A 112231-nucleotide genomic window follows, 5' to 3' on the forward strand; every position below is an offset into this window, starting at 1 on the left:
GAGGCTTCGATGAACTGAAGCAAGCCGCTGCCGAAAACTGCGTAACTCGTTGAATCTCAAGGAGTTTTCCGTTTCGACTGCGCCGGAAGTGGGGCGAATTATAGACCTCCTGGATCTGCCGTCAACCGTTAATTTCAGTTTTCTTTCAATAACTTGCAGGCAGGCTAAAAAGAAGCCAATCCCTTCTATATAGAAGAAGGAATCAGCGCGCTTCTATATAGAAGGGAAGCTCACAGCACGCCATCGCCCTTCAGCGCAGCCACCGCTCCAGCACCCAGACCCAGCACCCGCTGCAAAACCTCCAGCGTATGCTCGCCCAGCAATGGCGGAGCACGCCGATACTCGACCGGTGTCTCCGAGAGACGTATCGGACTGGCCACTTGCGGCACCATACCCGCCAGCGCATGAGGTAATTCAATCGCCAAACCACGCGCCTTTACCTGCGGATCCTCAAAAACCTGTGACAGATCATTGATCGGCCCACACGGCACGCCTGCCTGCTCCAACTGAGCGACCCATTCGGCTGTGGTCTTGAACACCGTCGCCTGGCGAATCAGCGGAATCAGCGCCGCCCGGTTCGCCACCCGCAGCTTGTTCGTGGCAAAACGCGGATCATCCGCCCACTGCGGCTGCCCGGCCACCTCGGCAAACTTGCGGAACTGCCCGTCATTCCCCACGGTAAGAATGAAATCACCGTCGGCCGTAGGAAAGTCCTGATAAGGCACGATATTCGGATGAGCATTACCCAGACGCTTGGGCGCATTGCCCGTAGTCAGATAGTTCATCGCCTGATTGGCCAGACACGCAACCTGGACATCCAGCAACGCCATATCGATATGTTGTCCACCGCCGTCGTGATCCCGATGCGCCAAAGCCGCAAGGATCGCAACCGTCGAATACAGACCCGTCAGGATATCGGTCAGCGCCACCCCAACCTTCACCGGCCCTGCGCCCTCATCCCCCTCGGGGCGTCCGGTCAGGCTCATCAGCCCGCCCAGCCCCTGGATCATGAAGTCGTAACCCGCACGCTTGGCGTACGGCCCGGTCTGACCGAATCCGGTAATCGAGCAGTAGATCAGGTCCGGATTGATCGCTTTCAGCGACGCATAGTCCAGTCCATACGCCGCCAGGCCACCGACCTTGAAATTCTCGATGAGAATGTCCGACTTTGCAGCCAGATCCCGCACAAGCTGCTGCCCCTCGGGACGCGTGAAGTCGATGGTCACCGATTGCTTGTTGCGGTTGGCCGACAAATAGTAGGCCGCCTCGCTGGTGCTCTCCCCATAAGCGTCTTTAAGGAAGGGCGGCCCCCAGGCGCGCGTATCGTCGCCATTACCCGGGCGCTCGACCTTGATCACCTCGGCGCCAAGGTCGGCGAGGATCTGCCCGGCCCACGGCCCGGCCAGTACCCGTGATAAATCCAGAACCCGCAGATGCGACAGCGCGCCCATCGTCGCTCTCCTGTTAATAGAACGCCTGCAGACCGGTTTGCGCGCGACCGAGGATCAACGCGTGGACGTCGTGCGTCCCTTCATAGGTATTCACCACTTCCAGGTTGACCAGGTGACGGGCCACACCGAACTCGTCGGAGATACCGTTGCCGCCCAACATGTCCCGGGCCATCCGAGCGATATCCAGCGACTTGCCGCAGGAATTGCGCTTCATGATCGAAGTGATCTCGACCGCCGCCGTGCCTTCATCCTTCATGCGCCCCAGGCGCAGACAACCTTGCAGGGCCAACGTGATCTCGGTCTGCATGTCAGCCAGTTTCTTCTGGACCAACTGAGTGGCAGCCAACGGACGACCGAACTGTTGACGATCCAGGGTGTACTGGCGAGCGGTGTGCCAGCAGAATTCGGCAGCGCCCAATGCGCCCCAGGAAATGCCGTAACGTGCAGAGTTCAGGCAGGTGAACGGACCTTTCAGGCCACGCACATCGGGAAAGATGTTCTCTTCAGGCACAAAAACGTTGTCCATGACAATTTCGCCGGTGATCGATGCGCGCAGACCGACCTTGCCGTGAATCGCCGGAGCGCTCAGGCCCTTCCAGCCCTTCTCCAGCACGAAGCCACGGATGTCGCCGGCATCGTCCTTGGCCCAGACCACGAATACATCGGCGATCGGGCTGTTGGTGATCCACATCTTGGCCCCAGTCAGGCTGTAGCCGCCGTCGACCTTGCGCGCCCGAGTGATCATCGCGCCCGGATCGGAGCCATGGTTCGGCTCAGTCAGACCGAAGCAGCCGATCCATTCGCCGGACGCCAGTTTCGGCAGGTATTTCTGTTTCTGCGCTTCAGTGCCGAATTCATTGATCGGCACCATCACCAACGAGGACTGCACACTCATCATCGAACGGTAGCCGGAGTCGACACGCTCCACTTCGCGAGCAATCAGACCGTAGCTGACGTAGTTCAGACCGCTGCCACCGTACTGCTCAGGGATGGTCGCGCCGAGCAAGCCGACTTCGCCCATTTCGCGGAAAATCGCCGGATCGGTTTTCTCATGACGGAAAGCTTCGAGGACACGTGGCGCCAGACTCTGCTGAGCGAACTGGGCGGCGGTGTCGCGGATCATGCGCTCCTCTTCGGTGAGCTGTTGATCCAGCAACAGGGGATCGATCCAGTTGAAGCTAGCTTTAGCGCCCATGAGTGTGTCCTCGCAAATCGGTGAATTGACGTGGGATTGATCCTAGGCCCGGTTCGCCATCGCGGCAAACGAGGATTTTGCATCCTGTTGTGCTAATTTCTCACTCCGAAACGTCGCTGAATGCCTTTTATGCGGCGTATTAGTGAGGTTGATGTACATGCGCAGGAAGATCCCCAGCACCGCCGCCCTGATCAGCTTCGAAGCCGCCGCGCGCCACGAAAGCTTTACCAGGGCCGCCGAAGAACTTTCCCTCACCCAAGGCGCGATTTGCCGACAGATCGCCAGCCTTGAGGAGTTCCTCAGTGTGGAACTGTTCCGACGCTCGCGACGCGGGGTGAAGCTGACTGAAGCCGGCCTTTCCTACAGCCGTCGGGTCGCCACGCAACTGGATGCCGTCGAGCGCGACACGCTCTCGGTCATGGGCCAGCAGGGCACCAACGTGATCGAACTGGCAGTGGTGCCGACCTTCGGCACGCAATGGCTGCTGCCAAGGCTCAAGGATTTCCAGCTCAAGCATCCTGAAGTCACAGTCAACCTGACTAACCGCACCCGGCCATTCCTGTTTGCCGACACCGATTTCGACGCGGCCATCTACTTCGGCGACGCCGATTGGTCGGGTACCGAATCCCACCGATTGATGGGCGAAAATCCGATGCCGGTGTGCAGCCCCGCCCTACTCGGCAGCCAGACACATCTGACACCCGGCGAGATTGCCGAGCTGCCACTGCTGCAACAGACCACCCGCCCCTACGCCTGGCGTCAATGGTTCAACTCGCAACACCTGAACATCCCGCGTGACATGACAGGCCCACGCTACGAGCTATTCTCCATGCTCGCCCAAGCGGCCATGCATGACATGGGCATTGCGCTGATCCCACCGTTCCTGATCCAGCGCGAACTGGCCGAGAATCGCCTGGTGATCGCCAACCCGAATGCGCTCTCCAGTCTCAAGGCGTATTACCTGATGATTCCCGAGCGAAAAGTGGAATCGGCATCGCTCAAGGCATTTCGCGACTGGCTGGTGAAACAGGCAAACAGCTACAACCTCGAAGAATAAAGGGTTGCAGCAATTGTTAACCCGGTAGTCAGAAAATCCAAAGCCCTACAGATATAAGTATTTGTCGCAAAATCGCAGACTGTATCCGAAAGTCGTACAGACGTCCCACAAGCGCCTGCGGACGTGGCTTTGAGCCTCCATTCGCGACTCATTACTGCCTATTCACGCCGCCGATGCGAATTTTTTTAAAATTCGGCCAGAATCCTTGCAAGGCACGGCCCGCAAGGGATTCAACTGGCCATCTGCGACATTCGGTCACGGCATGACTTGTAGTTAATTTTCCGTCACCCGTCATAATCCCTTGAAGGGCATATAGTTCGCCTGCAAAATGCCGCGCCCCGCTCTGATTTGGCGGGATTGTGCTGATCGGCCGCCCCAGTCGCACCATCCGCAGTGCCTGGGTTTACTCAATAAGATCACGCAGGAGATTTGACGTGCACATTGGTGTTCCTCTCGAAACCCAGACCGGTGAAACACGGGTTGCTGCAACCCCGGAAACCATTAAGAAGCTGATCAGCCAAGGTCATAAGGTCACTGTGCAAACCGGCGCCGGCGTTAAAGCCAGTGTGGTCGACAGTGCCTATGAAGCAGCCGGCGCAACCATTGGCAGTGCCAATGATGCGTTCGGTGCCGAGCTGATTCTCAAAGTGGTCGCCCCCAGCGACGCCGAACTCGCGCTGATCAAGCGCGGCACGGTGCTGGTGGGGATGCTCAATCCGTTCAATAACGAAACCATCGCGAAAATGGCCGAATCCGGGATTACCGCATTCGCCCTTGAAGCGGCGCCGCGCACCTCCCGCGCACAGAGCCTCGACGTGCTGTCGTCGCAGGCAAACATTGCCGGCTATAAGGCTGTGTTGCTGGCCGCGCACTACTACCCACGCTTCATGCCGATGCTGATGACTGCCGCGGGCACCGTGAAAGCGGCGCGCGTGCTGATTCTCGGCGCAGGTGTGGCCGGGTTGCAGGCGATTGCCACGGCGAAACGTCTGGGTGCGGTTATCGAAGCGTCTGACGTGCGTCCGGCAGTGAAGGAGCAGATCGAGTCCCTCGGCGCCAAATTCGTCGACGTGCCGTACGAGACCGATGAAGAGCGCGAATGCGCGGTCGGTGTCGGCGGCTACGCGCGCCCGATGCCGGCGAGCTGGATGCAGCGTCAGGCCCTGGCCGTGCACGAACGCGCCAAACAGGCAGACATCGTCATCACCACCGCACTGATTCCGGGCCGCAAGGCACCGACGCTGTTGAGCGCGGACACCGTGGCACAGATGAAACCGGGCTCGGTGGTCATCGACCTCGCTGCGGCCCAGGGCGGCAACTGCCCGCTGACCGTGGCCGATCAGGTAGTGGTCGAGAACGGCGTGACTATCGCCGGCCCGACCAATCTGGCCGGTGAAGTCGCGGCAGACGCCTCGGCGCTGTATGCGCGCAACCTGCTGGACTTCCTCAAGCTGGTGTTCACCAAAGAAGGCCAGTTCGACGTCAACCTCGAAGACGACATCGTCGCCGCGTGCCTGATGTGCCGCGACGGCCAAGTCATCCGCAAAAACGCCTAAGCAGGGATTCAGACGATGGAAGAGCTTATCTCCCCCGGTATCTACAACCTGATCATCTTCGTGCTGGCGATTTATGTCGGTTACCACGTGGTTTGGAACGTTACACCTGCGCTGCACACGCCGTTGATGGCGGTGACCAACGCCATCTCGGCAATCGTGATCGTCGGCGCCATGCTGGCTGCCGCCCTCACCGTCACGCCGCTGGGCAAGACCATGGGCACCCTCGCCGTCGCACTGGCAGCGGTCAACGTGTTCGGTGGCTTCCTGGTCACCCGCCGCATGCTTGAGATGTTCAAGAAGAAAGCCCCGAAAGCAAAAGAAGAGGCGCCGAAGTAATGAGCATGAATCTCGTCACGACGCTCTACCTGATCGCGTCGATCTGCTTCATCCAGGCCCTCAAAGGTCTGTCGCACCCGACCACTTCGCGACGCGGCAATCTGTTCGGCATGCTCGGCATGGCGTTGGCAATCCTGACCACTGTCGGCCTCATCTATAAGTTGGGCGCCGAGCTCGCTACTGCCGGCATTGGTTACGTGATCGTCGGCCTGCTGATCGGCGGTAGCGCCGGTTCGATCATGGCCAAGCGCGTTGAAATGACCAAGATGCCGGAACTGGTCGCCTTCATGCACAGCATGATCGGTCTGGCGGCGGTGTTCATCGCAATTGCTGCGGTGGTCGAGCCGCAATCGCTGGGTATCGTCAAGCAACTGGGCGACTCGATTCCGGCGGGCAACCGTCTGGAGCTGTTCCTTGGCGCGGCAATCGGCGCAATCACCTTCTCCGGCTCGGTGATCGCGTTCGGCAAGCTGTCGGGCAAGTACAAGTTTCGCCTGTTCCAGGGTGCGCCGGTACAGTTCGCCGGTCAGCACAAGCTGAATGCCGTACTGGGCCTGGCGACACTGGTACTGGGCGTGACCTTCATGCTCACCGGTAACCTCACCGCGTTCGCGCTGATGCTGGCTCTGGCGTTCGTGATGGGCGTGCTGATCATCATCCCGATCGGTGGCGCCGACATGCCGGTGGTGGTGTCGATGCTCAACAGCTATTCGGGCTGGGCCGCAGCGGGTATCGGCTTCTCGCTGAACAACTCGATGTTGATTATTGCAGGCTCGCTGGTGGGTTCGAGCGGCGCGATCCTCTCGTACATCATGTGCAAGGCGATGAACCGTTCCTTCTTTAATGTACTGCTCGGCGGTTTCGGCAACACCGCCGACGCTGGCCCGGCAGGCGCCAAAGAAGCCCGTCCGGTGAAATCCGGTTCGGCCGACGACGCGACCTTCCTGCTGACCAACGCCGATACCGTGATCATTGTCCCGGGTTACGGTCTGGCAGTGGCGCGTGCGCAGCATGCACTTAAAGAGCTGACCGAGAAGCTGACCCACCGTGGCGTGACCGTGAAGTACGCGATCCACCCGGTGGCCGGGCGCATGCCCGGGCACATGAACGTGCTGCTGGCCGAGGCCGAAGTGCCTTACGACCAGGTGTTCGAGATGGAAGACATCAACTCCGAGTTCGGCCAGGCCGACGTGGTGCTGGTGCTCGGCGCCAACGATGTGGTCAACCCGGCCGCGAAGAACGATCCGAAATCGCCGATTGCCGGCATGCCGATTCTCGAAGCATTCAAGGCCAAGACCATCATCGTCAACAAGCGCTCGATGGCCAGCGGTTATGCCGGTCTGGACAACGAACTGTTCTACCTGGACAAGACCATGATGGTCTTCGGCGACGCGAAAAAAGTTATCGAAGACATGGTCAAAGCGGTCGAGTAATCCAGCGCTGCAGTACCGGACGCCCCGACTTGTCGGGGCGTTTTCGTTTGCGCAAAGCGTCGGACAATTTGCCGCGTTGTTGCACATCCGGTAACGGTGTTTTACTTCAAACCCGCCAAATAGACGCCTCGTTTGCGACCTTGGTAGCGGGACAGGCGCCCGCGAAATTCACTAGACTGCGCATCCTGCTACTCGCTTCCCGAGAAAATAATCCATGTACCGTGACCGTATTCGCCTGCCTTCGTTGTTGGATAAAGTGATGAGCGCCGCCGACGCCGCCGCTCTGATTGAAGACGGCATGACCGTCGGCATGAGCGGCTTCACCCGCGCCGGCGAAGCCAAAGCCGTCCCTCACGCACTGGCCGAGCGAGCCAAGGTCACGCCGCTGAAGATCAGCCTGATGACCGGCGCCAGCCTGGGCAACGACCTAGACAAGCAACTGACTGAAGCCGGCGTACTGTCGCGGCGCATGCCGTTCCAGGTCGACAGCACCCTGCGCAAGGCAATCAACGCCGGCGAAGTGATGTTCATCGATCAGCACCTGTCGGAAACCGTCGAACAGTTGCGCAACCAGCAACTGAAGCTGCCGGACATCGCTGTGATCGAGGCCGTCGCCATAACTGAACAGGGCCACATCGTACCGACCACTTCGGTGGGCAACTCGGCAAGCTTTGCGATTTTCGCCAAGCAGGTGATCGTCGAGATCAACCTGGCACACAACGCCAACCTCGAAGGCCTGCATGACATCTATATCCCGACCTATCGCCCGACGCGCACGCCGATCCCGCTGGTAAAGGTCGACGATCGCATCGGCAGCACCGCGATTCCGATTCCGCCGGAGAAGATTGTCGCGATCGTCATCACCCAGCAGGCGGACTCGCCGTCCACGGTGTCGACCCCGGACGTCGACACCAACGCCATCGCCGAGCACCTGATCGCGTTCTTCAAGCAGGAAGTGGGCGCCGGGCGCATGACCAACAAGCTCGGTCCGTTGCAGGCCGGGATCGGCAACATCGCCAACGCGGTGATGTGCGGCCTGATCGATTCGCCGTTCGAAGACCTGACCATGTACTCCGAGGTACTGCAGGACTCGACCTTCGACCTGATCGATGCCGGCAAGCTGAGCTTCGCCTCGGGCAGCTCGATCACCCTGTCGGAGCGGCGCAACAGCGATGTGTTCGGCAACTTGGAGAAGTACAAGGACAAACTGGTTCTGCGTCCGCAGGAAATCTCCAACCATCCAGAAGTGGTGCGCCGCTTGGGCATCATCGGCATCAACACCGCGCTGGAGTTCGACATCTACGGCAACGTCAACTCCACCCATGTCTGTGGCACGCGGATGATGAACGGCATCGGTGGCTCCGGCGACTTCGCGCGCAATGCACACTTGGCGGTGTTCGTGACCAAGTCGATCGCCAAGGGCGGGGCGATCTCCAGCGTGGTGCCGATGGTCAGCCACGTTGACCACACCGAGCATGACGTCGACATTCTGGTCACCGAAGTCGGTCTGGCCGACCTGCGCGGCCTGGCCCCACGCGAGCGCGCACGGGTGATCATCGATAACTGTGTGCACCCTGATTACCGTCAGGCACTGAATGACTACTTCACTGCCGCTTGCGCCATCGGTGGTCATACCCCGCACATCTTGCGCCAAGCCCTGAGCTGGCACATTAATCTGGAAGAAACCGGGCGCATGCTCGGGGTTTAACTTTCACAGTCAACCGCTGACGCAAACACAGTTTGTGTCAGCGGCTTGTTCACCCCGCCCAATCTGGAAAAAACTGTACTGCTGTACCGGTGTTTTCCTACAGCGTTTGCCTACCTCACCCTTCGATTTGAACAAAAACGCACCACTTAAGTGCGGACAGGTACAGTTTGCTCAATTTTGACCCATACACTGCCTATAAACAGTTAACTGCACACTCACAATACAGTTGAACTGTATCTAGAGAGACTAGGCAAGGGAGAGGATCATGGGCACCAGTCAAACCACTACCTGATCCCGCCACAAGCGGAAGGATGTCAACCATGGAACGTACACTCAGTTCCGAACTGTTCTTCGAAGACAAAGCTGCAAAAAACCAGGCTTCCCTGCCTCTGCGCGTTATCGCCAACCTGATGTTGTGGCAGCGCCGCATCTCCAGCCGCCACCAACTGGCTCGTCTGGATTCGCGTCTGCTGGCTGACGCCGGTATCAGCGAAGCACAACGCTACGAAGAGCTGAGCAAGCCGTTCTGGCGCTAAGTAGCGTCGCTGGCTCTGGTCGTTAGACCCACCGCCAGCAACCCGAATTGAACACACAAGACCCGTCGCGGGAAACCGCGACGGGTCTTGTCGTTTCGGGGTTTGAAAAGCGCCCATACAGCGACTTGTAGCAACGACAGGTACAGTTCTAATAATTATAAATCTGAACCAGTACAATTTTGCTTCGGTGTATCTGCTGCTCACAATTCATCCGGCGCAGCATGTCCCTTACTCCTCCTCGGTTTAGGGAATGCGCCATGAAAGACTTACAGGATGTTTCAACCATTTCACTTCACCCGCATGTCCGTTCGCACCCACTGCGCCGCCTGCTCCGTGACTTATGGCAAGGTCTGGAGCGCGCCAGAACGCGGCGTCTGCTGGCTCAGCTCGATCAGCGCGACCTCGCGGACCTGGGCCTCAGCCACGCTGACAGGCGCAACGAACTGGAGAAACCTTTCTGGCGCTAGCATTCTGCCCACTGTCCGAACCCGGCGCGCAAGCCTAATATCCACGGCAGAACGTGGCGAATCTTCTGTAACTCGCGTCTGACTGATCAGACACAAGCCACCTCTCAATACGGTTTACTTTCAGGAGATACACCATGACCCGTCTTCGCCTGCTCAGCGCTGCCGCCTTGCTGGCCGTGGCTGCCAACGCCAGCGCCACCAGCTTCATCGTGACCACCGACGCCGTGGTCGGCGCGCTGAAGTCCTCCTCGGACGCCACGTCCGATGTCAGCTCTTCACTGCGCGACAACAAAGTCGTGATCGCCGCCCGTGACGACGCAGCCAGCTTCGTTGCCAGCCAGGGCCAGATTCGCGGCGTGAAGCTGGAAAGTGCGCTGGACCTGATCCGCCACCAGGCTCCGCAACTGAAAGCCACCGACACCCAGCTGGCGCAAGCCATTCTGGCGATCTGACCTGGCTTAGCCGGACGGGACACGCCAGTCGTGTCCCGATGTTTCGCCGCTGGCTCTGGCCCGGGCATTACGCTAGCCTTGAGATTCGCTAACCATTATCGAGTCCCATGCGTTTTCTGACCCATCTGCTTATCCCTTCTGCCTTGATCAGCGCCTGCTGGGCGACCTCGGTCGACGCCTTTGATGTCTCCACGCAGAACACCGTGGTGACGGTCTGGGCCACCGGCATGGTGTCTTCGGCGCCGTTCGACCGTAAACTGTTGCTCGCTGCTCACGACGATGCGGCGGCGTTTGTTGCCAGTGACGGTGAATGGCGTGGCGCACAGCTTGAATCCGCACTGCATTACCTGCGCAAATCCCGTCCAAAACTTCATGTCAGCGACCTTGAACTGGCACAGGCAATTCTCGTCCAATAGTTATCCCAGTCCTTCGTTAACATTGTCCTTCCGGAGTCGTTCCATGCGTAGCCCGCTGATTGCTGCCGCCCTTGGCCTGTTTTTGCTGGCCGATGTGGCCCAGGCGCACACCCTGGTAGCCACCAGTAACATCATTGTCCGCGCCTCCCAGCGCACCATCGATTTCACCTCCGACACCACCACGTCGATTCGCGACTCGAAAATCATCCGCGAAGCCCACGACGACGCAGCCAGCTTCGTGGCCACCAACGGCGACATCCGTGGTGCGCATCTGGAAGCTGCGCTCAATACCTTGCGCACGCGCGTGCCGGAAGCCCGCGATGCCAGTGATCAGGTGCTTGCCGAAGCCATCCTCGCACTGTGAGGTCACTCGGCGCCTGGCTGCTGGCCGGGGCACTGTTGCTGCTTGGCAACAGCGCCCACGCCAGCCTGCAACTGCGGCTCAAGACCGACGGCCTGAGCCCCGCCCAGCAACAGGCCAGCCAGGCGCTGCTTGATGAAGCGATGCAGAAACTGCCGCCCAGCTTCGTCGAGCAGCTGGACCGACGTATCGACGTCGGCTGGACCGACGATATGCCCGGCAACGCCTACGGCCAGGCGACCCTGGTGGCCGAACTCGACCTGAACCGCAAACTGCTGGCCGGCCTCACCGACGGCAGCGCGGCCAAAGAGCAAACCAATCGCCCGCACGGCACCGTACGCCAGGAATTGCTGGCGACAGTGCTCCACGAACTGACCCACATTTATGACCGCGCGCGCCTGTGGCCTGCCGCCGAGCGCACGCTGATCCAGCGCTGCACCCGCCGCAGCAACAGCGCCGGCCTGGTCGGCATTCCCGATGAATGTCGCGGTCAGACCGAGCGGCGCTTCACCTTGAGCGATGACCCGCGTCTGCTCGACCTCGCCGGTTGGCAGCAGTATGTCGGGCGCCGCGGTGAACGTGAGCAGCACAACCGTCAGGTGGCCCGCAGCCCGGACCTGTACGAGATCTCCAGCCCGAAAGAGTTTGTCGCGGTCAACATGGAGTACTTCCTCCTCGACCCGAGCTACGCCTGCCGCCGTCCGGCGCTCTATCGCTACTACAAGGAGCGCTTCGGCTGGGCGCCGCCGGCCAAGGACACCTGCAGCAACACCTTCGCCTTCCTCAATGCCGGCAACGACTTCGCCAAACAGCCACTGGGGCAGGTCGATCCGGAGCGGGTGTACGCCGTCGACTACCTGCTGGCCGAGGCCAACCAGAACTGGGTCAGCCGCTGGGGCCACAGCATGTTGCGTCTGGTGATCTGCGCCCCGGGGCGACCACGGGGGCCGGATTGCCGACTCGATCTGGACCAGCATCTGGTGCTGTCCTACCGCGCCTTTGTCGGTGACGTGCAGCTGTCGAGCTGGGACGGGCTGGTCGGCAAGTACCCGTCGCGGCTGTTCGTGCTGCCATTGGCTCAGGTGATCGACGAGTACACCAAGACCGAACTGCGCAGCCTGGCGTCAGTACCGCTAAATCTCTCACGCAACGAGATTGAAGAAGTGGTCGAACACGCTGCCGAGATGCACTGGAGCTATGACGGCAACTACTTCTTCCTCTCCAACAACTGTGCGGTGGAAAGCCTCAAACTGCTGCGCAGTGGCAGCAACAACAAACAACTGGTCGGCCTCGACAGCATCATGCCCAACGGTCTGCTCGAGGTATTGAAGGGCCGCGGCCTGGCCGACACCAGCGTGCTCGACGATTCCAAGGAAGCGCTGCGCCTGGGCTATCGCTTCGACTCGTTCCGCGATCGCTACCAGGCGATGTTCGATGTGTTGAAGAAGCAGTTGCCGATCAAACAGACCACCGTCGAGGACTGGCTATCGCTGTCTGCCGAGGAGCGCCGGCAATGGTTCGAACGCGCCGACCTGCGCACCAGTGCCGCGCTCTTGCTGCTGGAACAGGCGAGCTATCGCCGCCAGTTGTTGCTGGCTCAGGATGAGGTCAAGCAGCGCTACCTCGGCGCCCGCGAGCTGGAGAACGGCGGCATGGACAAGGCCAACGCGACCCTGCAGGAAATTCTCGCCAACAGTGGTTTCCTAAGTCGCCCGGCAGAACTGCTCGACAGTCGCGGCTATGGCCTGCCGCAACCGAGTGAGTTCAAGCGCCTGCAAGATGAAAGCAGCCAACGCCAGAAACAACTGCTGGCGTTGAGCGGCGACCTGGACAAGGAAGTGCGCAAGCTGCTGGAACCCAAGCGCGCGGCGGAGATTGCCGCCAGCGAAGCCAACGTGAAGCAGATTGGCGAGCATTTGCGCAAACTGCACAAGGCCGCTGGCGGCCTCGAATTGCCTTAAAGCAAAAGATCGCAGCCTGCGGCAGCTCCTACAGGGATAAATGTAGGAGCTGCCGCAGGCTGCGATCTTTTTGTTACCTGTCGATCAGTAGAGAACACCGTCCAGAATTTCGTAAACAATCCCGGTACCCACGGCGATCAGCACGATATCGCCCCCGGCCCGACGCCACTCATAGCCTGGGTACACCGGCAGCCGACTCAGCGCCCGACCATCCAGCCGCTCACCATAATAGCCGTGGGGCAGCGGCCGGCCGCGCTCCAGATGAATGCCCGGCGGTGGCGGTGCACCACGGACGAAATAGCCGTGGTTGTCGCGAATGGTCTGCCGCACCGGCCCGAAATCCCGCGGCGGGCCGCCACGGTGGTCGTTCTGCGGGCCACGGTGATCGTCGCCGTGGTTGTCGAAATGGCCCGGTGGCGGGCCGCCGTGGTCGCGATCGTCGCGTGGATCGGCGCTGGCCAGCAGCGGCGTCGCGCTGATCATCAGCACACCCAGTCCGGCAATCAGACGTTTCGGCATTTTCATCGGGTCTTTCCTCACTGCACTGACAGCAAAAGGGCTTCAGAACGTAGTCCTGAAGCCCTCGATCTTGCTGATTTAGTCTGTGCAGCGAGACGCTAATTCCTCTGTATCAGGAACTTTACCCTCAGCTGACGCGAGCCTTACGCACGCCTTCGGACAAGGCCGAGCACAGGCTCAGGACACCGTCGATGGCTTGGTCCGGCGTGCTCGCATTGGCGATGTGGTCGATCAGTGCCGAACCCACCACCACACCATCCGCCAGGCGGGCGATGGACGCCGCCTGTTCCGGGGTACGAATGCCGAAACCGATGCTGATCGGCAGGTCGGTATGCCGACGCAGACGGGCCACCGCCTCTTCGACGTGTTCCAGCGTCGCCGCGCCAGCACCGGTCACACCGGCCACCGACACGTAGTAAACGAAGCCGGAGCTGCCGTTGAGCACTTTCGGCAGACGCGCATCGTCAGTGGTCGGCGTAGTCAGACGGATGAAGTCCAGACCGGCAGCCTGCGCCGGATCGCACAGCTCGGCGTTGTGCTCTGGCGGCATGTCGACCACGATCAGGCCATCGACGCCCGCTGTCTTGGCATCAGCGATGAACCGCTCAACGCCATACATGTGGATCGGGTTGAAGTAGCCCATCAGCACCAGCGGCGTGTCGCTGTTGCCTTCACGGAATTCGCGAACCATCTGCAGGGTTTTCGCCAGATTCTGTTTGGCGCCCAACGCACGGATGTTCGCCAGTTGAATCGCCGGGCCGTCGGCCATCGGGTCGGTGAACGGCATGCCCAGCTCGATCACATCGGCGCCAGCCCCCGGCAGACCTTTGAGAATCGCCAGCGAGGTGGCGTAGTCCGGGTCACCGGCGGTGACGAAGGTCACCAGCGCGGCGCGGTTCTGCTGTTTGAGTTCGGCAAAGCGGGTTTGCAGGCGGCTCATCAGTGTTTCTCCTGCTTTGGCTGTTCCATATGGTGCATGACGGTTTGCATGTCTTTGTCGCCACGGCCCGAGAGGTTGACCACCATCAAGTGATCCTTCGGCAGTGTCGGTGCGCGTTTGAATACTTCTGCCAGCGCATGCGCGCTTTCCAGTGCCGGGATGATCCCTTCCAGGCGGCAGCATTTGTGAAACGCCTCGAGGGCTTCGTCGTCGGTCACCGAGGTGTACTGGACGCGGCCGATGTCATGCAACCAGGCGTGCTCGGGGCCGATGCCGGGATAGTCGAGGCCGGCGGAAATCGAGTGGGCGTCGATGATCTGGCCGTCGTCGTCCTGCAGCAGGAAGGTGCGGTTGCCGTGCAGCACACCCGGTACACCGCCGTTGAGGCTGGCCGCATGCTTGCCGGTTTCGATGCCGTAACCGGCCGCTTCGACGCCGATGATCTCGACGCTCTTGTCATCGAGGAACGGATGGAACAGACCCATGGCGTTGGAACCGCCGCCAATGCAAGCCACCAGGCTGTCCGGCAGACGCCCTTCCTGAGCCTGCAACTGATCGCGGGTTTCCTTGCCGATCACGGCCTGGAAGTCGCGCACCATTGCTGGGTACGGGTGCGGGCCGGCCACGGTGCCGATCAGGTAGAACGTGCTGTCGACGTTGGTCACCCAGTCACGCAGCGCTTCGTTCATCGCGTCTTTCAGGGTGCCGGTGCCAGCCACCACCGGGATCACTTCGGCGCCCAGCAGCTTCATGCGGAACACGTTGGCCTGCTGCCGCTCAATGTCGGTGGTGCCCATGTAGATCACGCAGTCCAGACCGAAGCGTGCAGCGACCGTGGCAGTCGCCACGCCGTGCATGCCGGCGCCGGTCTCGGCGATGATGCGTTTCTTGCCCATGCGCCGCGCCAGCAGAATCTGGCCGATGCAGTTGTTGATCTTGTGCGCCCCGGTGTGGTTCAGCTCTTCGCGCTTGAGGTAAATCTTCGCGCCGCCGCAGAACTCGGTCAGACGCTCGGCGAAATACAGCGGGCTCGGACGCCCGACGTAGTCACGCTGGAAGTAAGCCAGCTCTTCCTTGAACGCCGGATCCTCCTTGGCCGCTTCGTATTCGCGGGCCAGATCGAGGATCAACGGCATCAGGGTTTCGGCGACGTAGCGCCCACCAAACGCGCCGAACAGGCCATTATCATCAGGGCCGCTGCGCAGATTGGAAGTGTTCGAAGTCTGGCTCATGGGGTGCTCCAGGTGAATTCGGGTCAGAAGACAATGACGCCACTCTACCGCTCACCTTCCAAGCTGAAAACCGATAAGATCGCCACAACCTGTCAGGAAATCTCACAGATACCATGAGCCATGACCTTCCCCCGCTGAATGCCTTGCGTGCCTTTGAAGCCACCGCCCGGCTGAACAGTGTCAGTCAGGCAGCCGAACAGCTGCACGTTACCCACGGCGCGGTGAGCCGCCAGCTTAAAGTACTCGAAGAACACCTAGGCGTGAGTCTGTTCGTCAAGGATGGACGCGGCTTGAAACTCACAGATGCCGGCATTCGTCTGCGAGACGCCAGCGGCGAGGCCTTTGATCGATTGCGCAGCGTGTGTGCCGAGCTGACGCAAAACACCGCCGACGCACCGTTCGTGCTCGGTTGTTCGGGAAGCCTGTTGGCGCGCTGGTTTATTCCCCGTCTGGGACGATTGAATGCCGATCTGCCGGACCTGCGTCTGCACCTGTCGGCCGGCGAAGGCGATCTCGATCCACGGCGCCCCGGACTCGACGCCTTGCTGCTGTTTGCCGAACCGCCGTGGCCGGCCGACATGCAAGTGTACGAGCTGGCGGCAGAGCGTATCGGGCCGGTAATGAGTCCGCGGTTCAGCGGTTACCAGCGCCTGCAGTCCGCGCCGGCGCTAGCCTTGCTCAGCGAACCGCTGCTGCACACCACCTCGCGCCCGCAAGCCTGGCCGAGCTGGGCACAGCAAAACCACCTCGACGCCAAGGCGTTGAAGCTCGGGCAAGGGTTTGAGCATTTATATTATTTGCTGGAAGCCGCCGTGGCCGGACTCGGTGTGGCGATCGCGCCAGAGCCATTGGTCGCGGAGGATCTGAAGGCCGGTCGCCTGGTTGCGCCGTGGGGCTTCTGTGAAACCCCGGCGCAACTGGCGTTGTGGCTACCCAAGCGCGCCGCGGACGGGCGCGCCCGGCAACTGGCGCAGTGGCTCAAGAACGAGCTGCGCCAGACGGATCACTCGCCGCGTTTGAACAGCAAGTAGGCGGCCAGCAGACCGATTGCGCCGACGGCCACACCGGCGGTGGTCCAAGGGTGTTCCTGAGCGTAATCGCGGGTGGCGATGCTGGTCTCACGGGTTTTCACTTTGACCTCTTCGTAAGCATCGCTGAGCAGATTGCGTGAATGCTTCAGCGCGCTTTCAGCATTGCTTTTCAGCGCCTTGAGGGTCTTGCGCGACTCGTCGGACGCGTCGTCTTTCAGACTTTCCAGCGACTTGAGCAGACTCTCGATCTCGGCTTCCATGCTTTGCAATGAGGCTTTACGTAACGAGTTGTTGGCCATGGTGACTCTCCTGCATTGGTGATGAGTGGCGTGTGTTGGTTGGGACTTCAGCGGTTCGAGAAAGTGCAGAAAATCTGAACTTCACTTGCGCCTTGGCACCGAATTCAGCAGAGCAGATTCACTGCTAGTCTCAATTCCACACGCCAAGGAGATCGCCATGAGTGACCACCACACGTACAAGAAAGTCGAGCTGGTCGGCTCGTCCACCAGCAGCATCGAAGACGCCATCAATAACGCGCTGGCCGAAGCGAACAAGAGCATCAAGCACCTGGAGTGGTTTGAAGTGGTCGAGACCCGTGGCCACATCAAGGACGGCAAGGCTGCACATTTCCAGGTGACCCTGAAAGTCGGCTTCCGGATTGCCAGCAGCTGAGTTTGGGCTACGCTTCTGAACTTGCGCGCTGGCCGAGTGCCATAGGAATGGCAATGCGCTACAAGGTGAGCGCATCGGGATACCCGATGCCCGCCTCTTTTAATCCGACCAGGGAGTGCGACCGATGAAGAAGTTCATATTGGCAGTAGGTTTGTTGAGCCTTGCGGGTGGCGCGTTTGCTGCTGGCAAGCCTTGTGAGGAGCTGAAAAGCGAGATCGCGGCGAAGATTGATGCCAAGGGTGCCTCCAGCTATTCGCTGGAGATTGTCGACAAGGGCGCTGCTGCTGACGGCAAGGTCGTCGGCACCTGTGAAGGCGGCACCAAGGAAATCGTCTACAAACGCGGTTGATCTACGCCTGAAATGCAAAAGCCGACGCGAAAGCGTCGGCTTTTTTCTGGGCGCTGATTTTCTGTAGGAGCTGCGGCACGCTGCGATCTTTTGATTTTGCTTTGAAAAACAAAGATCAAAGATCGCAGCCTTCGGCAGCTCCTACGGGGGCCGGCGTTATCCCTTCATCACTTGCGCCAGCAGTTCGTAGGAATGCAGGCGATCGGCGTGTTCATACAGGTCGCAGGTGAAAATCAGCTCATCTGCCTGGGTCTGCTCGACCAGCACTTCCAGTTTCGCGCGGATCTTCTGCGGGCTGCCGACCATCGCCAAACCGAGGAAATCCCCCACCGCCTCGCGCTCATGCGGCAACCACAGGCCGTCCATACTTGCTACTGGCGGGCGCTGCACCAGGCTTTGCCCGCGCATCAGCGCGAGGATGCGCTGGTACACCGAAGTCGCCAGGTAGTCGGCATGCTCATCGGTATCCGCCGCCACCAGTGGCACACCGAGCATCACGTACGGCTTGTCGAGCACCGCCGATGGCTTGAAGTGGTTGCGATAGACGCGAATCGCCTCGTGCATGTAGCGCGGGGCGAAGTGCGAGGCGAAGGCGTAGGGCAAGCCGCGCTCACCGGCCAGTTGCGCACTGAACAGGCTGGAGCCGAGCAACCAGATAGGTACATTGGTGCCCGTGCCAGGCATGGCGATCACCCGTTGATCCGGGGTACGCGGGCCGAGGAAGCGCACCAGTTCGGCGACGTCTTCCGGGAAATCATCGGCACTGCCGGAGCGCTCACGGCGCAGGGCGCGGGCGGTCATCTGGTCGGAACCGGGCGCACGGCCGAGGCCGAGGTCGATGCGCCCCGGGTACAGACTCTCCAGGGTGCCGAACTGCTCGGCGATCACCAGCGGCGCATGGTTGGGCAGCATCACCCCGCCGGAGCCAACGCGAATCGTCGAGGTGCCACCGGCCAGATACCCCAGCAGCACCGACGTGGCGGAACTGGCGATGCCGTCCATGTTGTGGTGCTCGGCGACCCAGAACCGGGTGTAGCCGAATTTCTCGACGTGTTGCGCCAGGTCCAGCGAGTTGCGCAGCGATTGCGCCGGGCTGCCGTTCTCGCGCACGGGCACCAGATCGAGGGTAGAAAACTTTACGTCGGACAGTTGCTTCATAAACCTGCGTCTCCGAATAAGGAGGCAGGTTTTTCTTGCGAACGAAAACCTGCCAAATGCATAAGCGTCTTCTGTGCAATGAGGGCATATACCCGAGTTTCAATAGCTGAGGGGAAAATCCTACTAAAAAAGTCAACGATTCACCTGAGCTGAACTTTGTCGCGACGTCTATCCTCAGAAGCCTTGCAAGCAAAAACCACCACGGTGCGGCGTCCCGCGCCAGATCTTGAGGAGGCAGACATGGCTATCGTGAAGAAAGCATCCGCGCATTGGGCAGGCGATCTGAAAACCGGCATCGGCTCGATCTCGACCGAGACCGGCGTCCTCAGAGAAGCGCCTTACGGCTTCAAGGCCCGCTTTGAAGGTGGCAAGGGTACCAACCCGGAAGAACTGATCGGCGCCGCCCATGCCGGCTGTTTTTCCATGGCGTTTTCGATGATCCTCGGCGACGCCGGCCTCAAGGCCGACAGCATCGACACGCAGGCAGAAGTCACCCTGGACCAGGTGGACGGCGGCTTTGCCATCACGGCGATCAAACTGATTCTCAAGGCGAAGATCCCGGGCGCCACCCAGGCGCAGTTCGAGGAACTGAGCAACAAGGCCAAGGAAGGCTGCCCGGTGTCCAAGGTGTTGAATGCGAAGATTACCCTTGAGGCTTCATTAGTCAGTTGAGGCATCGCTGACGGGCCTATTCGCGAGTAAGCTCGCTCCCACACGAGGTTTGTGTTGCTAACACGCCCAATGTGGGAGCGGGCTTGCTCGCGAAAGCGATTCAGGATTCACCGCAGCGCTGAAGATGTGAGCAAAGTCAGAACCGGCGTCAGCAAAATATGGTCGAATAAGTGACAGCAGGTTCAGCGCACGCCCGTGCGCGCTGCTCCAAGGAGCTTCAACTATGCAACGTATTGGCTTGGCGATTCTCTGCAGTGCACTGGCCACAACGGTTCTTGCCGCACCGAAAGACTGTGAAGAATTGAAAAAAGAGATCGAGGTCAAGATCCAGGCGAAAGCCATTCCCTCCTACACGCTGGAAATCGTCAGCAAGGAAGAGGCCGAAAAACACGATGTAGCCATGGTCGTCGGTACCTGCGAGTACGGCACCAAAGCGATCATTTACCAGAAAAACGAAAACTGAGTCGCCTCAGATCAGACAGTCCATGTCCCGATCCTCGGCAACGATCTCGCGCTTGGCGTTGTACAACCGCGCACTCGGGATGAATCCCAGAGAGCGCCCTTCCAGCAGGTAACGCTGACCGGCCTCGAAATGGTCGTAGCGGATGTACAGATAGCACAGGCGCTCGATGGGGCCGGTCATCAGACTGCCGCCCCCGCCAAACACTTCGAAGTCGAAACGCACCCGTAGCTCATGACTGCCGGGCGTGACCTGGAAAAACCTGCCGTCATTCAGACGTACGTTATCCAGGCGCTCAGCCATGAGCAGTTTGCCGCCGGGGGTCGGAGTCGAGAAATCGACCCAGGCCATGTTCGGATCGACCGGCGGCAGCGGGGTTTGGCAGCCGGCGAGAACGCCGACCGCGAGCAACAACAGCGACTTGCGCATGATGGATGTCCAAGGGTTCAGACCTCCAGCATAGCGCCGATCAAGTGCGCTGACAGCCTGCCGGGGTACCTTGACCGACCACTTTGCGCTGCTCGTCATAAAGCTTTGCCCAAGGCCGGAATCCGATGCTGCCGGCCTGCAGTTGATAGCGCTGACCGGCGTTGAACTCGTTGAATTTCACGTTCAACTGGCAGTCACGCCACAACGGTTCGGCGTCGGGGCCGATGTTGCTGGCGGCGACCGGGAACTGATAACGCACCTTCAACTCATGACTGCCGGGCTGCACTTCGAAATAACGTTTGTCGACCGTGCTCCGGCTATCGACCTGCAGCGCTTGCAGCGCCGTATCCTGTTGCCGGGCATCGAGATCGATCCAGGCTTGCGAGGGGTCAGGGTCGGGCATTCCGAATCCGGCACAACCGGCCAGCGTCAGCAGGCCTCCAGTCAGCAACAACATGCGCATAGCGAAGCTCCGAATGGCGGGATAGTCTTGCGGGCAGACTTTCCACAGGATTTTTATTGTGAGCAGGCCGCTTTCAAGCCATGGGTTACTTGATCGCGTTTTCCGGATTTTGTTTCCGGGTGCGATGTTTTTGTTGCTCAACGGTTGTTCCAGCGTCAGCTATTACAGCCAGTTGGCCAGTGGCCAGTTGCAGTTGCTGCGCGCGCGCGAGCCGGTGGCCAAGGTGATTGCCGACCCCAGCCGCGACGCGTCGCTGCGTACGCACCTGATCCAGTCGCAGAAGGCCCGCAGCTTCGCCAGCGAACAGCTGCACCTGCCGGATAACCAGAGCTATCGCCTGTACGCCGACATCGGCCGGCCCTACGTGGTGTGGAATGTGTTCGCCACCCCGGAGTTTTCCCTGACCCCGCAGAACCACTGCTTCCCGATCGCCGGCTGCGTGGCCTACCGCGGCTACTACAGCCAGAGCGCCGCCCGTGGCGAAGCGGCGATCCAGCGCCTGCAGGGCATGGACGTGTCGATTGGCGGCGTCGAGGCCTATTCGACCCTCGGCTGGTTCAATGACCCGATTCTCAATTCGATGATGGGCTGGGGCGACGAGCGCCTGGCCACATTGATCTTTCATGAGCTGGCGCATCAGCGTTTCTACGTGAAGGACGACACCGAGTTCAACGAGTCGTTTGCCACGTTTGTCGAGCAGGAAGGCACCCGCCAATGGCGCGCGTTCCGTGGCCTGCCGCCGGATACCGATTCGCGGCTCCAGCAGCGCGACCAGTTCATCGAACTGGTGCTGCAAACCCGCTCACGGCTGGAAAAGCTCTACGCCCAGCCACTACCCGCCGAACAGATGCGCGAGCGCAAAGCGGCAACATTCGAGCTGTTTCGTCGCGAATATCGTGTGATGCGCGACACTCAGTGGGCCGGGGACAAGCGTTATGACGCATGGGTGAACATGCCGCTGAACAATGCGCGGCTGTTGCCGTTCGGCCTGTATGACCAGTGGGTTCCGGCGTTTGCGGCGCTGTTCAGGCAGGTTGGCGGGGATTGGCTGAGGTTTTATGCCGAGGTGGAGAAGCTGGGTGAGCTGCCGCTGACTGAGCGTAAAGCTTCACTTAGAGCGTTGGCAGAATCCTGATTTCGCATGGGCTGAGCCGACCCCTTCGCGAGCAAGCCCGCTCCCACAGTTGAAATGCATTCTCCCTGTGGGAGCGGGCTTGCTCGCGAAGACTGACTCATCAGCGCCGCAAAAATGCCTGATGCAACTCTGCCAACGTTTCAAAGTGATAAGCCGGCGCCTCGGCACTCAACTCTTCAAAACTGCCAAACCCATACCCCACCGCCGCCGCATCCAGCCCGTTGCTGCGCGCGCCAATCAGGTCATGCTTGCGGTCGCCGATCATCAGCGTGTTGGCCGGGTCCAGCCCTTCCTCGGCCAGCAGATGCGCAATCAGCTCGACCTTGTTGGTCCGGGTGCCATCCAGCTCGCTGCCGTAGATCACCTTGAAGTGTCTGGCAAAGTCGAAGTGCCGGGCAATCTCGCGGGCGAACACCCACGGCTTGGAAGTCGCGATATACAACTGCCGCCCTTGGCCGCTCAGGGTTTCCAGCATTGGCGTGACGCCGTCGAACACGCGGTTTTCGTAGAGGCCGGTGACCTTGAAGCGCTCGCGGTAGAAATTCACCGCTTCCCAGGCCTTGGCCTCGTCGAAATCGTAGAACTGCATGAACGCCTGCAGCAGCGGCGGGCCGATGAAATGCTCGAGTCTGGTCAGGTCCGGCTCGTCGATGCCGAGCTTGCCAAGGGCGAACTGGATGGAACGGGTGATGCCCTCACGCGGGTCGGTCAAGGTGCCATCGAGGTCGAACAGTACGGTCTGGTAATGCATGAGAAATCCTGGGCAGGTGTAAGGCAATTCAGAGCTGGTCGTAGCCTTCGGCCAGATGCAGATCCTTGAGCTTCACGTAGTTCGCCGCGCTGTAGGTGAAGAACGCGCGCTCCTTGTCGGTCAGCGCACGCACCTGTTTCACCGGGCTGCCCACATACAGGAAACCGCTTTCCAGGCGCTTGCCCGGTGGCACCAGGCTGCCGGCGCCGATGATCACATCGTCTTCGACCACTGCGCCGTCCATGACGATACTGCCCATGCCGATCAACACGCGGCTGCCGACGGTGCAGCCATGCAGCATGACCTTGTGGGCGATGGTCACGTCATCGCCGACCAGCAGCGGAAAACCGTCCGGGTTGAACGGCCCGGCATGGGTGATGTGCAGCACGCAGCCGTCCTGCACGCTGGTGCGTGCGCCGATGCGGATGCGGTGCATGTCGCCACGGATCACCGTCAGCGGCCAAACGGAGCTGTCTTCGCCGATTTCGACGTCGCCGATCACCACCGCCGAGGCGTCGACAAACGCGCCTTTGCGCAGCTGCGGGGTGTGATTCTGGTACTTGCGAACGGACACGATTATTTCTCTCTCTGTTGCCGATAGCTGCGGTCGCTGCCGATTGTAATTAAGATGGGGCCATGTTCCTAAATGCATGTTTCTTTCAGCCAAGGTGCCAACCGTGAGCGTGAACAACCCTCTTCTGCAGTCCTACGACCTGCCGCCGTTCTCCACGATCCGTGCCGAACACGTGCTGCCAGCCATCGAAACCATTCTGGCCGACAACCGCGCCGCCATTGCCGAAATCCTCAAGACCCAAGGCCAGAACCCGACCTGGGCCGGCCTGGTCCTGGCAATGGACGAACTCAATGATCGCCTCGGCGCCGCCTGGAGCCCGGTCAGCCACCTCAACGCCGTGTGCAATAGCGCCGAACTGCGCGAAGCCTACGAGTCGTGCCTGCCGGCCCTGAGCGCCTACTCCACCGAGATGGGTCAGAACCGCGAACTGTTCCAGGCCTATGAGGCGCTGGCCAACAGCCCGGAAGCCGCCGGTTTCGACGTGGCGCAAAAAACCATTCTGGAACACGCCCTGCGCGATTTCCGTCTGTCGGGTATCGACCTGCCGGAAGCCGAACAGAAGCGCTACGCCGAAGTGCAGAGCAAGCTGTCCGAGCTGGGCAGCCGCTTCTCCAACCAACTGCTCGACGCCACGCAGGCGTGGACCAAGCACATCACCGAGGAAGCCGCCCTCGCCGGCCTCACCGATTCGGCCAAGGCGCAAATGGCCGCCGCTGCTCAGGCCAAAGGCCTTGATGGCTGGCTGATCACCCTGGAATTCCCCAGCTACTACGCGGTGATGACCTACGCCCAGGACCGCGCCCTGCGCGAAGAAGTCTACGCCGCTTACTGCACCCGTGCGTCGGACCAAGGCCCGAATGCCGGTCAGAACGACAACGGCCCGGTGATGGAAGAGATCCTCGATCTGCGTCAGGAACTGGCGAAACTGCTCGGTTTCGCCAGCTTCTCCGAGCTGAGCCTGGCCACCAAGATGGCCGAGTCCAGCGATCAGGTGCTGAGTTTTCTGCGCGACCTGGCCAAGCGCAGCAAACCGTTCGCCGCCCAGGATCTGCAACAACTGCGCGCCTTCGCTGCCGAACAGGGCTGCGCCGACCTGCAAAGCTGGGACAGCGGTTTCTACGGCGAGAAGCTCCGCGAACAACGCTACAGCGTCGCTCAGGAAACCCTGCGCGCCTACTTCCCGATCGACAAGGTCCTCGGCGGTCTGTTCGCGATCGTCCAGCGTCTGTACGGCATCGAAATCACCGAACTGAAAGGTTTCGACAGCTGGCACCCGGACGTGCGCCTGTTCGAGATCAAGGAAAACGGCCAGCACGTCGGGCGCTTCTTCTTCGACCTCTACGCCCGCGCCAACAAGCGTGGCGGCGCATGGATGGACGGTGCCCGCGACCGTCGCCGCACCATCAATGGCGTGCTGCAAAGCCCGGTGGCCAACCTGGTGTGCAACTTCACCCCGGCCGACAGCGGCAAACCGGCGCTGCTGACCCACGATGAAGTGACCACCCTGTTCCACGAGTTCGGTCACGGCCTGCACCACTTGTTGACCCGCGTCGAGCATGCCGGCGTTTCCGGGATCAACGGCGTGGCGTGGGATGCGGTCGAGCTGCCGAGCCAGTTCATGGAAAACTGGTGCTGGGAGCCGGAAGGCCTGGCACTGATTTCCGGTCACTACGAAACCGGCGAGCCACTGCCACAGGACCTGCTGGAAAAAATGCTCGCGGCGAAGAACTTCCAGTCCGGACTGATGATGGTCCGCCAGCTGGAGTTCTCGCTGTTCGACTTCGAACTGCACGCCACTCACGGTGACGGGCGCAGCGTTGCCCAGGTGCTGGAAGGCGTACGCGACGAGGTGTCGGTGATGCGTCCACCGGCGTACAACCGCTTCCCCAACAGCTTCGCGCACATCTTCGCTGGCGGTTACGCCGCGGGGTACTACAGCTACAAGTGGGCGGAAGTGCTGTCGGCGGATGCCTTCTCCAAGTTTGAAGAAGACGGCGTGCTCAACGCTGAAACCGGTCGCGCGTTCCGCGAGGCGATCCTGGCCCGTGGCGGATCGCAGGCGCCGATGGTGCTGTTCGTCGACTTTCGTGGCCGCGAGCCATCGATTGACGCACTCTTGCGCCACAGCGGCCTGAGTGAGGACGCAGCAGCATGAGTGAGGCACCTGTGATTACCAAGAAACGCTTTATCGCCGGGGCCGTCTGCCCGGCGTGCAGCGAGCCGGACAAGTTGATGATGTGGAGCGAGGATGACGTGCCGCACCGCGAATGCGTGGCTTGCGGCTACGCGGATACGCTGAACGAGCAGGGGTTGTCGGTTCCCAAGGAGCTGGGCACGCGGGTCAATACCAGCGCGCTCAAGCCGGCGCCGGACAAGAAGGTCCAGGCCGTGCAGTTCTTCCCGAATCCGAAACTGAAGAAAAAGTCCGAAGACTGAGCCAGCGAATTACCCTCCACGGTGCAACGCCGTGGAGGGTTTGGCTTATTTGAGGTTGACCGACTGGAACCAGCTCTTCATCGAGCAGGTGGCAAACGCACTGGTGCTGCAATCGCCATTGGCCAGGGCGGTGCGCAGTTTGTCGACATCGGCCTGCATCACATAGCGCACGCCATCCTTGAAATGGCCGCTTTCGCCAAAACCGCCCTGGGTCATTTCATTCAGTGCGTCTTCCTTGCTCCAGCCCTGCACCACGATGCGGTACATCGCCGCCATCAGACCGGTGCGGTCGGAACCGTGCTTGCAATGCATCAACACCGGGCCATTGGCTTCGGCAGCCTGAATCGCACGCAGGGTCTTGAGCACATCGGCGTCATCGACATGATTGGTGCGATAAGGCAGTTGCACCTGGGTGATGCCCGGCTCGGACAGCCAGCGGCTGTCGGCTTCCGGCAAGAAGTTGATCACCGTCGCCACTTTCAGATTCTTCAGCAACGGCACCGCGCCGCCGTCCGGCAAGGCACTGCGGTACAGCGTCGGCGACATCTGGAACAGGTTGTATTGCACTTCCACCGGTGTGGCCCACTCAGGCGGGCGCGATGTTACAGCGGCGTCAGCCTGGGCCGGCATCAAGTGCAGCAAGGCCACCAGCGATAAACACAAAGCAGAGAAAACACGCACTCGGGACATGCTGATCGACCGTATCGGGATTCATCAATGAAAGAATCCGCAGCTTCTAGGTCCGGCAGTCAAAGCCCTGTGAGGCAGTTGTCAAAGAATCGTGAATCGGTGCGATTTCATCGAGCATCGTCTAAAAAAACCGGCCTTTTCCCGCAGAATCGATTCATCCCGATGATTAGCCTGCTACCATTTGTCACACGATGTTGCAGGCGTCCCCCTTTTCCCGGTCAAACGGGCCCCTCGCCGCGACGAAAAAATGCTCAAGCCGTTCGCAGAAACGGACCACCATCAATGCCTGATGAGGTGCACTCCCATGTCTGATGCAGATCGAGACAACCCGCGGCGCGAGTTCTTGCGCAAATCCCTGACCCTGATCCCGGTGGTCACCCTTGCCGGTACTGGCCTGGGCAGCAGCGTCTTGCAAGCCGCACCTGAAGCCACCCCGGCGGCACCCGCTGCCGCCCCGGCGAAAACCGAAGCTGGCGCTTATCAGCCGAGCTACTTCACCGCCGAGGAATGGGCCTTCATCAACGCCGCGGTGGCGCAGTTGATCCCCAACGACGATCAAGGCCCGGGTGCCCTCGAAGCCGGCGTGCCGGAATACATCGACCGCCAGATGAATACTTCGTACGCCGCCGGCGCGCTGTGGTACATGCAAGGTCCATTCAACGCCGACGCTGCGCCGGAAATGGGCTGGCAGAGCAAACTGGTGCCCAAAGACATCTATCGCCTCGGCATCGCCGCCACGGAACAGTGGACAAAATCGCTCAACGGTAAAACATTTGCCGAGCAAGACAGCGCTACCCGAGACGATCTGCTCAAGCAACTCGAAGCCGGCAAACCGCAGTTCGATGCGGTTCCGCCGAAGATTTTCTTCAATCTGCTGCTGCAAAACACCAAGGAAGGGTTCTTCTGCGACCCGATCCACGGTGGCAATAAAGGCATGGTCGGCTGGACCATGATCGGTTTCCCCGGCGCCCGCGCCGATTTCATGGATTGGGTGGAACGCAACGAACAATACCCCTTCCCGGCAGTTTCGATTCGCGGCGAGAGGGCGTGAGCATGGCAACCGTAATGAAGAAGGTCGACGCGGTGATCGTCGGTTTTGGCTGGACTGGCGCGATCATGGCCAAGGAGCTGACCGAAGCCGGGCTCAACGTGCTGGCGCTGGAGCGCGGGCCGATGCAGGACACTTACCCCGACGGCAACTATCCGCAGGTGATCGACGAACTCACCTACAGCGTGCGGAAAAAACTCTTTCAGGACATCTCGAAAGAAACCGTCACCATCCGCCACAGTGTCAATGACATCGCCTTGCCGAACCGCCAGTTGGGCGCGTTCCTGCCGGGTAATGGCGTGGGCGGCGCCGGTCTGCATTGGTCGGGCGTGCATTTCCGCGTCGACCCGATCGAACTGCGCATGCGCAGCCACTACGAAGAACGCTATGGGAAAAACTTCATCCCCAAGGACATGACCATCCAGGACTTCGGCGTCAGCTATGAAGAGCTGGAGCCGTTCTTCGATTTCGCCGAGAAAGTCTTCGGCACCTCCGGCCAGGCCTGGACCGTGAAAGGCCAACTGGTCGGTCAGGGCAAGGGCGGTAACCCTTACGCGCCGGATCGCTCCAATCCGTTCCCGCTGGAAGCGCAGAAGAATACGGTTTCCGCACAGCTGTTTGGCAAAGCGGCGACGGAAGTCGGTTACAAACCCTACAACCTGCCTTCGGCAAATACTTCGGGGCCTTACACCAATCCCTACGGTGCACAGATGGGTCCGTGCAACTTCTGCGGTTTCTGCAGCGGCTACGTCTGCTACATGTACTCCAAGGCCTCGCCGAACGTGAACATCCTGCCGGCACTCAAGCCGCTGCCGAATTTCGAGCTGCGGCCCAATTCCCACGTGCTGCGGGTCAACCTCGACAGCAGCAAAACCAAAGCCACCGGCGTGACTTACATCGACGGCCAGGGCCGCGAGATCGAGCAGCCGGCGGATCTGGTGATCCTCGGCGCCTTCCAGTTGCACAACGTGCGCCTGATGCTGCTGTCGGGCATCGGCAAGCCGTACGATCCGGTCAGCGGCGAAGGCGTGGTCGGGCGCAACTTTGCCTACCAGAACATGGCGACCATCAAGGCGTTCTTCGACAAGGACACGCACACCAACAATTTCATCGGTGCCGGCGGCAACGGCGTGGCGCTGGACGACTTCAACGCCGACAACTTCGACCACGGCCCGCACGGCTTCGTCGGCGGCTCGCCGATGTGGGTCAACCAGGCCGGCAGCCGGCCGATTGCCGGAACCTCGAACCCGCCGGGCACTCCGGCCTGGGGCAGCGCGTGGAAACGTGCGACCGCCGATTACTACACCCACCAGGTGTCGATGGACGCCCACGGCGCGCATCAGTCCTACCGCGGCAACTATCTTGATCTTGATCCGGTGTACCGCGATGCCTACGGCTTGCCGCTGCTGCGCATGACTTTCGACTGGCAGGAAAACGACATCAAGATGAACCGCTTCATGGTCGAGAAAATGGGCAAGGTCGCCCAAGCCATGGGTCCGAAAGCCATCGCGGTGATCGGCAAACAGGTCGGTGATCACTTCAACACCGCCTCCTACCAGACCACCCACCTCAACGGTGGCGCGATCATGGGCACCGATCCGAAGAAGAGCGCACTCAATCGCTACCTGCAGAGCTGGGACGTGCACAACGTGTTCGTACCGGGTGCTTCGGCATTCCCGCAAGGGCTGGGTTACAACCCGACCGGTCTGGTGGCAGCGCTGACCTACTGGTCGGCCAAGGCGATCCGCGAGCAGTACCTGAAAAACCCCGGCCCGCTGGTTCAGGCATAAGGAGCGATGATCATGAAGAATATTGTTATCGCTACCCTGGCCCTGCTCGGCAGCGTCGCTGTACAGGCTGCCGACGTCGATCCAGCGTTGATCAAACAAGGCGAATACCTCGCCCGTGCCGGCGACTGCGTGGCCTGCCACACCGCCAAGGGCGGCAAGCCGTTCGCCGGCGGCCTGCCGATGGAAACCCCGATCGGCACGATCTACTCAACCAACATCACCCCGGACAAAACCGGACTCGGCGATTACAGCTTCGAGGATTTCGACAAGGCCGTGCGCCATGGCGTCGCCAAAAACGGCAGTACCTTGTACCCGGCGATGCCATATCCGTCCTACGCCCGTGTCAGCGAAAGCGACATGCAGGCGCTGTATGCCTATTTCATGCACGGCGTCGAACCGGTCGCGCAAGAGGACAAGGCCAGCGACATTCCCTGGCCGCTGAGCATGCGCTGGCCGCTGATGGGCTGGCGTTGGCTGTTCGCGCCAAAAGTCGAAGACTACAAGGCGACCTCGGACGATCCGGTGATCGATCGCGGCGCCTATCTGGTTGAAGGCCTCGGCCATTGCGGCGCGTGCCATACGCCGCGGGCGCTGACCATGCAGGAAAAATCCCTGAGCGCGACTGACGGGAAAAACTTCCTCGCCGGCAGTGCGCCGCTGGAAGGCTGGATCGCCAAGAGCTTGCGCGGTGATCACAAGGACGGCTTGGGCAGCTGGAGCGAAGCGCAACTGGTGCAGTTCCTCAAAACCGGACGCAGCGACCGCAGCGCGGTATTTGGCGGCATGAGTGACGTGGTCACCCACAGCATGCAATACATGACCGACGCCGACCTGACCGCAATCGCTCGCTACCTCAAGTCACTGCCCGCAACGGATCCGAACGATCAGCCGCACCAGTACGACGAGAAAGTCGCCAAAGCCTTGTGGAATGGCGACGACAGCCAACGCGGCGCAGCGGTGTACATCGACAACTGCGCGGCCTGCCACCGCACCGACGGCCATGGCTACACCCGAGTGTTCCCGGCACTGGCGGGCAATCCGGTGCTGCAAACCCAAGACCCGACCTCGCTGATTCACATTGTGCTCAAGGGCGGTACCTTGCCGGCTACCCACACCGCGCCATCGACCTTCACCATGCCGGGTTTCGCCTGGCGCCTGTCGGATCAGGAAGTGGCGGATGTGGTGACGTTTATTCGTGGCAGTTGGGGTAATAAAGGCGCGCCGGTCAGCGCTGACGATGTCAGTCATTTACGCACCAGCGACATGACGAGCACCTCGGCGGATGACCTGGGTCAGGTCACCCACCATAACTAAATAAAAAGCCCTGTGCGCATTCATTCACACAGGGCTTTTTTGTTATTCGCCACAACTTATGCAGCACTTAATCCGGATTAAGGATTCATGATATTTACATAAGCCTTGGCCAGCGCCAGCAACTTGGCCTTGTCATCTGCATCAATATCACCGTCGCCATCGATATCCTTTTGATTGCGCACATCGAAAGTTTGGCCACCGTCGTAAGAAGCCGCAATGATGATCTGCGAATCCAGCAGGGAGTCGGTCGACTCTGCCTTTTCTGCGTCCCAGCCAGATTCTTTCAACGCAAACTGCATGGACACCAGCACTTCATCCGGATCCACCGGAGTTGGGCCAAGTTTTTGTAAAAAGATGCCACGCCGATTGAAGTTAGACACATTTAATTCCTTTTAAATACTAAATAGCAAACGTACAACGCGACGAATATTAACGACCTAACAAGTTGCACCGCCAGTTGAAAGATGTGTCTCCGAATTGCAATAAACCAATGCGATCAATAACCCTGCAAGTGACTTCCATAAGCGAATCGCCGAACGGCACTGGTCGTCTGCTTGCTCGCCCGATACTGTATACCCATACAGCCATCAGGATCACTGTGATGCACACGCCATTGCCACCACGCGGACGCGGCACCGCGACCAACCCGCACAACCGTTTCGCGCCGAATCGCTCGGTGGCCGAGGATGACGGCTGGTACCAGGAAGTGCCCGAGACGCAGAACACCGAGGTGATGATCGAAACCGCGAAAACCATCATCACCCGCAACACTTCGCCGGACCTGCCCTTCGACCGCTCGATCAATCCCTATCGCGGCTGCGAGCACGGTTGCATCTACTGTTACGCGCGGCCCAGCCACGCCTATTGGGACATGTCGCCGGGGCTGGATTTCGAAACCCGGCTGATCGCCAAGAGCAATGCCGCCCAGGTGCTGGAAGAACAGTTGAGCAAACGCGATTACCAATGCGCGCCGATCAATCTCGGCTCCAACACGGATCCGTATCAGCCTATCGAACGCGAACACCGGATCACCCGCCAGACCCTCGAAGTGCTGCTGCGCTATAAGCATCCGGTGACCATCGTCACCAAGGGTTCGCTGATCTTGCGCGACCTCGACCTGCTCAGCGAACTGGCGCAACAACGGCTGGTGAAGGTGATGATCAGCCTGACCACCCTTGACGACGAACTCAAACGCATTCTGGAGCCGCGAGCCGCTGCGCCGAAAGCCCGGTTGCGGGCGATCCGCGTCATGCGCGAAGCGGGAGTTCCGGTCGGGGTGCTGTGCTCGCCGATGATTCCGATGATTCCGATGATCAACGACAGCGAAATCGAAAGCCTGCTCACCGAGGCGCAGGCCGCCGGCGCGCAAAGTGCCGCGTACATGATGCTGCGCCTGCCGCTGGAAGTGGCGCCGCTGTTCGAGGAGTGGCTGCAGGCGCACTACCCGCAACGTGCCGCCCACGTGTTGAGTCTGGTGCGTCAGAGCCGTGGCGGCGAACTCTACGACAGCCGTTTCGGCGTGAGGATGCGCGGCGAAGGGCCGTTCGCCGACCTGCTCGCGCAGCGTTTCGCCAAAGCCATCAAGCGCCTCGGCCTGAATCACCGCGAGGGCTACAACCTCGATTGCACGGCTTTCTGTCCACCGGGTCGGCAGATGTCGCTGATCTAGCGATGGTCAATTCTGGTTGCAGGGCCGGCTCCTTTCATCGACGTGCACAGTCACGTTTTTGTGACCTGGAACACACGTTCTAGAGCGCTTGATTCAGTTTCAGTTAAGTTTCGGCGGCTACCTTGTTCAGCGAGTGACTGATGGGTCTGGATGACCCGGATGTTTTGAACAGCCACTGGCTTTACACCGGAACACACGGGAATGACTCCCCGAATCCGCCAAAGAGGATGAATCATGAGTGACAAGGATAAACAGCCGTTGGCTGCGTCGGCGCAAGCCGTCCCTGGGGCGGCATCCGCCGATGCAGCGCTGAAAACCATCGTTGACGGCTTCTTGCATTTTCATCATGAGGTCTTCCCGCAGCAGGAAGAACTCTTCAAGAAACTCGCCACGGCGCAATCGCCCCGGGCGATGTTCATCACCTGCGCCGATTCGCGCATCGTCCCCGAACTGATCACCCAGAGTTCGCCCGGCGATCTGTTCGTGACCCGTAACGTCGGCAACGTCGTACCGCCTTACGGCCAGATGAACGGCGGCGTTTCCACCGCCATCGAATACGCGGTGCTGGCGCTGGGTGTGCAGCACATCATCATCTGCGGCCACTCCGATTGCGGCGCCATGCGTGCCGTGCTCAATCCAGACAGCCTGGAAAAAATGCCGACGGTCAAAGCCTGGTTGCGTCATGCGGAAGTGGCAAAGAGCATGGTGCATGACAACTGCAACTGCATCGACGAAAAAGACAGCATGCCGATCCTCACCGAGGAGAACGTCATTGCCCAACTGCAGCACTTGCGCACCCATCCTTCGGTAGCCTCGCGCATGGCGAACGGTCAGCTGTTCATCCATGGCTGGGTCTACAACATCGAAACCAGTGAAATCAAAGCCTACGACGCGGATCAGGGACGCTTCCTGCCGCTCGACGGCAGCCAGCCGATTCCGGTGGCGACGCCCAAAGCGCGCTTCTAAATCCTCCTAAACATCTGTGTGGTTGGTCGCCGTCCGCTGCTTCCGCGGTTCGGCGCAGCCACGCCTGAAGAAAATTTCGGGAGAATCGCCATGCGTGCGGCTCAATTGAAAGCGGTGTTGCCACGGGAGCTGCTGGCTTCGGTGGTTGTGTTCCTGGTCGCCCTGCCACTGTGCATGGGTATTGCGATTGCGTCAGGGCTGCCGCCGGCCAAAGGCCTGATCACCGGGATCATCGGTGGTCTGGTGGTCGGTTGGCTGGCGGGTTCGCCATTGCAGGTCAGCGGGCCGGCGGCGGGTTTGGCGGTGCTGGTGTTCGAGTTGGTGCGCCAGCACGGTATCGAGATGCTCGGGCCGATTCTGCTGCTCGCCGGTTTCCTGCAACTGGTGGCCGGGCGGCTGAAGCTCGGTTGCTGGTTTCGGGTCACAGCGCCAGCGGTGGTGTACGGCATGCTGGCGGGGATTGGCGTGTTGATCGTGCTCTCACAGGTGCACGTGATGCTCGATGCCAAGCCGCAGGCCTCCGGTCTGGATAACCTCACGGCGTTCCCAAGCGCGGTGGCGCAAGCCCTGCCGTCGTTCGGCTGGCAGGCCGGATTGCTTGGGCTGGCGACCATTGCGGTGATGTGGCTGTGGGAAAAACTCCGTCCACACTCGCTGCGGTTTATTCCCGGTGCATTGCTTGGTGTCGGTCTGGCCACCGGCGCCAGTCTGCTGCTGGCGTTGCAGGTGAAACGGGTCGAGGTGCCGGAAAATCTGGCCGAAGCCATCGACTGGCTGAAGCCGGCGGACTTGATGAACCTGGCTGACCCGACCCTGCTGATTGCGGCTTTCGCCGTGGCGTTTATCGCCAGCGCCGAAACCCTGCTCTCCGCCGCGGCGGTGGACCGCATGCACAGCGGTGTGCGCTCGGATTTCGACCGTGAGCTGTCGGCACAAGGTGTCGGCAACATGCTCTGCGGTCTGGTCGGTGCGCTGCCGATGACCGGGGTGATCGTGCGCAGCTCGGCCAACGTGCAGGCCGGTGCGACCACCCGCTATTCGACGATCTTCCATGGTCTGTGGCTGCTGGGGTTCGTGCTGTTGCTGTCGAGCGTGCTGCAAAGCATTCCGGTAGCGAGTCTGGCCGGCGTATTGGTCTACACCGGTTTCAAACTGGTCGACCTCAAGGCGTTTCGCGGTCTGGGCCGCTACGGGCGGATGCCGATGTTCACCTACGCCGCCACGGCGCTGGCGATCATTTTCACCGACCTGTTGACCGGTGTGCTGATCGGTTTCGGCCTGACCATGTTGAAGCTGGCGTTCAAGGCCTCACGCCTGAAAATCAGCCTGATCGACCTGCCACAAGAGGGCGAAATGGAGTTGCGCCTGGTCGGCGCGGCAACCTTCCTCAAGGTCCCGGCGCTGACCCAGGTACTGGGCAGTATTCCCGCAGGCACCACGGTGCATGTGCCGCTCAATAACCTGAGCTACATCGACCATTCGTGTCTGGAGTTGCTGGAAGAATGGGGCCGGGCGAATGCGGCGAAGGGCTCGAAACTGTTGATCGAGTCGCGTGGGTTGAAGCGCAGGCTTGAGGGACGGGTTCGGACCAATACCGGGATCGGTGCGGCCGGGTAAATTTCCCGGTTGAACTCAACCCCTGTAGGAGCTGCCGCAGGCTGCGATCTTTTGACGTGGTTTTTAAAATCAAGATCAAAAGATCGCAGCCTGCGGCAGCTCCTACATTGGATCGGGTGTTACTCAGGCAGCCGGCTGATCCAGCTCCAGACCCACACCCAGGCGGCGGCCCATGCACGGCCAGCGTTTCCAGGCAGCGCCAGTGTCCGGGCTGCTGAGTTTGTCGCGGTAGGCTTCTACCGATTCCAGCGCGAAACTCTCGTCGTCGAGCATTTCATCAATGGCGTGATGCACGACTTCGTCCAGTTGATTGGCAAATTCCTCACCGAGCAATTGGTGAGCAATCAGATTGGCGACCGTCATGTCCAAAGGGATCAGTGGCTGGCCGAGGTGCTTGATGTACAGGTCGTTGACCTCTTCGACAAAACGGTGCGCCAGATAGGCTTCGTCGAGCAGGCTGTCCAGGCCGACCGGCGGCTGGAGAAAGTACTGCTCGGCGATTTTCAGCACCGGTTTGATCTGCGATTCGATGCCCGCTTCCCTGGCGACTTCATTGGCTGCATCCAGCATGTCCGGTACTTCGTCGATGTAGGCGGTGACGAAGCTGGTCAACGCTTCTTCACGGTTGGCGTCCGGCAATTGGATAGCCGAATGCAGGTGAGGCAACTTGGCTTGCAGCTGACGCTGGAGCCGTCCGGTTTCACGTTCGGTTTGTCGGGCTTTTTGGATCTGCTCGCGCAATGCGGCGGTGTTCATGAAAACTCCAGGGTACAAGGCAATGAAATAGGGAAGACATAAGTTAGCTGGCTTACGAAAAATGCTAAGACGCATTTGTCATAATTATTTCATCCTTGATGCACCGGCGTTATATCTGTGTGCCACCACTCGTCTGCATCCTTCTCCATTCCTGCCCTTGAGCGCAAGCCCGGGCTGTTTCAGATCATTTACGCGTCGACATTGCAATTCCCGGTGGCTGTCTATACTCGCCATTGAATGGAGTTAGCTGATGACGCCCGACTGCACCCGCAGCAAGGCCCGGCAATTCAAGTTCGTAGTCTGATGCAGCCGCTCCCTTGCCGCAGGCGAAAGCCTCCGGGATAACAAGAACGATAAGGGGAACCCGCAATGATGCGACATCCACACGTCTGGATGGGCCTCCTGTTGTGGTCGATTTTCAGCCAGGCCAACGCGGCCTGGACTGTGAATATGGCGCCTGGAGCGACTGAAATCAGTCACGCAGTCTTCGACCTGCACATGACCATTTTCTGGATCTGTGTGGTGATCGGGATCATCGTCTTCGGCGCCATGTTCTGGTCGATGATCGTGCACCGCCGCTCGACCGGCCAGGTCGCCGCCAAATTCCACGAAAGCACCACCGTCGAAATACTCTGGACCGTCGTACCGCTGCTGATCCTGGTGGCAATGGCCGTTCCGGCAACCGCGACCCTGATCAAGATGTACGACAGCAGTGAGCCGGATATCGATATCCAGATCACCGGGTATCAGTGGAAGTGGCACTACAAATACCTCGGTCAGGACGTCGAATTCTTCAGCAACCTGGCCACCCCCGCCGAGCAGATTCACAACAAGGAAGCCAAGGGCGAGCACTACCTGCTCGAAGTCGACAAGCCGCTGGTGCTGCCGGTCGGTGCCAAGGTGCGCTTCCTCGTGACTTCCGCTGACGTGATCCACTCGTGGTGGGTGCCGGCGTTTGCAGTCAAGCGCGATGCCATCCCGGGATTCGTCAACGAGGCCTGGACGCGGATCGACAAGCCCGGCCTCTATCGTGGCCAGTGCGCCGAGCTGTGCGGCAAGGATCACGGCTTCATGCCGATCGTGGTCGACGTCAAGGAGAAGCCTGACTACGACAAATGGCTGGCGGATCGCAAGGCCGAAGCCGCTCAGCTCAAGGAGCTGACCAGCAAGGAATGGACCCTGGACGAGCTCAAAGAGCGCGGCGACAAGATCTATCACACCACCTGTGTGGCCTGTCACCAGGCCGAAGGCCAGGGCCTGCCGCCGATGTTCCCGGCGCTCAAGGGCTCGCCGATCGCCACCGGACCAAAAGCCGACCACCTGCACCGCGTGTATTTCGGCAAGCCGGGGACCGCGATGGCGGCGTTCGGCAAGCAGTTGTCGGAAGTCGATATCGCAGCGGTCGTGACCTACGAACGTAACGCCTGGGGCAACAACAAGGGCGACATGGTCACGCCAAAAGAAGTGCTGGAGCTGAAACAGGCGGAAAGCAAATGAGCCGGTCTATCGCGTACTTCGTGAACCGGCCGGGGCAGCGCGCCCCGGCCAGCCCCGTCCACTCACGTAAAGGAGACCGGCCATGAGCGCTGTCATCGATGACCACGGTCATGCCGACCACGCCCACGGCCCCGCCAAAGGCCTGATGCGCTGGGTGCTGACCACCAACCACAAGGACATCGGCACCTTGTACCTGTGGTTTGCCTTCTGCATGTTCCTGCTCGGCGGCTCGTTCGCCATGGTGATCCGCGCCGAGCTGTTCCAGCCCGGGCTGCAGATCGTCGAACCGGCGTTCTTCAATCAGATGACTACCATGCACGGCCTGGTGATGGTCTTCGGGGCGGTGATGCCGGCGTTCGTCGGCCTCGCCAACTGGATGATCCCGCTGATGATCGGCGCGCCGGACATGGCCCTGCCGCGGATGAACAACTTCAGCTTCTGGCTGCTGCCGGCGGCGTTCCTGCTGCTGGTCTCGACCCTGTTCACCGCCGGTGGCGGGCCGAACTTCGGCTGGACGTTCTACGCCCCGCTGTCGACGACGTACGCGCCGGAAAGCGTCACCTATTTCATCTTCGCCATCCACCTGATGGGGATCAGTTCGATCATGGGCGCGATCAATGTGATCGCCACCATCCTCAACCTGCGCGCCCCCGGCATGACCCTGATGAAAATGCCGCTGTTCGTCTGGACCTGGCTGATCACCGCGTTCCTGCTGATCGCGGTGATGCCGGTGCTGGCCGGGTGCGTGACGATGATGCTGATGGACATCCATTTCGGCACCAGTTTCTTCAGTGCCGCCGGTGGCGGTGACCCGGTGCTGTTCCAGCATGTGTTCTGGTTCTTCGGCCATCCCGAGGTGTACATCATGATCCTGCCGGCGTTCGGCGCGGTCAGCCAGATCATCCCGACCTTCTCGCGCAAGCCGCTGTTCGGCTACACCTCGATGGTTTATGCGACGGCGAGCATCGCCTTTCTGTCGTTCATCGTCTGGGCGCACCACATGTTCGTGGTCGGTATTCCGCTGGTGGGCGAGCTGTTCTTCATGTACGCGACCATGCTCATCGCCGTGCCGACCGGGGTCAAAGTGTTCAACTGGGCCAGCACCATGTGGCAAGGCTCGCTGACCTTCGAGACGCCGATGCTGTTTGCCGTGGCGTTCGTCATCCTGTTTTCCATCGGCGGGTTTTCCGGGCTGATGCTGGCCATCGCCCCGGCGGACTTCCAGTACCAGGACACTTACTTCGTGGTCGCGCACTTCCATTACGTGCTGGTGCCGGGGGCAATCTTCGGGATCTTCGCCTCGGCCTATTACTGGCTGCCAAAGTGGACCGGGCACATGTACGACGAAACCCTCGGCAAGCTGCATTTCTGGCTGTCGTTCGTCGGCATGAACCTGACCTTCTTCCCGATGCACTTCGTCGGGCTGGCGGGGATGCCCCGGCGAATCCCGGACTACAACCTGCAGTTCGCCGACTTCAACATGGTCTCGTCGATCGGCGCGTTCATGTTCGGCGCGACGCAGATCTTCTTCCTGTTCATCGTGATCAAGACCATTCGCGGCGGCGCCCCGGCCCCGGCCAAACCGTGGGATGGCGCCGAAGGCCTGGAGTGGAGCGTGCCGTCGCCGGCGCCGTATCACACCTTTACGACGCCGCCGGAAGTGAAATGAAACACTCTTCTGCTAACGCACCCCCTGTGGCGAGGGGATTTATCCCCGATGGGCTGCGAAGCAGCCCCAAAACCTGCCTACGAGGTGTATCAGGCACACCACATACGCAGGCTCTACGACTGCTGCGCAGCCGGTCGGGGATAAATCCCCTCACCACAGTCATCGCCAGGCACAGTTGATCACGAGGGAGGCATGAACCATGGCTGACGCGATCTCGCTGAAACAACTCGTCACCCGCCTGCTCGGGGTGGTGCTGGCGATGTTTGTCTTCGGCTTTGCCCTGGTGCCGATCTACGACGTGATGTGCAAGGCCTTCGGCATCAACGGCAAGACCGCCGGGCAGTACGAAGGCGAGCAGGTGGTGGATGAGTCGCGGCAGGTGCGCGTGCAGTTTCTGTCGACCAACAACATCGACATGCCGTGGGATTTCTATCCCAAACATGACGAACTGACGGCCAACCCCGGCGCGGTCAACGAGATGATCTTTGTCGCGCGCAACCCCACCGACAAACCGATGAGCGCCCAGGCCGTGCCAAGCATCGCGCCCAGCGAAGCGGCGGCGTATTTCCACAAGACCGAATGCTTTTGCTTTACCCAGCAGGTGCTGCAGCCGGGTCAGCAGATCGAAATGCCGGTGCGTTTCATCGTTGACCGCGACATGCCCAAGGACGTGAAGCACCTGACGCTGTCCTACACGCTGTTCGATATCACCGCCCGACATCCTCCGGTGGCTGCAAACACTGGCGGTTAAGCGTGCCCGATAAGGAGAACAATACATGGCAACTCATGAGCACTATTACGTCCCGGCCCAGAGCAAATGGCCGATCGTCGCCACGCTCGGCATGTTCGTCACCGTGTACGGCCTGGCGACCTGGTTCAACGATCTGAAGGCAGCGCGCCCGGAATCCCACGGCCCGCTGATCTTTTTCGTCGGCGGACTGTTGCTGGCGTACATGCTGTTCGGCTGGTTCGGCGCGGTGATCAAGGAAAGCCGCGCGGGGCTCTACAGCCCGCAGCTGGATCGCTCGTTCCGCTGGGGCATGAGTTGGTTCATCTTCTCCGAGGTGATGTTCTTCGTCGCCTTTTTCGGCGCGCTATTCTACGTGCGCCATGTATCCGGGCCGGCGCTGGGTGGCGAAGGGCCGAAAGGCATCGCCCACATGCTCTGGCCGAACTTCCAGTTCACCTGGCCGCTGCTGCACACGCCGGACCCGAAACTGTTCCCGCCGCCCAAGGAAGTCATCAGCCCGTGGGGCCTGCCGCTGATCAACACGATCCTGCTGGTCAGCTCCAGCGTGACCATCACCATCGCCCACCATGCCTTGAAGAAGGGCCATCGCGGCGCGCTGAAAGTCTGGCTGGCGATTACCGTGCTGCTCGGTTGCGGCTTCCTTGCGTTGCAGGCTGAAGAATACATGCACGCCTACCACGAACTGGGCCTGACCCTGGGTTCGGGCATCTACGGCGCGACGTTCTTCATGCTCACCGGCTTCCATGGCGCCCACGTGACCATCGGCACGATCATTCTGTTCGTGATGCTGATGCGCATCATGAGGGGCCATTTCGATGCCGAGCATCAGTTCGGTTTCGAGGCAGCGAGCTGGTATTGGCACTTCGTCGATGTGGTGTGGATCGGCTTGTTCATCTTCGTTTATGTGCTTTGAGGGCAGCTGCAAGTTGCTAGCTGCAAGCTTCAAGTTCAAGGCTGTAAGGCTTCTACTTGCAGCTTGCAGCTGACCACTTGCAGCTACCAAGGCACTTGGGACACCAGTTGGCCGCTGTAAAAGCCCCAGGCGATCAAGCCGACGGTGGCGGCGGCCAATGCCACCCGAACACTCAAGGCGATCACCAGGCGATTGGAACTGCTGTCGTCCTTGACCAGGAAAAACAGGCCGCTGAACAGGCTGATCACCGTGGCAATCAGCAGCACGACAATCGCTGCTTTGAGCATGGGAAGACTCCGGGGGACAGGCGATGCAGTTGAGTATAGCGAGCGCGACGACTGCCTTCGTGGCGCGGCCATGAAGCGCTTTCGCCCGGGCGTGGTGCCGAGCGTGGTGGTGGCGCTGTTGTTGCCGCTGCTGGTGGCGCTGGGCTTCTGGCAACTGGGCCGGGGGGCGGAGAAAACCGCGCTGCTCGCCAGTTACGCCGAACGCCGCGCCGCCGAACCGATGGCCAGCAGCGAATTGCTCCATAGCAGCGACCCGGCCTATCACCGCGTGCATCTTTTCGGCCAGTTCGATAGTGCCCACAGCCTGCTGCTCGACAACCGTCAGCGCAACGGCAAGGTCGGCGTCGAACTGCTGCAACCGTTTCAGGATCGCGCCAGCGGCCTGTGGCTGCTGGTCAATCGCGGCTGGCTGCCGTGGCCGGATCGCCGAGTTCCACCACAATTCACTACCCCAAGCGACACGCTGAGTCTCGACGCCTGGGTCTACGTCGCCCCCGGTGCGACCTTCCAGTTGCATGCCGACCCCGTCAGCAGCACCTGGCCGCAAACCATCACCGCCGTCGAGCCGGCCAGATTGTGGAAAACCCTCGAGCGCGACGGTTTCGCCTACGAACTGCGCGCCGAACCCGGCCCGGCCAGCTATGAAGCGGACTGGCCGGTGGTCGCCATGGGCCCGGAAAAACACCTCGGTTACGCCGTGCAGTGGTTCGCCATGGCCACCGCCCTGCTCGGCCTCTATCTCTACCTTGGATGGCACAACGCAAAGGAGAAACACCATGGGAACGGCCATGAATCCACCCAGCATGTCTGAGGCAAAAACCCCGGCCAGCCGGCGCCGTGGGCGGATCCAGCTGCTGCTGATTGTGCTTGGCGTGGTCGGGCCGATGATCCTCGCCACCGGCATGTACAAATTGCAGTTCTGGGTACCGGAAGGACGCAGCTACCACGGCGAACTGATCGGCAACGGCCAGTCCCGCGCCGATCTCGGCGTGCAGGCCGATGAGCAGCGCTGGCAGATGCTGGTGACCGCGCCCAAGGAGTGCGCGGTCGATTGCCAGCAACTGGTGTACCTCGCCCGGCAGATCCAGATCGGCCTCGGCCGCGATGCCGGGCGCGCCAGCCACGCCCTCGCCGCTGCGCAACCGCTGGGCGCGGACTACGAAGCCAAGTTGAGCCGCGAATACCCACAACTGCAACGCTACCCGCTGGACGCCACGACCTTCAGCAAGACCACCGGCGACAAGGCCACGCCGCAGCTGTGGATCATCGACCCGCACGGCAACCTGGTGCTGCGCTACGACCCGAGTGTGAAGGGCAAGGACCTGCTCAACGACCTGCGCCACCTGCTGAAACTGTCGAACATCGGATGAGGACATCGTCATGGCCAAACCTGGATTTCGCCTCGCGCTGTTTGCCACCCTGCTGGCACTGATCGTCGTGCTGCTCGGCGCCTACACCCGCCTGACCCACGCCGGCCTGGGCTGCCCGGACTGGCCGGGCTGCTACGGTTTTATCAGCGTGCCGAACAGCGAAGCCCAACTGGCCCATGCCGAACGGCATTACCCCGACTCGCCGGTGGTGGCGCACAAGGGCTGGAACGAGATGATCCACCGCTACTTCGCCGGCACCCTTGGCCTGCTGATTTCGATCCTGGCCGGGCGCGCCTGGGTCAATCGCCGGCATCCCGGTCTGCCATTGAAGCTGCCGCTGTTTCTGTTGGCGGTGGTCTTCGCCCAAGCGGCCTTCGGCATGTGGACGGTGACGCTCAAGCTATGGCCGCAAGTGGTCACCGGGCATTTGCTCGGCGGCTTTGCGACCTTGAGCCTGCTGTTCCTGCTGACCTTGAGGTTGTCCGGCGTGCTGCCGGCGCTGAGCGTGCCCAGGCGCCTGCAGTATTGGGCGACGGCGGGACTGTTGCTGGTGATCGGCCAGATCGCGCTAGGTGGCTGGGTCAGTTCCAACTACGCGGCCGTGGCCTGCATCGACTTCCCGACCTGCCACGGCCAATGGCTGCCGCCGGCTGATTTCGCCAATGGTTTTCACCTGACCCAACACATCGGCCCGAACTACCTCGGCGGCCAACTCGACAGCGATGCGCGCACCGCGATTCATCTGACTCACCGCATTGGCGCACTGCTGGTCACGCTGGTGCTGCTCGGTCTGGCCTGGCAACTTCGGGCGGTGGGCATGACCCGGCTTGCCGGGCTGGTACTGGTCGCCCTCGGTGCCCAAATCAGCCTCGGCATCAGCAACGTGCTGTTCCATCTGCCGCTGCCGGTGGCTGTGGCGCATAACGCCGGCGGCGCCGCGCTGCTGCTGAGCATGGTGCTGGTCAATTACCACGCGCGGACCAGTCTGGTTCGGGTCAAACAGCCGGTACTGGCACGCTGGCGTCTGAGCCCGCGCAAACACCTGGCCGCGCCCGTCACGATAAAAGGAGAAACACCATGGCGCTTCTGATCGGCGAACGTCCGGCGCAGGCGCTGTGGCGTGACTATCTGGAGCTGACCAAGCCGAAAGTGCTGGTGCTGATGCTCATCACCTCGCTGGTCGGGATGTTCCTCGCGACCCGTGCCGGAGTGCCGTGGACCGTGCTGGTGTTCGGCAATCTGGGGATTGCGCTGTGTGCCGGCGGTGCGGCGGTGGTCAATCATGTGGTCGACCGACGTATCGACGCGCTGATGGCGCGCACGCATAAACGACCGTTGGCCGAAGGACGGGTTTCGCCAGCGGCGGCACTGACCTTCGCGCTGGTTTTGGCACTGCTCGGTCAGGCCTTGCTGCTGAGCTTCACCAATGCGCTGACCGCCTGGCTGACCCTCGCCTCGCTGCTCGGTTACGCGGTGATCTACACCGGTTTCCTCAAGCGTGCGACGCCACAGAACATCGTCATCGGCGGCCTCGCCGGCGCGGCACCACCGCTGCTCGGCTGGACCGCTGCCACCGGCCATGTCAGCGCCGAACCGTTGCTGCTGGTGCTGATCATCTTCGCCTGGACCCCGCCGCACTTCTGGGCGCTGGCGATCCATCGCAAGGAGGAATACGCCAAGGCCGACATCCCGATGCTGCCGGTGACCCACGGCGAGCACTACACCAAAGTGCATATTCTGCTGTACACCTTTGCGTTGCTGGCGGTGAGTCTGCTGCCGTACGTGATCCACATGAGCGGCGTGCTCTATCTGCTCTGCGCCCTCGCGCTGGGCGCACGGTTTCTGCAATGGGCCGTGGTGCTGTACCGTGGCACTCGGCCGCACGCGGCGATCAACACCTTCAAGTACTCTATTTATTACTTGTTCCTGTTGTTCATCGCCCTGCTCGTAGACCACTACTTACTGTTGAACTTATGACCCGAACCCAGAAAACCGTCTTCATCCTCGTCGCCGTGATCGCGCTGATCCTGGGACTGACCGTCAACAAAGTGCTGAGCGGCAAGGGCCAGGGCGATCCCACCGCACTGATCGACGCCGGCATCATCCTGCTGCCGCAAAGCCGCACCCTGCCGGGCGTAACCATGACCAATCAGGATGGCCAGCCGGTCGCTATCGACGAATTGAAGGGCAAGTGGAGCCTGCTGTTCTTCGGCTACACCTTCTGCCCGGACATCTGCCCGACCACCCTCGCCCAGTTGCGTCAGATCAAGAGCGAGCTGCCCAAAGACGCGGTGGACAAGTTGCAGATCGTGCTGGTCAGCGTCGACCCGAACCGCGATAACCCGCAGCAGTTGAAGCAGTACCTGGGCTACTTCGATCCGCAGTTCATCGGCCTGACGCCGAAGTCGATCGAAGAGCTGCAGAAAGTGGCGAATGCTGTGAGTATTCCGTTTATCCCGGCCGATACCAGCAAGCCGAATTACACGGTGGATCACAGCGGCAACCTCGCGGTGATCGGGCCGGACGGGACGCAGCGGGGGTTTATTCGGGCGCCGTTGAACAATGCCAAGCTGGTGGCGCAGCTGCCGGTGATGCTTAACCGCAAATAAAGCTGAAGAGCGAAAAGCCCCTCACCCTAGCCCTCTCCCAGAGGGAGAGGGGACTGATTGGGGGATATTCAAGAGTTACGCCGACCTGAAAGTTATCCGCTGAATCCATAATCAATTCGGTCTGTCAGGTCGATGTAGAACGCAAGACACCTCGGTCGGCCCCCTCTCCCTCGGGAGAGGGCTGGGGTGAGGGGCAGCTTCACAGCAGTTGCAAAGCCAAACACCAGACACAAAAAAAGGGGACGCTCATGGCGTCCCCTTTTTCGTTGCAGCCATATCAATCAGAACGCCGGCAATACCGCGCCTTTGTACTTCTCGGTAATGAACTGCTTCACTTCCGGGCTGTGCAGGGCGGCGGCCAGTTTCTGCATGGCATCGCTGTCCTTGTTGTCCGCACGGGACACCAGGATGTTCACGTACGGCGAGTCATTGCCTTCAATGGCCAGCGCATCCTTGGACGGATCGAGCTTGGCTTCCAGCGCGTAGTTGGTGTTGATCAGCGCCAGGTCGACCTGGGTCAGCACACGCGGGATGGTCGCGGCTTCCAGTTCACGGATTTTCAGGTCTTTCGGGTTCTGCGCGACGTCTTTCAGGGTCGACAGAATGTTGGTCGGGTCCTTCAGGGTGATCAGGCCAGCCTTGGCCAGCAGCAGCAGCGCACGGCCGCCGTTGGTGGCGTCGTTCGGGATCACCACGTTGGCGCCGCTTGGCAGGTCCTTCAGATCCTTGATCTTGCTCGAGTAGGCGCCCAATGGTTCCAGGTGCACACCGGTCACGGCCACCAGATTGGTGCCCTTGGCCTTGTTGAACTCATCGAGGTACGGCTGGTGCTGGAAGAAGTTGGCGTCCAGACGCTTTTCGGCCACCTGTACGTTCGGCTGAATGTAGTCGGTGAACACCTTGACCTTCAGATCCACGCCTTCTTTGGCCAGCACTGGCTTCACGAATTCGAGGATTTCCGCGTGCGGCACCGGGGTGGCGGCAACGGTCAGGGTTTCAGCGTGGGCCGAAAAAGCGGCTACGGCAGCGAATGCAGCGATCAGTTTTTTCATTCAGCTAACTCCTTTTGCGGCGCCCGTCTGGCGCCTGCCAGCGAATGGCCGGCTCATTTCTTGATTACCAAAACCGGTTACTTGCGCGAGAAATGCACGACCAGTCGATCACCAACCATTTGCAGCACTTGCACCAGAATCAGCAGCAGCACCACGGTGACGATCATCACGTCAGTCTGGAAACGCTGGTAACCGAAACGGATCGCCAGGTCACCCAGACCTCCGGCGCCGACCACACCGGCCATCGCCGTGTAGGACACCAGAGTAATTGCCGTCACCGTAATCGCGGCGAAGATGCCCGGACGGGCTTCCGGCAGCAAGGCGTTCATGATGATCTGCCGGGTGGTCGCGCCCATCGACTGGGTCGCTTCAATGATGCCGCGATCGACTTCACGCAGCGCGGTTTCCACCAGACGCGCGAAGAACGGGGTTGCGCCCACCACCAACGGCGGAATCGCCCCGGCCACGCCGAGCGAGGTGCCGGTGATCAGCACGGTGAACGGGATCATCACGATCAACAGAATGATGAACGGCAGCGAGCGCAGGATGTTCACCGCCAGCGACATGAAGGCGTAGAGGCCGCGGCTTTCCAGCAACTGCCGCGGGCTGCAGAGGAACAGCAGCACGCCCAGCGGCAGGCCGAGCAGCACGGTGAACAGCAGCGAACCGCCGAGCATCAGCAGGGTGTCGCCGGTGGCCAGCCAGATTTCGTACCAGTCGATGTTGGTGAAGAAGCTGATCAGGTCTTCCATTAGCGCAATACCTCCATGTGAACGTCAGCGGCGGTGAAGCGGGCGAACGCCGCTTCCATGTCGCCACCGGTGACGGCGAGGGTCAATTGCCCGTACGGAATGTCTTTGATGCGGTCGATGCGACCGGCGAGGATGCTGTAGTCGACCCCGGTTTCCCGGGCGACGGTACCGAGCAACGGCGCGTAGGTCGCTTCGCCCTGGAAGGTCAGACGCACGATGCGCCCCGGCACGTGAGCGAAGTCATCACGCTGTTCGCTTTCGTCGATCTGCTCGCTTTCCTGGACGAAGCGCTTGGTGGTCGGGTGCTGCGGATGCAGGAACACATCGGCCACCGAACCTTGCTCGACGATCACCCCGGCATCCATCACCGCCACCTGATCACAGACGCGACGGATCACGTCCATCTCGTGGGTGATCAGGACGATGGTCAGTTTCAGCTCACGGTTGATCTCGGCCAGCAGTTGCAGGACCGACGCGGTGGTCTGCGGGTCGAGGGCACTGGTCGCCTCGTCGCACAGCAGAATCTTCGGCTTGGTCGCCAGAGCGCGGGCAATGCCGACCCGCTGCTTCTGGCCGCCGGACAACTGCGCCGGGTACTTCTTCGCGTGATCGGACAGACCGACCCGCGCCAGCAACTCGGCGACGCGCTGATTGATCTCGCTGGTCGACAGTTCGCCGGCCAGGGTCAGCGGCAGCGCGACGTTGTCGGCCACGGTCTTGGAGGCGAGCAGGTTGAAGTGCTGGAAGATCATCCCGACCTGCTGGCGGAAACGGCGCAGGCCGTTGGCGTCCAGCGCGGTGACTTCTTCGCCGTCGACGATGATCTTGCCGCCAGTGGAGTCTTCCAGACGATTGATCAGCCGCAGCAGGGTACTTTTGCCCGCACCGGAATGGCCGATCAGGCCGAAGACCTGACCGTTTTCAATCGAAAGACTGGTCGGGTGCAGGGCGGGAATGTCCTTACCGGCGACGCGGTAAGTTTTGTGGACGTTTTGAAACTCGATCACGTAGCGAACCTTGTGGGGCGCGTTAGAAAAGGATCAGCGGTTAGCCGGGCGCGCATTTTAGCCTGTCCGTATAGAGGTTCTTAGCATTTATTTCGCAATTGACCTTCGATTTGGCAATAACAGGATCAAAGGTCATAAAAAAGGAACGCGCGTTCCTGCTCATTGGTCACTACTTGAGCGACTTGAAACCTGGGTAACCGCGCCCGGAAAACGCTCAAGAGTCCCTGTTGAAAGGGGTCAACCGAGGAGTTTACGTCTGATGAGTACCAAGAAACCTGCCCCTGGCAAAAGTGAACTGGCCGGCACCGATACCAAGGATCGCGCCAACACCAACGCCAAACTCGACAGCCTGGAGACCTTTCGCTCCGACGCTACCGGCCAGGCCCTGCGCACCAATCAGGGTGTGAAGATTGCCGATAACCAGAACACCCTCAAGGCAGGCCCGCGCGGGCCGTCGCTGCTGGAAGACTTCATCATGCGTGAGAAGATCACGCACTTTGACCACGAACGCATTCCGGAGCGCATCGTCCACGCACGGGGCACTGGCGCGCATGGTTTCTTTCAGACCTACGAGAATCATTCGGCACTGACCAAGGCCGGTTTCCTGCAGGATCCGGGGAAAAAGACCCCGGTATTCGTGCGCTTTTCCACCGTGCAGGGGCCACGCGGCTCCGGTGATACCGTGCGTGACGTGCGTGGTTTCGCGGTGAAATTCTTCACTGACGAAGGCAACTTCGATCTGGTCGGCAACAACATGCCGGTGTTCTTCATTCAGGACGCGATCAAGTTTCCCGACTTCGTCCACGCGGTGAAGCCAGAGCCACACAACGAAATTCCTACCGGCGGCTCGGCCCACGACACCTTCTGGGATTTCGTCTCGCTGGTGCCGGAATCGGCGCACATGGTGATCTGGGCAATGTCCGACCGGGCGATCCCGAAAAGCCTGCGCAGCATGCAGGGCTTTGGCGTGCACACCTTCCGCCTGATCAACGCCGAGGGTAAATCACGCTTCGTCAAATTCCACTGGCGCCCTACTGCCGGCACTTGCTCGCTGGTGTGGGACGAGGCGCAGAAGCTTGCCGGTAAAGATACCGATTACCACCGCCGCGACCTCTGGGAAGCCATCGAGATGGGCGACTACCCGGAATGGGAGTTGGGCGTGCAGGTCATCGAAGAGGAAAACGAACACGACTTCGATTTCGACATCCTCGACCCGACCAAGCTGATCCCCGAAGAAATCGTGCCGATCACCCCGCTGGGCAAGATGACCCTCAACCGCAACCCGGACAACTTCTTCGCGGAGACCGAACAGGTCGCGTTCTGCCCCGGCCACATCGTGCCGGGCATCGACTTCTCCAACGATCCGCTGCTGCAAGGTCGGCTGTTTTCCTACACCGACACGCAAATCAGCCGACTTGGCGGGCCGAATTTTCATGAGCTGCCGATCAACCGTCCGGTGGCACCGTTCCACAACGGCCAGCGCGATGCGCAGCACCGCACCGTCATCGACAAGGGGCGCGCGTCCTACGAGCCGAATTCGATTGATGGCGGCTGGCCGAAGGAGACTCCGCCAGCGGCACAGGACGGTGGCTTCGAAAGTTATCCAGAGCGCATCGACGCGCACAAGATTCGCCAGCGCAGCGAGTCGTTCGGCGATCATTTCTCTCAGGCGCGGCTGTTCTTCAACAGCATGAGCGAGCACGAGAAAGAGCACATTATCGCGGCCTACAGCTTCGAGCTGGGCAAGGTTGAACGCGAGTTCATCCGCGCACGGCAGGTGAACGAGATTCTCGCCAACATCGATCTGGAACTGGCCAAACGTGTCGCGGCCAATCTGGGCTTGCCAGCGCCAAGCAAAGGCACGGTCGAAGCGCGCCAGACGTCGCTCGATCATTCGCCAGCGCTGAGCCAGGCCAATCTGCTGCCGGAAAACATCAAAACGCGCAAAGTGGCGATTCTTGCTGCGAACGGCGTCGATGGTGCGGCGATTGATGCGATGAAGAAGGCGTTGGAAGCTGAAGGTGCACACGCCAAATTGCTCGGTCCGACTTCAGCACCGGTGAAAACCGCTGACGGCAAAACCCTGGCGGTGGATGCGTCGATGGAAGGCATGCCGTCGGTGATCTTCGATGCAGTGTTTGTGCCGGGTGGCGCGGCCTCGATTCAGGCATTGAGCGGCGACGGTGTGGCGTTGCATTACCTGCTGGAGGCGTACAAGCACCTGAAAGCGATTGCGCTGCACGGCGAGGCCAAGCAGTTGCAGGATCTGCTGAAGCTGGAGGCGGATGCGGGATTGCTGCAGGGCAAGGATGTACCGGGATTGACCAAGCCATTCTTTGCGGCGATCGGGCAGCATCGGGTCTGGGCGCGGGAGCCTAAGGCGAAGGCCGTTCCAGCTTAAGTTGTTGGTTGCCTGAAGGACGCCTTCGCGAGCAAGCCCGCTCCCACAGGGTTCACGCAGTACCTGTGGGAGCGGGCTTGCTCGCGAAGCTTTTAAGGTTTACGCGGACTAAGAACTATCTGCGCCGGTACCGTGCGCACGATCTGCTTTTCAATCTGCAGATCAAAATCCGGGTTTAATTTCTTCACCCGTTTAGTCAGCAACGTCGCCAACCATGGATAGTCATTCGTGCGCGGCGCCTGAATGCTCACCGCACACTCATAATTCACCACATCGGCGGCAATCGCATCCAGTTGCCGGCGAAGTTTGCGGCTGTCGTTGATGTTCAGCGCCACCGTGGTGCTTTCGGCGGTCGGATCGATCACCTTGGCTTTTGGCTTGGCTTCAGCCGCCAGCAGTGCCGCTTCGGCCTTTTCCAGCTCGGCTTTGCGGGCTTCGGTAATGGCACCGTTGACGCCACGGGTCAGCGCCGGCGCCTTCGGCATCAGGACGCGAGCGCGGCTCAGCGCGGTGGCGGCAGCGTTCACATCACCCTTCTGCAGCACGATCTGGCTGCGGCGCAGATAGGCCTCGGCCAACTGCCGCTGGTACTGCTCAAGGGACTGATCGTTGGGGGTGTCTTTCTGCAAAGCCGCCAGTTGGTCTTCGGCGGTGGCCAGCTCGCTGCTGGCCAGGCTTTGTTCCAGCTGTGCGATGGCCGTGGCCCGCGCGTCGGGGGCTTCGGCCACCGGCGGCGTGCTTTGGCAGGCGCCCAGTAGCACGGAAAATGCGACAAGGAGCAGATAACGGGAGGCGAACGGCTTCATTCCTGCGACTCTCTAATTGCGCAAAAAGCGGCCAAGTCTACACCCCACGACGGGGCAGAACAAAACTCAGCAGAAACAGTGCGGCCGCCGTCACAACGATTGACGGCCCCGCCGGGGTGTCCTTGAACCATGACAGCGCCAGCCCGCCACACACCGCGAGCATGCCCAGCAGGCTCGCGCCCAGGGCCATCTGCTCCGGTGAGCGGGCGTGACGCTGTGCCGCAGCCGCCGGAATGATCAGCAGCGAAGTGATCAGCAACACCCCGACGATTTTCATCGCCACCGCGATCACCACCGCGATCAACAGCATCAGCGCCATGCGCAAGCCCGCCACCGGCAGGCCTTCGACCCTGGCCAATTCCTCATGCACGGTGATCGCCAGCAGCGGTCGCCACAGCGTCACCAAAAGCACCAGCACCGCCGCGCTGCCGCCTAGAATCCACCCAAGATCGGTCGGGCTGATCGCCAGCAGATCGCCGAACAGATAGGCCATCAGATCGATCCGCACTTCATGCATGAAGCTTAGTACCACCAGGCCGAGAGAGAGCGTGCTCGGCGCGAGAATTCCCAACAGCGTGTCAGACGCCAGCGGTTGGCGCTGCTGCAAGGTCACCAGCAGCACCGCCAGCAGCAGACAGCCGACCGTCACCGCAACCGTCGGGCTGACATCCAGCAGAAAGCCCAGCGCCACACCGAGCAACGCGGCGTGGGACAGGGTGTCGCCGAAATAGGCCATGCGCCGCCAGACCACAAACGAGCCGAGCGGACCCGCCACCACCGCCAACGCCAGACCTGCAAGCAGGGCATACAACAGAAAATCAGCCATGCTTGCAGTGGTCTCCGTGAACGTGGGTGTGGCCCGCAGCGGGCGCCTTGACCACCGACCCGTGCAGGTCGTGGGCGTGGTCGTGATGGTGGTGATAGATCGCCAGGCTCTGCGCGTTCTTGCCGAACAGCTCGACGAACGCCGGATCGCCGCTGACCTGCTCGGGATGCCCGGAGCAGCAGACGTGGCGGTTGAGGCAGACCACCTGATCGGTGGTGCTCATCACCAGATGCAAATCGTGCGACACCATCAGCACGCCGCAGCCGTGACGGTCACGCAGGCGGGTGATCAGGCTGTAAAGCTCGGCCTGCCCGGCGACATCGACGCCTTGCACCGGCTCATCGAGCACCAGCAACTCCGGCTCGCGCAGCAGCGCCCGGGCCAGCAGCACGCGCTGCATCTCGCCCCCGGAAACGCTTTGCACCGGGCTGTCGATGACGTGTTCGGCGCCGACTTCCTTCAACGCGGCCAATGCACGCGGGCGGTCCACGCCGGGCACCAGACGCAGGAAGCGCAGCACCGACAGCGGCAAGGTCGGATCGACGTGCAGCTTCTGCGGCATATAGCCGACACGCAGTTTGGGCTTGCGCCAGACACTGCCGCTGTCAGGCTTCAACAGCCCGAGCACGGCGCGCACCAGCGTGGTCTTGCCGGCGCCGTTGGGGCCGATCAGGGTGACGATCTGCCCCGGCTCGACGCTCAGCTCAATGTTGTCGAGCACAGTCTGCCCGGCAAAGGTGACGGCGACCTGCTGCAGACGAATCAACGGGTTGCTCATCAGGCCCCCTGGCAACCGGAGCACAGGCCGACGACTTCGACGGTCTGTGCTTCGACGATGAAACCGACGTCCCTGGCGCTGCTGATGATCGCGTCACTGATCACTTTTTGCTCAAGCTCGATCGCCGCGTGGCAATCGCGGCAGATCAGAAACTGGCCCTGATGCGCATGCTCCGGATGCACGCAACCGACAAAGGCGTTGAGCGAAGAGATGCGATGCACCAGACCGTTTTCCAGAAGAAAATCCAGCGCGCGGTACACAGTGGGCGGCGCCGCGCGGCGACCGTCCTGCTCGCTCAGTACGGCGAGAATGTCGTAAGCGCCCAGCGGCTTGTGGCTCTGCCACACCAGTTCCAGCACCCGCCGGCGCAACGCAGTCAGGCGCAGGCCTTTCTGGGCGCACAGGGTATCGGCCTCGGTCAGTGCGCTGTGTACGCAATGAGAGTGGTCGTGGGGACGGCTGGCAATCGGTGTAATAGGCATGGGCGGCGACGAGTTTTGATAGAGACGTTATTATGTTACCCGTTCTCGCCTACCTGAGTGGTCATCGTGTCTCGACTTTTTTCTGTTTTTGTGGCGTTTGTCGCCAGTTTTCTGCTGATCGGTCCGGCTCAGGCCGAGGTCAAGGTCCTTACCAGCATCAAACCGCTGCAGTTGATTGCGGCGGCCGTGCAGGACGGCGTGGCCATCCCGGAAGTGCTGCTGCCGCCGGGCGCTTCGCCGCATAACTACGCGCTGCGTCCGTCCGACGTGCGCAAGGTGCAATCGGTGGATCTGCTGTACTGGATCGGCCCGGACATGGAAGGTTTCCTGCCCCGCGTGCTCAACGGCCGAACCCTGCCGAGCGTGGCCGTGCAGGATCTGCCGGGCATGAAGCTGCGTCGCTTCGCCGAAGACAGCCACTCCCACGCTGAAGACGCCGACGAGCATGACCACGATCACCGTCCGGGCACCCTTGATGCACATTTGTGGTTATCGCCGGTCAACGCGCGGGTGATCGCCGAGAAAATGGCCGTCGACCTCAGCGCGGCCGATCCGGCCAATGCCGAACGCTATCAAAGCAACGCCAAGGCTTTCGACGAACGTCTCGATGCGCTGGATGCACGCTTGAAAAAGCGTCTGGCCAGTGTTGAAGGAAAGCCGTACTTCGTATTCCACGAGGCTTTCGATTACTTCGAAGAGGCTTACGGTCTGAAACACACCGGCGTGTTCAGCGTCGCCGCCGAAGTGCAGCCGGGCGCGCAGCATGTCGCAGCAATGCGCAAACGCTTGCAGGAAGTGGGCAAGACCTGTGTGTTCAGCGAGCCGCCGCTGCGACCGCGTCTGGCCGAAACCCTCGTGGCCGGCCTGCCGGTAAAACTGGCGGAGCTGGATGCGCTGGGCGGATACACCCCGGCGACGGCTCAGGGATATGAGCAGGTGCTGGAGAAGTTGGGCAATGATCTGGCCGGGTGCCTGGAATCGTTGTAACCCCACAAAACCCTGTGGGAGCGAGCTTGCTCCGGGCGGCGCTCCGACGAAAGCGGTGGGCCAGTCAACGCATATGCTGAATGTGCCGTCGCATTCGCGAGCAAGCCCGCTCCCACAGGATCGAGTTAGCTTTCAGAATTTAACTCAGAGGGCGAACGGCAACGACGTACTCACCTGCTGCCGTTGCGCCAACCGCAACTCGAACTCCCGCGGATCGTGAATCAACACATCCTGCCCTGCAAACTGCTCGGCGGCGATCAACCGCGACAGCCAGAACCGCACACACGCCACGCGCAGCATGGTCGGCCACAGCTCGGCCTCTGCCGCCGTGAACGGCCGCCGCGCCGCGTAGGCACCCAGGAACGCGCGAGCACGCGGGCCATCGATCAGGCCCTCCTCGTCCGAACACCAGTCGTTCAAGGCAATCGCCACGTCATACAGCATCGGCCCGGAGCAGGCGTTGTAGAAGTCGATCAGGCCGGTCAGGTGCGTGCCTTCGAACATCGCGTTATCACGGAACAGGTCGGCGTGGATGTTGGCCCGTGGCAGCGCGAGAATTTTCTCTTTCTGCGCGGTGATTTCTTCCAGCGCCTTGTGCAGCAGCGCACGCGGCTCGTCGCTCAGGTGCGAGAGAAAGTCGCTGCCCTCCTCCAGCATCCAGTCCAGGCCACGGTCGGTCTTGCGCTTGATCATCCGCTCGCCCTGGGTCGCCAGGTGCAGATGCGCCTGCAACTCGCCGACCTGCGCGCAATGCTGCGCGTTGGCGACCTTGATGTGCTTGCCCGACAGCCGCGGCTGCAGCAGCGCCGGCTTGCCCTTCAGCTCACGCAGCGCCACGCCGTCGGTGGTGCGCAGTGCGTAAGGCACCGGCAGATCGGCTTCGTGCAGCACGTCGAGCAGGTCAATGAAGAACGGCATCTCCTGCACCGGGCCGCGCTCGACCAGGGTCAGGACGAACTCGCCCTGCTCCAGGCTGATAAAGAAATTGGTGTTTTCGCTGCCGGCGGCGATCCCCTGGAAATCGAGCAGACGGCCAAGCCCGTAAGGGGCGAGAAAGGTTTCCAGCTCGGGCCGAGCCAGGGGGGTGAACACAGACATGGTTAAAAACTGCTCAGTGCGGGCGCCGCGATCGAGCGGCGCCGATTAAAAGTCGGGAAACTTACTTCCAGGTAAAGATTTCCCACGACGGAATCAGCATATCCGGCTGGTCAGAGCGGATGTAGTTCGCGTCCGAACCATCGGCGCGCACCAGAAAATACGGCTTGCCGCCCTTGGGCGTGACCTTGATCGCATAGACGAAGCCACTGCGGCTGTATTCCTGAATGACCTTGTCGCCTTCGGTGTGGGTGTTGATGGTCACTTCCGGCTCCGCCGACGGTGAATCATCCGCCGCCATCGCGGCCAAAGGTGAGACAGCAATCAACCCGACCAGCAGCAAGCGATTTAACGTACGCATGATAACCTTGTCCCTTTGTCGTCAACGGTCCCGCTATTCTAGCGCCGGGCCCGCCGAAAAGGTTGATTCTGCTCATGAGCCAAGCCCCCCTCGTCCTGGTGGACGGTTCGTCCTACCTGTACCGCGCTTTCCATGCACTGCCACCGCTGACCACCTCCAAAGGCCTGCCGACCGGCGCGGTCAAAGGCGTGCTGAACATGCTCAAGAGTCTGCGCAAGCAGTACCCGGACAGCCCGTTCGCGGTGGTCTTCGACGCCAAGGGCGGGACGTTTCGCGATGAGATGTACGCCGAATACAAGGCCAACCGCCCGAGCATGCCCGACGACATGCGCGTGCAGATCGAGCCGCTGCACCAGAGCGTGATCGCCCTCGGCTTCCCGCTGCTGTGCGTGGAAGGCGTCGAGGCTGACGACGTGATCGGCACCCTCGCCCGCAGCAGCGCGGCGGCGGATCGCCCGGTGATCATCTCCACCGGCGACAAGGACATGGCGCAACTGGTCGACGGCCACATTACCTTGGTCAACACCATGTCCGGTAGCTCGATGGACGTCGAGGGCGTGAAGGAGAAATTCGGCGTCGCTCCGGAGCAGATCATCGATTATCTGGCACTGATGGGCGATTCTTCCGACAACATTCCGGGCGTTCCTGGCATTGGCCCGAAGACCGCGTCTGGCCTGCTCGTCGGCGTCAACGGCGGCCTGACCGAGCTTTACGCCAATCTCGACATGGTCCCGACCCTGCCGATTCGCGGCGCGAAAACCCTGCCGGCCAAACTAGAAGAACACAAGGAGATGGCATTCCTCTCCTATCAACTGGCGACCATCAAGATCGATGTGCCGCTGGACATCAGCCTCGACGACCTGCAGATGGGCCCGGAAGACCCGGCCAAGCTTTACGAGCTCTACAGCCTGCTGGAATTCAAGAGCTGGCTGAATGATCTGGATCGCGACGCCAAGCGTCAGGAACTGAGCGCTGCCACCGAGCCTGCGCCGGCCGGCGATCTGTTCAGTGCGCCGCCAGCCGAGGCGTCCGCCGCCCCTGCTGAGGCCGCTTACGAAACCATCCTCGATCAGGCGCGTTTCTACGTCTGGCTGGAAAAACTGCAGAACGCCAAACTGTTCGCCTTCGACACCGAAACCACCGGCATCGACGCGCAGCAGGCGCAACTGGTCGGCCTGTCGTTCGCGGTGCAGGCCAACGAAGCGGCGTACATCCCGCTGACCCACTCCTACATCGGCGTGCCGGAGCAACTGGATCGCGACAGCGTGCTGCGCGCGTTGAAGCCGATTCTCGAAGATCCGAACAAGCTCAAGGTCGGCCAGCACGCCAAGTTCGACATGAACATTCTGGCCAACTGCGCCATCGGTGGCGATCAGAGCCAGGGCATCAACGTGCGTGGCATCGCCTTCGACACCATGCTTGAGTCCTATGTGCTCAATTCCACCGCGACCCGTCACGACATGGACAGCCTCGCCCAGAAGTACCTGGATCACACCACCGTGAGCTTCCAGGACATCGCCGGCAAAGGCGCCAAGCAACTGACCTTCGACCAGATCGCCCTGGAACAGGCCGGGCCGTATGCCGCCGAAGACGCCGACATCACCTTGCGTCTGCACCAGACGCTGTTTGCCAAACTCAACGCGATCCCGAGCCTGGCCAGCGTGCTGACCGACATCGAAATCCCGCTGGTGCCGGTGCTGGCGCGCATCGAGCGTCAGGGCGCATTCGTTGATGCCGAACTGCTCGGCATCCAGAGCATCGAGCTCGGCAACAAGATGGTCGCGCTGGAGCGCGAAGCGTTCGAGATCGCGGGCGAAGAATTCAACCTTGGCTCGCCGAAGCAGTTGGGCGTAATCCTTTACGAAAAACTCGGCCTGCCGGTGCTGAAGAAAACCGCCAAGGGCCAGCCATCCACCGCCGAGGAAGTGTTGGCGAAGCTCGCCGAGGACGATCACCGCTTGCCGAAAGTGCTGATGGAGCATCGCTCCATGAGCAAGTTGAAGAGCACCTACACAGATCGCCTGCCGGAGCAGATCAACCCGCGCACCGGGCGCATCCACACCTCGTACCATCAGGCCGTGGCCTCCACCGGTCGCCTGTCGTCCAGCGATCCGAACCTGCAGAACATTCCGGTGCGCACCGCTGAAGGCCGGCGCATCCGCCAGGCGTTCGTCGCACCAAAAGGCTACAAATTGCTGGCGGCTGACTACTCGCAGATCGAACTGCGGATCATGGCCCATCTGTCCAAAGACGAAGGCCTGATGAATGCCTTCCGCAACAATCTGGACGTGCACACCGCGACCGCCGCCGAAGTGTTCAAGGTCGAGCTGAATGAAGTGACCTCCGACCAGCGCCGTGGCGCCAAGGCGATCAACTTCGGCCTGATCTATGGCATGGGCGCGCAGAAACTCGGCAAGGACATCGGCGTCGATACCAAAACCGCCAAGGCGTACATCGATACTTACTTCGCACGCTATCCGGGCGTGCGCGACTACATGGAGCGCACCCGCAAGCAGGCTGCCGATCAAGGCTATGTCGAGACATTCTTCGGCCGCCGTCTGTACCTGCCGGAGATCAACTCGAACAAGCCGCAGGAACGCGCCGCCGCCGAACGCACGGCGATCAACGCGCCGATGCAGGGCACCGCTGCCGACATCATCAAGAAAGCCATGGTGGCGGTGGATAACTGGCTGGCCGTGTCCGGGCTGGACGCCAGAGTCATCCTGCAGGTGCACGACGAACTGGTGCTGGAGGTGCGCGAAGACCTGGTCGATCAGGTGAGTCAGGAAATCCGCCTGCACATGAGCGAAGCGGCGAAGCTCGACGTGCCATTGCTGGTGGAAGTGGGCGTTGGCAACAACTGGGATGAAGCGCACTAAGGCGTCTGCACCGGGCGTTTGCTGCGACACGCTGTCGCGGCAAACGCTGTAAATACGCTTATCGCGAAACGCGCTTGGGGTTATTCCAAAGCTTTTTGAAAAAAATCTGAACTAATCTGGCAACCCGGTACTCAGAGATACTGAATGGCTGGTGAAGCCCTTCAATGCTCCTATGTTGTGTTAAGTGTTGGCAGATATCTGAACCCCGCCCTAGCGGTTCGGAACTTAAACCCCGGAACTTCTACCTCCCCAAATGAAGTCCGGGGCTTTTTTTTGCCCCAAAACTGGCTGTGGCGCCGTCAGGCTGCGTTAAAAGCATCGCTAAAAATGCTCATTTAGGTCCCCTAAAGTCGAGCGCGACCCCGGCCGTTTTAGCGATGCTTTTGCCTTGCCTGCCAGCACCACAGACAGTTTTGAAGATATCTTACTCAGCCGGCGCTTCCGCGCCTTTATCGGCCAGTTCCATCCAGCCTGCCAACACAGTGTAGGCCTCTTCCAGGCCCATGCGTTTTGGCGCCGAGAACAGCTGGATGGTCACCAGATCGCCCCAGCCCTTGCGGATTTCCGACTGTACTTTGAGCAGCGTGTTCTTGGCGGCGCCGTAGGTCAGCTTGTCGGCCTTGGTCAGCAGAATGTGCATCGGCATGCCGGCAGCGACGGCCCAGTCGAGCATCAGCAGGTCGAAGTCGGTCATTGGATGACGGATGTCCATCATCAGAATCAAACCTTTCAGACTTTCCCGGCCACCGAGGTATGCCTCGAGGTGACGCTGCCAGTGTTGCTTGAGCGGGATCGGGACTTTTGCATAACCATAGCCTGGAAGGTCGACCAGACGCCGTTCATCGTCTAGCTTGAAGAAGTTCAACAGCTGTGTGCGCCCCGGGGTTTTCGAGGTGCGCGCCAGGCTGGCGTGAGTCAGGGTGTTCAGCGCGCTGGATTTACCGGCGTTGGAACGACCGGCGAACGCCACTTCGAAGCCTTCGTCGTCAGGGCACTGATCGACCTTGGCGGCACTGAGCATGAACGTGGACTGTTGGCACAGGCCGAGGATGGGATTCTTGAGTTGCATGGGATTTCCGATGTGGGCGGCGCCGGGATTGGGCGCGGAACGCGGTGTCGCTTCCGTTTCAGTGACGCCAGTATATAATGCCGCAGATTTTGTGTGTGCTTTGTCCCAGCGAAGGATGAAGTTCACGAGAGCCAAAGACCTTGATTGCGCATCAGAACGCAGAACGCTCTCAACCCTGAAAAGGTCGTTTTATGACGAAATGGCTGCTGGCTGCCGGAGTCCTGATACCGCTTTACGGCGCACAGGCTACACAGGAACCGGAAGCCGTGTACAACCGTGTTTGTACTGCCTGTCATTCCGGCCAGTTGCCCATGGCGCCCGAAAGAGGCGATCGGGCAGCCTGGACGCCGAGGTTGGCGAAAGGTATGGAGACGCTGGTGCAACATGTGACCCAGGGTTTCAAGGCGATGCCGCCGCGTGGTTTGTGCATGGACTGCAGTGCCGAGGATTACCAGGCCATCATCCTTTGGATGAGCGAGAGTAAACCCGGTCCATAACTCTTAACCCTTAGCCGTAGTTGGATTAGCTGATGAACAAATTGATCGTGAGTCTGCTGTTGACCGTGGGAATCTCCGGCATCGCCCATGCTGCAGGTGATGCAGCAGCCGGCCAGGCAAAAGCTGCCGTATGCGGAGCCTGCCATGGCCCGGACGGCAATAGCATGGCACCAAACTTTCCAAAACTGGCAGGACAGGGTGAACGCTACCTGACCAAGCAGCTGCACGACATCAAGTCGGGCAAACGCACCGTTCTGGAAATGACCGGCCTGCTGACCAACCTGAGCGATCAGGACCTTTCCGACATCGCCGCCTATTTCGCCAGCCAGAAAGGCAGCGTCGGCGCCGCCGATCCTAAAATCGTCGCCCGCGGTGAAGCCCTGTTCCGTGGCGGCAACCTGGACAGAGGCCTGCCAGCCTGCACCGGCTGCCACTCGCCAAATGGCGCCGGCAACGCAGCCGCCGGCTTCCCGCACCTGGGTGGCCAACACGCTCAATACATCGCCAAACAACTGACCGATTTCCGCAAGGAAGAAGGCGGACGCGCCAATGATGGCGATGCCATGACCATGCGCACCATCGCGCGCAAACTGAGCGACGAAGACATCGCTGCAGTCGCCAGCTATATCCAAGGTCTGCACTAAGCGCGTCGCGTCGGGCGTTGAGCTAGCTGAAGGTCAAAAGATCGCAGCCTTCGGCAGCTCCTGCAGGGGGTTACGCCGTTCAATGCAGCGGCGGACATCTCCTGCAACGTTAACGCTCGATTAATCCGGCGCAGCAAGTATAAAAAGGGTGGCTTAGGCCGCCCTTTTTTGTGGCCGCTACCGTTACACTACAGAACTCATGCCCGCCAGGACCTGTCTGAAAACAGGTCGCGCGAGGCGACCAAAATTGTCAGGAGTAAAGCATGCGTAATCTGATCATCAGCGCCGCTCTCGTCGCTGCCAGCCTGTTCGGCGTGACCGCCCAGGCCGCCGAAGCACCAGCCGCCCCTTACGTCGAGCTGGCCAACCCGGTGCCGGTGGCAGAGCCTGGCAAGATCGAGGTGGTCGAGCTGTTCTGGTACGGCTGCCCGCACTGCTATGCATTCGAGCCGGTGATCAATCCATGGGTTGAAAAACTGCCGTCGGACGTCAACTTCGTGCGCATTCCTGCCATGTTCGGCGGCCCGTGGGACGCTCACGGCCAGATGTTCCTGACCCTGGAAGCGATGGGTGTCGAGCACAAGGTTCACGCCGCGGTATTCAATGCGATTCAGAAAGAACACAAGAAGCTGACCGACAAGAACGACATGGCCGACTTCCTCGCCACTCAAGGCGTGGACAAGGACAAGTTCCTCGCCACCTTCGACTCGTTCGCCATCAAGGGCCAGATCATCAAGGCTCGCGAACTGGCGAAGAAGTATGAAATCACTGGCGTGCCTACCATGATCGTCAACGGCAAGTACCGCTTCGACATCGGCTCCGCCGGTGGTGCCGAAGAAGCCTTGAAACTGGCTGATCAACTGGTCGCCAAAGAGCGAGCGGCCAACAAGGCAGCCGCCAACTAAGCGCGGTCATCGCCATGCGCCGCTGGGGCACCGAACGCATCGTTGGCCTGCATGATCCGCAGGTCAACGAGCATCATCTGGAGTCCACGGGCCTGCCCGAAGACCAGCGCCTGCGCCTGCTCAGTTTCAATATCCAGGTCGGCATCAGCACCGAGCGCTATCGGCATTACCTGACCCGCAGCTGGCAGCATCTGCTGCCGCATACCGGGCGCTCAAGCAATCTGCAGAAGATCGGCGATCTGCTGGGCGACTTCGATCTGGTCGCCTTGCAGGAAGCCGATGGCGGCAGCCTGCGTTCAGGCTACGTCAATCAGGTCGAACATCTGGCCCATCTCGGCGCCTTCCCCTACTGGTATCAACAACTCAATCGCAACCTCGGCCGACTGGCCCAGCACAGCAATGGCGTGCTCAGCCGCCTGAAGCCGTCGGCGATCGAGGATCATCCGCTGCCCGGCCCGAAAGGCCGCGGCGCCATTTTGCTGCGCTTCGGCGAAGGCCCGGAAGCGCTGGTGGTGGTAATGATGCACCTGGCCCTTGGCGCCCGGGTGCGCAGCCTGCAGCTGGGCTATATTCGCGACCTGATCGGCGGCTACAAGCACCAGGTATTGATGGGTGACATGAACACCCATGCCAGCGATCTGCTACAACAGTCACCGTTACGCGATCTCGGCCTGCTGGCTCCCCAGATGCAAGCCACGTTTCCCAGCTGGCGGCCACAGCGATGCCTTGATCATATTTTGCTCAGCCCGACCCTGACCCTGGAAAAGGTCGAAGTGCTGGCCCAACCGATTTCCGATCACCTGCCGGTCGCGGTAGAGATTCGTCTGCCGGGTTCGCTCACGGCCGATGCATTGCCCGCGTTGAGTCCTGCCCCCCCGCGGAACCCCTGAATGAGCGACGACGCCCAGCGCTGGAAAGAGAAGTACCTCAAAAGCATCGAGCAACAAGACAAGCTCGAACGGCGCTGGGCCGCCAGGCTCGACTTGCTGCGTCGCGGTCTGGTGCGCAGCACCCTGGCGGCCGAAGGCACCGACAAGGTCGTTGATCAATGCATGAAAGAGATGCGCGAGGTGGTGCGCACCGACGACATGGACGCCGGCCTCGCCGCCCTGCTGCCGCGCCTGGAAAAAGCCGTACTCGATTCCGAGCAGCGCCGCGAGACCCGCATCGAGCAGGTCAGCACGGCGCTGACCGCGCTGGTCACCCAGTTGCAGGCCTTGCCGCTGCCGAGGGAAGTGGCGCAACCGCTGAAGAAGTTCGCAAAACAGCTCGACAGCCGGGTCGGTCAGGCACGGGAAATGCCGCTGCTGCTGAGCGAGCTCAGCGGCTTGCAAGGCAAGGCCTTGAGCCAGCTGGAAACGCCCGCCGAACCGGACCGCCCGGGCTTTCTGCAGCGCCTGTTCGGCAGCCGCGAGAATGAAGAGTCGCCGCCAACGCCTGTGACACCGCTGAAAGCGGATCAGCCTCAACTATCCGCATCCATAACGCCGGCACCCGATGCAGAACCGGCGCCCGTGCCCGAGCCAGTGCCGACGGCGGCAGTCGAGGCGCCTCTTCCGGCTCCGGTCATCGCGCCGCCAGTTGCACAAACATCTGAAGCGCCCCTTCAGCCGGCGCCAGCTGCGCCCAACCCGGCCGAACCGCCGGTGGTTTCGTTCGTACCGCCCGTCATCGCTGCCGATGCCGTTATCGAGGCAGTTGTCGCCCCCACGCTAACGGCGCCCGAACCGAAACCCGAGCCGGCGCCTGCTCCGATCACCGCGCCAGCCCCCACAGCGCCGATCAACCCCGATGAGCTGATCCATCCCGGCGACAGCCCGGAGCCGACTCCCCTACTCCTCGACAGCCTGCCCCTGCCCGAGCCCATGGCCCAGGCGTTGGCCACCATCGACCCGGAGCAATCCGAGCAGGACATCCTCTACGCCCTGCCCGATTCGCCGGAGCCGTCCTACAGCTCGGTGGCCAAGCACATCGAAGACACGCTGATCGGCTTGCTCGACGATCTGACCCTGCCCGAGCGTCATCGCCCGCAGGCCGAGGCCATGCGCGAGCGGCTGAAGAACGGGCTGAACTGGTACGAACTGCTGCCGATCCTCGACGATCTTGCCACCTTGATGCTGGCGATCACTGACAGCGGCCAACACGAATTCGAAGTGTATCTGCAGCAACTCAACGAGCGCCTCGAAGCGTTCCAGAGCAATCTGCAGGCCGCCAGCGAAGGCCACGCCGACAACAGCTCGGCAGCGCGGGCGATGGACACGCAGATCCGTGAACAGGTCGATGGTCTGCAGACCAGCGTGCAGGAAGCGGCCGATCTGGATGACCTCAAGCAAGTGCTGGAGAATCACCTCGAAGGGCTGCTCGGCACGATGGACCAGCACCAGAAGCAACGCGACGCCCGCGAGCAGGAAGTCGCGGCACGTCTCAAAGGTCTGGCCGAGCGCGTGGCGCACATGGAGCAGGAAGCCCTGGGCTTCCGCGAACACCTGGAAGAACAACGGCAGAAAGCCTTGATCGACCCGCTCACCGGGTTGCCTAACCGTGCCGCCTGGAGCGAACGACTGGAACACGAGATCAAGCAGTGGCAGCAGCACGGCAACACCTTGAGCCTGGCGATGCTCGACCTCGATCATTTCAAACGGATCAACGACAACTATGGCCATCTGGCTGGCGACAAGGTATTGAAGATCATTGCCACAGTGCTGCGCAAACGCCTGCGCGCGGCGGACTTCATTGCCCGGTTTGGCGGTGAGGAATTCGTTCTGCTGTTGCCCGCTACCACACCTGCAGTGGGCGCCAAACTACTGGAAGCCTTGCGCGCGGCCATCGAAGCCTGCCCGTTTCACTTCAAGGGTGAACGCGTGACGATCACCATTTCCATGGGATTGGCGTCATTCCGGCCGGGAGAACATAGCGATCTGGTGCTCAAAAGAGCCGATCAGGCGCTGTACCGGGCTAAAAACGCGGGGCGCAACCGGGTCGAGCTGGGCTGAGCAATTGTGCCATTTTGTTTAAATCGGCCGGCTGGCCTTCGATTCGCAGGACAGTACGTTACACTGTTGCATATTGTCCTGCGTGTACTGCCTTTTGCCATGAAATTTTTTGCCCTCCTCGCCTCGCTGCTCGTTTTGGCCGGTTGTGCCAGCGGCCCGCGTTACGACACCAGCCATCCCTCGGCCAATCACGACAGCCGCGTGCAGTTCGTGATTGTGCATTACACCTCCGCCTCACTGGCGCGCTCGCTGCAATTGCTCACCCACGGCGAAGTCAGCAGCCACTACCTGATTGGCGACGACCAGCGCGGCACCATTTACAAATTGATGGATGAGAACCAGCGCGCATGGCACGCCGGCGAAAGCCAATGGCAGGGTCGCACCTGGCTCAACTCCAGCTCGATCGGTATCGAAATCGTCAACCCGGGCTTCAAGGACACGCCGACCGGGCGCCTGTGGTACCCGTATAGCGAGGCGCAGATCCAGTCACTGATCGTCTTGCTCAAGGACATCAGCCAGCGTCAGGGCATCAGCCCGCGCCATATCATTGGTCACAGCGACATCGCGCCACTGCGCAAGCTGGATCCGGGCCCGCTGTTCCCATGGAAGCGTCTCGCCGCAGAAGGCTTGGGCGTATGGCCCAATGAACAGGCGGTCGCGCGCCAGCAGGTGCAGTTCAACGCCGAGCTGCCGAGCATCAGCTGGTTCCAGGCGCAACTGGCGCGCGTCGGTTATGACACCCCGCAAACCGGCGAACTGGACACTGCGACCCGCCACGTACTGGCCGCCTTCCAGATGCACTTCCGCCCTTCACGCTTCGACGGCACGCCGGACGCGCAAACGGCAGCATTGCTGCTGGTGCTCAATCAGACAAAATAATGACGCCCGCCCGACGGTCAGGGCGAAATCGCAATCAGCAGCTATAACTCATTGGTAACTCTTCGGATATTCCATGATGGTTGCTACCCGAGAGACCCTGCGTAGCTGGTTTTATCGCCCCTGGTTTCTGGCGATGATCGCGGCTGTCCTCAGTGCGGGGCTGCTGATCGCCGGCGGAACGTTCGTCGCCATGCGTCAGATCGAACAAAGCGAAAGCCAGGAGATGAACGCGCAGGGCGAACGTTTTCTGGCACGGCTCGAGCAATTGTTCGGCCAACTTCGGGAAAGTCTCGACGACCTTGAAGCACAGCCGTTGCGCAGTTGCGATGACGAAATGATCGCCACCCTGCAGCAGGTCACCTTCAACTATCGCTTCGTCTACGAAGCTGCCTATATGGACGGTACACGGATCTGCTCCAACCGGCCTCGACAGGAAGGTTTGTCGGTCGTTCGCGCGCCGGACATCCGCGGGCCGACCTACAGCTACTGGCTCAACACCACCACCGAACCCGATGAAAACCGCGCAGCACTGATGCTGGGGCGCGGCAATTTTCGTGTGGCGACCTCGCGCGGACATTTGACCGACATGGTCGATCTGCCACCGGACAGCAGCCTGCTGGTGGTGCTGGACCATGGCAAACGGGCAATTCCGGTACTCGGCACCGCTCAGACCTGGCCACCCACTGAGGCCTGGCCGCCGAAAAGCCGGGAAGCCTTGCAGGTCACGCAGTCACGGCTGATCTACCGCATGCCAACCAACAACCCGGAATACCAGTTGGTGCTGATCACGCCGCGCAGCCTCCTGCACATTCCGTCCGTTTGGTGGTGGATGGTGCCGGTCTGCCTGCTGCTGGCGGCGTTTTGCGGGTTCTGCGTGTTTTTGCTGGTGCGCCAGCGCCAGTCGCTGGACGCCGAACTCCAGGGCGCGATCCGGCGTGGCGAGCTGCAGGTGCTGTATCAACCGATCTTCGACCTCGACAGCCGTAACTGCGTCGGCGCCGAAGCCCTGCTGCGCTGGCGGCGCCCGGACGGCACGCTGACCAGCCCCGATCTGTTCATTCCGATGGCGGAAAACACCGGGCAAATCCGGCAGATGACCGACTTCGTCCTGCAACGGCTGTTGGAGCAATTGGCGCCGGTGCTGCGCGCCAATCCGCAGTTGTACATCTCGGTCAACCTCGCCGCGTGCGACGTGATGGTGCCGCGCATCGGCCAGGTCATGGCGCGGTTGTTGAGCCTGCACCGGGTTGCAGCGCGGCAGATAGCCTTCGAGGTCACCGAACGCGGACTGATCGATGTGGTGGTTGCGCGGGAAAACCTGCAAGCCTTGCGCGACGTCGGCCATCAGGTGCTGATCGATGACTTCGGCACCGGCTATTGCAGCCTCGCCTACCTGCAGACGCTACCGGTGGACTGCTTGAAGATCGACAAGGCGTTCATCGATGCACTCGGGCATGACGCCGCCAGCAGCGGCGTCGCACCGCACATCATTCACATGGCGCAGGCACTGGAATTGAAGGTGATCGCCGAAGGCATCGAGCACGAAGCGCAAGCCGTGTTTCTCAGCAGCGAAGGGGTGAAATTCGGTCAGGGCTGGTTGTTCGCCCAAGCCATGAGTGCGGTGCAGTTCATCGAACTGATCACCCGTGGACGACGCCTGGCCGGACGCCGGCTGGATGACGAAGCCTAGACCGAGAGCGCCATGTAGAACTGTGTGCCCTGCCCCGGCCGCGAATAGACGCCCATCCGCCCGCCGTGCAACTGGACGATTTCCTTGCACAACGCCAGACCGAGCCCGGCGCCGCCCTTCTTGCGTCCGACCTGCACGAACGGTTCGAAAATCCGCCCTTGCTGACCGTAGGCGATGCCTTCGCCGTTGTCTTCGACGCTGATGATCACCCGTTCGCCATGCCGGCGCGCTTGCAGGCGAATCTGCCCGTCACGGGCGGTGTGGCGCAGGGCGTTGTCGATCAGGTTATCCAGCACCCGTTCGAGTTGCGCCTGATCGGCCTGCAGGCGCGGCAACGGACCTTGCACTTCGACGCTGAGCGCGATGCCCTTGCTGGCGGCGTAATCAGCGAAGCGCGCTTGCGCCTGCTCCAGCAGGTCCTCGACGGAACACGGTGCCAGCGTGAGCTTCTGCAAACCGTTCTGATAGCGCGAGAAGTTGAGCAGGTCGTTGATCAACTGCATCAGACGCTGCATCTCTTCGTTGACCGTGTCGAGCAGATCAGCTTCGCGTGAATCCGGGTCAAACTTTGCGCGCTCGCGAAACAGGCCGAACGCCATGTGCATGCCGGTCACCGGCGTGCGCAACTCGTGAGAGGCGCGCAACACGAACTCGCTGCGCACGCGCTCGAACGCGCGCTGCTCGGTAACGTCGTGCAGCACCATGACTGCGCCGAGGATATGTCCCTGGGTGTGGCTGACCGGCGTCAGGCTGTAGGTCAGCAAACGCGCTTCGCCATCGACTTCGATGTTCAAATCTTCCGGGGCTCGCTCCAGCGTGCCGCCGCGCAGGACCAGTTGCAGCTGCGCGTCGAGCTCCGGACGCTGAAGCGCTGTGCCCAGGCCCTGGCCCAAGCGATCACTGTCCCAACCCAGTTGCCGCTGGGCCACCGGGTTGAGGTGTTCCAGATGCCCTTCGCGGTCGATCATCAGCAAGCCGTCATCGATGCTGTCGAGCACCGCCTGCAACCGCTGCTGACCGGCCAACAGTTCATCGACGTTAGTCGCCTGATGCTCACGCAAGGCTTCAGCCATCAAGCCGAAGCGCTTGGTCAGCTGGTTCATTTCCATGGCCGAGGAAATCGGCAGGGTCACCTCGAAATTGCCTTGGCCGATGTTGTCCGCGGCTTGCGCGAGTGCCTCGATGGGTGCGCCGAAGCGCCGGGCAATCGCATGGGCAGTAACAAAGCCGATGATCAGCACCGCCAGCCCTACCAGGCCGAGCAGGCCGGAGACCAGCAGTGCCCGTTCGCGGGCGTGATGCTGGACCGCATTGATGTTGTCCAGCGCGTGCTTGTGCTCGGTGATCAAACCGTTGCGCAAGGTGTTGAAGCGCTCCCGCAGGTCAGTGTTGCCACTGAGCACGTTACCCGGGTCACGCGACGATTCGAACGCCTGCAGGAAACTCAGATAGTCGGCCTTGGCCTGAGAAAAGCCGTAATGCCGGCCATCGCCCTCTTCCTCTTGGGCGATGCCTTCATCGAGCAGTTGCAGGTAATGTTTTCTGGATGCTTCGAATGCGACGGGATCGGGCTTCTCCGACAGCATCAACACCAGTTGATCGCCGAGGGTCTGGCGCAGTTTCAGGCCCAGATCGAGGGTGACGAAATTATGGCGGATCGTCGCTTCTTGCGTCCCGGCCATCTGCATCACGCTGACCAGCCCGAGCAACAGCCCGAGCAAGGCAACGGTGATCAGCGCAGAAATGCTCAGGAACAAGCGCGTGCGCAACTTCATCGCCAGTTTCATCCGCGGGCGCTCACAAGTTGTACTGCTTGCGCTTGCGATACAGGGTCGAGGCGTCGATACCGAGGGTCTTGGCTGCCTGATCGAGGGTGCCGGCAGTCGCGAGCACCGCGCCGATATGGGCCTTTTCCAGTTCGTCGAGGCTTAGCGCGGCGCCAACCCGTGGGGCGTTGTTCGCCGGTTGCTCGGCCATGCCGAGGTGGCTGATTTCCACGCGCTCCTGCGGGCAGATGATGCTCGCCCGCTCGACCACGTTGCGCAGCTCACGGATGTTGCCCGGCCAGCGATAGCCGAGCAGCGCTTCCCGTGCCTCGTCGCTGAAGCCCCGGGCCGGACGCGCGTATTCTTTGACGAAACGCGCGAGAAAACGGTCGGCCAGGGTCAGGATGTCTTCGGAGCGCTCGCGCAACGGCGGCAGGTGCAAGGTGATTACGTTCAGACGATACAAAAGGTCCTCACGGAAGCGACCCTCGCGCACCATGTCTTCGAGGTTGAGGTTGGTCGCGGCAAGAATGCGCACATCGGCGCGACGAGTGACTGGATCGCCTACCCGCTCATATTCCTTGTCTTGAATGAACCGCAGCAACTTTGGTTGCAACGTTAAAGGAAAATCGCCGATCTCGTCGAGAAACAGCGTGCCGCCGTCGGCCTGATTGACCCGTCCCAAGGTGCTTTCGCTAGCCCCGGTAAAGGCGCCGCGACTGTGACCGAACAGCTCGCTTTCCATCAATTCCGCCGTCAACGACGGGCAGTTGATGGTCACGCAGGATTTCTTCTCGCGCTTGCTCCAGCCATGAATGGCCCGAGCCAGTTCACCTTTACCGGTGCCGGATTCACCCAGAATCAGAATGTTGGCATCGGTGCCCGCCACCTGGCGCGCGGTTTCCAGCACGACTTTCATTGCCGGGCTGTGGGAATCGAGGCCGTCCTTGGGTTTGCGGATCTCGCCTTCGAGCGCTTCCAGGCGTGCCGAGAGCTGGCGCACCTCCAGTTGCTTGGCGGTCGCCAGGCGCAGCTGGTCCGGGCTGCAGGGTTTGACCAGATAATCGGCGGCACCGGCCTGGATTGCATCGACTGCGGTATCCACAGCCGAATGCGCGGTGACAATCACCACGCGCATCCACGGCGCCTGAATGCGCATCTGCGCCAATACATCGAGTCCGTTGTCTTCGCCCAGACGCAAATCGAGGAAACACAGATCGAACACCTGGCGCTGCAGCAATGCCTCGGCCTGCGCCGCGCTGTTGGCGGTGGCCACTGTATAACCTTCGTCTTCGAGGCAATAACGGAAGGTTCGCAGGATGGCGGACTCGTCGTCCACCAGCAGAATGCGGCCTTGTTGCTCAGTGGCAGATTCCATTTTTCCTACGCTCCATAAGTGATTGATCTTGGTTAGTCCCGGAAAAATCGGGCAAGTTGCATGGTCGATTCTGAACGATGCTGCCCATAGCAGGGTAGCCCTCTCCCGCCTTAACGGCCAATCCATTGATTTTGTTGAATATTTAAACAATCACTGAATCGCAGACGGTTGCCCACGTAGTTTTCTGACATCCAGAACCTGCTCTCAATTCCATAAGAATGAATTCTCCTACGAAATAATCATGCATTTCGCACGACCGCATATGGCCCATCGTGCAGGATGCGTCGCAGATCATTTTCTCTTCATTTATAACTTATTGATTTTATTGAATATTTTTCAACTGAAAAACTGGCATGCAGGCTGCAATACCTCATTCAGCCCGGGCAGATTCCATTGCCCCAACCGAACAAGAGTGAGGAAACCCAGGATGACTCGCCAACGTGCCGCCCAACTGCGTATCTCGCCACTGCATATCCAGCAAGGCCTGTTTGGCGTACTTGCACTGTTGATCACCCTGATCGCTTGTCAGCAATACCTGAGCTGGGAAAACAGCCGGAAGCCTGAGCCGCTGATCTCGATGCAACACAGCACGCAAACGCATTTCAGCGCTGTCAGCAGCAGCCAGGCCGAGAGCGCCTCGATGCACATGATGGCCGTCGATCAGACACAACCGCTGGATCAACTGCCACGCGAAGAGCGCTGGGTTTTCTAGGCAACCAACGAATTCGGGCGCATCGCGCCGGGACATGCACCATTCCTAAATAGAGAAGTAAGGAGAATCACCATGTTGAGCTGGGCAATTACCTTCTTGATCATTGCCATCATCGCCGCCGTTCTGGGCTTCGGTGGTATCGCGGGCACCGCCACGGGTATCGCCAAGATTCTGTTTGTCGTGTTCCTGGTGATGTTCATCGCTTCCTTCTTCTTTGGCCGTCGCGGCCGAGGTTAACGATGATCTCGTTAAAGACGCTGGCAGCCGCCCTGTTGATGGGCGGTAGTGCCGTGGCGCTGGCGGCCAATGATGGCCAGACGCGGGTCAACGACCTGCTCAGCTCCGACCCGCAATACCGGGAAACCTGGCAAGGCGTGGTCAAGCATGAAGAGCGCCTGCCGGAATGGGTGATGAACCTGTCCGGCACGCCAGAACAGCAGATGAATGCCGTGACCGAGGATGGCGACAAGTATCTGGTCGGGCCGCTCTGCGAATCCGCAGACAAATGCCTCAACCACCGCTTGATCGTAGCGTTCAGCTTCGACAAGAAAGATGCCTACGCCATGCTCGTCGATGTGCCCGAGGGACTGCCGGCTGACAAGTCGCCGACGCGACATGCCACCTACCGCTTCCTCGGCAAACCGGATCAGGGCATGCAGAACCTGCTGATGGAAACGTTGAAGAAAGATCCGAACTGGTACTGATTCGAACATAAGGGCAGCGCCCGCTGCCCTTTATTGCGCCCGCCTGAGGAAGGTCGGCGCATGACCAGGGGGCCGGGACGTTCTGACTGTTGCAAGGTCGGAGTGACCTACGGGTACAGGGAGTGCCTGCGCGAGGGCCGGGTCAGGGGAAAAGCTGCAACGCAGGTCTGCCGACCCCCAAGCGGCTCGACGGACTTGCGCTGAGCTTTGTCCGCGACAAAACATAGATCCAGAGCGTCCTGCTCGTCTCTCCATGCCTCACACTGCGCGCGAAAACATTTCGCGGTGTTTCGGGGCGACCGTATATCGACAAAGAGTTCTGGCTACCGATGGGACTTCTAGTCTGCAAATGTACGCATTTTCCCAAATTTTCAGTCGATGTTTTTTGCTCAAAAAATAACCAGCCCACGCTGTAATGGCCGGTTCACGGCACTTATGCCGGCTGAAATGTCGCAATCGAACCGGTTGGGACGCGCGTATCACAAAAAAAATCTCATGCCGATACGGCATAGGGTAGGCGTTTACGGCATTAGACGGCGCCAGCTTGCGTCGGAATAGTTGCGCCTTTTTTCGCCTGCCGAAGAGCGGTAACACGCGCTTCGGGGCACCTTATACGGAGGCAGATGCACAGACTTTTCCGCTAATGAGCGTTCCAGTTCCTGCATGTGCCTGAGTCAAACGCAAGTAAGGGTAAAGATAATGAAGAAGGCAAAACTCAGCCTCGCCTGGCAGATCCTCATCGGTCTGGTTTTAGGGATTGCGATTGGTGCGTTGCTCAACCACTTCAGTGCCGAGAAGGCCTGGTGGATCAGCAACGTCCTGCAACCGGCAGGCGATATCTTTATCCGTCTGATCAAGATGATCGTGATCCCGATCGTCATCTCTTCCCTGATCGTCGGCATTGCCGGTGTGGGCGACGCCAAGAAACTCGGGCGTATCGGCCTGAAGACGATCATCTACTTCGAAATCGTCACCACCATTGCGATCATCGTCGGTCTGTTGCTGGCCAACCTGTTCCATCCGGGTGCCGGTATCGATATGAGCACTCTGGGTACGGTGGACATCTCCAAGTACCAGGCGACCGCCGCCGAAGTGCAGCATGAACACGCGTTCATCGAGACCATTCTCAACCTGATCCCGTCGAACATCTTCGCGGCCATGGCCCGTGGCGAGATGCTGCCGATCATTTTCTTCTCCGTGCTGTTCGGTCTCGGTCTGTCGAGCCTGCAGTCGGATCTGCGCGAGCCGCTGGTGAAGATGTTCCAGGGCGTCTCGGAAAGCATGTTCAAAGTCACCCATATGATAATGAACTATGCGCCGATCGGCGTATTCGCGCTGATCGCGGTGACCGTCGCCAACTTCGGCTTCGCCTCGCTGCTGCCGCTGGCCAAGCTGGTGATCCTGGTGTACGTCGCCATCGCCTTCTTCGCCTTCGTGGTGCTGGGCCTGATCGCCAAGCTGTTCGGCTTCTCGGTGATCAAGCTGATGCGCATCTTCAAGGATGAGCTGGTCCTGGCTTACTCCACCGCCTCCTCGGAAACCGTGCTGCCACGGGTGATCGAGAAGATGGAAGCCTACGGCGCACCGAAAGCCATCTGCAGCTTCGTGGTGCCAACCGGTTACTCGTTCAACCTCGACGGTTCGACCCTGTACCAGTCGATCGCGGCGATCTTCATTGCCCAGCTGTATGGCATCGACCTGTCGATCAGCCAGCAACTGTTGCTGGTGCTGACCCTGATGGTCACCTCCAAAGGCATCGCCGGTGTACCGGGCGTGTCCTTCGTGGTGCTGCTGGCGACTCTGGGCAGCGTCGGCATCCCGCTGGAAGGCCTGGCATTCATCGCCGGTGTCGACCGCATCATGGACATGGCGCGTACCGCACTGAACGTGATCGGCAACGCCCTGGCGGTACTGGTTATCGCCCGCTGGGAAGGCATGTACGACGACGCCAAGGGCCAGCGCTACTGGAACTCGCTGCCGCACTGGCGCAGCAAGGAAAAGCTGCCGGCTGGTGAAATCTCGAAGCCGTAATGCAAAAACCTGTGGGAGCGGGCTTGCTCGCGAAGAGGCCGGCACATTCAACAATTATGTTGATTGACACACCGCCTTCGCGAGCAAGCCCGCTCCCACAGTGATTGATGCAAGGCTTACCAACAAACCCCGGAGCAATCCGGGGTTTGTCGTTTCTGGCGACCCCGCTATCATTCGCCGCATCTTCCGGGGGATTTGACTGATGCTTAATGGCCTGTGGCTTGGCTTCTTTGTCGTGGCGGCCATCTCTGCGCTGGTGCAGTGGCTGGTGGGCGGCAACGCCGGGATTTTTGCGGCGATGGTGGAAAGCATTTTTGCCATGGCCAAGCTGTCGGTCGAGGTGATGGTGCTGCTGTTCGGCACCCTGACCCTGTGGCTGGGCTTCCTGCGCATTGCCGAAAAGGCCGGAATTGTCGAATGGCTGGCCAAGGTCCTCGGGCCGCTGTTCCTGCGGCTGATGCCGGAAGTCCCGGCGGGGCACCCGGCACTGGGCCTGATCACCCTGAACTTCGCCGCCAATGGCCTGGGCCTGGACAACGCCGCCACACCGATCGGCCTCAAGGCGATGAAGGCGCTGCAAGAGCTCAACCCCAGCGCGACCATCGCCAGCAACGCACAGATCCTGTTCCTGGTGCTCAACGCCTCGTCGCTGACCCTGCTGCCGGTGACGATCTTCATGTACCGCGCCCAGCAGGGCGCGCCGGACCCGACGCTGGTGTTCCTGCCGATCCTGCTGGCGACCAGTTGCTCGACCATCGTCGGCTTCCTCTCGGTGGCGTTCATGCAGCGTCTGCGCATCTGGGACCCGGTTGTACTGGCCTACCTGATCCCGGGGGCGCTGATCCTCGGCGGCTTCATGGCGTTGCTGGCGACGATGTCGGCCACGGCACTGGCCGGGTTGTCGTCGATCCTCGGCAACCTGACGCTGTTCGGGCTGATCCTGCTGTTCCTGGTGATCGGCGCGTTACGCAAGGTCAAGGTTTACGAGGCGTTCGTCGAGGGCGCCAAAGAGGGTTTCGACGTCGCCAAGAACCTGCTGCCGTATCTGGTGGCGATGCTGTGCGCGATTGGCGTGCTGCGTGCCTCCGGGGCGCTGGACTTTGGCCTGGATGGCATCCGTCATCTGGTGCAGTGGGCCGGGTGGGACACGCGGTTTGTCGATGCGCTGCCGACAGCGATGGTCAAACCGTTTTCCGGCAGCGCCGCACGGGCAATGCTGATCGAGACCATGAAGACTTCCGGAGTCGACAGCTTCCCGGCGCTGGTGGCAGCGACGATTCAGGGCAGCACCGAAACCACGTTCTACGTGCTGGCGGTGTATTTCGGCGCGGTAGGGATTCAGCGGGCGCGGCACGCGGTGGGGTGTGCGTTGCTGGCGGAGCTGGCCGGGGTGCTTGGCGCGATTGGCGTCTGCTACTGGTTCTTTGGTTGAAGCAAAAGATCGCAGCCTTCGGCAGCTCCTACAGAGGCACGCACGACCCTGTAGGAGCTGCCGAAGGCTGCGATCTTGGCGACTTCAGGGTTTAACCGGAGCCAATTGCCGACCTTGTTCCACCGCCCACGCCACAACCTTCGCAGTCAGCCGATCACTGGCCTGACCAAAGCCCGCGACCACCGCCGGCACCCGCACATCGCTCAGCGGCTGGCGCTCTTCGAAGCGACGGCTGGCGAGGATCTTCTGGTCATAGCCGCGCACCAGCAACGCATCGACCCGCACCACCACACTGGCCTGGCTACCCTGATACTCGGTCTGAAACGCCTGCAGGTTGCCGCCCAGTTCCAGGTCCGCAGCGAAGTTGCTGTCGTCGGTGCTGAGCAGCGTCACCCGACCATCACGGGCAAAGCCATCAAGCAGGCGATTACGCAGCAGCACCGGCGCCGGATCGCTCCAGCGCGAGGCCTTGTAGCTGCTGATCACGTCACCCTGTGGAATCACCGCGATGTTCGGCCGGTTCAAAGCTTCGCTGGCCTGCAGTTTGTTCAGCCGCAGCGACCAGTGCTGGGCCGTAGCCGTGCTGGCCGAGGCGGGCGCCTGCGCGGCGGGCAGGCGATACACGTCCGACGGCTCGGCCTTGGGCAAGATCGAGCAGGCACTGCTCAAGGTGAAGCTGGCGAGGAGGGCGAGGTGCGTCAGCTTCATGGCGTGAACTCCTTGTTCTTGTCACTGCCCAGCAGGTAACCGCTGGGGTTGGCCTCCAGGCGTTGGGAAATGGCGCGCAGCGAGGTCAGGGTCTCGCGCAGTTCGCGGATGGCCGGCGCCAGGCCGTTGAGGCCCTGCATGCCGTTGTCGAGGGAGTTCTGGTTCTTGCTCAGCAAGCCGTTGATGGTGACGCTGCTCTGTTCCAGCGACTTCATCGCCTGCTCGGCACTGCCCAGCGCCTGTTTGCCCTGATCGTTGAGCAGGCCATTGGCGTTGCGCATCAGCGCCGTAGTCTGTTCGAGCATGTTGCCCGCCTGTTTGCCGACACTCGCCAGTTGCTGCATGGCCTGACGCAAGTCGCCGCGCTGATCGTTGATCGAACCGGTGGTCTGTTCCAGATGCTCCAGGGTTTTGCTGACACGCTCGACGTTCTGCGAAGAAAACATCTGGTTGGCATTGCTCAGCAGTGCAGTAACGCCAGTCATCAGGTCGTTGCTGTCGTTGAGCAGGCGGGAAATGGGCGAGGGCGCCGCGACGATGGTTGGCAATTCGCCGTCATGCCCGCGCAGTTTCGGGCTCGCCGGGGTGCCGCCGCTGAGCTGGATGATCGAAGTCCCGGTGATCCCGGCCAACGCCAGTTTGGCCTCGGTGTCTTCCTTGACCGGGGTGTCGCCGCCGAGGCGAATCCGCGCCAGGACCCGGCGCGGGTCTTTCGGGTCGAGGCGCAGACTGACCACGTCGCCGACCTTGATCCCGCTGTACTGCACCGGGCTGCCCTTGGACAGGCCGCTGACCGCCTCGTTGAACACTACTTCGTAATCCTTGAACTCAGTGTCGACGCTGGACTTGGCCAGCCACAGGCCGAAGAGCAGGGCGCCAGCCACCACTATCACCGTGAACAGGCCAATCAACACATGATGGGCACGGGTTTCCATGTCAGACCTCGTTGAGCAATTGGGCGGCGTCCAGCGCCGAGCGGCCGCGGGGGCCGTGGAAGTATTCGTGAATCCATGCGTCGTCGGTTTCCGAGACCACGTCGATCGGTCCGGCGACCAGCACCTTCTTCTGCGCCAGCACCGCCACCCGGTCGGTGATGGTGTAAAGCGTGTCGAGGTCGTGGGTCACCAGAAACACGCTCAGGCCCAGCGCGTCGCGCAGGGTCAGGATCAATTGATCGAACGCCGCCGCGCCAATCGGATCGAGGCCGGCGGTGGGTTCGTCGAGAAACAGGATGTCCGGGTCCAGCGCCAGCGCCCGGGCCAGTGCCGCGCGCTTGATCATGCCGCCGGACAGCGAGGCCGGGTATTTGTCCGCCGCCGACAGCGGCAGCCCGGCGAGGGCGAGTTTCACCGCCGCCAGATGCTCGGCGTCGTTGCGGCTCAGGCCGGCGTGTTCGATCAGCGGCAGGGCGACGTTCTCGGTCACTGTCAGCGAGGAGAACAGCGCGCCTTTCTGGAACAGCACGCCGAAGCGCCGCTCGACCAGCGAGCGCTCATGCTCGGCCAGACTCGGCAGGTTCTGGCCGAAGACTTTGACGTCGCCCTCGCTGGGCCGGCGCAGGCCGACAATGCTGCGCAGCAGCACCGATTTGCCGCTGCCGGAGCCGCCCACCACAGCGAGGATCTCGCCTTTGTACAGATCCAGGTCGAGGTTCTCGTGCACGCTCTGCCTGCCAAAGCGATTGCACAGGCCACGGACTTCAATCACCGCCTCCGAGGGCGCGCGGGGTAGACGACTCACCAGCCCAACTCCATGAAGAACAGCGCAGCTACCGCGTCGAGCACGATCACCACGAAAATCGACTGCACCACGGCGGACGTGGTGTGCGCCCCGACCGATTCGGCGCTGCCGCTGACCTTGAAGCCTTCCAGGCAACCGATGGTCGCGATCAGGAAGGCAAACACCGGCGCTTTCACCAGGCCGACCAGAAAGTGCTGGATGCCAATGTCGCTTTGCAGCAGCGAGAGGAACATCGCCGGCGAAATCCCCAGCGACACCGCGCACACCACACCGCCGCCAATGATCCCGCAAAGCATCGCCAGAAAGGTCAGCATCGGCAGCGCCACCAGCATCGCCAGTACCCGCGGGACCACCAGCAGCTCCATCGGGTCGAGACCAAGGGTGCGGATCGCGTCGATCTCCTCGTTGGCCTTCATCGAGCCGATCTGCGCGGTGAACGCACTGGCGGTACGCCCGGCCATCAGGATCGCCGTAAGCAACACACCGAACTCGCGCAGAAAGGAGAACCCCACCAAGTCCACGGTAAAGATCGTTGCGCCAAAACTGGCGAGCACCGTCGCACCGAGAAACGCTACCACCGCGCCCACCAGAAAGGTCAGCAGCGCCACGATGGGCGCGGCATCGAGGCCGGTCTGTTCGATGTGCGCAACTACCGGGGTGATGCGCCAGCGCTTGGGGCGCAACAGGCTGCGGGCGATGGTTTCGAGGATCAGGCCGATGAAGCCGAGCACTTGCAGGGTGTCCTGCCAGACCGTTTCCACCGCGCGCCCGATGCGCGTCAGCAGTTGCACGCTGACGCTGACTTCCGGCTCCTTGAGCGGCACGCAGAAGTCAGTCAGCGAGCGGTACACCGTCTGCAGCAATGCGCGGTCAGCCGGGGAAATCGTGCAATCAGGGTGTTCGGCGGATCGACCCAGCCGCTCGGAACCGAGCAACTCCACCAACAGGGACGCGCCCGCAGTGTCGAGGGCGCCGAGGCTGTTGAGATCGACCACGGTATTGCCGTCGTACTGGCCGCGAAGCTGTTCGGTCAGGTGCTTGAGGTCGGCGTAATGGGCAAGCGTCCAGTCGCCCGAAACCCGCAGGCGGGCAGGGTTGAGCGAGGTGTCCAGACGGGCATTACCGGTCATCGAGCTGCTGGTCATAAGCTCCGGGCTTGTTCGGCGATTGAGCGAACTGACGTAATACCACGAACCGGATTACTTTTCTTTGATCGCTGTGCTGTCCTTCACTTCGAAACGCAGTACACCGATCACTTGACCGTCTTCGGTCAGCACCCGTACCTGCCACTTGCCCACCGGGTTGCCGGGGAAGTTCTGCTTGTGGGTCCAGGCGCGATAGCCTTCCTTGCGCCCGCCATGGATGTCGAGGGCGATGCGGTCGACTTCCTGACCGTTGAACTGCCACACATGGTAGATCCGCTCATCCAGCCCGCGCGGCGCATTGATCGCGGTATAGGCGTAGAGGCCGCCGCTGCGGATCTGCTCGGCGCTGACCTCGTCGAGGCTGTCGCCGGGGGTGCGATCCTGCAATTGAGTGCTGATCGCCACATCGGTCATCCACAACGTGGCCGGCGGCACCCACGAGCGCAGGGTCCAGCCGACCGCGCCGATGCCGAAAGTGATACACAGGATCGCCAGCGCGTTGCGCACGGTGCGGATCGGAAAGATCGACGCCAGGCTCGGGAACGACAGCACCACTGCAGTCCCCAGCGCCCATTTGAAACTCTGTGCGGTGGTCAGGTGCATGATCACCGGCAGCGCGGTGAGCAGGGCGGCGAACAGCGTCAGGGTGTGCAACGCGAGAAACGCCCAGCGCCGTGGCGCCAGCCATTTGTAGTAGAGCGGGTCGACAATCGAAATCAGTGCGGCGAGGCACAGCAGGCCGGTGAAGATCAGCTGGCCGCTGTTCCACGTGGTGGTGATGAAGAAGAAAGGCAGAACGAAAAACAGGCTTTCCTGGTGGATCATCTGCGTCGCATAACGCAGCAGCGGCTGGGGAATTTCGCGCTTGAAGATACGAGTGAACAGCCCGGTCAGGGTGTTTTCCAGCATCAGCCAGATCCAGCTGAGCAGCATGATGATGGTGATCCAGCTCGCCAGCCCCTGCTGGCGATCGACCAGAATGAAGCTGCCGACCCCGGAGATGAAACCGCCGAGCGCAATGACCCCGGGATAGCGCTTCATCAGCTCGATAATGCGCTGGATCAGGACGGGGATTTTCAGCATGTTGGCGGTTCACGACTGGATAGGAAAAAAACCTCGACAGAGTAACGTCCGCCGTTCCCTGTGGCGAGGCTCCCGGTCAGTAAAATCACCACAGATCCCTGTGGGAGCGGGCTTGCTCGCGAAGGCGTCGTATCAGTCAGTGCATGTGTTGCATGACACACCGCATTCGCGAGCAAGCCCGCTCCCACAGGTTCAGTGTTTGACTGGCTTACGGCGGTGCAAGCGCCAACCCACGAGGATGAGCAGCACGACACCCGACCCGCCGGCGATCAACCACAACACCTCATCATCACTGAGCAACGGCTTTTCGATCCGCAGGTACCCCGGCTGCAACAGCAACTGGCGCATGGCCTTGTTCGCCGTCTCCAGCGTCACGCCCTGCAGCTCCCGCGCCGGATTGGCAAAACGGCCGTCCTCGTAGTCGCCCAGCGCGCTCCAGTAGTAATCGGCCATCGCGCTGTTGCCTTGCACGGCCCAGGCCTGATGGGCGATGGCGGCCTGTTTGATCCGGGCGAAGGTGTCGGGGTCGAGGCCGTTTTTCAGCAGGTCGGCCTTGAGGTCTTCCAGCACTTGCCGGGCTTCGGCGAGGTCATCGCGATCGACGTCGGCGTTGAGGCTCATGAAGCCGACCCCGCCAAACACTTCACGCTCGGCCCACGGCCCGTAGGACAAGCCGTGGTTCAGACGGATCTGCCGGTACAGCGCCCAATCGAGGTAGTCCTTGAGGATGTCGAACGTTTCATCGTACTGATCGTCGAGCACCGGTTCCGGCACCAGCCAGTGCAACTTGGCGCTGTCGCCGATGAAGCCGCGAGTGAGAGTGCGTTCGTGGGCAGCGCTGGTGCGGATGTCCGGCAGCTCACGGTGCTCGGCCGGGTCCACCGCTTCGAGCGCGCCCCAGGTCCGTTCGAGGTAGGCCGGCAGCAGCTTGTCGAGCTCACCGACGACGATCAGGGTCATGTTGTTCGGCGCGTACCAGGTGCTGCGCACCTTTTCCAGTTGCTGCTGGGTCAGGTGCCCGACCTCGGCGCGCTGCGGGCATTTCAGGCCCAGCTCCACCGCCAGTTGATTGCTCGCGGTGTGGCCGAGATCCTGACGGTCGAGAAAGCGTTGCAGACGGGTGTAATGCCCACCGTCCTCGCGCTCGACCACGCGTTTGGCGGCGTTGATCGCATTGTCGTCGATGCGCGTCTGCGTGAGCAGGCCGAGCAACAGGTCGAGGACCTTGCGCTGGTTTTTCGCCGGGGCTTCGATGACGAAGGTGGTGTCGGCGTTGCTGGTGAACGCATTCCACTCGCCGCCCAGCGCCTGCATGCGCTCCTCGAGGCCACCTTCGCCGGTGGCGTCGACGCCGCTGAACAGCAGGTGTTCGAGCAGGTGCGGCAGCTCTTTTTCATTGCAGTCGAAATCGTCGAGACCAACGCCCACCACCAGCCGGATCGCCACATGCCCGCGTTCGGTGCCGGGTTTGAGCAACAGCTGCAAACCGTTGGGCAGCGCATAGCCTTCGACCTGAAATCGATCAACGGCGAAGGCGGGCAGGGAACCGAGCAACAGACAGGCGAACAACAGGCAACGCATAACAGGCTTCCGTACGGCTGATTTGGAGATCCGCGTCGTCAGTCATGACCCCATCGCTGGCAAGCCAGCTCCCACAAGGATTTGCGGCGCTCACAAAACCCTGTGGGAGCTGGCTTGCCAGCGAAGGCGGCCTTGAGGCTGAACTATGTGTAACGGACTGACCCCAGCCGCAGTCGTTCAAGGCGAATGCGTAATATCGGCAATATCATCCGCTTCCAGCGCCCCGGTATCCGCCGTCTCCAGCACCACGTAAGCACTGCTGCAGAACAGCGAATTCAAGCGTTTCATATCCGCAATCAGCTCCAGATGCAGCGAACTGGTTTCCAGACTCTGCACGATCTTGCGTTGCAACCGGCTGACATGCGCGTGGGCCAGACGGCGTTCCTGGGCGCGGAAGCGACGTTTTTCGCGCAACAACTGGCGGGCACTTTCCCTGTCGCCGCTGAGGAACACCGACAGCCCCAGGCGCAGGTTGGCGATCAGTTGCTGCTGCAGCCCGGCCAGTTCCTCCAGGCCGTCCTCGGAGAACGAGCGTCGTTGCGAGGTCTTCTGCTGCTGCACTTTGCGCAGCATGCGTTCGATCAGGTCGCTGGCCAGTTTCAGGTTGATCGCTAGTTCGATGGTCTCTGCCCAGCGCCGACTGTCCTGCTCGCCGAGGTCCTCGCGGGGCATCTGCGCCAGGTACAGCTTGATCGCGCTGTACAGCGCTTCGACGTCATCGGTCAGTCGGCGCATCTCCTGAGTGACGGCGGTCTGCTTGCCGCGCAGCACGTCGAGGGTGGCGTCGAGCATGTTGTCGATCAGATCGCCCATGCGCAGCGTCTCGCGGGCGGCGTTGGCCAATGCCAGGCTGGGCGTGACCAGCGCGGTCGGGTCGAGATGCCGGGGTTTGGCGGTGCCGCTGACTTCGGGGCGCTCCGGCAGCAGCCAGGCACACAGCTGCGCCATCGGCGAGACGCTGGGCAGCAGGATCAAGCAGCGCGCGGTGTTGTAGAGCAGGTGGAAACCGATGACCATTTCCTGCGGGCTGAAATCCAGGCCGTCCATCCAGTGCACCAGCGGATCGAGCACCGGAATGATCAGCAGCAGCCCGATCAGCTTGTACAGCAGACTGCCCAGCGCCACTTGCCGCCCGGCCGCGTTCTGCATGCTGGTGCTCATGAACGCCAGCACGCCACTGCCGATGTTGGCGCCGATCACCAGACCGATCGCCACCGGCAGACTGATCACGCTGGCGCCGGCCAAGGTCGCGGTCAGCAACACGGCGGCGAGGCTGGAATAGGAAATCATCGCGAACAGCGCGCCCACCAGGGCGTCGAGCAGGATGTCGCCGGTCAGCGAAGCGAAGATCACCTTGACCCCTTGGGCGTGGGTAATCGGCGCGGCGGCCTCGACGATCAGTTGCAGCGCGAGAATGATCAGCCCCAGACCGATGCTGACCCGGCCCATCTGCCCGAGCCGCGTCTGTTTGCGCGACAGAAAGAAAATCACCCCGAGAAAAATCAGCAGCGGCGACAGCCACGACAGGTCAAACGTCAGCACCCGCGCCATCAGCGCGGTACCGACGTCGGCACCGAGCATGGTCGCCAGCGCCGGGGTCAGCGCCATCAGACCCTGGCCAACAAAGGACGTGACCAGCATCGCGGTGGCGTTGCTGCTCTGCACCATCGCGGTCACGACGATGCCGGCGATGAACGCGAGCCAGCGTTTGGACATGTTCTGGCCAATCACATGGCGCAGATTGGTGCCGTACACCCGCAGGATGCCGGTTCGGACAATGTGCGTGCCCCAGATCAGCAGGGCCACGGCGGACAGCAAATCGAGCAGGGTGAGCATACAGACCCCCTGTATTTCAGTGCCCCAGAGAGGCAAGTTGACGGTACCGCGCGGTTTCTACGTTTTTGATACTTAAGCTGTAGTTGGCTAACGGTCTGGGCGCCAGCATTGCACAGCTAAACGGTGGATTGAAACAAAACTGTCATGAACATGGGTTCATCCACATCTCTTCAAAACACTCGAAACCCTGTAGGAACGAGCCTGCTCGCGCCCCCTAAACAACTGTAGGAGTGAGCCTGCTCGCGATAGGGCCATCAGCTTCAACATTGATGTTGACTGACAGACCGCTATCGCGAGCAGGCTCACTCCTACAATGGGTATTGCGTATGGACTACCGGATTACTGCCCCGGCACATCCTTGCGCAGTTTCACCGGGTCCTGCTGTTTTTTCTTCTTGGCGATCGCGGTGCGCATTTTGATGTTGATCGCTTCCACCGCCAGCGAGAAGGCCATGGCGAAGTAGACGTAGCCCTTCGGTACATGCACGTCGAACGACTCGGCAATCAGCACGGTGCCGACCACCAGCAGGAACGACAGCGCCAGCATCTTCAGCGACGGGTGTTTGTCGATGAATTCGCTGATCTTGCCCGAAGCCGCCATCATCACCAGCACTGCGACGACAATTGCCGCGACCATTACCGGCACGTGGGACACCATGCCGACGGCGGTGATCACCGAGTCCAGCGAGAACACGATGTCGATGATCGCGATCTGGATGATGGTGTAGAGGAAGTTGCCGCCCTTGCCCGAAGGCTCGTCGCCGCTTTCATCTTCGCCTTCCAGCGCGTGGTACATCTCTTGCGAGCTCTTCCACAGCAGGAACAGACCACCGAAGAACAGGATCAGGTCGCGACCGGAAATGCCCTGGCCGAACACCACGAACAGGTCGGCGGTGAGGCGCATGACCCAGGTGATCGACAGCAGCAACAGGATCCGCGTGATCATCGCCAGGCCGAGGCCGAAGATCCGTGTGCGTTGCTGCATGTGTTTGGGCATGCGGCTGACCAGGATCGAAATCATGATGATGTTATCGATGCCCAGAACGATTTCCAGGGCGGTCAGGGTAAAGAAGGCAACCCAGATTTCGGGGTTGGTCAGCCAATCCATGTGTATTCCTTTGAGCGAGTGTTAAACCATGACGCCAGCAAGCAGCTGGCGTCAGGGTGAATGAATGCCGTTACAACGTGCTGAACAGCGGGAATGTCCCCAGCAGCAAGGCGGCCACCAGTATGCACAGGCAGACCAGCACTGCCCACTTCAGGGTGAAACGCTGATGGTCACCGAACTCGATACCGGCCAGCGCCACCAGCAGGTAAGTCGACGGCACCAGCGGACTCAGCAAGTGGACGGGCTGACCGACGATCGAGGCACGGGCCATTTCCACCGCGGTGATGCCGTAATGGCTGGCCGCTTCGGAAAGTACCGGCAACACGCCGTAGTAGAACGCGTCGTTCGACATGAAGAAGGTGAACGGCATGCTCACCAGCGCCGTGATCACCGCCAGGTACGGGCCGAGGAAATCCGGAATCACTGCCAGCAGACTTTTCGACATGGCGTCGACCATGCCGGTTCCGGACAGGATACCGGTGAAGATGCCCGCGGCGAAAATCAGACTGACCACCGACAGCACGCTGCCGGCGTGGGCCGCAACCCGGTCCTTCTGCATTTGCAGGCAAGGATAGTTGACGATCATCGCGATGCTGAACGCCACCATGAACAGCACCGGCAGCGGCAGCAGGCCGGCGATCAGTGTGCACATCAGCGCCAGGGTCAGCAGGCCGTTGAACCAGATCAGCTTCGGACGACGGGCATCCGGGAACTGCGACACGCTGATTTCGCTGTGATCGATCTCGTCGCCGATCAGTTGCAGCTCGCCCAGACGCGCGCGCTCACGTTTGCCGTAGAAGTAGGCAATGATCAGGATCGCCACCACCCCGGCAGCCATCGCCGGGATCATCGGCACGAAGATGTCCGACGGGTCCACATGCAGCGCACTGGCGGCACGGGCGGTCGGGCCGCCCCAGGGGGTCATGTTCATCACGCCACCGGCGAGGATGATCAGACCGGCCATGATCCGCGGGCTCATGCCGATGCGGCTGTACAGCGGCAGCATGGCAGCCACGCAGATCATGTAAGTGGTCGCGCCGTCACCATCAAGGGAAACGACGAGCGCCAGCACGGCGGTACCGACCGAAACTTTCAACGGGTCGCCCTTGACCAGTTTGAGGATCTTGCGCACGGCCGGGTCGAACAGGCCGGAGTCGATCATCAGGGCGAAGTACAGAATGGCGAACATCAGCATCACGCCGGTCGGCGCGAGTTTGGTGATGCCTTCGAGCATCATCGGACCGATCTTCGGTGCAAAGCCACCGAACAGGGCGAACAGGATCGGGATGATGATCAGGGCGATCAGCGCGGACAGGCGCTTGGTCATGATCAGGAACATGAACGTGATGACCATGGCGAAGCCAAGGAAAGTCAGCATAGAAATACTCCAGGCGTAGCGCGGCTAATTGAGTGAGCGGATCGGGCTGGATCAGCGCAGAACGGCAAGCACGAGACGTACGGGCGGAGTGACAGCGAGAGGGCGGGCTACAGAGGACATCAGAATCACCATTGTTGTTGTTAATTGGGCCTGGCGTGCGAGCGATCACACGTGTAGGCCAACCGGTCTGTTGCCGGTAGTGGCGGCGATCCTAATCGGGCAACCTTTCAACTACCTTTCGCCGCAGAAAGCTTCGAACGAATGGTCAACCGGCCGTCGGATGCGGCTAGAGTCAAGCAATTCGAGGACGGGAGGGCACGGACATGGAACACATGCACAGCGGTGGCTGCCATTGCGGACACATCCGCTATCAGTTCAGCGGGCCGCTGCATGACATCGCGCATTGCCACTGCTCGATTTGCCGCAAAGTCAGCGGCGGCATCGTCACCACCTGGATCAGCGTGCCGGCCTTCAACTTTCAGTGGCTGGCCGGCACGCCTTCGCGCTATGACTCGTCGGTCAGCTGCGCGCGGTTTTTCTGCCCGCAATGCGGGGCGCAATTGGCGCTGGTGACTCAACTAAGCCCGGAGAGCATCGATGTGACCATTGCCACGCTGGATCACCCGGAGCGGGCGCCGGCCGAGCGGCATATCTGGACCGACAGCCGACTGCCCTGGCTGCATCTGGATGAGCATCTGCCGGGCGAGCCGCAAGAAACGCTCTGATCAAAAAACAGACAGATCCAGCGGACGTATCGCACCCATCCAGATTGCATGCTCGGTGTGGTCGCGCAAATCGTCGCCCGTGTCCGGGTGCAAGAACACCACCAGCCCGTTGCGATTGAGCGCCAGCCACGGCAGCACTTCACCGATCAGCTCCGGGCCGAAAGCCAACTGGCAGCTCCAGTCCGGGTGCGGGCCGACCGGGCGTTGGTGGACGCGACCCATTTTCAATGGGAACAGTTGCGCGGCCTGCTCACACAGGGCGCGCGCCTGATCGATGGTACTGGCGTCGAAATAGACGTGAGCGTGGTAGCCCTTGATCACTTGCATCTGAAACCCTCGCAAATCGGTTCGAACCCTCTGCGTTGCGCGTATGTCACACGTCATACAAACGGATAAGAAGAGGGCTCAGCCATGAAAAATGCCGAAACCCCAACGGTAAAAGTGGTGCTGTATGGTGCCATGGCCAGCCTGGGCGGTGCGTTGATGGCTGAATTGCTGCGGCGTCAGCATGAGGTTATCGCGATTCTTGACGACTTGACCGCACTCGCGCCGCGTCCGGGCTTGCGCACCAAGAGCGGCGATCTGTTCGACGCCGAGCGGGTCAAGCAAAGCGTCGCGGGCAGCTCGGCGGTGATCTGCCTGCTGAACGCGCCGGGCCTGCCATTCAGCAGCGACCATGTGGAACGCTCGGTGGTGCTGGGGCCGGTGGAACAGGTGCTGGCGGTCGACGCCCTGGTCGACGGCTTGCAAGCGGCCAACGTATCGCGACTGTTTCTGGTCGGCAGTTTCGCCGTGCTCGACGAGCCGGAGCTGGATGACGTTTTGCAGCGCCACGCTGCCGAAGAAATCCGCGAAGCCCTGCAAAGCAGCCCGCTGCAGTGGACGCTGGTGAACGCGCCGCACGGTGTAGCCGGGCTGACCATCGAACATTTCAGCCAGGTCGGTGGCAATCTCGAGCCGGGGCTGGCGGAGCCGCTGGAACGGCTGAACCGCGTCGCGGTAGGGATTGCCGATGAGCTGCGGCTGAATCTGCATGTGGGCCAGCACGTGAATTTCGTCGCCGCCTCAGATACATAAATGCTCGCCAACTGTAGGAGCTGCCGCAGGCTGCGATCTTTTGCTCTTCAAACCGCAATCGAAGGCAGCGCCACCCCGGCGAGCGACTCGGCACTGCTCGCCTGCTCCGCCATCAACCAGTCGACAAACTGCTGAATCAACGCCCCCCGGCGTTTGCGTTGCGGCAACACCACGTAATAACCCAGGCGCGACAGCGTGGTTTCGGCAATCGGCCGGCACAGCAAGCCCTGATTCAGCAAGTTATCCACAAGGTGCCGCCAGCCGATGGCGACGCCCTGGCCGCCAATCGCCGCTTGAATCAACAACGTGTAATTGTCGAAACGCAATTGCCCCGGTGCCGGCGGGGTGCTGATGCCCAGTTCGCGGAACAGTCCGCTCCAGTCAAACCAGTTACTGCTGTGTTCGCCTCGCAGGTGCAGCAGCGGAAACTCCAGCAACGCTTGGGCGGGCAAGGGCAGGGATCGCTCCTTGAGCAACTGCGGGCTGCACACCGGGAATACTTCCTCGCTGAACAGCCAATGGCTTTCGCCCTGCTTGAAACGCCCGTCGCCAAACAAAATGGCGACATCGATGTCGGTGCGCAGCATGTTGTGGTTGCGCTCGCTGGTCACCAGGCTGACGTCGACGTTCGGGTTGGCCTGGTGAAAGCGCTGCAAACGGGGCATCAGCCAATACGCGGCGAAAGCGAAATCGGTGGCGACCTGTAACACCTCATGCTGCTGTTGAGCGCTGATTGCGCTCAATCCTGCATCTATTTGCTGCAAACCGATTTGAACCTGCTCAAACAGAATCGTCCCGCTCTCGGTCAACTCGATACCCCGGTAGATGCGGTCAAACAGCCGCACACCCAGCTGTTCTTCCAGACGCTTGATCTGCTGGCTGATCGCAGGTTGCGTGGTACCCAGCTCTACCGCCGCGGCGGTAAAGCTGCGACGGCGTGCCGCCGCTTCGAAGGCGCGCAACGGATCGAGGGATAGGTTACCGAGGGCTTCATACATAAGCAGCGCTTATCCTAGTCATTGTCCGGCGCGGGCTTTACCCGGCAGGGCATGGAATCCATGCTCAATCGCAGCAATGTCGCATAAATATTCACTATGGAATGCCGCGATCACATGAAGCGCAAGAACATTCTTTTCATCATGGCCGATCAGATGGCCGCGCCAATGTTGCCGATCTACGGTCCGTCGCCGATCAAACTGCCGAATATCTCACGCCTCGCCGCTCAAGGCGTGGTGTTCGATGCCGCCTACTGCAACAGCCCGTTGTGCGCGCCGTCGCGTTTTACCCTGGTCAGCGGCCAGCTGCCGAGCAAGATTGGCGCGTACGACAACGCCGCCGATTTCCCCGCCGACATTCCAACCTACGCCCACTACCTGCGCCGCCTCGGTTACCGCACGGCGCTGTCGGGCAAAATGCATTTCTGCGGCCCGGATCAATTGCACGGTTACGAGGAACGCCTGACCAGCGACATCTACCCGGCCGACTACGGCTGGGCAGTGAACTGGGACGAACCGGATGTACGCCCGAGCTGGTATCACAACATGTCCTCGGTGCTGCAGGCCGGGCCATGCGTGCGCACCAACCAGCTCGACTTCGATGAAGAGGTGGTGTTCAAGGCTCAGCAATACCTGTTCGATCACATCCGCGAGGACGGCGACCAGCCGTTCTGCCTGACCGTATCAATGACTCACCCGCACGACCCGTACACCATTCCCAAGGCGTTCTGGGATTTGTATGACGATGGCGACATCCCGCTGCCGACAACCCCCGAGCAACATTCCCTCGATCCCCATTCACAACGCCTGCTCAAGGTCTACGACCTGTGGGACAAGCCGCTGCCTGTGGATAAGATCCGTGATGCTCGACGGGCGTACTTTGGTGCTTGCAGCTATATCGACGCGAATGTCGGCAAACTTCTGCAAACCCTCGAAGATACCGGGCTGATTGATGACACGATCATTGTGTTCTCCGGCGACCACGGCGACATGCTCGGCGAGAAAGGCCTCTGGTACAAAATGCATTGGTTCGAGATGGCCGCGCGGGTGCCGCTGTTGATCAGTGCGCCGGGGCAGTTCGCTGCCGGCCGGGTCAGCGCTGCGGTATCCACTGCCGACCTGCTGCCAACCTTCGTCGAACTGGCTGGCGGCACACTGGAACCTGACCTTCCGCTGGATGGCCGTTCGCTGCTGGCGCATCTGCAAGGGCAGGGCGGGCACGATGAGGCGTTCGGCGAATACATGGCCGAAGGCACCGTCAGCCCACTGATGATGATTCGCCGTGGTGCCTACAAATTTGTCTACAGCGAAAGCGACCCTTGCCTACTCTTCGATGTACACAACGACCCGCGTGAACTCGAAGAACTCAGCCAGTCGCCGCAACATCGCCAGCTGTTCGACGATTTTCTCGCCGAAGCGCGTGCCAAATGGGACATTCCGGCGATCCACCGCGATGTCTTGGCCAGCCAGCGCCGCCGTCGTTTTGTCGCCGGGGCACTGACCCTCGGCAAGCTGAAGAGCTGGGATCACCAGCCGCTGGTCGACGCCAGTCAGCAATACATGCGCAACCACATCGACCTTGATGATCTGGAGCGCAAGGCCCGTTATCCACAACCCTGCCAAAACCAATAATGTTAAGGGGAAGTCCATGCGCAAGTTATCCACAGCACTGACGATTGGCCTGCTGGCCCTGGGCAGCGCCTCGGCATTCGCCGAGCAAAGCTGCGAAACGGTGAAGATGGCCGATCCGGGCTGGAGCGACATCGCCGCGACCAACGCCATCGCCGGGTTTCTGCTGGACGGCATGGGCTACAAGGCCAAGGTCGACACCCTCGCGGTGCCGATCACCTACGGCGGCTTGAAGGATAGCCAGGTGGACGTGTTCCTCGGTAACTGGATGCCGGCGCAGCAGGGCTTCTATGACAAGTTCATTGCCACTGGCGATGTGACACAACTGGCGAAGAACCTCGACGGCACCGAATTCACCCTGGCGGTCCCGGACTATGTGTGGGACGCCGGTGTGCACAATTTTGCCGACCTGAACAAATACGCCGACAAGTTCGAGAAGAAGATCTACGGCATCGGTTCCGGTGCGCCTGCAAACGCCTCGTTGCAGGAGATCATCAGGAAGAACGATTTCGACCTCGGCCAGTGGAAGCTAATCGAGTCCAGCGAACAGGCGATGCTCGCCGAGGTGTCGCGGGCGGTGAAGAAACAGAAATTCGTCACCTTCCTCGGCTGGACCCCGCACCCGATGAACGTGCAGTTGAAGATGCATTACCTCAAGGGCGGCGAGAAGTATTTCGGTGATACCGGCAGCGTGTACACCCTGACGCGCAAGGGCTACGCCGAGGCGTGTCCGAATGTGGGCAAGTTGCTGAGCAATCTGGCCTTCACTCAGGACATGGAGAACAGCATCATGGCTGAGGTGGTGAACAAGAAGGTCAGCAATGCCGAGGCGGTGAAGGCGTGGATCAAGGCCAATCCGGCGGTGCTGGACAAGTGGCTAGAGGGGGTGAAGACGGTGGATGGCAAGGATGCGTTGGCGGCGGTGAAAACCAAGCTCTGATTGTTGGGTTGCTGGAATTGGGCGTGGCTTGAGATTTTTGCCCCCTCACCCCAACCCTCTCCCCCAGGGGGGAGAGGGGGAAGGGAGCAGACCTTCATGGTTTTCAGAACCTGAGCTCGGCTCAGGACTTTCAGGTCGATGAACCTCGACAGAACGACACGGTCAGTCCCCTCTCCCTCTGGGAGAGGGCTAGGGTGAGGGGCTTTTCCCGCCGTCACCCTGATAACCTTGACCAAAATCCCCATCGCGAGACCCCATGGCCTTCCCCAGTCGCCACTCACTGTTCCCCTTCCTCACCTGGTTACCGCGGCAAACCCGCGCCAGCGTCGGACGGGATCTGCTCGTCGGCCTCAGCGGTGCCATTCTCGCGTTACCGCAGTCGATCGCCTACGCACTGATCGCCGGCCTGCCTCCCGAATACGGTCTCTACGCCGCGATCATCCCGGTGCTGATCGCCTGTCTGTGGGGATCGTCCTGGCACCTGATCTGCGGCCCGACCGCAGCGATTTCGATTGTGCTCTATGCCAGCGTCAGTCCGCTGGCAGTGCCCTCGTCGCAGGACTACATCACACTGATCCTGCTGCTGACCTTCCTCGCCGGGATCTTCCAATGGTTGCTGGGCTTGTTACGCTTCGGTGCGCTGGTAAATTTCGTCTCACACTCGGTGGTGTTGGGGTTCACCCTCGGCGCGGCGGTGGTGATTGCCATCGGCCAGCTGCCGAACCTGCTGGGTCTGGACCTGCCGGCGCACGCCACGGCACTGGCCAGCCTTACCGACTTGCTGCAACACCTGCGGGCTGTGGATAAACCTTCGTTGGTGTTGGGCGTGACCACGGTGATCGTCGGTTTCGTGCTCAAACAGCTGCTACCGCGCTGGCCGACCTTGTTGATCACTTTGGTACTGGCCAGCGCCGTGGTGTGGTTGTGGCCGGCGATGTTCGGCCATGTGCAACGGGTGAGCGCCTTTGTCGGGCGCTTGCCACCGTTCAGTGGCTTGCCGCTGGATGTGGATCTGATCCTGCGTTTGCTGCCGAGCGCGGTGGCGGTGGGCATGCTCGGACTGGTCACCAGTCTGTCGATTGCCCGCTCGATCGCTGCACGCTCACAGCAAATGCTCGATGCCAATCAGGAAGTCCGCGCACAGGGGTTGTCGAATATCGTCGGCGCGTTTTTTTCCGGATCGCTGTCCGCCGGCTCGTTCACCCGCTCGGGACTGAGTTACGAGGCGGGCGCCTGTTCGCCGCTGGCCGGGGTGTTTTCGGCGCTTTGGGTCGCGTTGTTCGCGATCTTCGGCGCTGGTCTGATTGCGCACATTCCGATTCCGGCCATGGCCGGGAGCATTCTGTTGATCGCCTGGGGGCTGGTGGACCATCGCGGCATTCGCGCATTGCTGCGGGTCAGCCACGCCGAATTCGTGGTCATGGCCCTGACCTGCCTCGCGACCTTGCTGCTGGAGTTGCAGACGGCGATTTATGCCGGGGTGCTGGCGTCGCTGTTCTTCTACCTCAAGCGCACCTCACAACCTCGGGTCCAGCACTGGCGCGATGGTGAGGACGATGTGCTGCGGGTCGGCGGCTCGATCTTCTTCGGCGCCAGCCACTACCTGCAGGTGCGCCTGCAACGGCTGCATGGCGCACGGGTGGTGATCGAGGCGCAGCAGATCAACTTCATCGATTATTCGGGGGTGGAGATGCTGCACCAGGAGGCGCGCCGTCTGCTGCGCCAGAATCGCAGCCTGACACTGCGCCGGGCACGGCCGCAGGTGGTGGAGGAGTTGCGCAAGCTGGAAGGGGCCGAGCACTGCCCGATCCGGTTTGAGGATTGAAAAGATCGCTGCCTTCGGCAGCTCCTACAGGGGACTGGTGTTCACTCTGTAGGAGCTGCCGAAGGCTGCGATCTTTTGATTTTCAGCCCTTCAGCTGTCGACGCAACTCAGCCAGCACTGGCGCCGTATCCGGGCGCACACCGCGCCACAGGTAAAACGCCTCGGCCGCCTGCTCGGCCAACATCCCCAGGCCATCCATCGACACCGCCGCGCCATGTTCGGACGCCCAACGGCAGAACGCGGTCGGTTCCTTACCGTACATCATGTCATAGCACAGAGTGCGTCCCGGCTCGATCAGACTCGGCGCAATCGGCGGCACGTCACCGGTGAGGCTGGCGGAGGTGGCGTTGATGATCACGTCCACCGGCTCCTGCAACCAGTCGAAACCACTGGCCGACACCGGCCCCAGATCACCGAACAACTCGGCCAGGCGCTCGGCCTTGTCCACCGTGCGGTTGGCAATGATCACCGACGCCGATTGTTCCGCCAGCAGCGGCTCCAGCGCGCCACGCACCGCGCCGCCGGCACCGAGCAGCAGGATGCGTTTGCCGCGCAGGCTGACCCCGGCATTCGCCGTCAAGTCGCGCACCAGTCCGGCACCATCGGTGTTGTCGCCGAGCAGCGTGCCGTCGGTGAGTTTGCTCAAGGTGTTGACCGCACCGGCCCGCTGCGCACGGGCGGTCAGGCTGTTGGCCAGACGATAGGCTTCCTCCTTGAACGGCACGGTGACGTTGGCGCCACGACCGTTCTGAAAGAACGCCGTGGCGCAAGCGCTGAAATCGTCGAGCGGCGCCAGCAGGGTGCTGTAGTCGAGGCACTGCCCGGTCTGCTCGGCAAACAGCTTGTGAATCATCGGCGACTTGCTGTGACCGATCGGGTTACCGAAAACGACGTAACGATCCATCAGCAATCCTCAGGCCTGAGCCAGCCAGTCGCGGTCTTGCAGGAAGTACTCGGTCAGGCGCGCTTCTTCGCTGCCCGGCTCGGCTTTCCAGTCGTAGCCCCAACGCACTTGCGGTGGCAGCGACATGAGGATCGACTCGGTACGCCCGCCCGACTGCAGGCCGAACAGGGTGCCGCGGTCGTACACCAGGTTGAACTCGACATAGCGGCCACGGCGGAATTCCTGGAATTCACGCTGCTGAGCGGTGAACGCATCGTGTTTGCGGCGTTGCACGATCGGCAGATAAGCGTCGATATACGCGTCACCGATCGCGCGCATGAAGGCGAAACTGGTGTCGAAGTCCCACTCGTTCAGGTCATCGAAGAACAGTCCGCCGATGCCGCGCGGTTCGTGGCGATGCTTGATGTGGAAGTAGGTGTCGCACCAGGCCTTGTAACGCGGGTAGACGTCAGCGCCGAACGGCGCGCAGGCCCGCTCGGCGACGCGGTGCCAGTGGATGCAGTCTTCTTCGTTGCCGTAATACGGGGTCAGGTCGAAGCCGCCGCCGAACCACCAGACCGGCTCTTCACCTTCCTTCTCGGCGATGAAAAAACGCACGTTGGCGTGCGAGGTCGGCACATGCGGGTTGTGCGGGTGAATCACCAGCGACACGCCGAGCGCTTCGAAGCCGCGCCCGGCCAGTTCCGGACGATGGGCGCTGGCCGACGGCGGCAGGCCGCTGCCGAACACATGGGAAAAGTTGACGCCGCCCTTTTCGATCAACGTGCCGTTTTCGATCACACGGGTGCGACCGCCACCACCGGCAGGCCGGGTCCAGGCGTCTTCGACGAAGCGCGTGCCGCCGTCCTCGGTCTCCAGTGCGGCGCAGATGCGGTCTTGCAGGTCGAGCAGATAGGCCTTTACGGCGTCGGTGCGGGTCGTCATGGCTTCACCTTGAATCAGGGCATAGCTACGCGGGCGCCCCGCAGGCGGGGGTCGGCGCAAATGGGCGCGTAGCATAACACCGCAGGCCAGCGTGCCGCAGTTGACGAAGATCAAGCAGGGGAGTTGGATAGGGGGCTCACAAACGCCCCAAGGAGAGCAGGCAGATGGCAAAGCGTATCCAGTTTCGCGCCCACGGCGGTCCCGAAGTGCTCGAGTTTGTTGATTACGAACCCGCCGCGCCCGGCCCGAATCAGGTTCGGGTGGCCAACCAGGCGATCGGCCTGAACTTCATCGACACCTATTACCGCAGCGGTCTGTACCCGCTGCCTGCGCTGCCGTCCGGCCTTGGCGCAGAAGGCGCCGGCATCGTCGACGCGGTGGGCAGCGAGGTCACCCGGTTCAAGGTCGGTGATCGCGTCGCCTACGGCAGCGGCCCGCTGGGTGCCTACAGCCAGTTGCACACCTTGCCCGAGGCCAATCTGGTGAAGCTGCCGGACGCGATCAGCTTCGATACCGCCGCCGGGGTCATGCTCAAAGGCCTGACCGTGCAATACCTGCTGCGCCAGACCTATGAACTCAAGGCTGGCGAAACCATTCTGTTCCACGCCGCCGCCGGGGGCGTCGGTTCGCTGGCCTGCCAATGGGCCAAGGCGCTGGGCGTGAAGCTGATCGGTACCGTCAGTTCGAAGGAAAAAGCCGCACTGGCCAAAGCCAACGGCGCCTGGGCGACCATCGACTACAGCCATGAGAACGTTGCACAGCGCGTGCTGGAGCTGACCGATGGCAAGAAAGTCCCGGTGGTGTATGACGGCGTCGGCAAGGACACCTGGCTGACCTCGCTCGACAGTGTGGCGCCCCGTGGCCTGCTGGTGAGTTTCGGCAATGCCTCCGGCGCGGTGGACGGGGTCAATCTGGGGATTCTTTCGGCCAAAGGGTCGCTGTATGTGACCCGGCCGACCCTGGCGACCTACGCCAACAACGCGGAAAACCTGCAGCGCATGGCCGACGAGCTGTTCGAGATGATCACCAGCGGCAAGCTCAAGGTCGACATCAGTCAGCGGTATCCACTGGCCGACGCGGCCAAAGCGCAGACCGAACTGTCGGCGCGGCGCACCACCGGCTCGACCATCCTCCTGCCCTGATAGCCCGCTCGACCGCTTGCCAGTCGGGGTCTCAGCGACCCCGCTTGGCAACACGGCTCGCCCCCTTCAGAACCGCAGCAACTGACACGCCAGCGGTTTCTGCACCACATGCCCCACCGTCGCCGGATCCGGCTGCTGAACCGCCGCGAGAATTTGCCGCCACTCGGCGGATAACACCCAGTAATCACCGCGTGCGCGCTGTTCGATGCGCAGGGCATTGGAGGCGATCGGCATCAGGCCGAAACGCTGGTAAAAGCGCAGCTGTTGCGACCTGCACAACGCGGTGACGCCTTGATAACCACTCTTGATCGCCCACTCGGCAGCGGCCGCCAGCAGACCGTTGACCGCGATCGGCAGTTGATGGGTCGAGTATGAGATCAGGCGGCTGAACTCGACATGCCGCGCCAGCGCCACCGTGGGCGAGACATGTTGTTGGGCCAGCAACGCCCATTCGAACGGTGCCGGGGTCGCCCGCAGTACCGCCAGCAATTGCTCGTGCCGATAGAGCAGAAAGTGCGTACTGCGCGCCTTGATCGCCAGTTGCGATTCGAGCAGCCGCGCCCGTGAAGTCAGCATGTAATGCTGCAGCCGCAGCCGAAATTGCCGATCGATGAATCGGTCGAACTCCTGAGTATCCGAGCCCGCTTCCAGCGTCACGATACGGCATCCCTCATGGTGACTGTTCAGCGTCACCTGAAGCGCCTGCAGGTAATCCGTGAGTTGCAAATCCGTAGTGTCCATTCTTTCTCCGCAGACCTTAACTTATCGAAGTGTTTCGAGTGCAGGGAAAGGATGGTTGCTTTTGCCGATTGCGCCACGGAAGCGGGTCTGAAAAACCGGTGGGAAAAATCAATGAATCCGGGTACTTGGCGACTTTTCTGACGCGCAAAGCAGCGCCGTTGCAGGACAAATCGCAGGCATGCGTAGTACTCCTCGCCAGCAAGCCGAGGAGTAGGCACATTTCAAAGGTTTGAGGCCGGATCAGTCGGGACGAATGACCTTGCCGGTCGCCAGATCGCGGATCACGCTGGGGTTCTTTCGCCCACCCAGTTGCCCGCCAAGGATCAGGTCGAGCTGCCCGCGGAAATACTGCTCCACGCGCAACCGCGTGCGCGCTGCCGGACGCCCCTGCGGGTTGGCCGAGGTGGAAATCAGCGGCCCGACCATCGAGCACAGATCACGGACCTGCGGATGATCGCTGACCCGCAGCGCCACCGTGTCATGCACCCCCGTCACCCACTCCGGCAACAGGTTCTGGTGTGGCACCAGCCAGGTGTTCGGCCCCGGCCAGGTAGCGGACATGCGGTCGATCCACTCTTGCGGGAAGTCTTCGAACAGGAAGTCGAACTGACGGATGTTGTCGGCAACCAGGATCAGGCCCTTGTCCACCGAACGATTCTTGATCGCCAGCAGCCGATCCACCGCCTCTTCGTTCCACGGGTCGCAACCCAGCCCCCAGACGGCTTCGGTTGGATAGGCAATCACCGCCCCGGCGCGAATTTCTCGTGCGGCTTGTTGCACACGCCAACTGTTGACCATGAAAAAACTCTCCGAAAACAGGTTTTGCGCAGTTTACCGATCTTCCCCGTAAAACCTAGCGTGTCCTGGCCAGCCAGCGACCGTTTTCACACACCGCACGCCCCTCCATTTCCAGTTCGGTCAGCGCTGCCAGCACTTTGGGCAGCGCCCAGCCACTACTGGCGGCCAAAGCCTCACTGGTATGCGGCGCGGCGTGCAGCAGGTTCAGCAATGGATGATCGCTGCTCGGCGTGTCTGTGGATAACGGCAGATGTTGCCAGCCGCGCAGGGCTTCGAGGATGTGTTCGATGGTTTCCACCAGCACTGCGCCGTCGCGGATCAGTTGGTGACAACCCCGCGCGCCGGGGTGATGGATCGAGCCGGGAATCGCGTAGACCTCGCGCCCTTGTTCCGCTGCCAGCCGTGCGGTGATCAGCGAACCGCTGGCAACACTGGCCTCGACCACCAGCACGCCGAGAGACAAACCGCTGATGATCCGGTTGCGCCGGGGGAAGTTGCTCGCCGTCGGGCCGGCGTCCAGCGGGAACTCGGAAAGTACCGCGCTACCCGAAGCAATCATCGCCTCGGCCAGACGTCGATTGCGTTGTGGATAAAATTTTTCCAGCCCGGTGCCCAGAACGCCTGCGGTCAGCCCGCCGGCGTCCAGTGCCGCCTGGTGGGCCGCCGCGTCGATGCCCAGCGCGAGGCCGCTGGTGATGACAAAACCGGCCCCGGCCAGACTGCGGGAAAACGCTGCAGCGGTGTCCATGCCCGGACGCGAAGCGCTACGACTGCCGACCATCGCCAGCTGCGGTTTTTCCAGAATCGCCGGATCGCCGGCCACGAACAGCAGCGGTGGTGGGTCGGGTATCTGTCCCAGCAGCGCCGGGTAATCGGCCTGGTCCCACATCAACAAATGCTGCTGCGGCTGCTCTAGCCAGCGCAATGCATGGCTGGCGCCATCGCGCACTTCGGGACTGCGCCGCGCCTCGGCACACGCCGCCGGCAAGCCCAACGCGCGCCAGGCACTGGCCGGCGCACTGAGGGCTTTCGAGGCCGAGCCGAAGGCTTCGAGCAATTTGGCGAAACGTTTCGGGCCAACATCCGGCAGACGGTGCAGGCGCAAACGCGCTTCCAGTTCCGCAGGGGAAACGGAGGTACAGGCAGACAGCATGGTGGATCATCCTTGATCGTTATAAGTCCCGAACCATTCGGAACAAGCTGTGGATAACTCTGTTGGTAACTTGTTAAGCCTGCTAAGGATTTCGCACCTTGTCGAGTACCGCCAGCGAGCGTGAAGCGTTGAGGACCAGGCCATAACTGAGCTTGTCGTAGGTGCGAAATACCATCAGCAATCCGGCCCGTTCGTCCGGAATTTTCAGCGGCTGGCCGGTGATGCGGTCGCGCACGGTTTCCCCGGTTTTCATCACCACCAGCACATTGCCTTCGGCAAGGCCGTCGCGCTTGCCCTTGTTCAGGGTCACCACGTCCATCACGCCGATCTGGGTAACGCCGCGCGGCACGTCGATGATCAAACCGTTGATCCGGGTACTCGGCGCGCTGGGCATGAAGGTCGAGTTGATCGAGCGCTCCTCGCCGCTGAACAGGCGGTCGCCCAGGCGTACTTCCTGAGTGGTGCGTTGCAGGGCGAGGGTGGCGACGTCACCCTCAGTGGCGACAATCTCGCCGCCGCCGATGTCATCGGCGTTGATCCCGAGGAACTCCTTGGTCTGCGGATCGGTGTAGACCTTGCCCTGCCGGAAGATCCCGTACACCGGCTGATTCGGGTCGAAGTGGCCGCGGGCGAAGATCCGGTCGCCGGTGCCGCTGAGCACGCGCTCGGCATCGCCGGCGACGATGTACGGCGCCTTGTCGAAATCCTCGACCTTGTCGACGATGCGGTTGCTCAGCAGAAAGCTGTTGATCGATTTCAGTGGAATGCTCGGGATGGCCTCGGCCACCGGGCTGGTGCGGATGCGCGGCGACAGCTTGATGGTGCCGCGTGACTGGCCACGGTTGAGGGTCAGTTGCGGCTGGCCGTTGACGTAACTGAGCGTCAGCGTGTCGCCGGGATAGATCAGGTTGGGGTTTTCGATCTGCGGGTTGGCCCGCCACAGCTGCGGCCATTGCCAGGGCTCACGCAGATATTTGCCGGAAATGTCCCAGAGCGTGTCCCCCGAAACCACCGTGTATTGCTGTGGAAAATCTTCCCTGAGTTGCACCTGCCCTTGCGCCACGCCGGCCGAGGCCAGAAGCAGCAGGGCGAGTAGTGTTTTCCTCATGCAGCGAATCCCTTTATCATGTGCGTTCGCGTGAACCGTCAGAGCCCCTTTGGCTCGCCAGTGCAATTGCATTGGCTACGCTTCACAACGGTAGCCTGCATCTTCGGACCTGCCAGGCCATCGACCCGACTTTACTCAATACGTGCAGCAATCAGCCTATGGCCATTTTAAACATCCTCGAATTCCCGGACCCGCGTCTGCGTACTATCGCCAAGCCTGTGGCTGTAGTGGACGACGAAGTGCGTCAGTTGGTCGATGACATGTTTGAAACAATGTATGAAGCGCCGGGCATCGGCCTCGCCGCGACCCAGGTCAACGTGCACAAACGTATCGTCGTGATGGACCTCTCCGAAGACCGCACCGAACCGCGAGTGTTCATCAACCCCGAGTTCGAATCGCTGACCGACGAGATGGAGCAGTACCAGGAAGGCTGCCTGTCGGTACCGGGTTTCTACGAAAACGTCGACCGCCCGCAGAAGGTCAAAATCAAGGCGCTGGACCGCGACGGCCAGCCGTACGAGCTGATCGCCGAAGGCCTGCTCGCGGTGTGCATCCAGCACGAATGCGACCACCTCAACGGCAAGTTGTTCGTCGACTACCTGTCCACGCTCAAGCGCGACCGGATCAAGAAAAAACTGGAAAAGCAGCACCGCCAGAACGCTTGATGCCCCTCTTCAAAGGCTTGCTGCGGCAAGCCTTTTTCTTTTTATGAGACTCCCTTCATGACTGAGCCATTGCGCATCGTTTTTGCCGGCACCCCGGAATTCGCCGCCGAACACCTCAAGGCCCTGCTGAACAGCCCTTACGAGATCGTTGCGGTCTACACCCAACCGGATCGTCCGGCCGGTCGTGGGCAAAAACTGATGCCGAGCCCGGTCAAACAGCTGGCGCTGGAAAATAATATCCAGGTGTTGCAGCCGCCGACCTTGCGCAACGCTGAGGCTCAGGCCGAACTCGCCGCACTCAAGCCGGACTTGCTGGTGGTGGTCGCCTACGGCCTGATCCTGCCGCAGGCGGTGCTGGATATTCCGCGCCTGGGTTGCATCAACAGCCACGCCTCGCTGCTGCCGCGCTGGCGCGGTGCGGCGCCGATCCAGCGCGCCGTGGAACACGGTGACGCGGAAAGCGGCGTGACCGTGATGCGCATGGAAGCCGGCCTGGACACCGGGCCGATGCTGCTCAAAGTCGTGACGCCGATCAGCGCCGACGACACCGGCGGTACACTGCACGACCGCCTCGCCGAAATGGGCCCGCCCGCCGTGGTCCAGGCGATTGCCGGTCTGGCCGCCGGAACCCTCGAAGGCGAAGTACAGAACGACGAACTCGCCACCTACGCGCACAAGCTCAACAAAGACGAAGCGCGTCTCGACTGGAGCCGTCCGGCGGTCGAGCTGGAGCGTCTGGTGCGCGCCTTCAACCCATGGCCGATTACCCACAGCAGCCTCAACGGCGAAGCACTGAAAGTGCTGGCGGCAACGCTGGCTGACGGCAAAGGCGCCCCGGGTGAAATCCTCAGCGCCAGCAAGGACGGCTTGATCGTCGCCTGCGGCGAACAGGCCCTGTGCCTGACCCGCCTGCAATTGCCCGGCGGCAAGGCGCTGAACTTCAGCGACCTGTTCAACAGCCGTCGCGAGAAGTTCGCCGTCGGCACCGTGCTCGGCGCAGCGGTGGACGCGCAATGAACCCACGTCTGGCCGCCGCCAAGGCACTCGCCGCCGTGCTCAGCGGCAAGGCTTCGCTGAACAGCTCTTTGCCGACGCAACTGGACAAGGTCGAAGACCGTGATCGCGGTTTCACTCAGGATCTGGCGTTCGGCACCGCGCGCTGGCAGCCACGCCTGTCGGCACTGGCCGAGAAACTGCTGCAGAAGCCGTTCAAGGCAGCCGACGCCGATGTCGAGGCGCTGCTGCTGGTCGGCCTCTATCAATTGCTCTATACCCGCGTCCCGGCGCATGCCGCCATCGGCGAAACCGTGGGTTGCGCCGACAAGCTGAAAAAGCCCTGGGCCAAAGGCCTGCTCAACGCGGTGCTGCGCAACGCCCAGCGCGAAAGCGAGACGATTTTCGCCGAACTGGAACGCGACCCGGTGGTGCGCACCGCCCACCCGCGCTGGCTGCAAAAATCCCTGAAAGCTTTCTGGCCGCAACAGTGGGAGGCGATCTGCGCGGCGAACAACGCGCATCCGCCGATGATCCTGCGGGTCAACCGCCGCCATCACAGCCGCGACGCCTATCTCGGTTTGTTGACGGACGCCGGAATTGCCGCGACCCCATGCGTTTACAGCCGCGACGGCATCGTCCTCGAAGCCGCCGCCGACGTGCGCAGCCTGCCGGGTTTCGCCGCAGGCTGGATCAGCGTGCAGGACGAGGCCGCGCAACTGGCCGCCGATCTGCTCGACCTGGCGCCGGGCCAGCGCGTGCTCGACGCCTGCTGCGCGCCGGGCGGCAAGACCTGTCACATCCTCGAAGCCGAACCGGCACTGGCCGGCGTGGTGGCGGTGGATCTGGAAGCCAAGCGTCTGGTGCGGGTGAAGGAAAACCTTGAGCGTCTCGGTCTGAATGCCGAACTGATCGCCGCCGATGGCCGCGACACCGCAGCGTGGTGGGACGGCAAACCGTTCCAGCGCATCCTGCTCGATGCGCCGTGCTCCGCCACCGGGGTAATCCGTCGCCATCCGGACATCAAGCTGACCCGGCAGCCGGACGACATCGTCGCCCTCGCGCAACTGCAAGGCGAACTGCTCGACGCTATGTGGAAAACCCTCGAAGTCGGCGGCATTCTGCTGTACGCCACCTGCTCGACCCTGCCGACCGAGAACACCGAAGTCGTCGCCGCATTTCTTGAGCGCACCCCCGGCGCCCGTGAGCTGGACCTGGCCACCAGCGCCGGGATCAAACAGGCGCATGGTCGCCAATTGCTGGCCCAGCAGGGCGGGCATGACGGGTTCTACTACGCCAAGCTGATCAAGATCGCTGCCGCGCGCGGCTAAACGGATTCAATGGAGTGACTGGATGAAAATCATCATCCTCGGTGCGGGGCAGGTCGGCGGTTCGCTGGCTGAACATCTGGCCAGCGAAGCCAACGACATCACCGTGGTCGACACCGACGGCGAGCGCCTGCGCGACCTCGGCGACCGTCTCGACATCCGCACCATTCAGGGCCGCGGCTCACTGCCGTCGGTGCTGCGTCAGGCCGGCGCCGACGATGCCGACATGCTGGTGGCGGTGACCAACAGCGACGAGACCAACATGGTCGCCTGCCAGGTCGCCCACACCCTGTTCCACACCCCGACCAAAATCGCCCGGGTGCGCGAAGCGTCCTACCTCAATCGTGAGGAACAGCTGTTCCAGAACGAAGCGATTCCGGTCGACGTGCTGATCAGCCCCGAGCAAGTGGTGACCAACTACATCAAGCGCCTGATCCAGCACCCGGGCGCGTTGCAGGTGATCGACTTCGCCGAAGGCCAGGCGCAACTGGTGGCGGTGCGCGCGTATTACGGCGGGCCGCTGGTGGGTCAGCAACTGCGCCAGTTGCGCGAGCACATGCCGAACGTCGAAACCCGCGTCGCGGCGATTTTCCGCCGCGACCGGCCGATCCTGCCGCAGGGCGATACCGTGATCGAGGCTGATGACGAAGTCTTCTTCATCGCTGCCCGTGAGAATATTCGCGCGGTGATGAGCGAAATGCGCCGTCTCGACGAAACCTACAAGCGCATCGTCATCGCTGGCGGCGGGCAGATCGGTGAACGTCTGGCCGAGGCCATCGAAAGCCGTTATCAGGTGAAGATCATCGAGATGAACCCGGCCCGCTGCCGCTATCTCTCCGACACCCTCGACAGCACCGTGGTGCTGCAGGGCAGCGCATCAGACCGTGATCTGTTGCTGGAAGAAAACATTGCCGATGCCGACATCTTCCTCGCGCTGACCAACGATGACGAAGCCAACATCATGTCCTCGCTGCTGGCCAAACGGCTGGGGGCAAAGAAGGTGATGACGATCATCAACAACCCGGCTTACGTCGACCTGATCCAGGGCGGCGACATCGACATCGCCATCAGCCCGCAGTTGGCGACCATCGGCACGCTGCTGGCCCACGTGCGGCGTGGCGATATCGTCAGCGTGCACTCGTTGCGCCGGGGCGCGGCGGAGGCCATCGAAGCGATTGCCCATGGCGATGCGAAATCGAGCAAGGTGATTGGCCGGCCCATCGAAAAAATCGGTCTGCCGCCGGGCAGCACGATCGGCGCGATCATTCGCAACGAAGAAGTGATCATCGCCCACGACGACACCGTGATCGAAACCGGCGACCATGTGATCCTGTTCCTTGTGGATAAAAAGCATATTCGCGATGTGGAGAAGCTGTTTCATGTGGGGTTGAGCTTTTTCTGATCCAGAATTTTCGCTGACGGTGACGGCCGCTTTCGCGAGCAAGCCCGCTCCCACATTTGGAATGCGTGTCCCCTGTGGGAGCGGGCTTGCTCGCGAAAGCGGCCTCACTAAACCCGATCAACACCTGACACTCCACCCACAAGGAATCCACCCATGCTCGAATCCCTGGAAAAAATGCTCGCCAAGGGTGTGGATAACTCGCTGCTGCGCTTCGGCCTGGGCAAGGGTTATCTGGATCTGGGCGAGAACGCCAAGGCCGCCGAACATTTGCAGCGCTGCGTGAGCTTTGATCCGAAGTACTCGGCGGCCTGGAAACTGTTGGGCAAGGCGCAACAGGCGCTGGGCGATCACACCGCTGCGCGTCAGGCATGGGAACAAGGTCTGGAAGCGGCACGCGCCCATGGCGACAAGCAGGCCGAAAAGGAAATGGCGGTGTTTCTGAAGAAACTCGATCGTCAGGCGACCTGATTCACAGATAGCGCAGCCCGATGCCCTCGGCATCCACCGTCACCACTTCCATCCGCACCCGCGGCGCGCCTGTGGGTAAACCCTGCACCTGTCCATAAACCACTGCACCTCTGGGCAGCGAAGCCAGTCGCGGATGCTCGACGTACACGCCGGTCGGTGTGAGGTTGCGCGTCTGGCCGAGGCATTCGCCAAAACTGTCGTGGGTAATCTTGATGCGGAAGGATTTGCGTTGTTCGGACATCTTGTTGCGCCCTTTGATGAACGGTTGTGGATAACTGAAGGAGCAAGATCAAAAGATCGCAGCCTGCGGCAGCTCCTACAGGTTATCCACAGAGTGTGCCAACTTCGTCAGTACCAGCGCGCTTCGCCTGGCGGGCGCTTCTTGAAGCGCTTCATGCTCCACATGTACTGGCTCGGGTACGCCGCCACATAGCGCTCGACCACTTTGCTCATGGCCGCGCAGGATTCTTCGGTATCGGTGCTGTACATGGCCTCTGGCGCAGCTTCGAGGATCACTTTGTAGCCGGAACCGTCGGGCAGGCGCAGGGCGTGCAGGAACACGCCGACCGCTTTGCCGCCGGCGAGCATGTTCGGCACGAATTTACTGGTCAGCGCCTGGGTGGCGAAGAACGGCACGAAGATCCCGGCGGATTCGGCCGGTTCCGGGTCGGCAGGAATGCCCACCGCACCACCTTTGCGCACTTCCTTGATGACGCTGAGGATGCCTTCCTTGGTCGATGCCGCGACTTTGTTGCCCAACTGCACGCGCTGTTTGCGCAGTAATTCATCCACCGCCTTGAGCTTCGGCGGGCGATAGAAAATGATCGGTTTGCACTGGCTGCAATAGAAGTGGTTGAGCACTTCCCAGTTGCCCAGATGGCTGGTGATGCCGACCACGCCTTTGCCCGACGCCAGGGCGTCCTTGAGGATGTCGAGGCCTTCGACTTCGCGCACCAGATCGATCGAACGCTGCGCCGGCCAGATCCACGCGCAGGCGCTTTCGGTCAGCGACTTGCCGATGTCTTTCAGGCTCTGGCCGACCAGACGCTCGCGCTCGGCCGGGTCCATCTGTGGAAAACATTTGGCGAGGTTGATTCGCACCACGTCGCGGGAGCGATTGGGGGTTTTCCACATGATCCAGCCGATCGCCGAACCCACGGCCTGTACGGCCCGCCATGGCAGCAGGGCAAACAGCCGCAGAGCGCCTACCAGCAAGGCGCCTTTAAACTTTTCCACAGGTCACTCCTGATCTTGTGCGGTGCGCGAGGCGGCCATTCTAACCGCCGTTGACCAGCTGCGCGTAGCGGTCACAGTCCCGGGTGTGATCCATGACCATGCCCGAGGCCTGCATCAGCGCGTAGCAAATGGTCGGGCCGACGAAGGTGAAGCCGGCCTTTTTCAGGGCTTTGCTCATTGCCAGTGCTTCGGGGGTGATCGCCGGGACTTCGCTGCGATCCTTGAAATGGTTGATGATCGGTTGCCCGCCGACAAACGACCAGAGGAACGTCACCGGGTCTTCCAGCGCCAGCCAGGCCTGGGCATTGCGCCGGGCGGCATTGAGCTTGAGGCGGTTGCGGATGATTCCCGGATCGAGCATCAGATCGTCGATTTCGGCATCGCTCATCTGCGCCACGCGCTGCACGTCGAAGCCGTACAGCACCTCGCGGTAACGCTCGCGCTTGCGCAGCACGGTGATCCACGACAGCCCGGCCTGGAACCCTTCAAGCAAAAGCAACTCGAACAAACCCTGCGCATCGCGTAGCGGCGTGCCCCACTCCTGATCGTGATAAGCCATGTACAACGGATCTTCGGTACACCAAAAGCAGCGTGGCATAAGGCTCCAGGGGGTGGAGGTGCGACTGAATCGGGTATACTCCCGCTCTTTAAATCGCAGCCCAAGAAACAGGTGAATTTCGTGAGCCAGCCTACGCCAGCCGTGCGTACCTTCCAAGACTTGATCCTCGCGCTCCAGCAATACTGGGCCGAGCAAGGTTGTGTGGTACTTCAGCCCTACGATATGGAAGTAGGCGCCGGCACTTTCCACACCGCGACCTTCCTGCGCGCCATCGGCCCGGAAACCTGGAACGCCGCGTACGTGCAGCCAAGCCGCCGTCCGACTGACGGCCGTTACGGGGAAAACCCGAACCGTCTGCAGCACTACTATCAGTTCCAGGTCGTCCTGAAGCCGAACCCGGACAACTTCCAGGAACTGTATCTGGGCTCGCTCAAGCATGTCGGCCTGGACCCGCTGGTCCACGACATTCGCTTCGTCGAAGACAACTGGGAATCGCCGACCCTCGGCGCATGGGGTCTGGGCTGGGAAGTCTGGCTCAACGGCATGGAAGTGACCCAGTTCACCTACTTCCAGCAGGCGGGCGGCATCGAGTGCTACCCGGTGACCGGCGAGATCACTTACGGTCTCGAGCGTCTGGCCATGTACCTGCAGGGCGTGGACTCGGTCTACGACCTGGTCTGGGCTGACGGTCCGTTCGGCAAGGTGACCTACGGCGACGTGTTCCACCAGAACGAGGTGGAGCAGTCCACTTACAACTTCGAACACGCCAACGTCGACAAACTGTTCGAGCTGTTCGACTTCTATGAAAGCGAAGCCAAGCGCCTGATCGAACTCGACCAGCCGCTGCCGCTGCCGAGCTACGAAATGGTCCTGAAGGCTTCGCACACCTTCAACCTGCTGGATGCGCGCCGGGCGATCTCGGTGACCGCGCGTCAGCAATACATCCTGCGCGTACGCACCCTGGCGCGTTCCGTTGCGCAAGCCTACCTGCTGGCGCGCGCCAAGCTGGGCTTCCCGATGGCGACCCCGGATCTGCGTGACGAAGTACTGGCCAAGCTGGAGGCTGCACAATGAGTGCGCAAGATTTTCTGGTTGAACTGGGCACCGAAGAACTGCCGCCAAAAGCCCTGAACACTCTGGCTGAAGCGTTCCTCGCCGGTATCGACAAAGGCCTGCAAGCGGCTGGCCTGAGCTACGAAAGCAAAACCGTTTACGCAGCACCACGGCGTCTGGCAGTGCTGATCACCGCGCTGGCCACCCAGCAGCCGGATCGCAGCATCAATCTCGACGGCCCGCCACGTCAGGCCGCGTTCGATGCCGAAGGCAATCCGACCCAGGCCGCCCTGGGCTTCGCCAAGAAGTGCGGCGTCGAGCTGGGAGAAATCGATCAGAGCGGGCCGAAGCTGCGTTACAGCCAGAACATTGCCGGCAAGCCGACTGCAAGTCTGCTGCCGACCATCGTCGAAGACTCGCTGAACGACCTGCCGATCCCGAAACGCATGCGTTGGGGGGCGCGCAAGGAAGAGTTCGTGCGTCCGACCCAATGGCTGGTGATGCTGCTCGGTGACCAGATCATCGACTGCACCATCCTCGCGCAAAAGGCTGGCCGTGAATCCCGTGGTCACCGTTTCCATCACCCGCAAAGCGTGCGCATCAGTTCGCCGGCCAGCTACCTGGCCGACCTGCGTGCCGCTTATGTCCTGGCCGATGCCAACGAGCGTCGCGAGATCATCAGCAAGCGCACCGAAGAGCTGGCGACCCGTCAGGAAGGCACCGCGATTGTGCCGCCGGCACTGCTCGACGAAGTGACCGCGTTGGTTGAATGGCCGGTGCCGCTGGTGTGTTCGTTCGAGGAACGTTTCCTCGACGTGCCGCAGGAAGCCCTGATCACCACCATGCAGGACAACCAGAAGTACTTCTGCCTGCTGGACGCTGACGGCAAGTTGCTGCCACGGTTCATCACCGTCGCCAACATCGAAAGCAAGGATCCGCAGCAGATCATCGCCGGTAACGAGAAAGTGGTGCGCCCACGCCTGACCGACGCCGAGTTCTTCTTCAAGCAAGACAAGAAGCAGAAACTCGAAGCCTTCAACCTGCGCCTGCAGAACGTGGTGTTCCAGGAAAAACTCGGTAGCGTCTACGACAAGGCCGAGCGCGTATCGAAACTGGCCGCGTACATCGCTGCACGTATCGGCGGCAATGCTTCGTGGGCGGCCCGCGCCGGCCTGCTGTCGAAGTGCGACCTGGCCACCGAAATGGTCGGCGAGTTCCCGGAGATGCAAGGTGTCGCCGGTTACTACTACGCCCTCAACGACGGCGAGCCGGAAGACGTCGCGCTGGCGCTTAACGAGCAGTACATGCCGCGCGGTGCCGGTGCCGAACTGCCGGCAACCCTGACCGGCGCTGCCGTCGCCATTGCCGACAAGCTCGACACCCTGGTCGGCATCTTCGGTATCGGCATGCTGCCAACCGGCAGCAAGGACCCGTATGCCCTGCGCCGTGCGGCACTCGGCGTGCTGCGTATCCTGATCGAGAAAAAACTCGACCTCGATCTGAACGATGCCGTGGCATTCGCCGTGGCCGCGTTCGGTAGCAAGGTCAAGGCTGCCGGCCTGAATGACGCTGTGCTGGAATTCATCTTCGACCGCCTGCGTGCGCGTTATGAAGACGAGGGCGTGGATGTTGCCACCTACCTGTCGGTACGTGCCCTGAAGCCGGGGTCGGCGCTGGACTTCGACCAGCGTGTGCAAGCGGTGCAGGCCTTCCGCAAACTACCGGAAGCGGCAGCGCTGGCGGCGGTGAACAAGCGTGTGTCGAACCTGTTGAGCAAAATTGAAGGTTCGGTACCGACCGAGGTGCAGGCCAAGTACTTCGACAACGCCAACGAGTTCTCGCTGTACTCGGCGATCCAGCAGGCCGATCAGGCTGTGCAGCCAATGGCTGCGGCGCGTCAGTACAACGAATCGCTGGCCCGCCTGGCCGCCCTGCGCGAGCCGGTGGACGCGTTCTTCGACGCGGTGATGGTCAATGCCGACGACGCCAATGTGCGAGCCAACCGTTACGCGCTGCTGGCGCGTCTGCGTGGCCTGTTCCTCGGTGTCGCCGACATTTCGCTGCTGGGTTGAGGAAATACTGTTGAAACTGCTGATACTCGATCGGGACGGAGTGATCAATCACGACTCCGACGCTTACATCAAATCGGTGGAGGAGTGGATTCCACTGCCCGGCTCGATCGAGGCGATTGCGCAGTTGAGCAAGGCCGGCTGGACGGTGGCGGTTGCCACCAACCAGTCGGGCATTGCTCGCGGTTACTACGACCTCGCCACCCTCGACGCCATGCACGCGCGACTGCGCGAACTGGTGGCGGAGCAGGGCGGTGAGGTCGGGCTGATCGTCTATTGCCCGCATGGTCCGGACGAGGGTTGCGATTGCCGCAAGCCGAAACCCGGCATGTTGAAAACCATCGCGCAGCATTACGACGTCGCACTGACCCATGTCTGGTTCGTCGGCGACAGCCTTGGTGACCTGGAGGCCGCCAAAGCCGTCGATTCACAGCCCGTTTTGGTAAAGACCGGGAAAGGCGAAAAAACCCTGGGCAAAAACCTGCCGGTTGGCACCCTGATTTTTGACGATCTGGCGGCGATTGCCGCAGAACTTATCCACAACTAGAGCGCTTCTGAAGTTCCTGACCAGGGATTGATCGGGAGTGCGCTTGAACAGTCGGGCATTGCCCGTAACGGTAAACGTCGCCATGTCGATACTGCAGGCCATCAGAATTTTTCTCTTTTACCTGCTGCTGGGCACCACCGCCTTGCTGTGGTGCAGCCTGAGCTTTTTTATCGCGCCCTTTCTGCCGTTCAAGGCGCGCTATCGTTTTATCAACGTGTACTGGTGCCGTTGCGCCTTGTGGTTGACCAAGGTGTTTCTCGGTATCCGCTATGAAATCAAGGGCGCGGAAAACGTGCCTGACCGGCCCTGCGTGATTCAGTCGAACCACCAGAGCACCTGGGAGACGTTTTTCCTCTCCGCTTATTTCTCGCCGTTGAGCCAGGTGCTCAAGCGCGAATTGCTGTACGTGCCGTTCTTCGGCTGGGCGATGGCCATGTTGCGGCCGATTGCGATCGACCGCGACAACCCGAAAGCCGCGCTCAAACAGGTCGCAGCGAAAGGCGACGAGCTGCTCAAGGACAACGTCTGGGTATTGATCTTCCCTGAAGGCACCCGCGTTCCCTTTGGTACCGTCGGCAAGTTCTCGCGCAGTGGCAGCGCGTTGGCGGTGAATGCGGCGCTTCCAGTGCTGCCGATTGCACACAATGCCGGCAAGTTCTGGCCGAAAATCGGCTGGGGCAAGCAGCCCGGCGTAATCACTGTGGTGATTGGTGAGCCGATGTATGCCGCGGGCACTGGGCCGCGCGCGATTGCTGACCTGAATGATCGGGTCCAGGCCTGGAACGAGCAGACACAACGCGAAATGGGGTCCTTGCCACCAGCGCCGCAGGCCCCGGTGACAAACGATCAAGTGGCTGTCTGATTTTTGTGGATAACCTGTGTACGGTTTTGTTGAGAAACCCTGAATATTCAAAGTAACTGATTGATTTATCTATATATTTCTTAATCTGATAAAACGCCATAAAACGTGCATAAGTTTTTTTCGGAAGTAAAAAAACCGGCTGATATAGCCGGTTTTTTTGTGCTCGTTTACTCGGCAATCAACGGTAGCCGCAGGCGGAAGGTCGTGCCTTGATCGACCACGCTCTGGCACTCAATGCTGCCGCCGTGATGGTCGATCACAGCCTTGACCATCGACAGACCCAGACCGACCCCGTCGATCCCCTGCGCCGATGAAAAGCGTCGATATTGGCTGAACAGATCCGGCAGTTCTTCGGCGGCAATGCCTTTGCCCTGATCGGTCAATTCACAACACAGCCACTCGCCCTGACAACGGACGCGCAGCTCAATCGTGGTCCCGGCCGGGCTGTACTTGATCGCGTTTTCCAGCAGGTTGAACAAGGCGCGGGTCAGCAGAGCCTGATCGGCGCTGATCAGGCGTTCCTGGGCTGGCTCATCCATGTCATGCAACAACTGGATGCCTTTCTGTTGGGCAATGGGCAAGGCTTGGTCGAGTACATCCAGGACCAGCATGGCGAACAGGCTGGGCTGGAATTGATAGGCCTCGGACTCGGCCCGCGCCAGCAACACGAAACCATCGGTCAGATCCAGCGCGCGGCGCACCTGGCGCTCGATCTGCTCGAACAGCGGGGAATCCGCTCCGGCCTGATGGCGATGCACATCGAGCAGGGCCAGAATGGCCGAATGCGGCGCGCGCAGATCGTGGGAGAGAAATCGCAGCAATACACCGCGTTGCTCTTCGGCAGCGCGTTCGGCACTCAGGTCGGTAAGACTCAGCAACCAGCCGATCGGTGTATCCCCATCCACTGGCAGCAACGCTGCGCGTTCCAGACGCAGGCTGCGCTCCTTGTGATCGCGAAACTCCAGCAACGGCAGGGCCGCCAGCGCCGGTCGCGATTCTGTGGGCAACTCCGGATAACCGAGGCGCGCCAGTTGCTCAAGCACCTCGTCACCCACCAGCGGGTGATCGAACAGTGCGCGAGCCTTGCGGTTGCCCAGCAGAATCTGCCCCTTGGGATCACTGATCAACGTCGCTACCGGCAGGTATTCCAGTCCGTCGGCAATGAACCGCCGGGTATCGCGGGTGCGGCTCATGGCCTGCTCCAGCGCCATGATCTGTCTTTGCAACTGGTCGGCGCTGGTGAATTGCGCACGGCGGCGCTCCGGAAAAACTTTCGGCTCGCGGTCCAGCCGCGCCAGCTCCCAGCCAAAGTACTTCAGCACCACACTCAGGCGCCGCCAGTTCCAGATCAGATAGCCGAACAACATGCCGAGCGCCGCCGGGGTCGGTGACCACCAGTGGCGGACCTCCGCCAGGCCAGCACTGGTCACCAATACGCACGCCACCCCACACAAAGTGACCCACATAGCCCAGCGCGGACGCCATTGCAGTAAACCTAATACGCAGGCCACCAACGCTACCGAGAGCAGCGCACTCCAGACTGGCGCCACGTCGTGCAGGCTGATCTGCGCGCGATACGACAACAGCGCAGTCAGCGGCAACAGCACTAAACTTATCCACAACCACTCACGCACCAGCTGTCGAAACAGACGCTGGACCTGACTCGGCTCTCGGCTTTCACGCCGGCG

At 61.2% G+C, this 112231-nt stretch carries 112 protein-coding genes (1 of these 112 cut by a window edge); 64 read left to right on the plus strand and 48 right to left on the minus strand.

Features of this window, described 5'->3' with window-relative positions; all coding sequences use genetic code 11:
- Positions 1-230: 230 nt before the first annotated feature.
- Together ACXR0M_RS00005 and ACXR0M_RS00010 are read right to left on the minus strand one after the other, a co-directional pair.
- Positions 231-1451 (minus strand): CaiB/BaiF CoA transferase family protein, encoded by a 1221-nt coding sequence (locus tag ACXR0M_RS00005; protein ID WP_458828782.1) that lies wholly within the window; start codon positions 1449-1451, stop codon positions 231-233.
- A gap of 13 nt (positions 1452-1464) precedes the next feature.
- Entirely contained in the window at positions 1465-2646 is a 1182-nt protein-coding gene (locus tag ACXR0M_RS00010) for an acyl-CoA dehydrogenase (RefSeq protein ID WP_458828784.1), read from the minus strand.
- A 157-nt stretch (positions 2647-2803) separates the two neighbouring features.
- Between ACXR0M_RS00010 and ACXR0M_RS00015 the strand changes: the two genes are divergently transcribed.
- From ACXR0M_RS00015 to ACXR0M_RS00065, 11 genes are all read left to right on the plus strand, one after another.
- The gene (locus ACXR0M_RS00015; protein WP_458828786.1) at positions 2804-3703 is read left to right on the plus strand and encodes a LysR family transcriptional regulator; all 900 of its coding nucleotides are present in this window, start codon (positions 2804-2806) and stop codon (positions 3701-3703) included.
- 434 nt (positions 3704-4137) lie between these two features.
- Positions 4138-5259, plus strand: coding sequence for a Re/Si-specific NAD(P)(+) transhydrogenase subunit alpha (locus ACXR0M_RS00020; RefSeq protein WP_458828787.1), 1122 nt, complete (start codon positions 4138-4140; stop codon positions 5257-5259).
- Positions 5260-5274: 15 nt separating this feature from the next.
- Positions 5275-5595 carry an NAD(P) transhydrogenase subunit alpha part 2 gene (locus tag ACXR0M_RS00025; RefSeq protein WP_003220416.1) on the plus strand — a complete coding sequence of 107 codons (321 nt, stop codon included), beginning with the start codon at positions 5275-5277 and terminating at the stop codon, positions 5593-5595.
- Positions 5595-7028, plus strand: a complete 1434-nt coding sequence (locus ACXR0M_RS00030; protein WP_458828790.1) for an NAD(P)(+) transhydrogenase (Re/Si-specific) subunit beta — start codon at positions 5595-5597, stop codon at positions 7026-7028. Before ACXR0M_RS00025 ends, ACXR0M_RS00030 begins: the two co-directional genes overlap by 1 nt.
- 214 nt (positions 7029-7242) lie before the next feature.
- Positions 7243-8736: an acetyl-CoA hydrolase/transferase family protein gene (locus ACXR0M_RS00035; protein ID WP_458828792.1), complete on the plus strand. Its 1494-nt coding sequence runs from the start codon at positions 7243-7245 to the stop codon at positions 8734-8736.
- A 320-nt stretch (positions 8737-9056) separates the two neighbouring features.
- Positions 9057-9272 (plus strand): DUF1127 domain-containing protein, encoded by a 216-nt coding sequence (locus ACXR0M_RS00040; protein ID WP_007962833.1) that lies wholly within the window; start codon positions 9057-9059, stop codon positions 9270-9272.
- Positions 9273-9529: 257 nt separating this feature from the next.
- A complete protein-coding gene (locus ACXR0M_RS00045; RefSeq protein ID WP_458828794.1) occupies positions 9530-9739 on the plus strand; it encodes a DUF1127 domain-containing protein in 210 nt (69 codons plus the stop codon).
- A gap of 134 nt (positions 9740-9873) precedes the next feature.
- On the plus strand, positions 9874-10191 hold the full coding sequence (locus ACXR0M_RS00050) for a DUF2388 domain-containing protein (RefSeq protein ID WP_458828795.1): 318 nt from the start codon (positions 9874-9876) through the stop codon (positions 10189-10191).
- Between the two features lie 107 nt (positions 10192-10298).
- Positions 10299-10607, plus strand: coding sequence for a DUF2388 domain-containing protein (locus ACXR0M_RS00055; protein WP_458828797.1), 309 nt, complete (start codon positions 10299-10301; stop codon positions 10605-10607).
- Positions 10608-10650: 43 nt separating this feature from the next.
- The gene (locus ACXR0M_RS00060; RefSeq protein WP_007911662.1) at positions 10651-10971 is read left to right on the plus strand and encodes a DUF2388 domain-containing protein; all 321 of its coding nucleotides are present in this window, start codon (positions 10651-10653) and stop codon (positions 10969-10971) included.
- Entirely contained in the window at positions 10968-12929 is a 1962-nt protein-coding gene (locus tag ACXR0M_RS00065; protein ID WP_458828800.1) for a DUF7844 domain-containing protein, read from the plus strand. The genes ACXR0M_RS00060 and ACXR0M_RS00065 overlap by 4 nt, the downstream gene beginning before the upstream one ends.
- Positions 12930-13013: 84 nt before the next feature.
- On the opposite strand, the gene ACXR0M_RS00070 is transcribed toward ACXR0M_RS00065, so the two are convergent.
- From ACXR0M_RS00070 to trpB, 3 genes are all read right to left on the minus strand, one after another.
- Positions 13014-13454 (minus strand): anti-virulence regulator CigR family protein, encoded by a 441-nt coding sequence (locus tag ACXR0M_RS00070; protein WP_458828802.1) that lies wholly within the window; start codon positions 13452-13454, stop codon positions 13014-13016.
- A 121-nt stretch (positions 13455-13575) separates the two neighbouring features.
- Positions 13576-14388 carry a tryptophan synthase subunit alpha gene (gene trpA / locus ACXR0M_RS00075; protein ID WP_458828804.1) on the minus strand — a complete coding sequence of 271 codons (813 nt, stop codon included), beginning with the start codon at positions 14386-14388 and terminating at the stop codon, positions 13576-13578.
- The gene (trpB, locus tag ACXR0M_RS00080; protein WP_458828805.1) at positions 14388-15620 is read right to left on the minus strand and encodes a tryptophan synthase subunit beta; all 1233 of its coding nucleotides are present in this window, start codon (positions 15618-15620) and stop codon (positions 14388-14390) included. The genes trpA and trpB overlap by 1 nt, the downstream gene beginning before the upstream one ends.
- Positions 15621-15733: 113 nt before the next feature.
- Here trpB and ACXR0M_RS00085 point away from each other — a divergent pair, with 113 nt between their 5' ends.
- The gene (locus ACXR0M_RS00085; RefSeq protein ID WP_458828806.1) at positions 15734-16651 is read left to right on the plus strand and encodes a LysR family transcriptional regulator; all 918 of its coding nucleotides are present in this window, start codon (positions 15734-15736) and stop codon (positions 16649-16651) included.
- Here ACXR0M_RS00085 and ACXR0M_RS00090 read toward each other — a convergent pair.
- Positions 16624-16950, minus strand: coding sequence for a DUF883 family protein (locus ACXR0M_RS00090; RefSeq protein ID WP_458828808.1), 327 nt, complete (start codon positions 16948-16950; stop codon positions 16624-16626). The two genes, ACXR0M_RS00085 and ACXR0M_RS00090, sit on opposite strands and share 28 nt — an antisense overlap.
- A gap of 157 nt (positions 16951-17107) precedes the next feature.
- Here ACXR0M_RS00090 and ACXR0M_RS00095 point away from each other — a divergent pair, with 157 nt between their 5' ends.
- Positions 17108-17323, plus strand: a complete 216-nt coding sequence (locus tag ACXR0M_RS00095; protein WP_027610201.1) for a dodecin — start codon at positions 17108-17110, stop codon at positions 17321-17323.
- A 124-nt stretch (positions 17324-17447) separates the two neighbouring features.
- Positions 17448-17672: a DUF1161 domain-containing protein gene (locus tag ACXR0M_RS00100; RefSeq protein ID WP_458828810.1), complete on the plus strand. Its 225-nt coding sequence runs from the start codon at positions 17448-17450 to the stop codon at positions 17670-17672.
- A 156-nt stretch (positions 17673-17828) separates the two neighbouring features.
- Here the strand turns inward: ACXR0M_RS00100 and ACXR0M_RS00105 are convergent, their stop codons facing one another.
- Complete coding sequence (locus ACXR0M_RS00105; RefSeq protein WP_458828812.1) at positions 17829-18830, minus strand: LLM class flavin-dependent oxidoreductase; 1002 nt, start codon at positions 18828-18830, stop codon at positions 17829-17831.
- A 240-nt stretch (positions 18831-19070) separates the two neighbouring features.
- Here ACXR0M_RS00105 and ACXR0M_RS00110 point away from each other — a divergent pair, with 240 nt between their 5' ends.
- Together ACXR0M_RS00110 and ACXR0M_RS00115 are read left to right on the plus strand one after the other, a co-directional pair.
- Positions 19071-19502, plus strand: a complete 432-nt coding sequence (locus ACXR0M_RS00110; RefSeq protein WP_458828814.1) for an OsmC family protein — start codon at positions 19071-19073, stop codon at positions 19500-19502.
- Between the two features lie 223 nt (positions 19503-19725).
- On the plus strand, positions 19726-19965 hold the full coding sequence (locus ACXR0M_RS00115) for a DUF1161 domain-containing protein (RefSeq protein WP_458828816.1): 240 nt from the start codon (positions 19726-19728) through the stop codon (positions 19963-19965).
- Positions 19966-19971: 6 nt separating this feature from the next.
- Here the strand turns inward: ACXR0M_RS00115 and ACXR0M_RS00120 are convergent, their stop codons facing one another.
- Positions 19972-20391, minus strand: a complete 420-nt coding sequence (locus tag ACXR0M_RS00120) for a PA0061/PA0062 family lipoprotein (RefSeq protein ID WP_458828818.1) — start codon at positions 20389-20391, stop codon at positions 19972-19974.
- A 40-nt stretch (positions 20392-20431) separates the two neighbouring features.
- Positions 20432-20854 carry a PA0061/PA0062 family lipoprotein gene (locus ACXR0M_RS00125; protein ID WP_458828819.1) on the minus strand — a complete coding sequence of 141 codons (423 nt, stop codon included), beginning with the start codon at positions 20852-20854 and terminating at the stop codon, positions 20432-20434.
- A 58-nt stretch (positions 20855-20912) separates the two neighbouring features.
- On the opposite strand from ACXR0M_RS00125, the gene ACXR0M_RS00130 reads away from it, so the two are divergent.
- The gene (locus ACXR0M_RS00130; RefSeq protein ID WP_458828821.1) at positions 20913-21989 is read left to right on the plus strand and encodes an aminopeptidase; all 1077 of its coding nucleotides are present in this window, start codon (positions 20913-20915) and stop codon (positions 21987-21989) included.
- A gap of 100 nt (positions 21990-22089) precedes the next feature.
- Here ACXR0M_RS00130 and ACXR0M_RS00135 read toward each other — a convergent pair whose 3' ends face one another.
- Both ACXR0M_RS00135 and ACXR0M_RS00140 read right to left on the minus strand, forming a co-directional pair.
- Positions 22090-22740, minus strand: coding sequence for an HAD family hydrolase (locus tag ACXR0M_RS00135; protein ID WP_458828823.1), 651 nt, complete (start codon positions 22738-22740; stop codon positions 22090-22092).
- A gap of 28 nt (positions 22741-22768) precedes the next feature.
- Complete coding sequence (locus ACXR0M_RS00140) at positions 22769-23314, minus strand: gamma carbonic anhydrase family protein (protein WP_458828825.1); 546 nt, start codon at positions 23312-23314, stop codon at positions 22769-22771.
- 76 nt (positions 23315-23390) lie between these two features.
- Between ACXR0M_RS00140 and prlC the strand changes: the two genes are divergently transcribed.
- A complete protein-coding gene (prlC, locus tag ACXR0M_RS00145) occupies positions 23391-25469 on the plus strand; it encodes an oligopeptidase A (RefSeq protein ID WP_458828827.1) in 2079 nt (692 codons plus the stop codon).
- Complete coding sequence (locus ACXR0M_RS00150; protein WP_458828829.1) at positions 25466-25750, plus strand: YheV family putative zinc ribbon protein; 285 nt, start codon at positions 25466-25468, stop codon at positions 25748-25750. Before prlC ends, ACXR0M_RS00150 begins: the two co-directional genes overlap by 4 nt.
- Positions 25751-25795: 45 nt before the next feature.
- Here the strand turns inward: ACXR0M_RS00150 and ACXR0M_RS00155 are convergent, their stop codons facing one another.
- On the minus strand, positions 25796-26440 hold the full coding sequence (locus ACXR0M_RS00155; protein WP_458828831.1) for a dual specificity protein phosphatase family protein: 645 nt from the start codon (positions 26438-26440) through the stop codon (positions 25796-25798).
- 304 nt (positions 26441-26744) lie between these two features.
- Here ACXR0M_RS00155 and ACXR0M_RS00160 point away from each other — a divergent pair, with 304 nt between their 5' ends.
- Genes ACXR0M_RS00160 through ACXR0M_RS00170 form a run of 3 tightly spaced genes read left to right on the plus strand, consistent with a single transcriptional unit; the run spans position 26745 to position 30592 of the window.
- Positions 26745-27491, plus strand: a complete 747-nt coding sequence (locus ACXR0M_RS00160) for a gluconate 2-dehydrogenase subunit 3 family protein (RefSeq protein ID WP_458828833.1) — start codon at positions 26745-26747, stop codon at positions 27489-27491.
- Positions 27492-27493: 2 nt separating this feature from the next.
- Positions 27494-29278 (plus strand): GMC family oxidoreductase, encoded by a 1785-nt coding sequence (locus ACXR0M_RS00165; protein ID WP_458828834.1) that lies wholly within the window; start codon positions 27494-27496, stop codon positions 29276-29278.
- Between the two features lie 12 nt (positions 29279-29290).
- Complete coding sequence (locus ACXR0M_RS00170) at positions 29291-30592, plus strand: c-type cytochrome (protein ID WP_458828836.1); 1302 nt, start codon at positions 29291-29293, stop codon at positions 30590-30592.
- Between the two features lie 77 nt (positions 30593-30669).
- Here the strand turns inward: ACXR0M_RS00170 and ACXR0M_RS00175 are convergent, their stop codons facing one another.
- Positions 30670-30972, minus strand: coding sequence for a hypothetical protein (locus ACXR0M_RS00175; RefSeq protein ID WP_458828838.1), 303 nt, complete (start codon positions 30970-30972; stop codon positions 30670-30672).
- 221 nt (positions 30973-31193) lie between these two features.
- Here ACXR0M_RS00175 and ACXR0M_RS00180 point away from each other — a divergent pair, with 221 nt between their 5' ends.
- From ACXR0M_RS00180 to ACXR0M_RS00190, 3 genes are all read left to right on the plus strand, one after another.
- The gene (locus ACXR0M_RS00180; RefSeq protein ID WP_458828839.1) at positions 31194-32261 is read left to right on the plus strand and encodes a PA0069 family radical SAM protein; all 1068 of its coding nucleotides are present in this window, start codon (positions 31194-31196) and stop codon (positions 32259-32261) included.
- A 234-nt stretch (positions 32262-32495) separates the two neighbouring features.
- Positions 32496-33227 carry a carbonic anhydrase gene (locus ACXR0M_RS00185; protein ID WP_458828841.1) on the plus strand — a complete coding sequence of 244 codons (732 nt, stop codon included), beginning with the start codon at positions 32496-32498 and terminating at the stop codon, positions 33225-33227.
- A gap of 90 nt (positions 33228-33317) precedes the next feature.
- A complete protein-coding gene (locus ACXR0M_RS00190) occupies positions 33318-34844 on the plus strand; it encodes a SulP family inorganic anion transporter (RefSeq protein ID WP_458828843.1) in 1527 nt (508 codons plus the stop codon).
- 123 nt (positions 34845-34967) lie between these two features.
- On the opposite strand, the gene ACXR0M_RS00195 is transcribed toward ACXR0M_RS00190, so the two are convergent.
- Entirely contained in the window at positions 34968-35600 is a 633-nt protein-coding gene (locus ACXR0M_RS00195; protein ID WP_458828844.1) for a hypothetical protein, read from the minus strand.
- Between the two features lie 369 nt (positions 35601-35969).
- Here ACXR0M_RS00195 and coxB point away from each other — a divergent pair, with 369 nt between their 5' ends.
- The 4 genes from coxB to ACXR0M_RS00215 all read left to right on the plus strand — a co-directional run bounded on the left by coxB (position 35970) and on the right by ACXR0M_RS00215 (position 40430).
- The gene (gene coxB, locus ACXR0M_RS00200) at positions 35970-37097 is read left to right on the plus strand and encodes a cytochrome c oxidase subunit II (RefSeq protein ID WP_458828846.1); all 1128 of its coding nucleotides are present in this window, start codon (positions 35970-35972) and stop codon (positions 37095-37097) included.
- A gap of 82 nt (positions 37098-37179) precedes the next feature.
- Complete coding sequence (gene ctaD, locus ACXR0M_RS00205) at positions 37180-38766, plus strand: cytochrome c oxidase subunit I (RefSeq protein WP_458828848.1); 1587 nt, start codon at positions 37180-37182, stop codon at positions 38764-38766.
- A gap of 199 nt (positions 38767-38965) precedes the next feature.
- Positions 38966-39517, plus strand: a complete 552-nt coding sequence (locus ACXR0M_RS00210; protein ID WP_458828849.1) for a cytochrome c oxidase assembly protein — start codon at positions 38966-38968, stop codon at positions 39515-39517.
- Between the two features lie 25 nt (positions 39518-39542).
- Positions 39543-40430, plus strand: a complete 888-nt coding sequence (locus ACXR0M_RS00215; RefSeq protein ID WP_458828851.1) for a cytochrome c oxidase subunit 3 — start codon at positions 39543-39545, stop codon at positions 40428-40430.
- A gap of 83 nt (positions 40431-40513) precedes the next feature.
- Here the strand turns inward: ACXR0M_RS00215 and ACXR0M_RS00220 are convergent, their stop codons facing one another.
- Positions 40514-40717, minus strand: coding sequence for a twin transmembrane helix small protein (locus tag ACXR0M_RS00220; protein WP_458828853.1), 204 nt, complete (start codon positions 40715-40717; stop codon positions 40514-40516).
- Positions 40718-40787: 70 nt separating this feature from the next.
- Between ACXR0M_RS00220 and ACXR0M_RS00225 the strand changes: the two genes are divergently transcribed.
- From ACXR0M_RS00225 to ACXR0M_RS00245, 5 genes are read left to right on the plus strand one after another with little or no spacing between them, the layout of a single operon-like run.
- Positions 40788-41528 (plus strand): SURF1 family protein, encoded by a 741-nt coding sequence (locus ACXR0M_RS00225; RefSeq protein WP_458828855.1) that lies wholly within the window; start codon positions 40788-40790, stop codon positions 41526-41528.
- Entirely contained in the window at positions 41494-42087 is a 594-nt protein-coding gene (locus tag ACXR0M_RS00230; protein ID WP_458828857.1) for a hypothetical protein, read from the plus strand. Before ACXR0M_RS00225 ends, ACXR0M_RS00230 begins: the two co-directional genes overlap by 35 nt.
- 10 nt (positions 42088-42097) lie before the next feature.
- Entirely contained in the window at positions 42098-43177 is a 1080-nt protein-coding gene (locus ACXR0M_RS00235; protein WP_458828859.1) for a COX15/CtaA family protein, read from the plus strand.
- Entirely contained in the window at positions 43165-44064 is a 900-nt protein-coding gene (cyoE, locus tag ACXR0M_RS00240; protein WP_458828861.1) for a heme o synthase, read from the plus strand. The genes ACXR0M_RS00235 and cyoE overlap by 13 nt, the downstream gene beginning before the upstream one ends.
- Complete coding sequence (locus ACXR0M_RS00245; protein ID WP_102355457.1) at positions 44061-44696, plus strand: SCO family protein; 636 nt, start codon at positions 44061-44063, stop codon at positions 44694-44696. Before cyoE ends, ACXR0M_RS00245 begins: the two co-directional genes overlap by 4 nt.
- A 281-nt stretch (positions 44697-44977) precedes the next feature.
- On the opposite strand, the gene ACXR0M_RS00250 is transcribed toward ACXR0M_RS00245, so the two are convergent.
- From ACXR0M_RS00250 to ACXR0M_RS00260, 3 genes are all read right to left on the minus strand, one after another.
- Positions 44978-45748 (minus strand): MetQ/NlpA family ABC transporter substrate-binding protein, encoded by a 771-nt coding sequence (locus ACXR0M_RS00250; RefSeq protein ID WP_458828863.1) that lies wholly within the window; start codon positions 45746-45748, stop codon positions 44978-44980.
- Positions 45749-45825: 77 nt separating this feature from the next.
- Positions 45826-46500 (minus strand): methionine ABC transporter permease, encoded by a 675-nt coding sequence (locus tag ACXR0M_RS00255; protein WP_458828865.1) that lies wholly within the window; start codon positions 46498-46500, stop codon positions 45826-45828.
- Positions 46500-47507 carry a methionine ABC transporter ATP-binding protein gene (locus ACXR0M_RS00260; protein ID WP_458828867.1) on the minus strand — a complete coding sequence of 336 codons (1008 nt, stop codon included), beginning with the start codon at positions 47505-47507 and terminating at the stop codon, positions 46500-46502. Before ACXR0M_RS00260 ends, ACXR0M_RS00255 begins: the two co-directional genes overlap by 1 nt.
- A 259-nt stretch (positions 47508-47766) precedes the next feature.
- On the opposite strand from ACXR0M_RS00260, the gene katE reads away from it, so the two are divergent.
- A complete protein-coding gene (katE, locus tag ACXR0M_RS00265) occupies positions 47767-49908 on the plus strand; it encodes a catalase HPII (RefSeq protein WP_458828869.1) in 2142 nt (713 codons plus the stop codon).
- Positions 49909-50000: 92 nt separating this feature from the next.
- Here katE and ACXR0M_RS00270 read toward each other — a convergent pair whose 3' ends face one another.
- Genes ACXR0M_RS00270 through ACXR0M_RS00285 form a run of 4 tightly spaced genes read right to left on the minus strand, consistent with a single transcriptional unit; the run spans position 50001 to position 52800 of the window.
- Positions 50001-50714, minus strand: coding sequence for a PA5502 family lipoprotein (locus tag ACXR0M_RS00270; protein WP_458828871.1), 714 nt, complete (start codon positions 50712-50714; stop codon positions 50001-50003).
- Between the two features lie 37 nt (positions 50715-50751).
- Entirely contained in the window at positions 50752-51540 is a 789-nt protein-coding gene (gene znuB / locus ACXR0M_RS00275) for a zinc ABC transporter permease subunit ZnuB (protein ID WP_458828872.1), read from the minus strand.
- A complete protein-coding gene (znuC, locus tag ACXR0M_RS00280; protein ID WP_458828874.1) occupies positions 51533-52318 on the minus strand; it encodes a zinc ABC transporter ATP-binding protein ZnuC in 786 nt (261 codons plus the stop codon). The genes znuB and znuC overlap by 8 nt, the downstream gene beginning before the upstream one ends.
- Positions 52318-52800, minus strand: coding sequence for a Fur family transcriptional regulator (locus ACXR0M_RS00285; RefSeq protein WP_458828876.1), 483 nt, complete (start codon positions 52798-52800; stop codon positions 52318-52320). The genes znuC and ACXR0M_RS00285 overlap by 1 nt, the downstream gene beginning before the upstream one ends.
- A 66-nt stretch (positions 52801-52866) precedes the next feature.
- Between ACXR0M_RS00285 and ACXR0M_RS00290 the strand changes: the two genes are divergently transcribed.
- Positions 52867-53787: a zinc ABC transporter substrate-binding protein gene (locus ACXR0M_RS00290; protein WP_458828878.1), complete on the plus strand. Its 921-nt coding sequence runs from the start codon at positions 52867-52869 to the stop codon at positions 53785-53787.
- A gap of 144 nt (positions 53788-53931) precedes the next feature.
- Here ACXR0M_RS00290 and ACXR0M_RS00295 read toward each other — a convergent pair whose 3' ends face one another.
- Positions 53932-54885 carry a homoserine kinase gene (locus tag ACXR0M_RS00295; RefSeq protein ID WP_458828880.1) on the minus strand — a complete coding sequence of 318 codons (954 nt, stop codon included), beginning with the start codon at positions 54883-54885 and terminating at the stop codon, positions 53932-53934.
- Between the two features lie 61 nt (positions 54886-54946).
- Positions 54947-55243 (minus strand): DUF2782 domain-containing protein, encoded by a 297-nt coding sequence (locus ACXR0M_RS00300; RefSeq protein WP_458828882.1) that lies wholly within the window; start codon positions 55241-55243, stop codon positions 54947-54949.
- 74 nt (positions 55244-55317) lie between these two features.
- Between ACXR0M_RS00300 and polA the strand changes: the two genes are divergently transcribed.
- Positions 55318-58122 (plus strand): DNA polymerase I, encoded by a 2805-nt coding sequence (polA, locus tag ACXR0M_RS00305; protein WP_458828883.1) that lies wholly within the window; start codon positions 55318-55320, stop codon positions 58120-58122.
- A 424-nt stretch (positions 58123-58546) separates the two neighbouring features.
- Here polA and yihA read toward each other — a convergent pair whose 3' ends face one another.
- The gene (yihA, locus tag ACXR0M_RS00310) at positions 58547-59191 is read right to left on the minus strand and encodes a ribosome biogenesis GTP-binding protein YihA/YsxC (RefSeq protein WP_458828885.1); all 645 of its coding nucleotides are present in this window, start codon (positions 59189-59191) and stop codon (positions 58547-58549) included.
- Positions 59192-59382: 191 nt separating this feature from the next.
- On the opposite strand from yihA, the gene ACXR0M_RS00315 reads away from it, so the two are divergent.
- The 7 genes from ACXR0M_RS00315 (at position 59383) to ACXR0M_RS00345 (ending at position 66799) form a co-directional block, all read left to right on the plus strand.
- Positions 59383-59688, plus strand: coding sequence for a c-type cytochrome (locus tag ACXR0M_RS00315; protein WP_458828887.1), 306 nt, complete (start codon positions 59383-59385; stop codon positions 59686-59688).
- A gap of 32 nt (positions 59689-59720) precedes the next feature.
- A complete protein-coding gene (locus ACXR0M_RS00320) occupies positions 59721-60332 on the plus strand; it encodes a c-type cytochrome (RefSeq protein ID WP_458828889.1) in 612 nt (203 codons plus the stop codon).
- Between the two features lie 263 nt (positions 60333-60595).
- Positions 60596-61237, plus strand: a complete 642-nt coding sequence (locus ACXR0M_RS00325; protein WP_458828890.1) for a thiol:disulfide interchange protein DsbA/DsbL — start codon at positions 60596-60598, stop codon at positions 61235-61237.
- A gap of 14 nt (positions 61238-61251) precedes the next feature.
- A complete protein-coding gene (locus ACXR0M_RS00330; RefSeq protein WP_458828892.1) occupies positions 61252-62127 on the plus strand; it encodes an endonuclease/exonuclease/phosphatase family protein in 876 nt (291 codons plus the stop codon).
- Entirely contained in the window at positions 62128-64230 is a 2103-nt protein-coding gene (locus tag ACXR0M_RS00335; protein ID WP_458828894.1) for a GGDEF domain-containing protein, read from the plus strand.
- 99 nt (positions 64231-64329) lie between these two features.
- A complete protein-coding gene (locus tag ACXR0M_RS00340; RefSeq protein ID WP_458828896.1) occupies positions 64330-65109 on the plus strand; it encodes an N-acetylmuramoyl-L-alanine amidase in 780 nt (259 codons plus the stop codon).
- A 76-nt stretch (positions 65110-65185) separates the two neighbouring features.
- On the plus strand, positions 65186-66799 hold the full coding sequence (locus tag ACXR0M_RS00345) for an EAL domain-containing protein (RefSeq protein WP_458829830.1): 1614 nt from the start codon (positions 65186-65188) through the stop codon (positions 66797-66799).
- Here ACXR0M_RS00345 and ACXR0M_RS00350 read toward each other — a convergent pair.
- Together ACXR0M_RS00350 and algB are read right to left on the minus strand one after the other, a co-directional pair.
- Complete coding sequence (locus tag ACXR0M_RS00350) at positions 66796-68586, minus strand: KinB sensor domain-containing domain (protein ID WP_458828898.1); 1791 nt, start codon at positions 68584-68586, stop codon at positions 66796-66798. The genes ACXR0M_RS00345 and ACXR0M_RS00350 overlap by 4 nt on opposite strands.
- A gap of 10 nt (positions 68587-68596) precedes the next feature.
- Positions 68597-69943 (minus strand): sigma-54-dependent response regulator transcription factor AlgB, encoded by a 1347-nt coding sequence (gene algB / locus ACXR0M_RS00355; protein WP_458828900.1) that lies wholly within the window; start codon positions 69941-69943, stop codon positions 68597-68599.
- A 427-nt stretch (positions 69944-70370) separates the two neighbouring features.
- Between algB and ACXR0M_RS00360 the strand changes: the two genes are divergently transcribed.
- From ACXR0M_RS00360 to ACXR0M_RS00380, 5 genes are all read left to right on the plus strand, one after another.
- Complete coding sequence (locus ACXR0M_RS00360; RefSeq protein ID WP_458828901.1) at positions 70371-70655, plus strand: hypothetical protein; 285 nt, start codon at positions 70371-70373, stop codon at positions 70653-70655.
- Between the two features lie 72 nt (positions 70656-70727).
- Positions 70728-70892, plus strand: a complete 165-nt coding sequence (locus ACXR0M_RS00365; RefSeq protein WP_003177151.1) for a DUF1328 domain-containing protein — start codon at positions 70728-70730, stop codon at positions 70890-70892.
- 2 nt (positions 70893-70894) lie between these two features.
- Entirely contained in the window at positions 70895-71359 is a 465-nt protein-coding gene (locus ACXR0M_RS00370) for an inhibitor of vertebrate lysozyme family protein (protein WP_458828905.1), read from the plus strand.
- 699 nt (positions 71360-72058) lie between these two features.
- Entirely contained in the window at positions 72059-73390 is a 1332-nt protein-coding gene (gene gltP, locus ACXR0M_RS00375) for a glutamate/aspartate:proton symporter GltP (RefSeq protein WP_458828907.1), read from the plus strand.
- A gap of 202 nt (positions 73391-73592) precedes the next feature.
- Entirely contained in the window at positions 73593-74822 is a 1230-nt protein-coding gene (locus ACXR0M_RS00380; RefSeq protein WP_458828908.1) for a nucleoside recognition domain-containing protein, read from the plus strand.
- 84 nt (positions 74823-74906) lie between these two features.
- On the opposite strand, the gene ACXR0M_RS00385 is transcribed toward ACXR0M_RS00380, so the two are convergent.
- The 9 genes from ACXR0M_RS00385 to ACXR0M_RS00425 all read right to left on the minus strand — a co-directional run bounded on the left by ACXR0M_RS00385 (position 74907) and on the right by ACXR0M_RS00425 (position 85400).
- Positions 74907-75530, minus strand: a complete 624-nt coding sequence (locus ACXR0M_RS00385; protein ID WP_458828910.1) for an ABC-type transport auxiliary lipoprotein family protein — start codon at positions 75528-75530, stop codon at positions 74907-74909.
- The gene (locus tag ACXR0M_RS00390; RefSeq protein WP_458828912.1) at positions 75527-76465 is read right to left on the minus strand and encodes an MlaD family protein; all 939 of its coding nucleotides are present in this window, start codon (positions 76463-76465) and stop codon (positions 75527-75529) included. The genes ACXR0M_RS00385 and ACXR0M_RS00390 overlap by 4 nt, the downstream gene beginning before the upstream one ends.
- A gap of 1 nt (position 76466) precedes the next feature.
- Positions 76467-77270 (minus strand): ABC transporter ATP-binding protein, encoded by an 804-nt coding sequence (locus tag ACXR0M_RS00395; protein ID WP_458828914.1) that lies wholly within the window; start codon positions 77268-77270, stop codon positions 76467-76469.
- A complete protein-coding gene (locus ACXR0M_RS00400) occupies positions 77267-78415 on the minus strand; it encodes an ABC transporter permease (RefSeq protein WP_458828916.1) in 1149 nt (382 codons plus the stop codon). Before ACXR0M_RS00400 ends, ACXR0M_RS00395 begins: the two co-directional genes overlap by 4 nt.
- Positions 78416-78469: 54 nt before the next feature.
- Positions 78470-79498, minus strand: a complete 1029-nt coding sequence (locus ACXR0M_RS00405; RefSeq protein WP_458828918.1) for a DUF5924 family protein — start codon at positions 79496-79498, stop codon at positions 78470-78472.
- A gap of 192 nt (positions 79499-79690) precedes the next feature.
- On the minus strand, positions 79691-81079 hold the full coding sequence (locus tag ACXR0M_RS00410; RefSeq protein WP_458828920.1) for a M16 family metallopeptidase: 1389 nt from the start codon (positions 81077-81079) through the stop codon (positions 79691-79693).
- A 177-nt stretch (positions 81080-81256) separates the two neighbouring features.
- Positions 81257-82915 (minus strand): Na/Pi cotransporter family protein, encoded by a 1659-nt coding sequence (locus ACXR0M_RS00415; RefSeq protein ID WP_458828922.1) that lies wholly within the window; start codon positions 82913-82915, stop codon positions 81257-81259.
- Positions 82916-83254: 339 nt separating this feature from the next.
- Entirely contained in the window at positions 83255-84022 is a 768-nt protein-coding gene (locus ACXR0M_RS00420) for a TerC family protein (RefSeq protein ID WP_458828924.1), read from the minus strand.
- Positions 84023-84092: 70 nt separating this feature from the next.
- The gene (locus ACXR0M_RS00425; protein WP_458828926.1) at positions 84093-85400 is read right to left on the minus strand and encodes a CitMHS family transporter; all 1308 of its coding nucleotides are present in this window, start codon (positions 85398-85400) and stop codon (positions 84093-84095) included.
- 323 nt (positions 85401-85723) lie between these two features.
- On the opposite strand from ACXR0M_RS00425, the gene ACXR0M_RS00430 reads away from it, so the two are divergent.
- On the plus strand, positions 85724-86125 hold the full coding sequence (locus ACXR0M_RS00430) for a GFA family protein (protein ID WP_458828928.1): 402 nt from the start codon (positions 85724-85726) through the stop codon (positions 86123-86125).
- On the opposite strand, the gene ACXR0M_RS00435 is transcribed toward ACXR0M_RS00430, so the two are convergent.
- Entirely contained in the window at positions 86126-86452 is a 327-nt protein-coding gene (locus ACXR0M_RS00435; RefSeq protein WP_458828930.1) for a DOPA 4,5-dioxygenase family protein, read from the minus strand. It lies immediately after the preceding gene.
- Between the two features lie 84 nt (positions 86453-86536).
- Between ACXR0M_RS00435 and ACXR0M_RS00440 the strand changes: the two genes are divergently transcribed.
- Positions 86537-87202, plus strand: a complete 666-nt coding sequence (locus ACXR0M_RS00440) for an NAD(P)-dependent oxidoreductase (protein ID WP_458828931.1) — start codon at positions 86537-86539, stop codon at positions 87200-87202.
- Positions 87203-87249: 47 nt separating this feature from the next.
- On the opposite strand, the gene ACXR0M_RS00445 is transcribed toward ACXR0M_RS00440, so the two are convergent.
- Positions 87250-88200: a choline sulfate utilization transcriptional regulator gene (locus tag ACXR0M_RS00445; protein WP_458828932.1), complete on the minus strand. Its 951-nt coding sequence runs from the start codon at positions 88198-88200 to the stop codon at positions 87250-87252.
- Positions 88201-88314: 114 nt separating this feature from the next.
- Between ACXR0M_RS00445 and betC the strand changes: the two genes are divergently transcribed.
- From betC to ACXR0M_RS00460, 3 genes are all read left to right on the plus strand, one after another.
- Positions 88315-89829: a choline-sulfatase gene (gene betC, locus ACXR0M_RS00450; protein ID WP_458828934.1), complete on the plus strand. Its 1515-nt coding sequence runs from the start codon at positions 88315-88317 to the stop codon at positions 89827-89829.
- A 16-nt stretch (positions 89830-89845) separates the two neighbouring features.
- Positions 89846-90766, plus strand: coding sequence for a choline ABC transporter substrate-binding protein (choX, locus tag ACXR0M_RS00455; RefSeq protein WP_458828936.1), 921 nt, complete (start codon positions 89846-89848; stop codon positions 90764-90766).
- Between the two features lie 256 nt (positions 90767-91022).
- Positions 91023-92591 carry a SulP family inorganic anion transporter gene (locus tag ACXR0M_RS00460; protein ID WP_458828938.1) on the plus strand — a complete coding sequence of 523 codons (1569 nt, stop codon included), beginning with the start codon at positions 91023-91025 and terminating at the stop codon, positions 92589-92591.
- 82 nt (positions 92592-92673) lie between these two features.
- On the opposite strand, the gene aroE is transcribed toward ACXR0M_RS00460, so the two are convergent.
- Positions 92674-93495 (minus strand): shikimate dehydrogenase, encoded by an 822-nt coding sequence (aroE, locus tag ACXR0M_RS00465; protein WP_458828940.1) that lies wholly within the window; start codon positions 93493-93495, stop codon positions 92674-92676.
- Between the two features lie 9 nt (positions 93496-93504).
- Positions 93505-94419, minus strand: coding sequence for an oxygen-dependent coproporphyrinogen oxidase (gene hemF / locus ACXR0M_RS00470; protein WP_458828942.1), 915 nt, complete (start codon positions 94417-94419; stop codon positions 93505-93507).
- A 164-nt stretch (positions 94420-94583) separates the two neighbouring features.
- On the opposite strand from hemF, the gene ACXR0M_RS00475 reads away from it, so the two are divergent.
- On the plus strand, positions 94584-95561 hold the full coding sequence (locus tag ACXR0M_RS00475) for a quinone oxidoreductase family protein (RefSeq protein ID WP_458828944.1): 978 nt from the start codon (positions 94584-94586) through the stop codon (positions 95559-95561).
- Positions 95562-95627: 66 nt separating this feature from the next.
- Here the strand turns inward: ACXR0M_RS00475 and ACXR0M_RS00480 are convergent, their stop codons facing one another.
- From ACXR0M_RS00480 to ACXR0M_RS00495, 4 genes are all read right to left on the minus strand, one after another.
- Entirely contained in the window at positions 95628-96302 is a 675-nt protein-coding gene (locus ACXR0M_RS00480; protein ID WP_458828946.1) for a hypothetical protein, read from the minus strand.
- A gap of 240 nt (positions 96303-96542) precedes the next feature.
- On the minus strand, positions 96543-97100 hold the full coding sequence (locus ACXR0M_RS00485) for an L-threonylcarbamoyladenylate synthase (RefSeq protein ID WP_458828947.1): 558 nt from the start codon (positions 97098-97100) through the stop codon (positions 96543-96545).
- Positions 97101-97155: 55 nt separating this feature from the next.
- The gene (dprA, locus tag ACXR0M_RS00490; RefSeq protein ID WP_458828949.1) at positions 97156-98253 is read right to left on the minus strand and encodes a DNA-processing protein DprA; all 1098 of its coding nucleotides are present in this window, start codon (positions 98251-98253) and stop codon (positions 97156-97158) included.
- 82 nt (positions 98254-98335) lie between these two features.
- A complete protein-coding gene (locus tag ACXR0M_RS00495) occupies positions 98336-99361 on the minus strand; it encodes a LysM peptidoglycan-binding domain-containing protein (protein WP_458828951.1) in 1026 nt (341 codons plus the stop codon).
- Positions 99362-99519: 158 nt separating this feature from the next.
- Between ACXR0M_RS00495 and def the strand changes: the two genes are divergently transcribed.
- The 5 genes from def (at position 99520) to ACXR0M_RS00520 (ending at position 104217) form a co-directional block, all read left to right on the plus strand.
- Positions 99520-100026 (plus strand): peptide deformylase, encoded by a 507-nt coding sequence (def, locus tag ACXR0M_RS00500; protein ID WP_085733888.1) that lies wholly within the window; start codon positions 99520-99522, stop codon positions 100024-100026.
- 57 nt (positions 100027-100083) lie between these two features.
- Positions 100084-101043, plus strand: a complete 960-nt coding sequence (gene fmt, locus ACXR0M_RS00505; protein ID WP_458828953.1) for a methionyl-tRNA formyltransferase — start codon at positions 100084-100086, stop codon at positions 101041-101043.
- On the plus strand, positions 101040-102350 hold the full coding sequence (gene rsmB / locus ACXR0M_RS00510; protein WP_458828955.1) for a 16S rRNA (cytosine(967)-C(5))-methyltransferase RsmB: 1311 nt from the start codon (positions 101040-101042) through the stop codon (positions 102348-102350). The genes fmt and rsmB overlap by 4 nt, the downstream gene beginning before the upstream one ends.
- Before the next feature lie 22 nt (positions 102351-102372).
- The gene (gene trkA / locus ACXR0M_RS00515; protein WP_003220233.1) at positions 102373-103749 is read left to right on the plus strand and encodes a Trk system potassium transporter TrkA; all 1377 of its coding nucleotides are present in this window, start codon (positions 102373-102375) and stop codon (positions 103747-103749) included.
- A gap of 153 nt (positions 103750-103902) precedes the next feature.
- Positions 103903-104217 carry a tetratricopeptide repeat protein gene (locus tag ACXR0M_RS00520; protein ID WP_458828957.1) on the plus strand — a complete coding sequence of 105 codons (315 nt, stop codon included), beginning with the start codon at positions 103903-103905 and terminating at the stop codon, positions 104215-104217.
- Between the two features lies 1 nt (position 104218).
- Here the strand turns inward: ACXR0M_RS00520 and ACXR0M_RS00525 are convergent, their stop codons facing one another.
- From ACXR0M_RS00525 to ACXR0M_RS00535, 3 genes are all read right to left on the minus strand, one after another.
- Positions 104219-104458 (minus strand): PilZ domain-containing protein, encoded by a 240-nt coding sequence (locus ACXR0M_RS00525; protein WP_458828958.1) that lies wholly within the window; start codon positions 104456-104458, stop codon positions 104219-104221.
- Positions 104459-104565: 107 nt separating this feature from the next.
- Entirely contained in the window at positions 104566-105453 is an 888-nt protein-coding gene (locus tag ACXR0M_RS00530) for a lysophospholipid acyltransferase (protein WP_027610276.1), read from the minus strand.
- 40 nt (positions 105454-105493) lie between these two features.
- The gene (locus ACXR0M_RS00535) at positions 105494-106051 is read right to left on the minus strand and encodes a DNA-3-methyladenine glycosylase I (RefSeq protein ID WP_458828960.1); all 558 of its coding nucleotides are present in this window, start codon (positions 106049-106051) and stop codon (positions 105494-105496) included.
- An 81-nt stretch (positions 106052-106132) separates the two neighbouring features.
- On the opposite strand from ACXR0M_RS00535, the gene glyQ reads away from it, so the two are divergent.
- The 4 genes from glyQ (at position 106133) to ACXR0M_RS00555 (ending at position 110543) form a co-directional block, all read left to right on the plus strand.
- The gene (gene glyQ / locus ACXR0M_RS00540; RefSeq protein ID WP_003187265.1) at positions 106133-107086 is read left to right on the plus strand and encodes a glycine--tRNA ligase subunit alpha; all 954 of its coding nucleotides are present in this window, start codon (positions 106133-106135) and stop codon (positions 107084-107086) included.
- Entirely contained in the window at positions 107083-109137 is a 2055-nt protein-coding gene (glyS, locus tag ACXR0M_RS00545; RefSeq protein ID WP_458828964.1) for a glycine--tRNA ligase subunit beta, read from the plus strand. The genes glyQ and glyS overlap by 4 nt, the downstream gene beginning before the upstream one ends.
- Before the next feature lie 4 nt (positions 109138-109141).
- The gene (gene gmhB / locus ACXR0M_RS00550; RefSeq protein ID WP_458829832.1) at positions 109142-109681 is read left to right on the plus strand and encodes a D-glycero-beta-D-manno-heptose 1,7-bisphosphate 7-phosphatase; all 540 of its coding nucleotides are present in this window, start codon (positions 109142-109144) and stop codon (positions 109679-109681) included.
- A gap of 82 nt (positions 109682-109763) precedes the next feature.
- Entirely contained in the window at positions 109764-110543 is a 780-nt protein-coding gene (locus tag ACXR0M_RS00555) for a lysophospholipid acyltransferase family protein (protein ID WP_458828966.1), read from the plus strand.
- Between the two features lie 167 nt (positions 110544-110710).
- Here ACXR0M_RS00555 and ACXR0M_RS00560 read toward each other — a convergent pair whose 3' ends face one another.
- Positions 110711-112231, minus strand: partial view of a sensor histidine kinase gene (locus ACXR0M_RS00560; protein ID WP_458828968.1) — the 3' portion only. 12 nt of this gene lie beyond the right edge of the window; only the last 1521 of its 1533 coding nucleotides appear in the window; its start codon lies off the right edge, out of view; its stop codon occupies positions 110711-110713.

The organism is Pseudomonas sp. Eth.TT006, assembly GCF_054456575.1.

Bases quoted from the DNA above. Each gene is read 5' to 3' on its own strand.
- ACXR0M_RS00005 (WP_458828782.1), bottom strand. From the start codon at position 1,451: ATGGGCGCGCTGTCGCATCTGCGGGTTCTGGATTTATCACGGGTACTG.
- ACXR0M_RS00010 (WP_458828784.1), bottom strand. From the start codon at position 2,646: ATGGGCGCTAAAGCTAGCTTCAACTGGATCGATCCCCTGTTGCTGGAT.
- ACXR0M_RS00015 (WP_458828786.1), top strand. From the start codon at position 2,804: ATGCGCAGGAAGATCCCCAGCACCGCCGCCCTGATCAGCTTCGAAGCC.
- ACXR0M_RS00025 (WP_003220416.1), top strand. From the start codon at position 5,275: ATGGAAGAGCTTATCTCCCCCGGTATCTACAACCTGATCATCTTCGTG.
- ACXR0M_RS00030 (WP_458828790.1), top strand. From the start codon at position 5,595: ATGAGCATGAATCTCGTCACGACGCTCTACCTGATCGCGTCGATCTGC.
- ACXR0M_RS00035 (WP_458828792.1), top strand. From the start codon at position 7,243: ATGTACCGTGACCGTATTCGCCTGCCTTCGTTGTTGGATAAAGTGATG.
- ACXR0M_RS00040 (WP_007962833.1), top strand. From the start codon at position 9,057: ATGGAACGTACACTCAGTTCCGAACTGTTCTTCGAAGACAAAGCTGCA.
- ACXR0M_RS00045 (WP_458828794.1), top strand. From the start codon at position 9,530: ATGAAAGACTTACAGGATGTTTCAACCATTTCACTTCACCCGCATGTC.
- ACXR0M_RS00050 (WP_458828795.1), top strand. From the start codon at position 9,874: ATGACCCGTCTTCGCCTGCTCAGCGCTGCCGCCTTGCTGGCCGTGGCT.
- ACXR0M_RS00055 (WP_458828797.1), top strand. From the start codon at position 10,299: ATGCGTTTTCTGACCCATCTGCTTATCCCTTCTGCCTTGATCAGCGCC.
- ACXR0M_RS00060 (WP_007911662.1), top strand. From the start codon at position 10,651: ATGCGTAGCCCGCTGATTGCTGCCGCCCTTGGCCTGTTTTTGCTGGCC.
- ACXR0M_RS00070 (WP_458828802.1), bottom strand. From the start codon at position 13,454: ATGAAAATGCCGAAACGTCTGATTGCCGGACTGGGTGTGCTGATGATC.
- trpA (WP_458828804.1), bottom strand. From the start codon at position 14,388: ATGAGCCGCCTGCAAACCCGCTTTGCCGAACTCAAACAGCAGAACCGC.
- trpB (WP_458828805.1), bottom strand. From the start codon at position 15,620: ATGAGCCAGACTTCGAACACTTCCAATCTGCGCAGCGGCCCTGATGAT.
- ACXR0M_RS00085 (WP_458828806.1), top strand. From the start codon at position 15,734: ATGAGCCATGACCTTCCCCCGCTGAATGCCTTGCGTGCCTTTGAAGCC.
- ACXR0M_RS00090 (WP_458828808.1), bottom strand. From the start codon at position 16,950: ATGGCCAACAACTCGTTACGTAAAGCCTCATTGCAAAGCATGGAAGCC.
- ACXR0M_RS00095 (WP_027610201.1), top strand. From the start codon at position 17,108: ATGAGTGACCACCACACGTACAAGAAAGTCGAGCTGGTCGGCTCGTCC.
- ACXR0M_RS00100 (WP_458828810.1), top strand. From the start codon at position 17,448: ATGAAGAAGTTCATATTGGCAGTAGGTTTGTTGAGCCTTGCGGGTGGC.
- ACXR0M_RS00105 (WP_458828812.1), bottom strand. From the start codon at position 18,830: ATGAAGCAACTGTCCGACGTAAAGTTTTCTACCCTCGATCTGGTGCCC.
- ACXR0M_RS00110 (WP_458828814.1), top strand. From the start codon at position 19,071: ATGGCTATCGTGAAGAAAGCATCCGCGCATTGGGCAGGCGATCTGAAA.
- ACXR0M_RS00115 (WP_458828816.1), top strand. From the start codon at position 19,726: ATGCAACGTATTGGCTTGGCGATTCTCTGCAGTGCACTGGCCACAACG.
- ACXR0M_RS00120 (WP_458828818.1), bottom strand. From the start codon at position 20,391: ATGCGCAAGTCGCTGTTGTTGCTCGCGGTCGGCGTTCTCGCCGGCTGC.
- ACXR0M_RS00125 (WP_458828819.1), bottom strand. From the start codon at position 20,854: ATGCGCATGTTGTTGCTGACTGGAGGCCTGCTGACGCTGGCCGGTTGT.
- ACXR0M_RS00135 (WP_458828823.1), bottom strand. From the start codon at position 22,740: ATGCATTACCAGACCGTACTGTTCGACCTCGATGGCACCTTGACCGAC.
- prlC (WP_458828827.1), top strand. From the start codon at position 23,391: ATGTTTCTTTCAGCCAAGGTGCCAACCGTGAGCGTGAACAACCCTCTT.
- ACXR0M_RS00150 (WP_458828829.1), top strand. From the start codon at position 25,466: ATGAGTGAGGCACCTGTGATTACCAAGAAACGCTTTATCGCCGGGGCC.
- ACXR0M_RS00155 (WP_458828831.1), bottom strand. From the start codon at position 26,440: ATGTCCCGAGTGCGTGTTTTCTCTGCTTTGTGTTTATCGCTGGTGGCC.
- ACXR0M_RS00160 (WP_458828833.1), top strand. From the start codon at position 26,745: ATGTCTGATGCAGATCGAGACAACCCGCGGCGCGAGTTCTTGCGCAAA.
- ACXR0M_RS00165 (WP_458828834.1), top strand. From the start codon at position 27,494: ATGGCAACCGTAATGAAGAAGGTCGACGCGGTGATCGTCGGTTTTGGC.
- ACXR0M_RS00170 (WP_458828836.1), top strand. From the start codon at position 29,291: ATGAAGAATATTGTTATCGCTACCCTGGCCCTGCTCGGCAGCGTCGCT.
- ACXR0M_RS00180 (WP_458828839.1), top strand. From the start codon at position 31,194: ATGCACACGCCATTGCCACCACGCGGACGCGGCACCGCGACCAACCCG.
- ACXR0M_RS00185 (WP_458828841.1), top strand. From the start codon at position 32,496: ATGAGTGACAAGGATAAACAGCCGTTGGCTGCGTCGGCGCAAGCCGTC.
- ACXR0M_RS00190 (WP_458828843.1), top strand. From the start codon at position 33,318: ATGCGTGCGGCTCAATTGAAAGCGGTGTTGCCACGGGAGCTGCTGGCT.
- ACXR0M_RS00195 (WP_458828844.1), bottom strand. From the start codon at position 35,600: ATGAACACCGCCGCATTGCGCGAGCAGATCCAAAAAGCCCGACAAACC.
- coxB (WP_458828846.1), top strand. From the start codon at position 35,970: ATGATGCGACATCCACACGTCTGGATGGGCCTCCTGTTGTGGTCGATT.
- ctaD (WP_458828848.1), top strand. From the start codon at position 37,180: ATGAGCGCTGTCATCGATGACCACGGTCATGCCGACCACGCCCACGGC.
- ACXR0M_RS00210 (WP_458828849.1), top strand. From the start codon at position 38,966: ATGGCTGACGCGATCTCGCTGAAACAACTCGTCACCCGCCTGCTCGGG.
- ACXR0M_RS00215 (WP_458828851.1), top strand. From the start codon at position 39,543: ATGGCAACTCATGAGCACTATTACGTCCCGGCCCAGAGCAAATGGCCG.
- ACXR0M_RS00220 (WP_458828853.1), bottom strand. From the start codon at position 40,717: ATGCTCAAAGCAGCGATTGTCGTGCTGCTGATTGCCACGGTGATCAGC.
- ACXR0M_RS00225 (WP_458828855.1), top strand. From the start codon at position 40,788: ATGAAGCGCTTTCGCCCGGGCGTGGTGCCGAGCGTGGTGGTGGCGCTG.
- ACXR0M_RS00230 (WP_458828857.1), top strand. From the start codon at position 41,494: ATGGGAACGGCCATGAATCCACCCAGCATGTCTGAGGCAAAAACCCCG.
- ACXR0M_RS00235 (WP_458828859.1), top strand. From the start codon at position 42,098: ATGGCCAAACCTGGATTTCGCCTCGCGCTGTTTGCCACCCTGCTGGCA.
- cyoE (WP_458828861.1), top strand. From the start codon at position 43,165: ATGGCGCTTCTGATCGGCGAACGTCCGGCGCAGGCGCTGTGGCGTGAC.
- ACXR0M_RS00245 (WP_102355457.1), top strand. From the start codon at position 44,061: ATGACCCGAACCCAGAAAACCGTCTTCATCCTCGTCGCCGTGATCGCG.
- ACXR0M_RS00250 (WP_458828863.1), bottom strand. From the start codon at position 45,748: ATGAAAAAACTGATCGCTGCATTCGCTGCCGTAGCCGCTTTTTCGGCC.
- ACXR0M_RS00255 (WP_458828865.1), bottom strand. From the start codon at position 46,500: ATGGAAGACCTGATCAGCTTCTTCACCAACATCGACTGGTACGAAATC.
- katE (WP_458828869.1), top strand. From the start codon at position 47,767: ATGAGTACCAAGAAACCTGCCCCTGGCAAAAGTGAACTGGCCGGCACC.
- ACXR0M_RS00270 (WP_458828871.1), bottom strand. From the start codon at position 50,714: ATGAAGCCGTTCGCCTCCCGTTATCTGCTCCTTGTCGCATTTTCCGTG.
- znuB (WP_458828872.1), bottom strand. From the start codon at position 51,540: ATGGCTGATTTTCTGTTGTATGCCCTGCTTGCAGGTCTGGCGTTGGCG.
- znuC (WP_458828874.1), bottom strand. From the start codon at position 52,318: ATGAGCAACCCGTTGATTCGTCTGCAGCAGGTCGCCGTCACCTTTGCC.
- ACXR0M_RS00285 (WP_458828876.1), bottom strand. From the start codon at position 52,800: ATGCCTATTACACCGATTGCCAGCCGTCCCCACGACCACTCTCATTGC.
- ACXR0M_RS00295 (WP_458828880.1), bottom strand. From the start codon at position 54,885: ATGTCTGTGTTCACCCCCCTGGCTCGGCCCGAGCTGGAAACCTTTCTC.
- ACXR0M_RS00300 (WP_458828882.1), bottom strand. From the start codon at position 55,243: ATGCGTACGTTAAATCGCTTGCTGCTGGTCGGGTTGATTGCTGTCTCA.
- polA (WP_458828883.1), top strand. From the start codon at position 55,318: ATGAGCCAAGCCCCCCTCGTCCTGGTGGACGGTTCGTCCTACCTGTAC.
- yihA (WP_458828885.1), bottom strand. From the start codon at position 59,191: ATGCAACTCAAGAATCCCATCCTCGGCCTGTGCCAACAGTCCACGTTC.
- ACXR0M_RS00315 (WP_458828887.1), top strand. From the start codon at position 59,383: ATGACGAAATGGCTGCTGGCTGCCGGAGTCCTGATACCGCTTTACGGC.
- ACXR0M_RS00320 (WP_458828889.1), top strand. From the start codon at position 59,721: ATGAACAAATTGATCGTGAGTCTGCTGTTGACCGTGGGAATCTCCGGC.
- ACXR0M_RS00325 (WP_458828890.1), top strand. From the start codon at position 60,596: ATGCGTAATCTGATCATCAGCGCCGCTCTCGTCGCTGCCAGCCTGTTC.
- ACXR0M_RS00330 (WP_458828892.1), top strand. From the start codon at position 61,252: ATGCGCCGCTGGGGCACCGAACGCATCGTTGGCCTGCATGATCCGCAG.
- ACXR0M_RS00335 (WP_458828894.1), top strand. From the start codon at position 62,128: ATGAGCGACGACGCCCAGCGCTGGAAAGAGAAGTACCTCAAAAGCATC.
- ACXR0M_RS00340 (WP_458828896.1), top strand. From the start codon at position 64,330: ATGAAATTTTTTGCCCTCCTCGCCTCGCTGCTCGTTTTGGCCGGTTGT.
- ACXR0M_RS00345 (WP_458829830.1), top strand. From the start codon at position 65,186: ATGGTTGCTACCCGAGAGACCCTGCGTAGCTGGTTTTATCGCCCCTGG.
- ACXR0M_RS00350 (WP_458828898.1), bottom strand. From the start codon at position 68,586: ATGAAACTGGCGATGAAGTTGCGCACGCGCTTGTTCCTGAGCATTTCT.
- algB (WP_458828900.1), bottom strand. From the start codon at position 69,943: ATGGAATCTGCCACTGAGCAACAAGGCCGCATTCTGCTGGTGGACGAC.
- ACXR0M_RS00360 (WP_458828901.1), top strand. From the start codon at position 70,371: ATGACTCGCCAACGTGCCGCCCAACTGCGTATCTCGCCACTGCATATC.
- ACXR0M_RS00365 (WP_003177151.1), top strand. From the start codon at position 70,728: ATGTTGAGCTGGGCAATTACCTTCTTGATCATTGCCATCATCGCCGCC.
- ACXR0M_RS00370 (WP_458828905.1), top strand. From the start codon at position 70,895: ATGATCTCGTTAAAGACGCTGGCAGCCGCCCTGTTGATGGGCGGTAGT.
- gltP (WP_458828907.1), top strand. From the start codon at position 72,059: ATGAAGAAGGCAAAACTCAGCCTCGCCTGGCAGATCCTCATCGGTCTG.
- ACXR0M_RS00380 (WP_458828908.1), top strand. From the start codon at position 73,593: ATGCTTAATGGCCTGTGGCTTGGCTTCTTTGTCGTGGCGGCCATCTCT.
- ACXR0M_RS00385 (WP_458828910.1), bottom strand. From the start codon at position 75,530: ATGAAGCTGACGCACCTCGCCCTCCTCGCCAGCTTCACCTTGAGCAGT.
- ACXR0M_RS00390 (WP_458828912.1), bottom strand. From the start codon at position 76,465: ATGGAAACCCGTGCCCATCATGTGTTGATTGGCCTGTTCACGGTGATA.
- ACXR0M_RS00400 (WP_458828916.1), bottom strand. From the start codon at position 78,415: ATGACCAGCAGCTCGATGACCGGTAATGCCCGTCTGGACACCTCGCTC.
- ACXR0M_RS00405 (WP_458828918.1), bottom strand. From the start codon at position 79,498: ATGCTGAAAATCCCCGTCCTGATCCAGCGCATTATCGAGCTGATGAAG.
- ACXR0M_RS00410 (WP_458828920.1), bottom strand. From the start codon at position 81,079: ATGCGTTGCCTGTTGTTCGCCTGTCTGTTGCTCGGTTCCCTGCCCGCC.
- ACXR0M_RS00415 (WP_458828922.1), bottom strand. From the start codon at position 82,915: ATGCTCACCCTGCTCGATTTGCTGTCCGCCGTGGCCCTGCTGATCTGG.
- ACXR0M_RS00420 (WP_458828924.1), bottom strand. From the start codon at position 84,022: ATGGATTGGCTGACCAACCCCGAAATCTGGGTTGCCTTCTTTACCCTG.
- ACXR0M_RS00425 (WP_458828926.1), bottom strand. From the start codon at position 85,400: ATGCTGACTTTCCTTGGCTTCGCCATGGTCATCACGTTCATGTTCCTG.
- ACXR0M_RS00430 (WP_458828928.1), top strand. From the start codon at position 85,724: ATGGAACACATGCACAGCGGTGGCTGCCATTGCGGACACATCCGCTAT.
- ACXR0M_RS00435 (WP_458828930.1), bottom strand. From the start codon at position 86,452: ATGCAAGTGATCAAGGGCTACCACGCTCACGTCTATTTCGACGCCAGT.
- ACXR0M_RS00440 (WP_458828931.1), top strand. From the start codon at position 86,537: ATGAAAAATGCCGAAACCCCAACGGTAAAAGTGGTGCTGTATGGTGCC.
- ACXR0M_RS00445 (WP_458828932.1), bottom strand. From the start codon at position 88,200: ATGTATGAAGCCCTCGGTAACCTATCCCTCGATCCGTTGCGCGCCTTC.
- betC (WP_458828934.1), top strand. From the start codon at position 88,315: ATGAAGCGCAAGAACATTCTTTTCATCATGGCCGATCAGATGGCCGCG.
- choX (WP_458828936.1), top strand. From the start codon at position 89,846: ATGCGCAAGTTATCCACAGCACTGACGATTGGCCTGCTGGCCCTGGGC.
- ACXR0M_RS00460 (WP_458828938.1), top strand. From the start codon at position 91,023: ATGGCCTTCCCCAGTCGCCACTCACTGTTCCCCTTCCTCACCTGGTTA.
- aroE (WP_458828940.1), bottom strand. From the start codon at position 93,495: ATGGATCGTTACGTCGTTTTCGGTAACCCGATCGGTCACAGCAAGTCG.
- hemF (WP_458828942.1), bottom strand. From the start codon at position 94,419: ATGACGACCCGCACCGACGCCGTAAAGGCCTATCTGCTCGACCTGCAA.
- ACXR0M_RS00475 (WP_458828944.1), top strand. From the start codon at position 94,584: ATGGCAAAGCGTATCCAGTTTCGCGCCCACGGCGGTCCCGAAGTGCTC.
- ACXR0M_RS00480 (WP_458828946.1), bottom strand. From the start codon at position 96,302: ATGGACACTACGGATTTGCAACTCACGGATTACCTGCAGGCGCTTCAG.
- ACXR0M_RS00485 (WP_458828947.1), bottom strand. From the start codon at position 97,100: ATGGTCAACAGTTGGCGTGTGCAACAAGCCGCACGAGAAATTCGCGCC.
- dprA (WP_458828949.1), bottom strand. From the start codon at position 98,253: ATGCTGTCTGCCTGTACCTCCGTTTCCCCTGCGGAACTGGAAGCGCGT.
- ACXR0M_RS00495 (WP_458828951.1), bottom strand. From the start codon at position 99,361: ATGAGGAAAACACTACTCGCCCTGCTGCTTCTGGCCTCGGCCGGCGTG.
- def (WP_085733888.1), top strand. From the start codon at position 99,520: ATGGCCATTTTAAACATCCTCGAATTCCCGGACCCGCGTCTGCGTACT.
- fmt (WP_458828953.1), top strand. From the start codon at position 100,084: ATGACTGAGCCATTGCGCATCGTTTTTGCCGGCACCCCGGAATTCGCC.
- rsmB (WP_458828955.1), top strand. From the start codon at position 101,040: ATGAACCCACGTCTGGCCGCCGCCAAGGCACTCGCCGCCGTGCTCAGC.
- trkA (WP_003220233.1), top strand. From the start codon at position 102,373: ATGAAAATCATCATCCTCGGTGCGGGGCAGGTCGGCGGTTCGCTGGCT.
- ACXR0M_RS00520 (WP_458828957.1), top strand. From the start codon at position 103,903: ATGCTCGAATCCCTGGAAAAAATGCTCGCCAAGGGTGTGGATAACTCG.
- ACXR0M_RS00525 (WP_458828958.1), bottom strand. From the start codon at position 104,458: ATGTCCGAACAACGCAAATCCTTCCGCATCAAGATTACCCACGACAGT.
- ACXR0M_RS00535 (WP_458828960.1), bottom strand. From the start codon at position 106,051: ATGCCACGCTGCTTTTGGTGTACCGAAGATCCGTTGTACATGGCTTAT.
- glyS (WP_458828964.1), top strand. From the start codon at position 107,083: ATGAGTGCGCAAGATTTTCTGGTTGAACTGGGCACCGAAGAACTGCCG.
- ACXR0M_RS00555 (WP_458828966.1), top strand. From the start codon at position 109,764: ATGTCGATACTGCAGGCCATCAGAATTTTTCTCTTTTACCTGCTGCTG.